A 114,203-nucleotide genomic window follows, 5' to 3' on the forward strand; every position below is an offset into this window, starting at 1 on the left:
CGGGGCGACCCTCCGCCTTGCGATCGCACGCACCAGACGCCGCCGGGCCCGCCCTACGGGCGGACGACGCTACTTTCGAAACACGCCCTAGTGCGCCGCCGACTCCCAGTCCGTCCCCGCGCCCACCGAGACGTCCAGGGGGGCCCTGAGGTGGACGGCCTCGGTCATCTCGTGGCGGACCAGTTCCTCCACGGCCGCCCGCTCGCCGGGGGCGATCTCCAGGACGATTTCGTCGTGGACCTGGAGCAGCATGCGGGAGGTGAGGCCCGCCGTGCGCAGTGCGCCGTCCACCTTGAGCATGGCGATCTTGACGATGTCGGCCGCGGTGCCCTGGATCGGCGCGTTGAGGGCCATCCGCTCGGCTGCCTCCCGGCGCTGGCGGTTGTCGCTGTTGAGGTCGGGGAGGTAGCGGCGGCGGCCGAAGAGGGTCGCCGTGTAGCCGGTCGCCCGGGCCTCGTCGACGGCGCGGCGCAGATAGTCGCGGACGCCGCCGAAGCGCTCGAAGTAGGCGTCCATCAGGGCGCGGGCCTCGCCCGCCTCGATGTTCAGCTGCTGGGACAGGCCGAACGCGGACAGGCCGTAGGCCAGGCCGTACGACATGGCCTTGATCTTGCGGCGCATCTCCGCGTCCACCGCGGACGGTTCGACGCCGAACACCTGGGAGGCGGCCGTGGTGTGCAGGTCCTCGCCGGAGGTGAACGCCTGGATGAGGCCCTCGTCCTCGGAGAGGTGGGCCATCACGCGCAGTTCGATCTGGCTGTAGTCGGCGGTCATCAGGGACTCGAAGCCCTCGCCGACGACGAAGCCGCGGCGGATCGCGCGGCCCTCGTCGGTGCGGACCGGGATGTTCTGCAGGTTGGGGTCCGTGGACGACAGACGGCCGGTCGCGGCGACCGTCTGGTTGAACGTGGTGTGGATCCGACCGTCGGCGGCGATGGTCTTGATCAGGCCCTCGACGGTGACGCGGAGCTTCGCCTGCTCGCGGTGGCGGAGCATGATGACGGGCAGTTCGTTGTCCGTCTGGCCGGCGAGCCAGGCCAGGGCGTCGGCGTCGGTGGTGTAACCGGTCTTGGTCTTCTTGGTCTTGGGCAGGGCCAGTTCACCGAAGAGGACTTCCTGGAGCTGCTTGGGCGAGCCCAGGTTGAACTCGTGCCCCGCCGCCGCGTGCGCCTCCTTCACGGCCTGCTGGACGGCGCCGGCGAACATCTGCTCCATGGCCTCGAGATGGGCGCGGTCGGCGGCGATGCCGTGCCGCTCCATGCGGGCGAGGAGGGCGGAGGTGGGCAGTTCCATGTCCTGGAGCAGGTCCGCCGCGCCGACCTCCTCCAGCTTGTCGCGGAATGCCTCTCCGAGGTCGAGGATCGCGCGGGCCTGCACCATGAGGGCCTCGGCCTCGGCGCCGTCGTCCGCGCCGAAGGCGAGCTGCCCGTCGGCCGCGGCGGCCGGGGCGAGCTCGCGGCCCAGGTACTCCAGGGACAGCGCGTCCAGGTCGAAGGAGCGGCGGCCCGGCTTGACCAGGTAGGCGGCGAGGGCGGTGTCCATACGGACGCCGGCGACGGACCAGCCGTGCTCGGCGAACACACGCATGGCGCCCTTGGCGTTGTGCAGGACCTTGGGGCGGTCCCCGTCGGCCAGCCAGGCCGCCCACGCCGTCTCGTCGGCCTCGTCCAGCTGGGACGGGTCGAACCAGGCGGCGGGGCCGTCGGCGTCGGCCAGCGCGATCTCGGCGACCGAGCCGGTGCCCAGCGCCCATGTGTCGACGGTGGCGACACCGAGGGGCCGCTCGGCGTGCCCGGCGAGCCAGCCGGCCAGCTCGCCCGTGCCCAGCACGGTGCCGTCCAGTTCGACGCCGGCGGTGACCACCGGGGTCGTCTCGGCCTCGGCGGCGCCCGGGTCGACGGCGAGGAGCCGCTCGCGCAGGGAGGGGTTCCTGATCTCCAGGGTGTCCAGGACCATCGCGACGGCCGTGCGGTCGTACGGCGCGCGCTCCAGGTCGGTGACCGTCTTCGGCAGTTCCACGGTGCGGACCATCTCGGTGAGGCGGCGGTTGAGCTTGACCGCCTCCAGGTGGTCGCGGAGGTTCTGCCCGGCCTTGCCCTTGACCTCCTCGACGCGCTCGACGAGGTCCGCGAACGAGCCGAACTGGTTGATCCACTTCGCGGCCGTCTTCTCGCCGACGCCCGGGATGCCCGGGAGGTTGTCGGACGGGTCGCCGCGCAGCGCCGCGAAGTCGGGGTACTGGGCGGGCGTCAGTCCGTACTTCTCGACGACCTTCTCCGGGGTGAACCGGGTCAGCTCCGAGACACCCTTCGTCGGGTACAGCACGGTGGTGTGCTCGGTGACGAGCTGGAAGGAGTCGCGGTCGCCGGTGACGATCAGCACCTCGAAGCCCTCGGCCTCGGCCTGGGTGGCGAGCGTGGCGATGACGTCGTCGGCCTCGAAGCCGTCGACCGCGAACCGCGAGACGTGCATCGCGTCGAGCAGCTCACCGATCAGCTCGACCTGGCCCTTGAACTCGTCCGGGGTCTTCGAGCGGTTCGCCTTGTACTCGGTGAACTCCTCCGAGCGCCAGGTCTTGCGGGAGACGTCGAAGGCGACCGCGAAGTGCGTGGGCGCCTCGTCACGCAGGGTGTTGGCCAGCATCGACGCGAAGCCGTAGATCGCGTTCGTCGGCTGGCCGGTCGCGGTGGTGAAGTTCTCCGCGGGCAGCGCGAAGAACGCGCGGTAGGCCAGCGAGTGCCCGTCCATGAGCATCAGGCGCGGGCGGCTGCCGCCGTCGGGGGTCTCGGTCTTCTTCGATGCTGTCTCTGCCACGCCCCCGATCCTGCCACGCCCCACTGACACTCGGCCCCGCCCACGGTCCGCCGGCACCTCCGAACCGTGGGCTCCCGGGCACGGCTTTCCCGGCGCGTTGCCCCTTCCGCAACCATTGCTCCATACGCAACCATTGATCTCGGTCCTCGCCCGACCGCCTCGACTGTCAGTACCCCGTGCGAGGATTCGGAGGCGTGTCACACAGCGCAGTGCGCACCGTGCACGGCCGAACACACCGCGCACACAGCAGGACGAAGGAGAGCGTGCGATGGCAACGAAGCCGCCCAAGGCCGATCCGGTCCAGGACGCGCCAGAGGTCGCCGAGCCGAAGCACTCGGCGGCGGGCCTGTCGGCCGTCGGACACTCCCTGCGGATCGCCCAGCAGCAGATGGGCGTCAAACGCACCGCGCTGACACTGCTGCGGGTCAACCAGAAGAACGGCTTCGACTGCCCCGGCTGCGCCTGGCCCGAGCCGGAACACCGGCACACCGCGGAGTTCTGCGAGAACGGCGCGAAGGCGGTCGCGGAAGAGGCGACCCTGCGCCGCGTCACCCCGGAGTTCTTCGCCGCCCACCCCGTCACCGACCTCGCCACCCGCAGCGGCTACTGGCTCGGCCAGCAGGGGCGGCTCACCCACCCCATGTACCTCCCCGAGGGCGGCACGCACTACGAGCCGGTCACCTGGGAGCGCGCCTTCGACATCATCGCCGAGGAGACCGCCGCGCTCGCCTCCCCCGACGAGGCCGTCTTCTACACCTCGGGCCGCACCAGCAACGAGGCCGCGTTCCTCTACCAGCTCTTCGCCCGCGAACTCGGTACGAACAACCTGCCGGACTGCTCCAACATGTGCCACGAGTCCTCCGGCTCGGCCCTGTCGGAGACCATCGGCATCGGCAAGGGCAGCGTCCTGCTGGAGGACCTCCACAAGGCCGACCTGATCATCGTCGCCGGCCAGAACCCGGGCACGAACCACCCCCGGATGCTCTCCGCCCTGGAGAAGGCCAAGGCCGGCGGCGCCCGGATCATCAGCGTCAACCCGCTGCCCGAGGCGGGCCTGGAGCGGTTCAAGAACCCGCAGACCCCGCAGGGCATGCTCAAGGGCGCCGCCCTCACCGACCTGTTCCTGCAGATCCGCATCGGCGGCGACCAGGCACTCTTCCGCCTCCTCAACAAGCTCGTCCTCGAGACGGACGGCGCCGTCGACGAGACGTTCGTCGCCGAGCACACCCACGGCTTCGAGGAGTTCGCCGAGGCCGCCCGCGCCGCCGACTGGGACGAGACACTCACCGCGACCGGCCTCACGCGCGCGCAGATCGAACAGACCCTGCGCATGGTGCTCGCCTCCCAGCGCACCATCGTCTGCTGGGCCATGGGCCTCACCCAGCACAAGCACTCCGTGCCGACCATCCGCGAGGTGGTCAACTTCCTCCTCCTGCGCGGCAACATCGGCCGCCCCGGCGCGGGCGTGTGCCCGGTGCGCGGCCACTCCAACGTGCAGGGCGACCGCACCATGGGCATCTTCGAGCGGCCGGCCCCAGCCTTCCTGGACGCCCTGGAGAAGGAGTTCGGCTTCGCACCCCCGCGCGAGCACGGCTTCGACGTGGTGCGCGCCATCCGCGCCCTGCGCGACGGCGAGGCGAAGCTGTTCTTCGCCATGGGCGGCAACTTCGTCGCCGCCTCCCCCGACACCGACGTCACCGAGGCCGCCATGCGGCGCGCCCGGCTGACCGTGCACGTGTCGACCAAGCTGAACCGCTCGCACGTCGTCACGGGCGCGCGTGCGCTGATCCTGCCGACGCTCGGCCGCACCGAACGCGATCTGCAAGTCGGCCCGAACGGGAAAAGCACAGAACAGTTCGTGACCGTCGAGGACTCCATGGGCATGGTGCACGCCTCCCGCGGCCGGCTGACCCCCGCGAGCGACCACCTGCTGTCCGAACCGGCCATCGTCAGCCGACTGGCCCGCCGGGTCCTCGGCGAGGACAGCAAGGTGCCGTGGGAGGACTTCGAGAAGGACTACGCGACCATCCGCGACCGGATCGCCCGCGTGATCCCCGGCTTCGAGAACTTCAACGCGCGCGTGACGGGTTCTGCTGGTCGCCCCGGAGGTTTCACACTCCCGCACGCCCCCCGCGACGAGCGCCGCTTCCCGACGGCCACCGGCAAGGCCAACTTCACCGCCGCGCCCGTCGAGTACCCGAAGCTGCCCGAAGGCCGGCTGCTGCTGCAGACGCTGCGCTCGCACGACCAGTACAACACCACGATCTACGGCCTCGACGACCGCTACCGGGGCATCAGCAACGGCCGGCGGGTCGTCCTGGTCAACGCCGAGGACGCGCGCGCGTTCGGGCTCGCGGACGGATCGTACGTGGACCTGGTCAGCGAGTGGCGCGACGGCGTCGAACGGCGGGCGCCCGGCTTCCGCGTCGTGCTGTACCCGACGACCCGGGGCTGCGCCGCCGCGTACTACCCGGAGACGAACGTGCTGGTCCCGCTGGACGCCACCGCGGACACGAGCAACACCCCGGCCAGCAAGTCCGTCGTGGTGCGTCTGGAACAATCCTCGACCGACTGAGCGTTTGCTCAGTGACTGGACCCGGATCGACGAACGGAGCCCGGCCCCATGGGCGAGCAGCAGCACATGAACATCCCGCAGGAGGTCATCGACGAGTACGCCGCGATCGGCGTCGACGTTCTGACCCCGGCCGGGCACCTGGGCACCCGTATGGGTGTGGAGCTCGTCGAGGCCTCCGCGGACCGGGTCGTCGGCACCATGCCGGTCGAGGGCAACACCCAGCCCTACGGACTGCTGCACGGCGGCGCCTCCGCGGTGCTGGCCGAGACCCTCGGCTCGGTCGGGTCGATGCTGCACGCCGGCCGCGGCAGGCTCGCTGTCGGTGTCGACCTGAACTGCACCCATCACCGGGGCATCCGCTCCGGCCTGGTCACCGGGGTGGCCACGCCCGTGCACCGGGGGCGGTCGACCGCGACGTACGAGATCGTGATCAGCGACGAGGAGGGGCGGCGGGTGTGCACCGCCCGGCTGACCTGCATGCTGCGGGACGCCCCCACGGCGGGCTGACGGCCCCAAGAGGACACGCGGCAAGGCCCGTTGCCGCCCGGCGCCCCGGCGTCCTAGCGTCGGGGCATGACAACGGGCGGGGCGCGCAGGGCGCGGGCGGCGGCAGGGCCGGAGCCGCGCACGTGAGCGGCATCGGCCCGGTCGAGCCGGGCGAGGGCACGCACGCGTGGGAGACGCTCCCAACGGGACCCGCCACCGGCGCCCCCACTCCCCCGGCCCACCCGCGCACCCCCCTCACCCGGTTCTCCCGGTTTTCCTGGCCCTCCCGCCTCTACGCCGCCCACCGCAGAACCACCCTCGCCGCCCTCACCGCCGCCGCCCTCCTCGCGGGCGCCGCCCTTCTCCACGCGACCCGTCCGGACGAACGTGAACAGGCCACCCCGAAACCACCGTTCCCCGCCCAGGTCGTCAGCGTCACCTATCTCGGGGAACGCACCGTTCCGCCCGGCACCCGTCCGCACACGCTCGCCTTCGAGGTACGGCTGAGCGTGGAATCCGGACCACCGGTCACCGTGACACACGTGTCACAGCCGTACGCCGGCATCTCCCTGACCTCGGCCCCCCGCGCCCCCTTCCGCACGAAGGCGGGGTCCGCCCGCACGATCGTGATCACCATGCATGTGACGGAATGCGGGAAAGTGCCGGAGAACGTCGCACTGCCTTTCATTGACGTAACTCTGCGTAATGTGCGTGCAATACAAGGCCAGAGTTTCATCCTGGGCCCCCGCTATGCGCAGGACCTCTCCCAGGCCCTGCAAGTTGCCTGCAACAACGAAACAACGTAATCACCAAAACGCCCGAGACACCTGAACCCACCGGGGTGCATCCTGCACGTTCTCACCATGCGGACAGGGCGAATCGGCCTGAAATTCGCTGTTCCACCCGCCAAGTACCGCTCTGCATTACCTCGTGTCATAACAAGAGCGTCACAGCATGGTTCAGACCCTCCTCCCCGTAACCTCCACCCCCATAGAGTCACGCCCAGTCACCGCGCGACCGGAATACCCCTCCGGCTCCGCGCAGTACTCGGCTTCTTCCAGGGGGGAGGGCCGCCCAGGGAAAGGACTGGAACGTGCGTCAACGTTCGCTCATCGCCATCACCGCTGCGCTGTCTGCGGGAGCACTCACCCTCACCGCCTGCGGTTCGCGCGACAGCGACGACAAGGGCTCCGACAGCAGCGGCACCACCATCACCATCGGTGTGTCCGCCCCGCTCTCCGGTGAGAACTCCACCACCGGCCTCGGCATCCAGTACGGCGCCCAGATCGCCGCCGACGACGCCAACAGCAAGAAGCTGGTGGACGGCGTCACGTTCAAGATCAAGGCCCTGGACGACAAGGCCCAGCCCGCCAACGGTCAGCAGAACGCCACCGCCCTGGTCGGCGACAAGACCGTCGTCGCGGCGGTCGGCCCGCTGAACTCCGGCGTCGCCCAGTCGATGCAGCAGGTCTTCGCCTCCGCCAACATGGCCCAGGTCTCCCCGTCGAACACCAACCCCGAGTTGACGATGGGCAAGAACTGGCAGACGGACCCCAAGCGGCCGTACAAGACGTACTTCCGCACCGCCACCACCGACGCCCTGCAGGGCGGCTTCGCGGCCGAATACGCGTACACCGACCTCAAGAAGAAGAAGGTCTTCGTCGTCGACGACAAGCAGACCTACGGCGCCGGCCTGGCGAAGCTCTTCAACGAGGCGTTCACGAAGCTCGGCGGCAAGGTCGTCGCCACCGACCACGTGAACACCGGCGACAAGGACTTCAGCTCGCTCGTCACCAAGATCAAGAACTCGGGCGCCGACCTCCTCTACTACGGTGGCCAGTACGACGAGTCCGCGCTGATCACCAAGCAGATGAAGGACGCCGGCGTCGAGATCCCGCTCTTCGGCGGTGACGGCATGTTCGCCACCACCTACATCGAGACCGCGGGCGAGGCCTCCGAGGGCGACCTCGCGACCGCCATCGGCGTCCCCGTCGACACCCTGCCCGCCGCCAAGTCCTTCGTCGAGACCTACAAGTCCAAGGGCTACAAGGGCGACTACGGCGCCTACGGCGCCTACTCCTACGACGCGACCATGGCGATCATCAACGCCGTGAAGGCCGCCGTCGACGCCAACGACGGCAAGGTCCCCGACGACATGAACGCCCTGCGCTCCACGGTCGTCGACGGGGTCCAGAAGAGCGACTTCGAAGGCATCAGCGGCAAGGTCTCGTTCGACGAGTTCGGCGACACCACCAACAAGCAGCTCACCGTCTACCAGGTCGAAAAGGGTGCCTGGAAGGCCGTGAAGACCGGCACCTACGACGCCGGCTGACGGTCCAACCCCCAGTAGCACCAACGACGGGCCGCGCGGAAGGAGGACCCCGACCGCGCGGCCCGCTCCATGTACCCCCACCTCTCACACGCACCGCACGGGTGCGTGCACGACCAGCGACTATGGAGGCCATGCGGTGAACACCCTGCCGCAGCAGCTGGCCAACGGGCTGCTTCTTGGCTCGATGTACGGGCTGATCGCCATCGGCTACACGATGGTGTACGGCATCGTCCAGCTCATCAACTTCGCGCACGGCGAGATCTTCATGACCGGAGGCTTCGGCGCACTCTCCGTCTACCTCGTCCTCCCCTCCGACGTATCCATGGTGGTCGCCGTACCACTGATGCTGATCGGCGGCGGAATCGTCGCCGTCCTCATCGCCGTCGGAGCGGAACGATTCGCCTACCGACCACTGCGCGGAGCACCGCGACTGGCACCACTCATCACCGCCATCGGCCTCTCCCTGGCACTCCAGGAAGTCGTCCGCAACTTCTACCCCGAAGCCGACCGCGCCCGCGCCTTCCCCGGCCTCGACAGCAGCCACGAAATCGGCTCCGTCACCATCAAGGACGCCGACATCTTCCTGATCGTCGCCGCCGCCGTCTGCATGGCCTCCCTCGCACTCTTCGTCCGCCGCAGCCGCACCGGCCGCGCCATGCAGGCCACCGCGCAGGACCCCGACACCGCGCAGCTCATGGGCATCGACACCAACCGCATCATCGTCATCGCCTTCGCCATCGGCGGCTTCTTCGCCGCAGTCGCCTCCGTCGCGTACGGCATGAAATACGGCAACGTCAAGTACGACATGGGCTTCCTCATGGGCCTCAAGGCGTTCACCGCCGCCGTCCTCGGCGGCATCGGCAACATCTACGGCGCCATGCTCGGCGGCCTCGTCCTCGGCGTCGCCGAAACCCTCGCCTCCGCCTACATCGACGGAGTCCCGGGCATGCAGCAGCTCGGCGGCCAGAGCTGGGCGAACGTCTGGGCCTTCTGCCTCCTTATCCTCGTACTGCTGTTCAGACCACAAGGTCTGCTCGGTGAACGCGTCGCGGACAGGGCGTGAGCAAGATGACAGACACCACCAAGACCCCCTCCGCGAACAGCGTCTCAACCTCCGCGCCCGCCACACGCGGCCTCATCCCGCTCCCCTCCGGCGCGGCCCGCGCACTCGCCCTCACCGGCGGCATCGCCACAGCAGCCTCCGCCTTCCTCGCCTGGACCTGGACCTCCGCCTTCCCCGGCGACCTCACCGTCTACGGCTACCCCGGCGGCCTGCAGTGGCTCACCTTCACCGCAGGCCTCCTCACCGCCCTCTTCACACTGTCCCTCTACGGCGTCAAGGGCCTCGGCTGGCTCGTCCCCGCCCGCAACAACGCCCCCGTCGTACTCACCGCACTCGGCGGCTTCGGCGTCACCTGGTTCACCGTGACAGCCATCACCACGGACCTCGGCGGCCTCGTCAACCTCGAGCCCGGCGCCTTCTTCGCCGCCATCGCCTCACTCCTGCCGGTCATCGGCGCCCTCGCCCTGCCCGAACCCGGCGCCGGCGAGAAAACCGCAAAAGAAACCCTGCGCATCTACATCGCCAAGCCCGACAAGATCCCCGCCCCACAGGCCACCGCCGGCTGGGTGCAGCGACTCGTCATCACCGCCGTCGCCATCCTCGGACTCGCCACCTTCACCTACGGCATCGACACCGAGTACGGCGAACTCTTCATCGGCTACCTCATCGTCGTCGTCTTCTCCGTCTGGGCGATGCACACCGCCGGCCTCCTCGACCGGTTCTCACACCTCGTCGCCGGCAACCGCAGCTTCACCCTCGCGATGGGCTTCGCCGCCGCCATCGCCTTCCCCTTCACACAGACCGACGACCACTACGCCAACATCGGCGTCAACATCCTCATCTTCGGGACCGTGGCCCTCGGACTCAACATCGTCGTCGGCCTCGCAGGCCTCCTCGACCTCGGATACGTCGCCTTCCTCGGCGTCGGCGCCTACACCGCGGCCCTCGTCTCCGGCTCCGAATTCTCCACGTTCTCCGGCGTCCAGTTCCCCTTCTGGGCAGCCGCACTCTCCGGCGCCGCCGCATCCCTCGTCTTCGGCGTCCTCATCGGCGCCCCCACCCTGCGACTGCGCGGCGACTACCTGGCCATCGTGACCCTCGGCTTCGGAGAGATCTTCCGCATCGCCGTCAACAACATGGACGGCGACTCCGGCCCCGACATCACCAACGGCCCCAACGGCATCCCCTCCATCCCCGACCTCGACTTCTTCGGATTCAACTTCGGGGAATCACACGACATCGCCGGATTCACCCTCGGCCGGTTCGCCAACTACTACCTCCTCATGGTCCTGGTCATGGCGATCGTCGTCCTCGTCTACACACGCGCCGCCGACTCCCGCATCGGCCGCTCCTGGATCGCCATCCGCGAAGACGAGACCGCCGCCACCGCCATGGGCATCAACGGCTTCCGCGTCAAGCTCATCGCCTTCGCACTCGGCGCCTCCCTCGCCGGCCTCGCCGGCACCGTCAGCGCCCACGTCACCTACAGCGTCGTCCCGAACCCCTACCAGTTCGCGGGCTCCACGCCGCCCAACTCGGCCTTCCTCCTCGCCGCAGTCGTCCTCGGCGGCATGGGCACCGTGGCCGGACCCCTCCTCGGCGCCGCACTCCTCTACCTCCTCCCCGAGAAGCTCGTCTTCCTCCAGGAAAAGTCACTGCTGGCCTTCGGCCTCGCACTCATCCTCCTGATGCGCTTCCGACCCGAGGGCATCGTCGCCAACCGCCGCCGCCAACTCGAATTCCACGAGACCGGCCAACTCGACGTACCCGACACCGAAACACTCGCCGACGAACCGGCAGCCACCAAGGCTGGGGCGTGACCTGAGATGACCACACCTGTACTCGAAGCCCGCGACGTCACCATGCGCTTCGGCGGCCTCACCGCCGTCCGCTCCGTCGACTTCACCGTCAACAGCGGCGAAATCGTCGGCCTCATCGGCCCCAACGGCGCCGGCAAGACGACGTTCTTCAACTGCCTCACCGGCCTCTACGTCCCCACCGAAGGCACCGTCTCCTACAAGGGCAAGGTCCTACCGCCCAAGCCCCACCTGGTGACCAAGGCCGGCATCGCCCGCACCTTCCAGAACATCCGGCTCTTCGCCAACATGACCGTCCTGGAAAACGTCCTCGTCGGCCGCCACACCCGCACCAAGGAAGGCCTCTGGTCAGCCCTGCTGCGCGGCCCCGGCTTCAAGAAAGCCGAAAAGGCCTCCGAAGACCGGGCCATGGAACTCCTCGAGTTCATCGGCCTCGCCCACAAGCGCGACCACCTCGCCCGCAACCTGCCCTACGGCGAACAGCGCAAGCTCGAAATCGCCCGAGCGCTGGCAAGCGAACCCGGACTACTGCTCCTCGACGAGCCCACAGCCGGCATGAACCCGCAGGAGACCCGCGCCACCGAAGAACTCGTCTTCGCCATCCGCGACAAGGGCATCGCCGTCCTCCTCATCGAGCACGACATGCGCTTCGTCTTCAACCTCAGCGACCGCGTCGCCGTCCTCGTCCAGGGCGAAAAACTCGTCGAAGGAACCTCCGACGTCGTCCAGGCCGACGAACGCGTCATCGCCGCATACCTCGGTGAGCCCTTCGAAGGCGACCCCGGGACCGCCGAGGCAGCGGAGGTCGAGGCCGCCGAGGCCGCCGCCCACACGGCAGCCGTCGACGCGGACAGCACCACCAGCACCAAGGGAGAAGCCCAGTGACCGCACTGCTCGAGGTCGAAGACCTCAGGGTCGCCTACGGCAAGATCGAAGCCGTCAAGGGCATCTCGTTCAGCGTCGAAGCAGGACAGGTCGTCACCCTCATCGGCACCAACGGCGCCGGCAAGACCACCACCCTGCGCACGCTCTCCGGCCTGCTCAAGCCCTCCTCGGGCAAGATCATGTTCGACGGCAAGCCACTCAACGGCATCCCCGCCCACAAGATCGTCTCCCTCGGCCTCGCCCACTCCCCCGAAGGCCGACACATCTTCCCCCGCCTGACGATCTTCGAAAACCTCCAGCTCGGCGCCTTCCTCCGCAAGGACAAAGAAGGCATCGAAAAGGACATCCAGCGCGCCTACGACCTCTTCCCCATCCTCGGGGAACGCCGCAACCAGGCCGCGGGCACCCTCTCCGGCGGCGAACAGCAGATGCTCGCCATGGGCCGCGCGCTCATGTCCCAGCCCAAGCTGCTCATGCTGGACGAACCCTCCATGGGCCTCTCCCCCATCATGATGCAGAAGATCATGGCCACCATCGTCGAGCTGAAGTCCCAGGGCATGACCATCCTGCTCATCGAGCAGAACGCCCAGGCAGCCCTCTCGCTCGCCGACCACGGCCACGTCATGGAGGTCGGCAACATCGTCCTCTCCGGCACCGGCCAGGACCTCCTCCACGACGAGTCGGTCCGCAAGGCCTACCTCGGCGAGGACTGAGGCACCACCGAGGTACAGCGGCTACGACGAGGCCCGCGCCCCTTCTCCGGGCGCGGGCCTCGTCGTATGTACAGGCGCTGCGGGGGTCAGCCCTTGTTGGCCTTCTTCTCCTCGGCGTCCAGGATGACGGCCTCGGCGACCTGCTGCATCGACATCCGCCGGTCCATCGACGTCTTCTGGATCCACCGGAACGCGGCGGGCTCGGTCAGCCCGTACTCCGTCTGCAGGATCGACTTCGCCCGGTCGACCAGCTTCCTGGTCTCCAGACGGAGCGTGAGGTCTGCGACCTCCTTCTCCAGCTCCTTCAGCTCGTTGAACCGCGACACCGCCATCTCGATCGCCGGGACGACATCGCTCTTGCTGAAGGGCTTCACGAGGTACGCCATGGCGCCGGCGTCGCGTGCCCGCTCGACGAGGTCGCGCTGCGAGAAGGCGGTCAGCATGAGGACCGGCGCGATGCGCTCCTCGGCGATCTTCTCGGCGGCGGAGATGCCGTCCATCTTCGGCATCTTCACGTCGAGGATGACGAGGTCGGGCCGGTGCTCGCGGGCCAGCTCGATCGCCTGCTCGCCGTCACCGGCCTCACCGACGACGCTGTAGCCCTCCTCCTCCAGCATCTCTTTGAGATCGAGCCGGATCAGGGCCTCGTCCTCGGCGATGACGACACGGGTCGTCAGCGGCGGCACGTGCGACTTGTCGTCATCGGGCACGTCTACGGGCTGGGGCGACTCGGGGGCGGTCACGGGGGCTCCTCGTTCAGGGCAGGGGTACTGCTGACAAGAGCGTACCTAGCTGCGGTAAGGTGGGGGCACGGCGGGTGACTGCTGACCTTCATTTTAGAGGAAGCCCCGGTAGCCCAGAGGCAGAGGCCCGGTTCTCAAACAACCGTCAGCGTGGGTTCGAATCCCACCCGGGGCACTTTTCCTTCAATTCTAAGGTTGATCTTAGAAAGCGGATGTTCCCGTTCTCGTGAACATCCGCTTTTTGCTGCGTGTCGCTACGACCTTCACCCCACAGTGACCGTATGGAACAGCACAGCCCTTCGATTCGCGCCCAGGCCGTCGCACTCATGCGGGCAGGCGTCCCCAATCGCATCGTCGCGGAACGCCTCAACATTCCTCGCGGGACCATGGGCTGGTGGCGCAACGAGGACCGCAGAATGCGTGGCGAGACCTATGAACACCCCACCGACTGCCCCCAGTGCACAGGGCGCGAATTCGATGAGGTGGCCTACTCGTACCTGCTGGGCCTCTATCTGGGGGACGGCCACATCGTCTCGAAGCCCAAGCAGCACCACCTCTCCATCTTCTGCAACGCAACGCAGACCGGCCTGATCGCCGCCGCCGAGGATGCCATGCGCAAGGTGATGCCGCTGCCGAGCGTCAAGCAGCGCTACAAGCCAGGCTGCATCGAGGTGAAGTCGTACACCAAACACTGGACCTGCATGTTCCCCCAGCACGGCCCCGGCAAGAAACACGAGCGCCCGATCGTACTGGAAGCCTGGCAGCAAGCGATCGTCGACGCGCACCCCTGGGAGTTCATCCGAGGCCTGATCCACTCCGACGGATGCCGCGTCACCAACTGGACGACCCGCATGGTCGCCGGTGAACGCAAGCGCTACGAATACCCCCGCTACTTCTTCACCAACGTCTCCGACGACATCAGGCGGCTCTTCACGGACACCCTCGACAAGTTGGGCGTCGAGTGGACGCACTGCACCCGGAACGGAAACCCGTACAACATCTCCGTCGCCCGCAAAGCCTCAGTCGCCCTCCTCGAAGCCCACGTAGGCCCCAAACACTGACAGGCCCCTACTCCGGGCTGTCGTCCTCCCCCACGCGGTGGACGCGGACCATGTTCGTCGAGCCCGACACCCCCGGCGGGGAGCCGGCCGTGATCACGATGACGTCGCCCTTCTGGCAGCGGCCGTACTTCAGCAGCAGCTCGTCCACCTGGTCGACCATCGCGTCGGTGGAGCCGACCGGGGGGACGAGGAAGGTTTCCGAGCCCCAGGTCAGGCTCAGCTGGGAGCGGGTCGACTGTTCGGGGGTGAAGGCCAGGAGGGGGATTGGGGAGCGGTAGCGGGAAAGGCGGCGAGCCGTGTCGCCGGTCTGGGTGAAGGCGACGAGGAGTTTGGCGTTGAGGAAGTCGCCGATCTCTGCTGCTGCTCGGGCGACGGCGCCGCCCTGGGTGCGGGGTTTGTTGCTTTCGGTGAGGGGTGGGAGGCCCTTGGCGAGGATGTCCTCCTCTGCCGCCTCGACGATCTTCGCCATGGTGCGGACGGTTTGGATCGCGTATTTGCCCACGCTTGTCTCGCCGGAGAGCATGACGGCGTCGGTGCCGTCGATGATCGCGTTCGCCACGTCCGAGGCTTCCGCGCGTGTCGGGCGGGAGTTCTCGATCATGGAGTCGAGCATCTGCGTCGCGACGATGACCGGCTTGGCGTTGCGCTTGGCCAGTTTGATCGCTCGCTTTTGGACGATCGGGACCTGTTCGAGGGGCATCTCGACGCCGAGGTCGCCTCTCGCGACCATGATTCCGTCGAAGGCCGCGACGATGTCGTCGATGGCCTCCACCGCCTGCGGTTTCTCCACCTTGGCGATGACGGGGAGGCGGCGGCCTTCCTCGTCCATGATCCGGTGGACGTCCAGGATGTCCCGGCCGCTGCGTACGAACGACAGGGCGATCACGTCGCAGCCTGTGCGGAGTGCCCAGCGCAGGTCTTCCTCGTCCTTCTTGGAGAGGGCGGGGACGGAGACGGCGACGCCGGGGAGGTTGAGGCCTTTGTGGTCGGAGATCACTCCGCCTTCGAGCACGCGGGTGTGGACCTCGTGGCCGACGACGTCGGTGACTTCGAGGCAGACTTTGCCGTCGTCGACGAGGATGCGTTCGCCCGGTGTGACGTCGTTCGCGAGGCCGGCGTAGGTGGTGCCGCAGCGTTTGCCGTCGCCTGCGACGCCGTCTTCGACGGTGATGGTGAAGGTGTCGTCGCGTTCGAGGAGTACGGGTCCTTCCTCGAAGTGGCCGAGGCGGATCTTCGGGCCTTGAAGGTCGGCGAGGATGCCGACGCTGCGGCCGGTGTCGTCGGAGGCCTTGCGGACGCGGTGGTAGCGCTCCTCGTGTTCGGCGTGGCTGCCGTGGCTGAGGTTGAGGCGGGCGACGTCCATTCCGGCGTCGACCAGGGCTTTGATCTGGTCGTACGAGTCGGTGGCGGGGCCCAGGGTACAAACGATTTTTGCTCGGCGCATGGGTCGAGCCTATGCCGTACCGGGCGGTAGCGAATTGGGGGGACGTGACCGGCCAACAACGTTTGAATGAAGGGGAGTTGACAACTGTTGAATTGTGCGGTGGTCCGCTCTTATGAGCACATCAATATTCCGTCCGCCTATCCTCCCGCCGGTTTTCCTCGAACGGGTGAATTCACAGGGTCGGCGGGACCATCGTGAATTGCGCGCTCACCTCGGCGCGGACTCGGATCCGCTCGGGTTCGAGGTCGAGGGGTTCGGGTGCGGACTCCATCTCGTCCGCTGCCGCCGACATGCGGCGCATTCGGCGGCCGAAGGCGGCCTGGGAGCGGCCGAGCGCTGATCCGGTTCCGGTGTCGGCGAGCTCGATGAGTGCGCCGACGGTCGTGCCCAGGGCTTCCGCGTATTCCTTTGCCCGTTGGACGGCGTCCTGGACGGCCTGTTGGCGGGCTCGGCGGTGGACGGGTGAGTCGGGGCGCAGGGTCCAGGTGGGGCCGTCGACGCGGGTGAGGTCGAGGTCGGCGAGGCGGGTGGTGAGTTCGCCGAGGGCGGTGAAGTCGGTCAGTTCGGCGGTGAGGTGGATGCGGCCGTGGTAGGCGCGGACGCGTTCGCCTCGGCCGCGTTGGCCGAGTTCCGGGGTGATGGACACCGCGCCCGTCGAGACGTCCTCCACCGCGTCGCCGTAGGACTTGATGAGTTCGACGACCGTGGTGTTGCGGCGGGTGAGGTCGTCGAGGGTGGTGCGGCGGTCGCGGCCTCGTGCGGTGACGGTGATGGTGATGCGGGCGAGGTCGGGGTCGGTTTCGAGTTCGGCTTCGCCGCGTACGGCGAGGAGGGGGGTGTCGGGGGTGCCGTACGGGGGGTTCTGTGGTGTGGTCATACGCCCCACGATGTCACGCCTTTCCCTTTTGCCGGGCGGGAGTTGACCGTTCTGGTCATCAGATCGCAACCTCCGGGGCCTGTTGCCGTCGGTCATGGACGGGTCAGAATCTACGCGCGTTTTGTCTACGCGCGTTGTTGACCATCCCCGAGGAGCTCGAGACATGCCGTTGAACCGCCGGAAGTTTCTGAAGAAGTCCGCCGTGACCGGGGCGGGAGTGGCGATCGCGGGGGCGGCTGCGGCTCCGGCGGCGCAGGCCGCGGAGGCCGGGAAGCCGGGGCAGCCCGTCAGGCAGCCGAAGCGGTACGCGCTGACCGTGCTGGGGACGACGGACCTGCATGGTCATGTCTTCAACTGGGACTACTTCAAGAACGCGGAGTACACGGACAAGGCCGGTAACGCTCAGGGGCTCGCGCGTATCTCGACGCTGGTGAACCAGATCCGTGCCGAGAGGGGGCGGGAGAACGTTCTGCTGCTGGACGCGGGCGACACGATCCAGGGCACGCCGCTGACGTACTACTACGCGAAGGTGGACCCGATCACCGCGAAGGGTGGTCCGGTGCATCCGATGGCGCAGGCGATGAACGCGATCGGGTACGACGCGGCGGCGCTGGGCAACCACGAGTTCAACTACGGCATCGAGACGCTGCGGAAGTTCGAGTCGCAGTTGCGGTTCCCGCTGTTGGGCGCCAACGCGGTGGACGCGAAGACGTTGCGGCCGGCGTTCCCGCCGTATGTCATGAAGACGGTCTGCGTGAAGGGGGCGGCGCCGGTCAGGGTGGCGATCCTGGGTCTCACCAACCCTGGTATCGCGATCTGGGACAAGGCGTATGTCCAGGGGAAGCTGGCGTTTCCGGGTCTTGAGGAGCAGGCCGCGAAGTGGGTGCCGAAGCTGAAGGCGATGGGTGCGGACGTGGTCGTGGTCTCGGCGCACTCGGGTTCGTCGGGTACGTCGTCGTACGGTGATCAGTTGCCGTATGTCGAGAACTCGGCGGCGCTGGTGGCGCAGCAGGTGCCGGACATCGACGCGATTCTGGTCGGGCATGCGCATGTGGAGATTCCCGAGTTGAAGGTGACGAACGAGAAGTCCGGGAAGACGGTCGTGTTGTCGGAGCCGTTGGCGTACGCGGAGCGGTTGTCCGTGTTCGACATCGCACTTGTGTTCGAAAAGGGGCGGTGGACCGTCGAGTCGGTCGCGTCGAAGGTGCTGAACTCCAACACCGTGGCCGACGACCCGAAGATCACCAAGTTGCTCAGTGACGAGCACGCGAAGGTCGTGGAGTACGTCAACCAGGTGGTCGGTTCGGCGACGGAGACGCTGACGACGGTCGAGGCGCGGTACAAGGACGCTCCGATCATCGACCTGATCACCAAGGTGCAGGAGGATGTCGTCAAGGCGGCGCTGGTGGGGACGTCGTACGCGTCGCTGCCGGTGATCTCGCAGGCGTCGCCGTTCTCGCGTACGTCGGAGATCCCGGCGGGCAATGTGACGATCCGGGATCTGTCGAGCCTGTACGTGTACGACAACACGCTGGTGGCGAAGTTGATGACGGGTGCGCAGATCAAGGCGTACCTGGAGTATTCGGCGGAGTATTTCGTGCAGACGGCGGCGGGCACGGTCGTGGACGTGGACAAGCTGACGAACGCGAACAACCGGCCGGACTACAACTACGACTATGTGTCGGGGCTGGTGTACGACATCGACGTCGCGCAGGCGGCGGGTTCGCGGATCAGGAACCTGACGTACAACGGGGCGGCGCTGGATGACGCGCAGCAGTTCGTGTTCGCGGTGAACAACTACCGGGCGAACGGTGGTGGCGCGTTCCCGCATGTGGCCTCCGCGACCGAGGTGTGGGCGGAGTCGACGGAGATCCGGACGCGGATCGCGGAGTGGGTGACCGCGAAGGGTGTGCTGGATCCGAAGGACTTCGCTTCGGTGGACTGGAAGCTGACGCGGGACGGTACGCCGGTGTTCTGAGGAATGCTCTGAGGTGGTGTGGCGGCCTCAGATTCCGTCGCGCAGGGGGGTCAGTGTGTGGGGCCGGCGTGCGGACGGGATCTGGGGCTGTCGTTGTTTTTGGAGGCCGAAGGTGGTGAAGGCGGTGCGGGTGGGCTGGGGGTAGTTGTCCTTGCCGGTGAGGGTGTTGAGGATGGTGGCGCTGCGCCAGGCGGCGAGGCCGAGGTCGGGGGCGCCGATGCCGTGGGTGTGGCGTTCGGCGTTCTGTACGTAGATGTGGCAGTCGGTGGCGGTGATGGCGGGGTCGAGGGCGAGGCGGAACTGTTCGTCGATGCGGGGGCGTTCGCTGTTGTCGCGGCGCAGGTAGGGGTCGAGGCCGGCGAGGAGGTGGTCGAGGGGGCGTTCGCGGTGGCCGGTGGCGAGGACGACGGCGTCGGTGGTGAGGCGGGTGCGGGTGTTCTGCTGGGTGTGTTCGAGGTGGAGTTCGATGCGGGTGGTGGAGATGCGGCCGGCGGTGCGGACGTGGACGCCGGGGGTGAGGACGGTGTCGGGCCAGCCGCCGTCGAGGGTGCGGTGGTAGAGCTCGTCGTGGATGGCGGCGAGGGTGGCGGCGTCGATGCCTTTGTGGAGTTGCCATTGGGTGGTGAGGAGGCGGTCGCGGACGGGTTCGGCGAGGGCGTGGAAGTAGCGGGTGTAGTCGGGTGTGAAGTGTTCGAGGCCGAGTTTGGAGTACTCCATGGGGGCGAAGGCTTCGGTGCGGCCGATCCAGTGGAGTTGTTCGCGGCCTGGGGGGCGGTGGCGGAGGAGGTCGAGGAAGATTTCGGCGCCGGACTGTCCTGATCCGACGACGGTGATGTGGCCGGCGGTGCGGAGGGTGTCGCGGTGGGTGAGGTAGTCGGTGGAGTGGAGGACGGGGACGCGGGGGTCGTCGACGAGGGGGCGCAGGGGGGCGGGGATGTGGGGTTCGGTGCCGATGCCGAGGACGATGTTCCTGGTGTGGGTGCGGCCGAGGGCTTCGGCTTCTCCGTTGGTGTCGAGTTGGGTGTAGTCGACTTCGAAGGTGTCGCGTTCGGGGTTCCAGCGGACGGCGTCGACGTGGTGGCGGAAGTGGAGTCCGGGGAGGTGGTCGGCGACCCAGCGGCAGTAGGTGTCGTATTCGGCGCGCTGGATGTGGAAGCGCTCGGTGAAGTAGAAGGGGTAGAGGCGGTGGTGGGTTTTGAGGTAGTTGAGGAAGCTCCAGGGGCTGGTGGGGTCGGCGAGGGTGACGAGGTCGGCGAGGAAGGGGACTTGGATGCGGGAGCCGTCGATGAGGAGGCCGGGGTGCCAGTCGAAGCGGGGGCGTTGTTCGTAGAAGGCGGTGTCGAGTTCGGTGAGGGGGTGGGCGAGGGCGGCGAGGGAGAGGTTGCTGGGGCCGATGCCGATGCCGACGAGGTCGCGGGGGGTGTCGGTGTCGGGGGGTGGGGGTGTGTTCATGTGGGGGTGTTTCCTTCGAGCAGGTGCAGGAGGGGGGTCAGGTCGTGGGGGCGGGTGTGGGGGTTGAGGAGGGTGGTTTTGAGCCAGAGGCGGCCGTCGATGCGGGCGCGGCCGAGGACGGCGTGGCCGTCGGTGAGGAGGCGGCGGCGTATGTCGGCGACGGTGGTGTCGGGAGCGCCGGTGGGGCGGAAGAGGACGGTGCTGATGGTGGGTGGTGCGTGGAGTTCGAGGTGGGGGTGGTCGTGGACGAGGTGGGCGAACTGGCGGGCGTGTTCGCAGACTTGGTCGACGAGGGTGCCGAGGCGGTGGCGGCCGAGGGTCTTGAGGGTGACGGCGATCTTGAGGACGTCGGGTCGGCGGGTGGTGCGCAGGGAGCGGCCGAGGAGGTCGGGGAGGCCGGCTTCGGTGTCGTCGTCGGCGTTGAGGTAGTCGGCGCTTTGGTCGAGTGCGGTGAGGTCGGTGGGGTCGCGGACGGCGAGGAGTCCGGCGGCGATGGGTTGCCAGCCGAGTTTGTGCAGGTCGAGGGTGAGGGTGTGGGCGGTGTCGAGGCCTGCGAGTTTGGGGCGGTGGTGGTCGCTGAAGAGGAGTCCGCCTCCGTAGGCGGCGTCGATGTGGAGGCGGGCTCCGTGGGTGTGGGAGAGGGTGGCGATGTCGGGGAGGGGGTCGATGAGTCCGGCGTCGGTGGTGCCTGCGGTGGCGGCTACCAGGTGGGGGCCGGGGACGGTGGTGAGGGCGGCGTGGAGGGCGGCGGGGTCGAGGGTGCCGGCGGGGGCGGGGATGACGACGGGTTCGGGCAGGCCGAGGAGCCAGGCGGCGCGGGTGAGGGAGTGGTGGGCGTTTTCCGCGCACAGGAGGCGGACGGTGGGGCCGAGGGTTTCGCGGGCGAGGAGGAGGGCGAGTTGGTTGGACTCGGTGCCGCCGGTGGTGACGAGGGCGTCGGTGAGGCCGGCGAGCCGGGCGAGGGCTTGGGTGACGAGGGTTTCGAGTGCGGAGGCGGCGGGGGCCTGGTCCCAGGAGTCGAGGGACGGGTTGAGGGCGGAGGCGGCGAGGTCTGCGGCGGTGGCGACGGCGAGGGGCGGGCAGTGCAGGTGGGCGGCGCACAAAGGGTGTGCGGGGTCGGCGGAGCCTTCGGCGAGGGCGTGGACGAGGGTGGGCAGGGCTTGGGGGTCGCCGTGTTCGGGGAGTACGTCGCCGACGGCGGCTCTCAGGCGGGCGGCGACGGTGGCGGGGCCGCCGGCGGGGAGGGGGCCGCCGCGTGCGGTGCGGCCGGTGTCGAGGGCGTCGAGGACGGTGGTGAGCAGGGGCCTCAGTGCGTCGGGGCCTTCTGGGCCTGAGGCGAGTGGTGGCCGGAGAGGATCGGGGCCTGAGGCGAGTGGCGGGGTGCTCATGGGGTTCCTCCGGGCGGGCGCGTGGCGGGGGGGTTCCACCTTGTACGCCGTTGTGGGGACACGCCCGAGGACAGCGACGATCGGTACCCGAAAGGGGGTACCGATCGTCGCGGTCGTCGCGGTCCGGCCCGGGCCGGACGGGTCCTAGGAGGTGCGTACCTTCAACGCTCGCCGGAGGTCGTCGAGTTGGTCGGTGAGTTTGCGGCGCAGGGCGGGGATGGGGTCGGCGTCGCGCAGGCAGGTCTCCCCGAGGGTGAGGGCTTCGGGGTCGATGGCGTGGACGGGGAAGGCCCAGTGGCCGGCGGCGTCGGCGATGGCGGGGCCGCGGCGGGCGGCGACGGCGACGGCGTCCTCGTAGTAGCGGGGGACGTACTCCCGTACGAGGTCGGCTTGTTCGGGTTGCCAGAAGCCCTGGGCGGTGGCGGTGAAGAGGTAGTTGGAGAGGTCGTCGGAGGCGAACATGGCGGCCCAGGCGCGTGCTTTGGTGTCGGGGTCGGGGAGTGCGGCGCGGCAGCGGGCGGCGCCCTCGCGGCCGGTGGCGGAGGGGTCGCGTTCGAGTTCGGCGGCGATGGTGGTCTCGTCGGTGGCGCCGAGGACGGCGAGGCGGGCGAGGATGCGCCAGCGCAGGTCGGGGTCGAGTTCGGGGCCGCCGGGGACGGTGCCGTCGGCGAGCCAGGCGGCGATGGTGTCGGGGTGGGCGGCGACGTTGATGAAGTGGCGTACGGCGATCAGGCGCAGGCCGGGGTGGTCGCCGTCCTCGGTGCGGCGGATGAGGTCGCGGCACAGGGCGGAGAGGGTGGCGAGGGCGGCGGGGCGGTCGTCGGGGGCGGTGTAGCGGCCGGCGATGTGGGTGGTGGCGAAGGCGAGGACGCCCTGGACGAGGGCGAGGTCGGTTTCGTGGGGGAGGTGGGTGCGGGCGGCGTCGAGGTAGGCGGTGGGGGCGAGTTCGCTGTCGCGGACGGTGTCGCGCAGGGCGTTCCAGACGACGGCGCGGGTGACCGGGTCGGGCAGTCCGCTCAGGTTGGTGGTGACGCCCTGGAAGGAGTGGGCGTCGAAGCGGATCTTGGCGTAGGTGAGGTCGCCGTCGTTGAGGAGGAGCAGGGTGGGGCGTTTGCCGAGGGGGACGGGTGTGCTCTGCGGGATGTCCAGTTCGAGGGGTGTGCGTCGGGTGAGGCGGCCCTGGTCGCCGGGGAGGTCCTGGTCGTAGCGGCCGACGGTGATGCGGTGGGGGCGGTTGCCGGTGTGTTCGACGGTGAGGAAGTGGTCGCCGTTGTCGCCGGTGACGACGGGGGTGAGGGTGTCGACGCCGGTGGTGCGCAGCCATGCGTCGGCCCAGGCGTGGACGTCGCGGTCGGTGCCGGCGGCGAGGGAGTCGATGAAGTCGGCGAGGGTGGCGTTGGCGAACCTGTGGCGGGCGAAGTGGGTGTTGATGCCGGTGAGGAAGTCCTTCTCGCCGAGCCAGGTGACGAGTTGGCGCAGGGCGGAGGCGCCCTTGGCGTAGGAGATGCCGTCGAAGTTGAGGAGGGCGGAGGCGGTGTCGGGGACGTCGTCGGGGGCGACGGGGTGGGTGGAGGGGCGCTGGTCGGCGTCGTAGCCCCAGGCTTTGCGGACGACGCCGAAGTCGGTCCAGGTGTCGGTGAAGCGAGTGGCTTCGGTGAGGGTCTGGTAGCCCATGTACTCGGCGAAGGACTCGTTGAGCCAGATGTCGTCCCACCAGCGCAGGGTGACGAGGTCGCCGAACCACATGTGGGCCATCTCGTGGGCGATGACCATGGCGCGGGTCTGGCGTTCGGTGTCGGTGACGGCGGAGCGGTAGACGAACTCGTCGCGGAAGGTGACGAGTCCGGGGTTCTCCATGGCGCCGGCGTTGAACTCGGGGACGAAGGCCTGGTCGTAGGAGTCGAAGGGGTAGGGCTCCTCGAACTTCTCGTGGTAGCGGTCGAAGCAGGCGCGGGTGATGTCGAGGAGTTCGTCGGCGTCGGCGTCGAGGTGGGGGGCGAGGGAGCGGCGGCAGTGGATGCCGAAGGGCAGGCCGCGGTGTTCGGTGCGTACGGAGTGCCAGGGGCCGGCGGCGACGGCGACGAGGTAGGTGGAGATCAGGGGGGTGGTGGCGGCCCGCCATTGTCCGTCGCCGAGGTGTTCGGTGATGCCGTTGGCGAGGACGGTCCAGCCTTCGGGGGCCCGGACGGTGAGGTCGAAGACGGCCTTGAGGTCGGGCTGGTCGAAGGCGGCGAAGACGCGTTGGACGTCGTCCATGAACAGCTGGGTGTAGAGGTAGGTCTCGCCGTCGCTGGGGTCGGTGAAGCGGTGCATGCCCTCGCCGGTGCGGGAGTAGCGCATGCGGGCGTCGACGCGTAGTTCGTGTTCTCCGGCGGTGAGGTTCTTCAGGGCGATCCGGTTGCCGTCGAGGCTGTCGGGGTCGATGGGCTGTCCGTCGAGCGTGAGGGAGTGCAGTTCGGCGGGCTTGACCTCGACGAAGGTGTCCCCATCGGTGCGGGCGGTGAACCTGATGGCGGTGTGGGAGCCGAAGGTCTCGTCGCCGGCCGTCAGGTCGAGCTCGATGGTGTAGTGGTGGATGTCGAGGAGCCGGGCTCGGCTCAGCGCTTCGTCGCGCGTCAGTACGGACATGAACGACATGCTGCCTGATGCCGCAGGCCGGGCACAGGGGCGGATCGTTTCACGCCCTATGTCCGTTCTCGCGCCGGAGGCGCCGGGCCTTTGGCTGGTGGGGGCGGGCCCGGCCGGATCTCGCCGGTGGGGTGGGGGTCGCCGGCGGGCGGGCCGGTGTCCGTCAGCGGGTCGTGGGGGTGGCGGTCGGGGTCGCGGTGGGGGGCGCGGTGTCCTCGGCGATGCGTTCGTGGTGGCGGATCACCTCGGCGATGATGAAGTTGAGGAACTTCTCGGCGAACGCGGGGTCGAGTTTGGCGCTCTCGGCGAGGGTGCGCAGCCGTTCGATCTGGCGGGCCTCGCGGGTCGGGTCGGCGGGGGGCAGCTGGTGGCGGGCCTTGAGGTGGCCGACCTGCTGGGTGGCCTTGAAGCGTTCGGCGAGCATGTGGACGACGGCCGCGTCGATGTTGTCGATGCTGTCGCGCAGCCGGTCGAGCTCGGCGCGGACGGCCGGGTCGACGTCTGCGGTGCCGGTTCCGGGGGTGTTGCGGGTGGTCATGGGCGATCACCCTAGTGCGGGCGTCCTCGTACAGTGGAATCAGGTGCAGGCGTCTTGGGGGTGCGGGCGTGGCCAACGGCGGACCGGTCGAGCACGGTTTTCCGCATCTGGAGACGGTGCGGGCCGCCGTCACGGCGTTGTACCGGCGGTTGTCGTACGACACGATCCACCAGTTCGCGGCGAGTGTGCCGCCGGTGGACGTGGCGTTCTGTGACACGGACGATCTGTATCTGGGGGCGCAGCGGGTGGCGCGGGAGCTGGTGCGGCACTACCGGTTGCCGGATGCGCGGATGATCGTGGCGTTCCGGGAGATGGAGCATGCCGCGAACGTGGAGCTGGCGGCGGGTCCGGAGTACTTCGTCGAGTTGAACGATCGTTTCCGGACGCATCGGCGGGACATCGGGGCGGCGCTGGCGCACGAGATCATGCATGTGTATCTGCACCGGCTGGATCTGTCGTTCCGGGGGACGCGGGACAACGAGATCCTCACGGACACGGCGACGACGTATCTGGGGGCGGGCTGGCTGTTGCTGGACGCCTACCGGGAGGACGGGGCGTCCTCGCAGAAGCTGGGGTATCTGACGCCGGAGGAGTTCGGGTACGTGCTGGCGAAGCGGTCGCTGGTGTTCGGGGAGGATCCGTCGGCCTGGTTCACCAGTGCGCAGGCGTACACGGCGTATGTGCGGGGTCGTGAGCGGGCTCTTTGCGACGGGCGGCAGCCTCCGCTGACGGCGGCGGGGTGGGCGGGGCGGCGCCGGTACGCCCATGACCGGCGGCGTGCGCAGGGGCATGGGCGGGGTCCGGCTCACGGCCCCGATCACGTCCCGGATCATGGGCAGGGCTCGGTTCGCCGGGCCTCGGGGGGCTCGGGGGCCTCGGATCCGCCCTACGTGTTCGCGTCGGACCCGCAGGGCCCGTTGCGGGTGACGTTTCCCTGCCCGACCTGTCATCAGCGGATCAGGGTGCCGGTGAAGGGGCGGGTCCGGGCGCGGTGCGGGTTGTGCCGGACGGTTCTGGAGTGCGACACGTAAGCGCTCCGCTGGGAGGGCCGCGATGGGCCGTCTTTCGTCTGCGGCTGCGTTGTGGCTGGTCGCGCAGTTCCCCGCGCCCCTTCGGGGGCGCTTGCCCAGGCCGGCGGCGAGCGGCCACGCGCCGGTGTGGGTGGCGGCGGCTGAGCCGTCCTACGTGCCGTACACGGCCGCCGGCGGCTCGGCTGCCGCCAGCAGTTTCTGTACGGCCTCTCCGGCCTCCGCCGGGCTCCAGCGTGCGCCCTTGTCGGCGGTGGGCCCAGGCCGCCAGCCCTCCATGACGGTGATCCGGCCGGCTTCCGCCTCGAAGACCCGGCCGGTGACGCCCGTGCTCGCGGCGGAGCCCAGCCAGACGACGAGCGGCGAGACGTTCTCCGGGGCCATGGCGTCGAAGCCGGACTCGGGGGCCGCCATGGTCTCGGCGAACGTGCGTTCCGTCATCCGGGTGCGGGCGGCGGGTGCGATCGCGTTGACCTGGACGCCGTAGCGGGCGAGTTCGGCGGCGGCGACCAGCGTCAGGCCGACGATTCCGGCCTTCGCGGCGCTGTAGTTGCCCTGCCCGAGCGAGCCCAGCAGTCCGGCCCCGCTGCTGGTGTTGACGATCCGGGCGGCCGGTGTGCGCCCGGCTTTGGTCTCGGCGCGCCAGTGCGCGGCGGCGTGCTTGAGTGGCAGGAAGTGCCCTTTGAGGTGGACGCGCAGGACGGCGTCGAAGTCGTCCTCGTCGAGGTTGACGAGCATCCGGTCGCGCAGGAAGCCCGCGTTGTTGACGAGGGTGTCGAGCCGGCCGTACGTCTCCAGGGCGGTGGCGATCAGGGAGGCGGCGCCCTCGGGTGTGGCGATGTCGCCGCCGTGGGCGACCGCCTCGCCGCCGGCCGCGCGGATCTGCGCCACGACCTGGCCGGCCGGGCTGCGGGACCCGGGCGTGCCGTCGAGGCCGACGCCCAGGTCGTTGACGACGACCCGTGCGCCCTCGGCCGCGAAGGCGAGTGCGTGCGCCCGTCCGAGGCCGCGTCCGGCGCCGGTGACGACGACGACGCGGCCGTCGCAGAGTGCTGTCATCTCAGGCCTCCTGGCTGTCCTGGCTGTCGTTGTTGGCGGTTGCGGCGTCGCTGTTCTTGTTGGCGGTTGCGGCGTCGAGGAACGCGGGCCGTTCCCCTCCCCCGTGTACGAGCAGGCTCGCCCCGCTGATGTACGCGGCCGCGTCGGAGGCGAGGAAGACGGCTGCCGCGCCGACGTCGGCGGGCTGGGCGAGCCGGCCGAGCGGGATGGTGCGGGAGACGCCCTCGACGCCCTGGGGGCCGCCGTAGTGGAGGTGCGCCAGTTCGGTGTGGACCATGCCGACGACGAGGGTGTTGACCCGCACCTGGGGGGCCCACTCGACGGCCATCGAGCGGGCGAGGTTCTCCAGTCCGGCCTTGGCGGCGCCGTAGGCCGCCGAGCCGGGCGAGGGGCGGCTGCCGCTGACGCTGCCGATCATCACGACCGAGCCTTCGGCGCGCCGCAGATGGTCGTGGGCGGCGAGGGAGACGGTCAGCGGGGCGAGCAGGTTGAGCTCGATCACGCGCGCGTGGCGCTCGGCGTCGGCCTGGGCGAGCGGGCGGTACGGTGCGCCGCCCGCGTTGTTGACCAGGACGTCGCACCGGGGCAGTGCGGCGAAGAACTCCCGTACGGCGTCCGCGTCCCGTACGTCCAGGGCCATGAACTCAGTCCTGGGCAGTGGGACTTCCGGGGGGCGGCGGGCGACGACCACCACGTCGGCGCCCGCGCGCGCGAAGGAGCGTGCGATGCCCGCGCCCACGCCGCGGGTGCCGCCCGTGACGACGGCGACCTTCCCGTCCAGCTCCATTCGCTGCTACCTTTCACCTAACAAACGTTTGGTGGAAAGGTAGCTGATGCTTCCATGGGTGTCTCCACCTCGTCCCCCGAAAAGGGGATTTCGCTGGTCGTGGTTGACGTCCCGCCGGTCAACGCGTTGCCGGTGAGCGGCTGGTTCGCGCTGGCCGACGCGGTGCGCACGGCCGGCCGGGCCCCGGGGACCCGGTGTGTGGTGCTGGCCGCCGAGGGGCGGGGGTTCAACGCGGGCGTGGACATCAAGGAGCTGCAGACGCGGGGGCCGGGCGCGCTGGTGGGCGCCAACCGCGGCTGTTTCGAGGCGTTCGCGGCGGTGTACGAGTGCGAGGTCCCGGTGGTCGCGGCGGTGCACGGCTTCTGTCTGGGCGGCGGCGTCGGACTCGTCGGCAACGCGGACGTGATCGTGGCGAGCGAGGACGCCGTGTTCGGGCTGCCCGAGCTGGACCGGGGCGCGCTGGGGGCGGCCACCCACCTGGCCCGGCTGGTCCCCCAGCATCTGATGCGCGCCCTGTACTTCACCTCCCGCACGGTGACGGCGGCCGAACTGCAGGCGCACGGCTCGGTGTGGCGGGTGGTCCGGCGCGAGGAGCTGCTCGGGGCCGCGCTGGAGGTGGCGCGGGAGATCGCCGCGAAGGACGGGGAGCTGCTGCGGCTGGCGAAGGCGGCCATCAACGGCATCGACCCGGTCGACGTGCGCCGCAGCTACCGCTTCGAGCAGGGCTTCACCTTCGAGGCGAGCGTCTCGGGGGTGGCCGACCGGGTCCGGGACACGTTCGGCCACGCGCGCGAGAAGCACGAGAACGAGAAGCACGAGAAGGGGACACGGAAGGGGACTCAGGCGTGACCGACAAGACGATGACCGCCGAGGAGGCCGTCTCCCGGCTGGAGAGCGGCATGACCCTCGGCATCGGCGGCTGGGGCTCGCGCCGCAAGCCGATGGCCCTGGTCCGGGCCCTGCTGCGGTCGGACGTCACCGACCTGACCGTGGTGTCGTACGGCGGTCCGGACGTCGGCATGCTGGCCGCGGCCGGGCGGATCCGCAAGCTGGTCGCGGCCTTCGCCACCCTCGACTCGATCCCCCTGGAACCGCACTACCGCGCGGCCCGTGAGCGCGGCGCGTTCGAGCTGATGGAGGTCGACGAGGCGATGTTCCTGTGGGGGCTGCGCGCCGCCGCGGCCCGGCTGCCGTTCCTGCCGGTGCGGGCGGGGCTCGGCTCGGACGTCATGCGGGTCAACCCCGCCCTGCGGACGGTGACCTCGCCGTACGACGACGGGGAGACGTTCGTGGCCATGCCCGCCCTGCGCCTGGACGCGGCCCTGGTGCACGTCAACCGGTCCGACCGGCTGGGCAACGGGCAGTATCTGGGCCCCGACCCGTACTTCGACGACCTGTTCTGCGAGGCGGCGGACGCGGCGTACGTGTCGTGCGAGCGGATCGTCGACACGGCCGAGCTGAGCAAGGGGGGCGGGCCGCAGTCGCTGCTGATCGGGCGCCATGTGGTGACGGGGGTCGTGGAGTCCCCGAACGGGGCGCATTTCACGTCCTGCGCTCCCGACTACGGCCGGGACGAGGCGTTCCAGAAGCGGTACGCGACCACGCCGTGGGAGGAGTTCGCGGAGCGGTATCTGTCCGGGGACGAGCAGGCGTACCAGGCGGCGGCCGGGGAGGGCGTATGACCACGCGCGCGGAGTACTGCGTGATCGCCTGTGCCGAGGCGTGGCGGGACGGGGGTGAGATCCTGGCGAGCCCGATGGGTCTGGTGCCGTCCGTGGGGGCGCGGCTGGCCCGGCTCACCTTCGCGCCGGACCTGCTGCTGACCGACGGCGAGGCGACGGTCGTCCGGCCGGACGGCACCGCCGAGGGCTGGCTGCCGTACCGCAGGCATCTGGATCTGGTCGCGGGCGGGCGGCGGCACGTGATGATGGGCGCGAGCCAGATCGACCGGTACGGCAACCAGAACATCTCCTGCATCGGCGACTGGGCGCGGCCCACCCGCCAGTTGCTCGGGGTGCGCGGGGCGCCGGTCAACACGCTCAACAACCCGACCAGTTACTGGGTCCCCAGGCACTCCCGGCGGGTGTTCGTCGAGAAGGTCGACATGGTGTGCGGGGTCGGCTACGACCGGGCCGGCGGAGCCCGCCATCACCGCATCCCGCGGGTCGTCTCCGACCTCGGTGTCTTCGACTTCGCGACGCCCGGGCGCGCGATGCGGCTGGCCTCGGTGCATCCGGGGGTGACGGTGGAGCAGGTGCGGGAGGCGACGGGGTTCGAGCTGGTGGTCCCGGACGAGGTGCCGTGCACCCGTGAGCCGACCGCCGAGGAGCTGCGGCTGATCCGTGAGGTGATCGATCCGGGGAACACGCGCGCGCGGGAGGTGCCTGCCTGATGGAGACGACGCTGACGCGGCTGGTCGGGGTGCGGCATCCGGTCGTGCAGACCGGAATGGGCTGGGTGGCGGGTCCGCGGCTGGTGTCGGCGGTGGCGGAGGCGGGCGCGCTGGGTGTGCTGGGCTCGGCGACGATGACCGTGGACGGGCTGCGGGAGGCCGTACGGGAGGTCAAGTCCCGTACGGACGCGCCGTTCGGGGTGAATCTGCGGGCGGACGCGGGGGACGCGGGCGACCGGGTGCGGATCATCCTCGACGAGGGCGTGCGGGTGGCGTCCTTCGCGCTCGCGCCGTCCCGGGAGCTGATCGCCGAGCTGAAGGAGGCAGGGGTCGTCGTGATCCCCTCCGTGGGGGCGCGCCGGCATGCCGAGAAGGTCGCGGCGTGGGGTGCGGACGCGGTGGTGGTGCAGGGCGGGGAGGGCGGCGGGCACACCGGTGAGGTGGCGACGACCGTGCTGCTGCCGCAGGTGGTGGACGCGGTGGACATCCCGGTGGTGGCGGCGGGCGGCTTCTTCGACGGGCGGGGGCTGGTCGCGGCGCTGGCGTACGGGGCGGCCGGGGTGGCGATGGGGACGCGTTTCCTGCTGACGTCGGACTCGACGGTGCCGGACGCGGTGAAGGCCCGCTATCTGGCGGCGACGGTCCGGGACGTCACGGTCACCCGCGCGGTGGACGGCCTGCCGCACCGCATGCTCCGCACGGACCTGGTGGACGCCCTGGAGCGCTCCGGCCGTGCGAGACGGCTGGTGCACGCGGTCCGCCGGGCGGCGGGCTTCCGGAAGCTGTCGGGGCTGTCCTGGCCCGGCATGGTCCGTGACGGCCTGGCCCTGCGGCACGGCAAGGAGCTGTCGTGGAGCCAGGTGCTGCTGGCCGCGAACACCCCGATGCTGCTGAGGTCGGCGATGGTGGACGGCCGTACGGATCTCGGGGTGATGGCATCCGGGCAGGTCGCCGGGGTGATCGACGACCTGCCGTCGTGCGCGGAGCTGGTGGAGCGGATCGTGAAGGAGGCCGAGCTGGTCAGGGAGCGCCTCGCATCCTCTCCCTGACCGTCGGCCACCCCCTCCCGTCAAAACCTCTCCCTGGCCGTCGGCCGCCCCCTCCGTCACAGCCGTTCGATGATCGTCACGTTGGCCTGCCCCCCGCCCTCGCACATCGGCACCATCCCCGACGGCCCCCTCGCACTGCTCGGCCCCAGGGGCCTCACAGGCTTCGGGGGCCTGCGCCGGACTCCGTCCGCCGAAGCGGTGGTTTAGCAAGCGTCGTCACCGTCACAGCCGTTCGATGATCGTCACGTTGGCCTGCCCCCCGCCCTCGCACATCGTTTGGAGGCCGTACCGGCCGCCTGTGCGTTCCAGTTCGTGCAGGAGGGTCGTCATCAGTTTGGCGCCGGTCGCGCCGAGGGGGTGGCCCAGGGCGATGGCGCCGCCGTTGACGTTGACCTTCTCCGGGTCGGCGCCGGTCTCCTTCAGCCAGGCGAGGACGACGGGGGCGAAGGCCTCGTTGATCTCGACGAGGTCGATGTCGTCGAGGGTGAGGCCGGTCTTCTTCAGGGCGTGGGCGGTGGCCGGGATGGGCGCGGTCAGCATGCGGATGGGGTCTTCGCCGCGTACGGAGAGGTGGTGCACGCGCGCGCGTGGCGTGAGCCCGTGTTCGCGCACCGCCCGCTCGGAGGCGAGGAGGACGGCGGCGGCGCCGTCGGAGACCTGGGAGGAGCAGGCGGCGGTGACCGTCCCGCCGGGCATCACGGGCTTCAGGGCGGCCATCTTCTCCAGGGAGGTGTCCCGGCGCGGGCCCTCGTCGGCCGTGACGTCGCCGTGGGCGACGGTCTCCCTCTCGAAGCGGCCCTCGTCGATCGCCCGTACCGCCCGCTGGTGGGAGCGCAGGGCGAACTCCTCCTGGTCCTGGCGGCTGATGCCCCACTTGGCGGCGATCATCTCGGCGCCGGCGAACTGGTTGACGGGCCGGTCGCCGTAGCGGGCGCGCCAGCCCTCGCTGCCCGCGAAGGGGCCCTGGGTGAAGCCGAGGGTCTCGGCGGCCTGGCGGGTGGCGAAGGCGATGGGGATCTGCGACATGTTCTGCACGCCGCCCGCGACGACCAGGTCCTGGGTGCCGGAGAGCACGGCCTGGGCGGCGAAGTGGACGGCCTGCTGGGAGGAGCCGCACTGGCGGTCCACGGTCACTCCGGGCACCTCCTCGGGGAGCCCCGCGGCCAGCCAGCAGGTGCGGGCGATGTCCCCGGCCTGCGGCCCGACCGCGTCCAGGCAGCCGAAGACGACGTCCTCCACGGCCGCCGGGTCGACGGCAGCGCGGGCGACGAGTTCCTTCAGCACGTGCGCGCCCAGGTCCGCCGGATGGACCCCGGCAAGCCCTCCCCCGCGCCGCCCGACGGGCGTACGGACCGCTTCGACGATGTAGGCCTCGGCCATGGCAACTCCCCAGTGGGTTACGTGCGTACGGCGATCCCGTCCAGCACCATCGACAGGTACTGCCGGGCGATCTCCTCCGGGCTGTGCTGTCCGCCGGGCCGGTACCAGGACGCGGCGACCCAGACGGTGTCGCGGACGAACCGGTAGGTGAGGCGGACGTCGAGGTCGGCGCGGAAGACCTGGAGCCCGACCCCGCGTTCCAGCGTGGACAGCCACGCCTTCTCGAATCTGCGCTGGGACTCGGCGAGGAACGCGAACCGTTCCTGCGCGACCAGCTGCCTGCTCTCCTTCTGGTAGATCGCGACGGCGGCGCGGTGCCGGTCGATCTCCCGGAACGACTCGGTGACCAGGGCCTCGAGGGTCTCGCGGGGGCCGAGGCCGGCGCCCAGGACGGTGTCGTAGCCGTCCCACAGCTCGTCGAGGAAGGTGCGCAGGATCTCCTCCAGCATCGACTCCTTGGAGTCGAAGTGGTAGTAGAGGCTGCCGGCGAGCATGCCCGCGTGGTCGGCGATCTTGCGGACGGTGGTGGCGTTGTAGCCCTGCTCGGCGAAGACCTCGGCGGCGGTGTCGAGGAGTTCGCTGCGGCGGTCGCGAGCGGCGGCGGCCGCGGGGCGCTCAGCGGCGGTCACCTGGGGCTTCTTCTTTGTCGGCACGGGCCCATTGTCGTCCTAGGGGTGCTGGCTGCTGACGGAGACGGTCTCGCCCGTCAGGTACGAGGAGTAGCCGGACGCGAGGAACACGATCACGTTGGCGATCTCCCAGGGTTCGGCGTACCGGCCGAAGGCCTCGCGCGCGGTCAGCTCCGCCAGCAGTTCGGGCGTGGTCACCTTCACCAGCTGTGGATGCATGGCGAGGCTGGGGGCGACGGCGTTGACGCGGACGCCGTAGGCGGCGGCCTCGATCGCCGCGCAGCGGGTCAGCGCCATCACACCGGCCTTGGCGGCGGCGTAGTGGGCCTGTCCGGCCTGGGCACGCCAGCCGACGACGGAGGCGTTGTTGACGATCACGCCCCGCCCGCTGTCGCGCATCAGGCGGAGCGCCGCGCGGGTGCAGCGGAAGGTGCCGTTCAGCGTGACGTCGAGGACGCGTGTCCACTGGTCGTCGGTCATGTCGACGAGGGGTGCGGTGCCGCCGAGTCCGGCGTTGTTGACGACGACGTCGAGCCGTCCGTGCGTCTCCACGGCCGCGTCGAACAGGGCCCGGACCTGGCTGTCGTCGGTGACGTCACAGGGGGTGGCGGCGACCGAGGCGGCGCCGAACTCCCCTGCGAGTTCGGCCTCGTACTCCTTCAGGCGCCGGGTGTGGGCGTCGCTGATCAGGACGCGGGCGCCCTCCTCGAGGAAGCGTCTCGCGGTCGCGCCGCCGATGCCCGCGCCGGCCGCCGCCGTGATGACGGCGGTGCGGCCCGCGAGCAGTCCGTGCCCGGGCACGTACGCCGGACTCTCGACGTCTGTCATACCGCCACGCTAACCTACCAAACACTTGTTAGGGAAGGATGGCGCCCGCGGAATGGCCGCCCGGAGGGAAAGGATGGCCGCCCATGGATCTCGCCCTCACGCGGGGGGAGGAGGCGTTCCGCGCCGAGGCCCGCGCCTGGCTCCACGCGCATGTGCCGACCGTCGCGCCGCCCTCCCTGGAGACGGCGGAGGGGTTCGCGGCGCACCGCGCGTGGGAGGCCGAACTGGCCGCCGGCGGCTGGTCGGTGGTGGACTGGCCCGCGCGCTACTGCGGGCGGGACTGCGGTCTGATCCGCTGGCTGCTGTTCGAGGAGGAGTACTGGGCGGCGGGCGCCCCGGGGCGCGTCAACCAGAACGGGATCAGCCTGCTGGGCCCGACCCTCCTGGAGCACGGGACGGAGGAGCAGCGGGCGCGTGTGCTGCCGCCGATGGCGCGCGGGGAGACCGTGTGGGCGCAGGCGTGGTCGGAGCCGGAGGCCGGTTCGGACCTGGCCTCCCTGCGGTCGCGGGCGGTCCGCACGGCCGGCGGCTGGCTGCTGAGCGGCCAGAAGACCTGGTCGTCCCGCGCGGCCTTCGCCGACCGCGCGTTCGGCCTGTTCCGCAGCGACCCGGACACCCCGAGGCCGCATCAGGGGCTGACGTACGTCATGTTCGACCTGCGCGCGCCGGGGGTGACCGTGCGTCCGATCGGCCGGCTCGACGGGAAGCCGGCGTTCGCGGAGCTGTTCCTGGACGAGGTGTTCGTGCCGGACGAGGACGTGATCGGCGAGCCGGGGCAGGGCTGGCGGATCGCGATGTCGACGGCGGCCAACGAGCGCGGACTCACCCTGCGCTCCCCTGGCCGTTTCCTGGCGTCCGCCGACCGTCTGCACGACCTGTGGCGCGCCAAGGGCAACCCCCCGGAGCAGGGCGCGCGGGTCGCCGACGCGCTCATCGGCGCCCGCGCCTACCAGCTCTTCACCTACGCGGCCGCCTCCCGTTTCCTGGCGGGCGAGCGGCTCGGGCCGGAGTCCAGCCTGAACAAGGTCTTCTGGTCCGAGTACGACATCGCGCTGCACGAGACGGCGCTGGACCTGCTGGGCGAGGAGGGCGAACGGGCGGACACCGACTGGGCGGAGCGGTATGTGTTCTCGCTCGCCGGTCCGATCTACGCGGGCACCAACGAGATCCAGCGCGACATCGTCGCCGAGCGGCTGCTCGGCCTGCCGAAGGGACGCCGCTGATGCGCTTCCTCCTCGACGCCGAGCAGCGGGCGTTCGCCGGCTCCCTGGACGCGCTGCTGACGGCGGCCGACACGCCGAAGGCGATACGGGAGTGGAGCCGGGGGGAGCACGCGAGCGGGCGGGCGCTGTGGTCCCGGCTCGCCGACGCGGGGGTGTTCGCGCTGGCGGTCCCGGAGGCGTACGACGGGCTGGGGCCGCGGCCGGTCGAACTGGCCGTGGCGTTCGTGGAGCTGGGGCGGCACGCGGTGCCGGGCCCGCTGGTGGAGACGGTGACCGCGGCGGCCCTGATCCGTGAACCGGGCCCGGCGAAGAGGCTGTTGCCGGCGCTGGCCGCGGGCGAGTCGGTGGCGACGGTGGCGTACGAGGGGGCGTACGCGCTCGACGGCGACCTGGCGGACGTACGGCTGTCCCTCGCGCCCGACGGACTGCGCCTCGCGCCCGGCCATGACGCCGTACGGCCCTCCCTGGACCCGGCGCGGCGGCTGACCCGGCTGCGGCCGGGCGGAGAGCTGCTCGCCGCCGGTCCGCCCGCGCCCGGGGCGCTGCTCCTGGCACGGCTCGCCACCGCCGCCCAGGCGCTCGGGGTCGGTCTCGCGCTGCTGGAGCGCACGGTGGGGTATGTGCGGCAGCGCACGCAGTTCGGGGTCGCGGTCGGCTCGTTCCAGGCGGTCAAGCACCGGCTGGCGGACGCGAGGATCGCGCTGGAGTTCGCCCGGCCGCTGGTGCTGGGCGCCGCCGTGACGATGGCACCGGGGGATGTGGCGGCGGCGAAGGTGAGCGCCTGCGAGGCGGCGTACGCCACCGCCCGGACGGCGCTTCAGCTGCACGGCGCGATCGGGTACACCGAGGAGTACGACCTGTCGCTGTGGCTGACCAAGGCACGGGCGCTGCGCACGGCGTGGGGGACGCCGCGGGAGTGCCGGGCGGACGTGCTGGCGGCGCGCGGCTGAGCGTCAAAACGCTGTCCCGGCCGGGCGCGTCGGAGCCCCGTCCCGGCCGGGCGCGTCGGAGCCCTGTCCCGGCCGGGCGTCGGCGCCCTGTGCCGGCCGGGCGTCAGCCGGTCACCTTCGCGACGAACGCGGCGAGGTTCGTCACCGTACGCCGGATCTTCTCCTCCAGGGTGATCGTCTCGTGCAGCCGGGCGCCGATGCCCGCGTCGCGCAGTCCGCGCACGTAGAGCGAGCAGGCGAGGTCGGCGCACAGATACGCGCCCACCGAGTTGCCCTGCTGGCCCGCCCGGCCCGCCTTGGAGGCGACCATCAGGGCGACGCCGCCGGAGTGGGTGGTCAGGCACATCGAGCACATGCTGCGGCGGGCCTGCCCGACGGCTCCGGCGGAGGCGCGCAGGGCGAGGGCGACCGGACGGCCGTCCAGTTCGGCGACGAGGTAGGCCCGGTCGGGGGCCTGGGGGTCGCGCCAGCCGAGGTAGTCCAGGTCGTCCCAGGGCCTCTCGGCCAGGTCGCGCGGGACGGACAGACGCCTGGCCTCGCCCTTGGTGCAGTTCACGAAGGCGGCGCGGAGCTGTTGCTCGGTCAGAGGCTTCATAAAGGTGAAGGTAATTTGCCTAAAGCCTTTAGGCAAATGCATACTTGCTTCAGGCGAAGGGAGAGACGACATGGTGCGGGTCGGGCTGACCACGGAACGCCTGGTGCGGGCGGGCGCCGATCTGGCCGACGAGGTCGGCTTCGACGAGGTGACCGTCTCGGCGCTGGCCAGACGGTTCGACGTCAAGGTGGCGAGTCTGTACTCCCATGTGCGGAACTCCCAGGACCTGCGGACCGGTATCGCCCTGCTCGCCCTGGAGGAGCTCGCCGACCGGGCCTCCGATGCGCTGGCCGGACGAGCCGGCAAGGACGCCCTGAGCGCACTGGCCAACGTCTACCGCGACTACGCCCATGAGCACCCCGGCCGCTACGCTGCCGCCCAGCTCCGGCTCGACCCGGAGACGGCGGCCGCGAGCGCGGGAGTCCGGCACGCGCAGATGACCCGGGCGATCCTGCGCGGCTACGACCTCGCGGAGCCGGACCGGACCCATGCGGTCCGCCTCCTCGGCAGCGTCTTCCACGGCTATGTCAGCCTGGAGCTGGGCGGTGGCTTCAGCCACAGCGCCCCGGACACGGACGAGACCTGGACCCGCGTCCTGGACGCCCTCGACGCGCTGCTGCGCACCTGGCCCGCCGCATGACCGGGCCCGCGTGGATCACCACCCCGGTCACCGCCGGCCTGCTGCGCGGCGCCCTGGACGTCGAGCGCACCGAGCACGGCGTCCTGCCGCACCGGCTGCCCGCCCGGGCCCGCGCCCAGTGCTCCGACGGGCAGCTGCTGATGGCCGAGTCGCAGCCCTCGGGCGTACGGCTGGCCTTCCGCAGCGCCGCCACCACCGTCGAACTGGACGCGCTGCCCACCCGGCGCGCCTATGTGGGCGCGCCGCCCCGCCCGGACGGCGTGTACGACCTGCTCGTCGACGGCCGCCCGGCCGGTCGGGCGAGCGTGACCGGCGGCGGCCACACCCTGACCATCGACATGGCGGCCGGCAGCACCGACTTCCGCCCCGGGAAGCCGGGCACCGTCCGCTTCACCGACCTGCCGGGCGGGACGAAGGACATGAACACGGACCTGATGCTGCTGCGCGCCTTCGGCCCCGCCGTCCACCCGGTCATTCACGGCCGGGAAGAATGCGGCTTCCCGCGTAGGGGGCAAGGAACGTCGAATCGCCGCAAGGACGATTCGACGCACCCCGAGCCGGACAGTATGATCGGCTCGGCGCCTAGCAATAACCAAGCGTGCGCCTGAGTAACATCTGTGTCGCGGCGGGACACGCCGGAGGGGTGACAGTCCGAAAGGGTTCGAGCGCCCGTGAACCTCAGCCCGTGAGGGCTGGAATCCTTTGGCCTCAGCCGAAGGAGGATGTCAAGGCTTCCTCGACACGATCCGCGAGGGCCATCCGACCGCCCCACTGGGGGTCGTCTCACCGATCCTGTGCGCCATGCACGAGGACACGCCGGTAGGGTCGCGGCAAGCTGACCCTGCGCGTCATCCGCGACGAGCTCACCCGCATGGTGCGCCGGCGCTCGGCCGACGACCCGAACCTCCACTACGTCGACGGCCGCGACCTCTACGGCGAGCCGGACGCCGCCGAACTCCCCCTCCCCGACGGCCTCCACCCGGACGCGGCCACCCACCGCCGCATCGGCGAACGCTTCGCCGAACGCCTCCGCGCCCTGTAACCCCCTACCGTCGCAAGGCGCCTACGGCCGTACGATCCCCGCCGCCCGCGCCGCCACCAGCCACTTCGGGAACTCGCCCACCAGCTGGTCGTAGAGCTCCGCGTCGGACACCCGGCGCGGATCGGGCCCGGCGTGGAAGAAACCGGCGTTGTCGACCACCCGCTTGCCGGGTACGGCGAGTTCGTCGAGCTTGCGCAGGAAGTCGAACTGCTTGCTGCCCCGGTCGCCGAAGCCGATGAACTGCCAGAACAACGGCAGCCGGGCCGCCTTGCACAGATAGCGTTCGGCGGCGAGCTTGTTGACGGGGCCGCCGTCGGTCTGGAAGACGACGAGCGCGGGCTCACGCGTGCCGCTGTCGAGGTAGTGGTCGATGACCGCGTCCATCGCCAGGTGGTAGCTGGTCTTGCCCATGTGCCCGAGCCCGGCCGCGATCCGCTCCACCCGCCCTTGATGGCCGGAGAGTTCGATGTCGGTGACGGCGTCGACGTCGGTGGAGAAGAACACCACCGGGACCCGGCCGTCGTCGTCCAGGTGCGCGGACAGGCCCAGCACCCGGTCGGCCAGCGCCTGCACGCTGCCGTCCTGGTAGTACGGCTTCATCGACCCCGAGTAGTCGACCACCAGGTAGACGGCGGCCCGCTGCCCCTGGAGACCGTGCTTCGTGAGGGACACCCCGGCGCTCTTGTAGAGGTTCACCAGCGCGGGAGCGGTCTCCTGGACCTTGCTCAGACTGATCGCGACCATGGCCCCACCCTCCCACATCCAGCAGCGTTCGCTGTTTTGTTCGCTCTCGCCGGGAAACGCCCAGAGGAACCGGCCTGTGGAACCGGCCTGTGGAACCGGCCTGTGGAACCCGAGTCCTGATCAGGGGCTCTCGGCGACCTCCCCGTCGCCGAGTTCCAGCACCCGATCGGCGAGGCCCAGGAGTTGTGGGTCGTGGGTGGCGACGAGAGCCGTGACGCCCTCGCTGCGGACCACGGCACGCAGCAGTTCCATGACCGCGAGGCCGGTGGCGGCGTCGAGCTGGCCGGTCGGCTCGTCGGCGAGCAGCAGGGCGGGCCGGTTGGCGAGGGCGCGGGCGATGGCGACCCGCTGCTGCTGGCCGCCGGAGAGCTCGGCCGGCCGCTGCGCCTCATGGCCGGCGAGGCCCACCAGCGCCAGCAACAGGGCCACCCGCTCCTCGCGTTCACGCGGCTCGGCCCGGCGCAGGCGCAGCGGCACGCCCACGTTCTCGGCGGCCGTCAGGATGGGGATGAGCCCGAAGGACTGGAAGACGAAGCCGATCCGGTCGCGGCGCAGCTCCAGCAGCCCGCTCTCGCCGAGCGCCGACAGATCGGTGCCGTCGAGGACGATCCGGCCGCGCTGCGGGGAGTCTAGGCCGCCGATCAGCTGCAGCAGCGTCGTCTTGCCGGAGCCCGAACGGCCCTTGAGGGCGACCAGTTCACCGCGGCGGACGGCGAAGGACGCCCCGCGCAGCGCGTGAACGGCGGCGGCGCCCGTGCCGTAGGAGTGGTGCAGGTCCTCCACCAGCAGCATGGGATCCGCCGCAAGATCGGTGGTGCCGGTCGCGAGGGCTGCGGTGTTCTCCGTCATCACGGCATCACATCCGCTGCCCGCCCGCACCGTCAAGAGCCGCACGAACACACCACCGGCAGCCGCCCGAACACACCGTCAGGAGCCGTACGAATCTCGCCCCGAACGCATGTACCCGCCCAGTAACTCCGTGATATGCATGCCGCGTAGGGGACTTCGGGGGGAGCGGGGGAAGCGTGACGGGCTTCTTGGTGCTGCGCGTGCGCGCGCACCGGCTGCTGCTCACCGCCGCCCTGCTCGCGGTGCTGCTGACCGCCTCGGTGCTCGCGACCCTCGCCGCGTTCTCGGCCTCCGTCGGCGACGCCGCCCTGCGCACCACGCTGAGCGGACGTGCGGCGGCCTCGGCGGCGCTGGTGGTCGAGACGGACGTACCCCGGGAGGAAGCCGCGCGGACCGTGGCCCGGCGGGCGCGGGAGGCGTTCGGCGGGCTGCCGGTGACCGTGCGGGCGCTGGAGCGGTCGACGGCGTACGCGCTGCCCGGGACCCCGCAGGCCGGGCAGCCGGACCTCACCTTCCTCGCCGCCCTGGACCGGTCCCGGATCCGGCTGGTCGCGGGCACCCTGCCCGGCCCTCTGCCTGCGGACCGGACCGCGCCGGTGCCGGTCGCGCTGCCCGAGGCGGCCGCCGACCGGCTGCGGCTGAAGCCCGGGGCGCGTGTCGAGCTCACCGACCGGCTGACCGGGAAGCCCCTGACGGTCCGCGTGACCGGTGTCTACCGGGCGGCCGACACCGCCGACCCGTACTGGCAGGCGGACACCCTCGGCGGACACGGCGTGCGCACCGTCGTCTTCACCACCTACGGCCCGCTGCTCGCCGACGCCTCCGTGCTCGCCTCGGGCCGCACCGCCGGCGACGGCACCACCTGGGTGGCCACCGCCGACTACCGCACGCTCACCACCGACGGCATCGACCACCTGAGCACGGCGAACGCCCGCGCGGCCGGGGAACTGCGCAAGGCGCTCGGGGAGAGCGCGACGGTACGCACCGAACTGCCCGGCCTGCTCGACCGGACCGCGCGCGCCCTGCTCGTCGCCCGCTCCACCCTGGCAATCGTCTCGGTGCAGCTGATGCTGCTCGCCGGGTACGCGCTGCTGCTGGTGGCCCGGCTGCTGGACAGCGAGCGGGCGGGCGAGACCGAACTGCTGCGGGCCAGAGGCGGATCACGCGGCCGGATCGCGGGGCTCGCCGCGCTGGAGGCGCTGCTGCTGGCCGTGCCGGCCGCGGTCGGTGCCGCGCTGCTGTCCGGCCCGCTGGCCCGGCTGCTCGCCCGCTGGTCCTCGCTCGACCGGATCGGACTGCGCCTCGACACCGCCCCGGGGGGCCGGGTGTGGCTGGTCGCGGGCGCGGTGGCGGCGGTCTGTGCGATGGCGGTCGTGGCGCCCGCGCTGGCGGCGACGGCGGGCACGCCCGTACGGCTGCGACGGATCCGGGCCGCGACGTCGGCCGCGCCGGTGCGCGCCGGAGCCGATGTCGGGCTGCTGCTGATCGCGGGGATCGCGTACTGGCAGCTCGGCCGGCAGACCGACGCGAGCGGCGGCGGTGCGCTCACCCGGGACCGGGCCGGGGAGCTGGGCGTCGATCCGCTGCTGGTCGCCGCGCCCGCGCTGGCCTTGCTGGCGGGCACGGTGCTGACGCTGCGCCTGCTCCCGGTGGCGGCCCGGCTCGCGGAGCGGCGGTCGGCGAGCGGACGGGGGCTGCCTGCGGCGCTGGCGGGCTGGCAGTTCAGCAGGCGCCCGCTGCGCGGGGCGGGTCCGGTGCTGCTGCTGGTCGTCGCCGTGACGACCGGGATGCTGGCGATCGGGCACGGCGCGTCCTGGGACCGCTCGCAGGACGACCAGGCCGACTTCCGGACCGGCGCCGCCGTGCGGGTCCTCGACACCAGGCCGGGCAGCCCCGGCCAGACCGGTCTCTACGCCGCACTGCCCGGGGCCCGGGATGCCGCCCCCGCCCACCGCACCACCCTGGACCTCTCCGGCGGCCGTACGGGCACGGTCCTCGCCCTGGACACGGCCCACGCCCACGACGGGATGCTGATGCGCGGCGACCTCGCCGACGAACCCCCGGCGCGGCTGCTGCGGGCGCTGGCCCCCGCCGGCAAGGACACCGACCGTGCGATACGGCTGCCCGAGGACACGCGGCGGGTCGCGCTCGACGTACGGATCACCGATGTCACCGGCTCGGGGACACGCCCTTCCGGCCTCGCGCCGCAGCTCACCCTGGTCGTCGAGGACGGCTACGGCATCTCCTACCGGCTGGGCGCGGGGAACGTCCCCGTGGACGGCCGGGTCCACCGGGTCGCCGTGGACCTGGACGTGACGGCGACCGGCGGGCGTGCCGCCCCGGCGGGCCCGCTGCGGCTGACCGGGCTGCAACTCGACGGCATGTCCCCCGACGGCCCTCCCCGGCTGCACCGGCTCACCGTCGAACGCCTGCTCTCCACCGGCCCGGACGGCTCCGCGCGGACGGTCCCGGCGCCCGCCGGACTGCGCTGGCTGGGCAGCGCCACCGTGTCGGAGAACGGCACGGCCGTGGACCGGAAAGACCTGAGGCCTCTGCCGCAACCGCGGCTTCTGACCGTCGAGTACGACACGGGCGTCGGCGACGGGTTCTCCTTCACCCCGCCGATGTTCACCGTCCGCGTCGACACCGTCGGCGCCCCGGCCGCGACGAGCGTTTCCGGCGTGGCCACCCGGGACTTCCTGCGCGCGGCGGGCGCGAAGACCGGCGACGGCATCGACGTGACGCTGGCCGGGGAACGGCTGCGGGTGAGGATCGTACGGTCCGTCGAGGCGCTGCCGACGACCGCGACCGACCAGGACGGAACAGCCGTGGACGGCGGGGCGCTGCTGCTCGATCTGCGGGCCGTCGACGCGGCCTTGGCCGAGCGGGCGAGTGTGCCGCTCACGCCCAACGAGTGGTGGGTGGACGCCGCCCCCGGCAAGGCCGCGCGGGTCGCCGCCGCCCTGCGGGCGCGTTCCGACCTCGAACCGGACCAGGTGCTGGTGCGGGACGAGACCGCGGCCGAACTGCTGCGGGATCCGCTCGGCGCCGGGCCGCGCTCGGCGCTGACGGCGGTCGCGGTGGCCGCCGCGGCCCTCGCGGCCGGGGGTTTCGCGGTGAGCGCCGCCGGGGCACGGCGGGAGCGGTACGCCGAGTTCGCTGTGCTGCGCGCGCTGGGCGCGCCCCGCCTGGACCTCGCCCGGCTCGTCGCGACCGAGCAGAGCCTGCTCGTCGGGGCCGGGCTCCTCGCCGGTCTGGGCCTGGGGACCGTCCTGACCCGGGCCGTCGTCCCGCTGATCGTGCTGGCCTCCGACGCCGCGCGGCCCGTCCCGCCCGTCCTCGTGGAACTTCCGGTGTCCCGGGTGGCCCTGCTGCTGGCGGGGGTGGCCGCCCCGCTCCTGCTGATCACCGCCGTCTCCGCGCTGCGCCGGGCCGAACCCGCGGTCGCGCTGCGCCACCAGGGGGAGGACTGAGATGCCCCCGAACACGCACGGCGCGCCCTGGGTGCGGACCCGGCTGCGCACCGCGCCCGTGGCCGCCGTCGCCTTCGGTGTGCTGGTGCTGGTCACGGCGTTCCTCGCGGCCCTGCTGCCCCGGGCCGTCGAGGCGTACGGGACACAGGGGCTGCGCGAGGCCGTCGCCGCCGCTCCCCCGCAGTCCACGGTGCTGGAGCTGACGGCCCCGCAGCCGGGGCTCGAACTGCCGCAGGAGACCCGCGAGGAGGCCGTACGGCCCGGGGCGCTCGCGGCGGTCGACGTCAAGGCGTCCGCGCTGCTGCCCGAGCCGCTGCGGGCGGACCCCGCCGAGTCGGCGTACGGGGTGCGCACCGCGAAGAGCCTGGAGGCGCAGGATGCCTCGCTCCCCCGGCCCGACGGGCTGCCGCCCCGGTTCACCCTGCTGGCGCAGTCGGGGGTCGCCGAACACGCCACCGTACGGGAGGGCCGGCTGCCCACCGCCGACGCGCCGGTGACGACGCGCACCCGGGTGCTGGAAGGCGCCGTGACCACCGAGACCGCCCGGACGCTGAAGCTGCGGGCCGGATCCACCGTCACCCTGGCCGCGTTCGCGGACACCCCGCTGACCGTCCGGATCACCGGGATCCTCGAACCCCGGTATCCGCAGGGGAGTTACTGGTCCGTGGAGCCGAACCTCCGCGCCCCCGACCTGGCCTACGTCAACACCCCCGACAGTCCGCCCCAGTTCTACTGGGAGGCGGGCCTGCTGCTGGCGCCCGAGGCCGCGCCGGCGCTGCTCGGCGGCCCGGGCGAGCCGGAGAAGTACTGGCGCGTCGCCCCCGCCACCGGGCGGCTCACCGGGCGGGACGCCCCGGCGCTCGTCGAAGCGGTCGCCTCCCTCGAAGGCGGGCCCGGGCTGCTGCGGCTGCGCGGGGCGGCCGGTCCGACGGCCCAGCTCTCCACCGGTCTGGAGCAGGTCGTCGGCTCCTACGCGGCGGTCCGTGACGCGATCACGCCCGTGATCGCCGTCGGGGCGTTCGGGATCGCCGCCGTCGCCGTCGTCGTCCTGCTCATGGGCGCGGGGCTCGGTGCCTCCCGCCGCGAGAGCGAACTCGCGCTGCTGCGGGCCCGGGGCGGCTCCCTGCCCGGCATCGCGGGGCGGCTGCTCGGGGAGACGGCCGTGGTGGCGGTGCCCTCGGCGGTCGGCGGGCTGCTGCCGGCCGTACTCGCCGTGGACGGGGCCCGGCTGCTGCCCGCCGTGCTCGGCGCGGGTGCCGTGGCGGTGCTCGCCTGTGCCGCGCTCCCGGTGCGCGCGGTCGTGGCCCACCGCAGGCCGCGGGCGCACCAGGAGCGGGACGATCTGGCGCACGCCCGGCCCGGCGCGCGCCGCACGGTCGCCGAACTGACCCTGCTGGTGCTGGCCGTCGGCTCGGTGGCGGCGCTGCGCCGCCGTGGCACGGGCACGTCGGACGACCTGCTGGTGAGTGCCGCGCCGGTGCTGGTCGGGCTGGTCGCGGCGCTGGTCCTCGTACGGCTGTATCCGCTGCCCCTGCGGTGGGCCGCCGGGCCGGCCGCGCGGCTGCGGGGCGTGGTCGGGTTCCTGGCGCTGGCCCGTGCGGGCCGCTCTCCTGCGGCGGTCGCGGCGCTGCCGCTGCTGGCCCTGCTGACGGCCCTGACGACGGCGGCGTTCGGGGGTTCCGTGCTGACCGGGGTGGCGGAAGCCCGGGACCGGGCCGCGCTGCTGGCGACGGGCGCGGACGCGCGGATCTCCACGCCCGACGGCACCCCCCTCCCGGCGGGCCTGGCGCGAGCCGTGCAGGGCGTGTCGGGCGTACGGGAGGTGGCGGCCGTACGGATCGAGCGCGCCTCGCAGAGCGCGTCGGACGAGACGCGTCCGCTGACCGTGGTCGGGGTCGAGCCGGAGGCGTATGCCGGGCTGGCGCGGCGGGTGGGGCTCGGCGATTTCCCGGCCGGGCGGCTCACGTCGTCGGGCGGAGTGCTGGACGCGGTCGCCTCGCCGGGGGTCGCCGAGCGGCTGGGGCGGGCGCCGCGCCGGATCGTGACGCCGGACGGGACCGTCACCGTGCGGATCACGGCCGTACGCCCCCGCACCCCCGCCGTTCCCGACGGTGAGTTCCTGCTGGTCGACGCGGCGGGCCTGAAGGGTTCCGGCGGTCCCACGGTCCTGCTGGCGGCCGGTGCCGGGCTCGACGCGCGGGCGCTGCGGGCGGCCGTGCGCGGGGCGGACCTCACGGTGACGCTGCGTGCCGAGGAGCGCGCGGCGCTGTCCGACACGCCGCTGCAGGAGGGCGCCGGACGGATCTACGGCTGGGCGGTCGTCGCGGGCGCCGGGTACGCCGTACTCGCCCTGGTGCTGTCGCTGCTGCGGGCCGCGCCGGAGCGGGCCGCGCTGCTGGCCCGGCTGCGCACCCTGGGCCTGACGTCCCGCCAGGGCCGGCGGCTGCTGGGCCTGGAGGCTCTGCCCCAGGCGCTCGTCACAGCCGGCGGGGGTGTGGCCGTCGGCTGGGCCACCGTCCTGCTGGTCGCCCCCGGTGTCGACCTGGACCGGCTCGCCCTGCCGACCACCACCGGCGCGCAGGGCGCGACCCTGCGGGCCGACCTGTGGTCGCTGGTCCTGCCGGCCGCGGGCGCGGTGCTGCTGGCGGGCGCGGTGGCGCTCGGGCAGGCCTGGTGGGCGGGGCGCCGGACACCGATCACCCATCTCAGGGCGGGAGACATGCGATGAGCGGCGGAAGCACGGAGTCGCTGGCGGAGCTGGAGCGGCGGGCGGCGGACCGGCGCGAGCGGCCCGTCTACGGGCACGACGCGCTGATCGCCTGCGACCGGCTGGTGCGGATCTTCTCGGGACGCGGGAGCGGGGGCGGCGAGGCGGTGGAGGTGCAGGCGCTCCAGGGGCTCGATCTGCTGGTGCGCGAGGGCGAGTTGATGGCGCTGGTCGGGGCGTCGGGCAGCGGCAAGTCGACGTTGATGAACATCCTCGCGGGCCTGGACGTCCCCACCGCGGGCGCCGCACGGGTCGCGGGCCGTGATCTGCTGACGATGGACGGGAAGGCGCGGCTGCGGTACCGGCGCGAGGTGGTGGGCTTCGTCTGGCAGCAGACGGCGCGGAATCTGCTGCCGTATCTGACGGCTGCTCAGAATGTGGCGCTGCCGATGCAGTTGGCGGGTGTACGGCGCGGGAAGCGGGCCGGACGGGCGGAGGAGCTGCTGGCCATGCTCGGGGTCGCCGACTGCGGTGACCGCTATCCGCGGCAGTTGTCCGGGGGGCAGCAGCAGCGGGTCGCGATCGCCGTCGCCCTCGCCAACGCGCCCTCGGTGCTGCTCGCCGACGAGCCCACCGGCGAGCTGGACTCGGCGACCGGGCAGCAGGTGTTCGCCGCGTTCCGCCGGGCCAACGAGGAGCTGGGCACGACGATCGTCGTCGTCACCCACGACCAGGCGGTGGCCGGCGAGGTCCGGCGCACGGTCGCGATCCGCGACGGCCGCACCTCGGCGGAGGTGCTGCGCCGCACGGAGGTCGACGAGGAGGGCCGGGAGTCCCTGGTGGCGCGGGAGTACGCGATGCTCGACCGCGCGGGCCGGCTGCAGCTGCCCGCCGAGTACACGGCCGCGCTGGGCATGGCGGACCGGGTGCTGCTGGAACTGGAGGAGGACCACGTCCAGGTGTGGCCGGACGGGGACCGCTGAGGGCGGACATGCGGCGGCGCCTGCCAGGTCGTCCGGTCGGGGACAGTGAGGCAAGCGCCGTCTTGGGGGGTCTGGGGGGTGTCCCCCCAGATGACCCGCCCGTACGCCGTTGTACGGGACGTTCCATGGGGTGTGTCAGACCATCAGTGAGCGGTCCGTCGGGCGGATCGGGGCCGGCAGGTCGCTGGCGCCGGTCAGGAAGCGGTCGGTGCCGCGGGCGGCGGAGCGGCCCTCGGCGATCGCCCACACGATGAGCGACTGGCCGCGGCCCGCGTCACCGGCGACGAAGACGCCCGGCACGTTGGTCTGGAAGTCGGCGTCGCGGGCGATGTTGCCGCGCTCGTCGAGCTCCAGGCCGAACTGCTCGACCACGCCGTTCTCCCGGTCGGTGCCGGTGAAGCCCATGGCGAGGGTGACCAGCTGGGCGGGGATCTTGCGCTCCGTGCCCGGCTTCTGGGTCAGCTTGCCCTCGACGAACTCGACCTCGACCAGGTGCAGCCACTGGACGTTGCCGTCCTCGTCGCCCTCGAAGTGGGTGGTGGAGACGGAGTAGACCCGCTCGCCGCCCTCCTCGTGCGCGGAGGTGACCTTGTAGAGCATCGGGAAGGTCGGCCACGGCTGGTGCGGCGCCCGGTCCTCGCCCGGCCGGGGCATGATCTCCAGCTGGGTGACGGAGGCCGCGCCCTGGCGGTGGGCGGTGCCCACGCAGTCGGCGCCGGTGTCGCCGCCGCCGATGACGACGACGTGCTTGCCCTCGGCCGTGATCGGGGAGGTGACGTAGTCGCCCTCCTGGACCTTGTTGGCCAGCGGCAGGTACTCCATCGCCTGGTGGACGCCCTTGAGCTCACGGCCGGGGACCGGGAGGTCACGGGCGGTCGTGGCGCCGGCGGCGATGACGACCGCGTCGTACCGCTTCCTCAGGTCGGTCGCCTTGAGGTCGCGGCCGATCTCGATGCCGGTGCGGAAGCGGGTGCCCTCCGCGCGCATCTGCTCGATACGGCGGTTGATGTGCCGCTTCTCCATCTTGAACTCGGGGATGCCGTACCGGAGGAGGCCTCCGATGCGGTCCGCGCGCTCGTAGACGGCGACGGTGTGGCCCGCCCGGGTCAGCTGCTGGGCGGCGGCGAGACCCGCCGGGCCCGAGCCGATGACGGCGACGGTCTTGCCGGACAGGCGCTCGGGGGCCTGCGGGGCGACGGTGCCCGCGTCCCACGCCTTGTCGATGATCGAGACCTCGACGTTCTTGATGGTCACGGCCGGCTGGTTGATGCCGAGCACGCACGCCGACTCACAGGGCGCCGGGCAGAGGCGACCGGTGAACTCCGGGAAGTTGTTCGTGGCGTGCAGGCGCTCCGACGCGGCCGACCAGTCCTCGCGGTAGGCGTAGTCGTTCCACTCGGGGATGAGGTTCCCGAGCGGGCAGCCGTTGTGGCAGAACGGGATGCCGCAGTCCATGCACCGGCTGGCCTGCTTGCTGATGATCGGCAGCAGCGAGCCGGGGACGTAGACCTCGTTCCAGTCCTTGAGGCGCACGTCGACGGGACGGGACTTGGCGACCTCACGGCCGTGGTTCAGGAAGCCCTTCGGGTCAGCCATTGATCGCCGCCTCCATCATCTTCTCGGTGATCTCGGACTCGGAGAGTCCCGCCTGCTCGGCGGCGTCCTTGGCGGCGAGCACTGCCTTGTACGTGCTGGGGATGATCTTGCTGAAGCGCTCCACGGACGCGTCCCAGTCCACGAGGAGCTTCTCGGCGACCGTGGAACCGGTCTCCTCGGCGTGGCGGCGCACCACGTCGTGCAGCCACTGCTTGTCCGCGTCGTCCAGCGCCTCTACGGCGTCCAGGTTGCCGACGTTGACGTTGTCGCGGTCGAGGTCGATCACGTAGGCGATGCCGCCGGACATGCCGGCCGCGAAGTTGCGGCCCGTCTCGCCGAGGACCACCGCGTGACCGCCGGTCATGTACTCGCAGCCGTGGTCGCCCACGCCCTCGGAGACGACCGTCGCGCCGGAGTTGCGGACGCAGAACCGCTCACCGGTACGGCCGCGCAGGAACAGCTCGCCGCCGGTCGCGCCGTAGGCGATGGTGTTGCCCGCGATGGTGGAGTACTCGGCGAGGTGGTCGGCGCCCCGGTCCGGGCGGACGACGACCCGGCCACCGGAGAGGCCCTTGCCGACGTAGTCGTTGGCGTCGCCCTCCAGGCGCAGCGTGACACCGCGCGGGAGGAAGGCGCCGAAGGACTGGCCCGCGCTGCCGGTGAAGGTGATGTCGATGGTGTCGTCGGGCAGGCCCGCGCCACCGAACTTCTTCGTCACCTCGTGGCCGAGCATGGTGCCGACCGTGCGGTTGATGTTGCGGACCTTGACCTGGGCGCGCACCGGCTGGGCCTCGGTGGCGTCGGAGGCGGCCAGCGCGTCGGCCGCGAGCTTGATCAGCTCGTTGTCGAGCGCCTTCTCCAGACCGTGGTCCTGGGCGATCACCTGGTGGAGGACCGCGCCCTCGGGCAGTTCGGGCACGTGGAACAGCGGGGCGAGGTCGAGGCCCTGGGCCTTCCAGTGGTCGACGGCACGCCGCACGTCGAGGACCTCGGCGTGGCCGACGGCCTCCTCGATGGAGCGGAAGCCCAGCTCGGCGAGGAGCTCGCGGACCTCCTGCGCGATGAACCGGAAGAAGTTCACCACGTACTCGGCCTTGCCGGAGAACCGGTCGCGCAGGACCGGGTTCTGGGTGGCGATGCCGACCGGGCAGGTGTCCAGGTGGCAGACGCGCATCATGACGCAGCCGGAGACGACGAGCGGCGCGGTCGCGAAACCGAACTCCTCGGCGCCGAGCAGCGCGGCGATGACGACGTCACGGCCGGTCTTGAGCTGGCCGTCGGTCTGGACGACGATCCGGTCGCGCAGGCCGTTGAGCAGCAGGGTCTGCTGGGTCTCGGCGAGACCGAGCTCCCAGGGACCGCCCGCGTGCTTGAGCGAGGTCAGCGGGGAGGCGCCGGTGCCGCCGTCGTGGCCGGAGATGAGGACGACGTCCGCGTGCGCCTTCGACACACCCGCCGCGACCGTGCCGACGCCGACCTCGGAGACCAGCTTCACGTGAATCCGCGCCTGCGGGTTCGCGTTCTTCAGGTCGTGGATCAGCTGGGCCAGGTCCTCGATGGAGTAGATGTCGTGGTGCGGCGGCGGGGAGATCAGACCGACACCCGGGGTCGAGTGCCGGGTCTTGGCGACCCACGGGTAGACCTTGTGACCGGGCAGCTGGCCGCCCTCGCCGGGCTTGGCGCCCTGGGCCATCTTGATCTGGATGTCGTCCGCGTTGACCAGGTACTCGCTCGTCACGCCGAAGCGGCCGGAGGCGACCTGCTTGATCGCGGAGCGGCGCGCCGGGTCGTACAGACGGTCCGGGTCCTCGCCGCCCTCACCGGTGTTGGACTTGCCGCCCAGCTGGTTCATGGCGATGGCGAGGGTTTCGTGCGCCTCCTTGGAGATGGAGCCGTACGACATGGCGCCGGTGGAGAAGCGCTTGACGATCTCGGAGACCGGCTCGACCTCGTCGACGGGGATCGACGGGCGGTCGGAGGAGAAGCCGAACAGACCGCGGAGCGTCATCAGGCGCTCGGACTGCTCGTTCACCCGGTCCGTGTACTTCTTGAAGATGTCGTAGTTGCCCGCGCGCGTCGAGTGCTGGAGGCGGAAGACCGTCTCCGGGTCGAACAGGTGCGGCTCGCCCTCGCGGCGCCACTGGTACTCGCCGCCGATCTCCAGCGCGCGGTGCGCGGGAGCGATGCCGGAGGCCGGGTAGGCCTTGGCGTGGCGGGCGGCGACCTCCTGGGCGACGACGTCGATGCCGACGCCGCCGATCTTGGTGGCGGTGCCGTTGAAGTACTTCTCCACGAAGGCGTCGTCGAGGCCGACGGCCTCGAAGACCTGGGCGCCGCGGTAGGAGGCGACGGTGGAGATGCCCATCTTGGACATGACCTTCAACACGCCCTTGCCGAGGGCGTAGATCAGGTTGCGGATGGCCTTCTCGGGCTCGATGCCGTTGAGGAAGGTGCCGGCGCGCAGCAGGTCCTCGACGGACTCCATCGCCAGGTACGGGTTGACGGCGGCGGCGCCGAAGCCGATCAGCAGGGCGACGTGGTGGACCTCGCGGACGTCACCGGCCTCGACGAGCAGGCCCACCTCGGTGCGCTGCTTGGTGCGGATGAGGTGGTGGTGGACGGCCGCGGTGAGCAGCAGCGACGGTATCGGCGCGTGCTCGGCGTCGGAGTGGCGGTCCGACAGGACGATCAGCCGGGCGCCGTTGTCGATGGCGGCGTCGGCCTCGCCGCAGATCTCGTCGATGCGCGCGGCGAGGGCGTCACCGCCGCCGTGCACCCGGTACAGGCCGGAGAGCGTGGCGGCCTTGAAGCCGGGCATGTCGCCGTCGGCGTTGATGTGGATGAGCTTGGCCAGCTCGTCGTTGTCGATCACCGGGAAGGGCAGGGTGACCGAGCGACAGGACGCGGCCGTGGGCTCCAGGAGGTTGCCCTCGGGGCCCAGCGACGAGCGCAGGGAGGTGACCAGCTCCTCGCGGATCGCGTCCAGCGGCGGGTTGGTGACCTGCGCGAACAGCTGGGTGAAGTAGTCGAAGAGCAGCCGCGGGCGCGAGGACAGCGCGGCGATCGGCGAGTCGGTGCCCATGGAGCCGATCGGCTCGGCGCCGGCCTTGGCCATCGGCGCGAGGATGACGCGCAGCTCCTCCTCGGTGTAGCCGAAGGTCTGCTGGCGGCGGGTGACCGAGGCATGGGTGTGCACGATGTGCTCACGCTCGGGCAGGTCGCCCAGCTCGATCTCGCCGGCCTCGAGCCACTCGGCGTACGGGGCCTCGGCGGCGAGCTGCGCCTTGATCTCGTCGTCCTCGATGATGCGGTGCTCGGCGGTGTCGACGAGGAACATCCGGCCGGGCTGGAGGCGGCCCTTGCGGACGACCTTGGCGGGGTCGATGTCGAGGACGCCGACCTCGGAGCCGAGGACGACGAGGCCGTCGTCGGTGACCCAGTAGCGGCCGGGGCGCAGACCGTTGCGGTCGAGGACCGCGCCGACCTGCGTGCCGTCGGTGAAGGTGACACAGGCAGGGCCGTCCCAGGGCTCCATCATCGTGGAGTGGAACTGGTAGAAGGCGCGCCGGGCCGGGTCCATGGAGTCGTGGTTCTCCCACGCCTCCGGGATCATCATCAGCACGGAGTGCGGCAGCGAGCGGCCACCGAGGTGGAGCAGCTCCAGCACCTCGTCGAAGGTGGCGGAGTCGGAGGCCTCCGGCGTCGCGATGGGGAAGATCCGCTCCAGCTTCTCCTGGGGACCGAACAGGTCGGAGACGAGCTGCGACTCGCGGGCGCGCATCCAGTTGCGGTTGCCCTTGACGGTGTTGATCTCACCGTTGTGCGCGACGAAGCGGTACGGGTGCGCGAGCGGCCACGACGGGAAGGTGTTCGTGGAGAAGCGCGAGTGGACGAGCGACACGGCCGAGGCGAAGCGGCGGTCGGACAGGTCCGGGAAGAAGGGTTCGAGCTGGCCGGTGGTCAGCATGCCCTTGTAGACGATCGTGCGGGCGGAGAGCGACGGGAAGTACACGCCGGCCTCGCGCTCGGCGCGCTTGCGCAGCACGAACGCCTTGCGGTCGAGGGCGAGGCCCTGCGACGCGCCGTCCGTGACGAAGATCTGCCGGAAGGCCGGCATGGTGGAGCGGGCGGTGGCGCCGAGCAGTTCGGGGGCGACGGGGACCTCGCGCCAGCCGAGCACGGTCAGGCCCTCTTCATCGGCGATCGTCTCGATCTCCGATGCCGTGTCCTGGAGGCTCTCCTCGGGGAGGAAGGCGATGCCGACGGCGTAGGAGCCGGCCTCGGGCAGTTCGAACCCGGTCACCTCGCGGAAGAACGCGTCGGGGACCTGGGTGAGGATGCCCGCGCCGTCGCCGGAGTCCGGCTCGGAGCCGGTGGCGCCGCGGTGCTCGAGGTTGCGCAGAACGGTCAGCGCCTGCTCGACCAGCGTGTGGCTCGCCTCACCGGTGAGGGTGGCCACAAAGCCGACGCCACAGGCGTCGCGCTCGTTGCGGGGGTCGTACATACCCTGCGCAGCAGGGCGAGCATCCATGAAGGACCACTTCTGGCCATTCGCGGAATGCTGGGACGGCTGGCGCGGCGTACGCATCGGCTCTCCCGTCGTCGTCTCAAGTGGCATATCTGGCGTGCCGAGGGACGACGTTGGCCCTCTGCGTGATCGCAAAATTTCGTGCAGGTTACATGATGGAGCGGTTCTCGGGAACCGGATACTCCGTTCCAACATGCGGACGCCACGGGCGTGCGGCGGGGGTACCGTGCGCGTGGCTGGAAGTGTGTGGGATCGAACGGGACAGATCGGTGTCCGTCGATCCGGGGCGGGAAGAGCGTCGTCGTTCACCCCGCGAGTGCGCCGCAGGCGTCATTGCCCACAGCGCTTACGGCTCATGCCCACTGGTTAAGCACTCGAAACCAGTCGGTAACGGCTATTTATGCGGCCCAACGCATAAGTAGCGGTCGCACTATCCTACGGCCGTTCCGAACAAACTGCCCAGGACGTACGTCACACCGGCCGCGGCACCACCGAGCGCGAGCTGCCGCAGCCCGCTGTACCACCAGGTCCGCGCGGTCACCCGTGCCACCACGGCCCCGCACGCGAACAGCCCGAACAGCGCCAGCACGACGGCCGGCCACAGCGCGCTCGCCCCGAGCAGGTACGGCAGTACGGGCAGCAGCGCGCCCAGCGCGAAGGAGCCGAAGCTCGACACCGCGGCGACCAGCGGGGAGGGCAGGTCGGAGGGGTCGATGCCCAGTTCCTCGCGAGCGTGGATCTCCAGCGCCTGCTCGGGATCACGGGAGAGCTGCCCCGCGACCTTCCGGGCGAGGTCGGCGTCGACACCCCGCGCTTCGTACAGGGCGGCGAGCTCCGCCTCCTCGTCCTTCGGGTGCTTGCGCAGCTCCCGGCGCTCGACATCCAGCTCGGCCTCGACGAGTTCGCGCTGCGAGGCGACGGAGGTGTACTCACCGGCGGCCATCGAGAAGGCGCCGGCGGCGAGCCCGGCCAGTCCGGTCAGCACGATGGTCCGCGGGCTCACGGCCCCGCCGGCCACACCGGTCATCAGAGCGAGATTGGAGACCAGGCCGTCCATGGCACCGAAGACGGCGGGGCGCAGCCAGCCGCCGTTCACATCGCGGTGGGTGTGGTTGTCACGGTGCGCCTCGTGGAGCGGCGCCTCGATGTCGATGATGGCCATGGAGTCCCCCAGAAAGGTGAGCGGCAAGGCGAGCCAGGCTAGGTGAGCCAAAGCTAACTTTGGACAGATTCTAATTTCCGACAACGCCAAACTACGCTCCATCATTCCCCTCCGCCAGCAAGGAAAGGCTGGGCTTACCTGCGCTTTTGTCATCGAGCGCTCATTCGATCGGTGATCCGCACAGATGTCGACCGGGTGATATGGGGGGATTCGAGGCTCGGGTCAACCGCCGATGGTGGGACACATCCGCAAACGGTTCCGCGCCCGTGCGGAGCCTGCGGAGGAGAGGCCCTGCATGCCCACCATCCGTGAACGAGCCCGCGGCGCCCTGCTCGGCCTCGCCGTCGGAGACGCCCTCGGGGCACCGGCCGAGAACATGAAACCGTCCGAGATCCGCGCCCGTTGGGGCCGCATCACGGGCTATGTCACCGACCGGCCGGCGGGCACGGACGACACCGAGTACACGATCTTCTCGGGTCTGCTGCTGGCCCGGCACGGCTCGGCCCTCACCCAGGCCCATGTCGAGGCCGCCTGGCACGAGTGGATCGCCGACCGCGACGAGGGTCCCTTCCGGGGCGCCGGCTTCAGCGAGCGCGGCACGCTGGAGAACCTCCGCCGGGGCCTCGCCGCCCCGATCTCCGCCCAGCACCGGCACGCCTGGAGCGACGGCCTGGCCATGCGCGCGGCCCCCTTCGGCGTCTTCGCGGCCGGACGCCCGGCCGAGGCGGCCCGGCTGGTCGCCATCGACGGCGCGGTGAGCCACGACGGCGAGGGCATCTTTGGCGGCCAGGCGGTCGCGGCGGGCGTGGCGGCGGCGATGGCCGGCGCGGCGACGACCGCGGTGGTCGCCGCCGCCCTCGCCGTCGTCCCCGAGGACTCCTGGACGGCCCGTTCCCTGCGCCGCGCGGTGGCCGTCGCCCACCGCGGCGAACGCGCGGTCCGCTCCGCCGTCGTCATCGGCGGCTACCCCTGGACCGACCTCGCCCCCGAGGCCGTCGCCCTCGCCTTCGGCGCGTACGCGGCGGCCGACGGCGACTTCCCGGAGGCGGTCCTCACGGCCGTCAACATGGGCCGCGACGCCGACACCACGGCGGCGGTGGCCGGCGCCCTCGCCGGCGCCACCCAGGGCGCCTCGGCCATCCCCACCACCTGGGCGGCGGCGATCGGCCCCGCCCGCGGCACCTGCCTCCCCTCCATGGCCGGCCACCACATCCTCGACGTGGCGGAACTCCTGGTCCCGGACGACGGCGACGGCGGCAAATGGGGCGAGGGCCTGGTGCCCCCGGAATCGATCACCGACCTCCTCCACCACGCCCAGCACACCGACAAGACGGAGGCACGAGCATGAGACCACCTGGACCATGGGAGGAGGGAACACCGACGGCACCGGCCGCTGGGGACGGGGGAACACCGACCGGGACAGTCACGACGGACGGGGGGGGACCGACCGGGACGGTCACGGCGGAGGGGGGAGGACCGACCGGGACGGTCACGGCGGACGGGGAAGCACCGACCGCGACAGTCACGGCGGAGCCAAAACCGACGCCTGCGACGACCGTCGGTCTGGCCGGACCGGCCAGACCGGCCGGACCGACGAGGGCGGCGACGGCGGGAGATGGCGGGCAGACGTTCACGGCGGAGCCGAACGGGCCCGCGGACGCCGACGGCGGGGACGCCCCACCGGGGCCACCCGCACCCGACAACGAAAGCCGCACGGGTGGTGCGGGTGGGAAACAACGGGCCGAAGGCAAAGCCGAGGCCCGAATCCACGGCCTCCTCCTCGGCCTGGCCGCAGGCGACGCCGCCGGCTGGCCCGCAGCCCGCCACCGCGCCTCCCGCATGCCCGACTGGACCCGCCGCCTCACCCGCGAACTGGACACCTTCGCCGAACACAACGCGACGACCACCCTCCCCGTCCCCATCGCCCTCAACCAACCCCCCGAACCCCTCCGCCTGGGCCCCTCCGACGACGCCGAATGGGCGGCCTTCGCCGCGGAAGCGGTCCTGCGCGCAGGCGACGACACCGCCCTCGGCGACCTCAGCCGAGAGCGCCGTACACGCGCCGCCATCGACCTCACCTGGAACGCCCTCGCCTGCGAGATCGCGGCGGCAGCCGACCGCGCCCCCGAGATCGAGTCCGCCGTCCTCCCCCTGCGCGCCCGCATCTCCGTCCGCGCCGGCCTCGGCAACCTCGCCACCGGCCTACGGCCCCCCGCCACCGGCCACGACAACCCGCACTACTTCGACGACGCCGCCTGCGTCCGCGCCTGCGTCCTCGCCGTGGCCCACCCCGGCGACGCCCGACTCGCCGCCGAACTCGCCGAGTTCGACGCCCGCTACACCCAGGACGGCGACGGCGTGCACGGCGCCCGCGCGATGGCGGCGGCCGTCGCCCTGGCCCTGACCGGCGCATCCCCCGAGGCCTGCACCACCGCGGCCCTCGCCGAACTCCCCGAACACACCGAGATCGGCCGCAACGCCCGCCACGCGCTGCGCCTCGCGGACGAAGCCGAGAGCGCCTTCGCCCTGATCCCCCTCCTGGAACACCAGATCGTCGACCATGTCTACAGCTACGGCATCGCGGCCGCCGAGACGGTCCCGGTGGCCCTGGCCCTGGTCAGCGCCGCCAAGGGTCGTATCAGCGAAGCCGTACCGGCGGCGGCCTGCCTGTCCCGGGTCGCCGACTCGGCCCCGGCGCTGGCGGGCGCACTGGCGGGCGCGCTCGGCGGCAAGGACGCGATCCCCGCCTCCTGGCGCGACGCCTGCCGCGTCCTCTCCGGCTGCGCACTGCCCCGCCTCACCGACACCGACCTGGTGGAACTCGCCGAACTCCTGGAAGCCACACAACCGGCGCCACCAGGAGGATGATTCGGGGCATGACGCCCAAAGACACAGAAAGCACCAAAGGATCCGAAAACACTCTGGAGGAGCGGATCACCGGGGCCCTCGTGGGCGCGGCGGTCGGCGACGCCCTGGGCGGCCCCGTCGAGGGCTACTCCCCCGACCAGATCACCGAACGCCACGGCGGCCGCGTCCACGGCATCGTCGGCCCCTGGAACGGCGACGCCTGGCGCACCGCCCGCCCGATCGCGCCGTACCACAAGGGCGACGGACACGTCACCGACGACACCTTGATGACCCACGCCCTGATCAGGGTCTACGACCGGATCCGCGACCACCTCGACGCGTACGCGATCACCGACCACCTGGTCCCGGACCTGATGACGACCCCCCGCTGGATCCCGGAACTGGAGGCCGAGGCGCTCCCCCTGCACCGGCTCTTCCTGGCGGAGAAATGGCTGGTGACCAGGCTCCACTACGGCCATGCGGACCCCCGGGAGGCCGGCACCGGCAACATCGTCAACTGCGGTGCGGCGATGTACATGGCCCCGGTCGGCCTGGTCAACGCGGCCCACCCGGCGGGGGCGTACGCCGAGGCCCTGGACATCGCGGGCGCCCACCAGTCCTCGTACGGCCGGGAGGCGGCGGGCGTCTTCGCGGCGGCCGTGGCGGCGGCCTGCGCACCGGACGCCACCCCGGACTCGGTCGTCACCACCTGCCTCGTCCTGGCGAAGGACGGCACCCGCACAGCGATCGAGAAGGTCTGCGAAGAGGCCTCCCGCCACCGGGACTTCGAGTCGGCGCTGCTCCCGCTCCGCGAGGCGGTGGCCCCGTACGACACGGTGGGCCCCGACTACCGCAGCCCCTCCCTGGCCGCCCGCCGCCCCTCCCGTCTGCACGCGATCGAGGAACTCCCCGTGGCGCTGGGCATGTTGCTGGTGTCGAACGGCGACTACCGCCAGGCGGTCCTCGGCGCGGTCAACTACGGCCGGGACTGCGACTCGATCGCCACGATGGCGGGCGCGATCGCGGGCGCCCTCGGCTCTGCGATCCCCGACGACTGGTCGAAACAGGTCGCGGAGGCCAGCCGCCTGGACCTCTGGGAGCCGGCCCGCACCCTCACCCGGGTCACCCGTGAGATCTTCGAGAAGGACGTCCAGGCCCGCCGCTCCCACGAGACGGCCTTCGCCACCCTGCTCGGAGGCCCGGGATGCTCCGCCTGACCTGGGTCCAACCGGAAGACCTCCTCGGCCACGAACTCCGCCAGGCGACGGAGGACGGCCGCGAACCCTGGGCCATCGCGGCCCGCTGGCGAGCAGCAGGAGGCCCAGAGGCCCCCGCCCGAGCAGGAGCCTCCCCCCAACCCCCCTCCCGCTACCTCCGCCAACTGGCAGAAGACCTACTGGACGAACTGGCAGACCTACCAAGCACCCTGACAGACGACGAACCAACAGATCTGCAGGCGATCCGCCGCAGCTGCGGGCAGTCGTGCCGCTGGGGCGATGGGGGTCCCCCCGCTCGAGCGAAGCCGAGAGTGGGGGAGGGTGGGCGCAGCGGCACCCCGCAGGCGCGGGCAAGTGAAACCCACCCCCGGCCCGCCCCCACTCCGGCCGCCCTGGAAGCCGCCTGGCTCGGCAGAGCAACAGGCTGCCTTCTGGGCAAACCGGTGGAGAAACTCCCCCTCGACGCCATCCGCCAACTGGCCAAGTCGGCAGACAACTGGCCCCTGACCACCTACTTCACAGCCGAGGGAGTCCCAGAAACCCTCCTCACCGACCACCCCTGGAACCGCCGCTCGGCAACAACCTCCCTCGCCGAGAACATCAACGGCATGCCCGAGGACGACGACCTCAACTACCCCCTCCTCAACCTCCTCCTGCTCCAACGCCACGGCAGCGACTTCACCACCACCGACGTGGCGAAACTCTGGCTCGACGAACTCCCACCCGGCCGCACCTTCACCGCCGAACGCATCGCCTTCCGCAACCTCCTCTCCGGCATCGAGCCCCCGCACACCGCCCGCCACCGCAACCCCTTCCGCGAATGGATCGGCGCCCTCATCCGCGCCGACGTCCACGGCTGGACCAACCCCGGCGACCCCGCCGCGGCCGCGGAACAGGCCCACCGCGACGCCACCCTCACCCACACCGCCAACGGCGTCTACGCGGCGATGTTCACGGCGGCCACCATCGCCACGGCCGCCACCGGAACCCACGACGTCCACACCTGCCTGCGCACCGGCCTGACGGTGGTGCCACCCCGCTCCCGCCTCGCGAAAGCCGTCACCCACGCGATCCAACTCGCCGGAACCCACCCCGACTTCGACACGGTCGTGGACGAACTCCACACCGTCCACAAGGACCTGCACTGGGTCCACGCGATCCCCAACACGGCCCTGATCGCCGCCGCCCTCACCCACGCGAACGGCGACTTCTCCGGCTCCATCTGCCGCGCGGTGTCCGGCGGCTGGGACACCGACTCCAACGGCGCGACGGCGGGCAGCATCGCCGGCCTCCTCACCGGCGACCCCGCCGCCCTCCCCGACCACTGGACGGCCCCCCTCGAGAACCGCCTCGCCACCTCCGTCACCGGCTTCGACGGCACCGGCTTCGACGCCCTCGCCCACCTCACCTGGTCCCTCACCCACCGGGAGGCATCCCGCCCATGACCGAGCAGTACGCATCATGACCACGACGACGACCCCACTGCACGGCCTTCGTGTCCTCGATCTCGCCACCCTCTTCGCCGGCCCCCTCGCGGCCACTCTGCTCGGCGACTTCGGCGCGGAGGTCGTCAAGGTCGAGCACCCCACGAAACCCGACCCGTCCCGGGGCCACGGACCTGCCAAGGACGGCATCGGCCTGTGGTGGAAACTCCTCGGCCGCAACAAGCGCACGATCACCCTGAACCTCTCCACCCCCGGGGGCCGCGCCACCCTCCTGCGGCTCGCCGCCGACGCCGACGTGATCATCGAGAACTTCCGCCCGGGCACCCTGGAGAAGTGGGACCTCGGCTGGGAGGAGCTGTCCGCCGTCAATCGCCGGCTGGTCCTCGCCCGGGTCACCGCCTTCGGCCAGTTCGGCCCGTACGCCCACCGCCCCGGCTTCGGCACCCTCGCCGAGGCGATGAGCGGCTTCGCCGCGATCACCGGGGAGCCTGACGCGCCGCCGACGCTCCCGCCGTTCGGTCTCGCCGACTCCATCACCGCCCTGGCCACCGCCTACGCCGTCATGACCGCCCTCGCCGCCCGTGAGCGCACCGGCGAGGGCCAGGTCGTGGACATGGCGATCATCGAGCCGATGCTGGCGGTCCTCGGGCCGCAGACCCTCTGGTTCGACCAGCTGGGATACGTCCAGCAGCGCACCGGCAACCGCTCCGCCAACAACGCCCCGCGCAACACCTACCGCACGGCCGACGGCACCTGGGTCGCCGTCTCCACCTCGGCCCAGTCGATCGCGGAACGTGTGATGCGCCTGGTCGGCCGCCCCGACCTGATCGACGAGCCGTGGTTCGCGACGGGCGCCGAGCGGGCCGCGCACGCCGACGTCCTCGACGCGGCGGTCGGCACCTGGATCGCCGCCCGCTCCCGCACCGAGGTCCTCGCCGCCTTCGAGAAGGCGGAGGCCGCCGTCGCCCCGATCCAGGACGTACGGGACGTGATGGACGACCCCCAGTACCAGGCCCTCGGCACGGTCACCGCCGTCGACGACCCGGACCTGGGCCGGATCCGTATGCAGAACGTCCTCTTCCGGCTCTCCGCGACCCCCGGCGCGATCCGCTGGACCGGCCGCCCGCACGGCGCCGACACCGACGAGGTCCTCACGGAACTGGGCCTGACCCCGGCCGAGCTCGCCGCCCTGCGCGCGGAGGGCGCCCTGTGACCGCGCCCTTCCCCCTGACCTGGCTGTACGCCCCCGGAGACCGCCCGCACACCGTCACCAAGGCCCTGGCCTCGGGCGCCGACGTCGTGATCATCGACCTGGAGGACGCGGTCGCGCCCGACCGCAAGGTCTACGCCCGCAAGGCCACCGCCGAACGCCTCGCCGAGGCCCAGCCGGTCCCGGTGCACGTCCGCGTGAACGCCCTCGACGGCCCGCTGGCCTCCGCCGACCTCCAGGCGGTGGCCGCGCTGCCCGGCGTGGCGGGACTACGGCTGCCCAAGGTGACCGCCCCGCACCAGATCACCCGGATCGCCGAGACCACCGCCCCCGCCGACGGCGGCGCACCCCCGCTCTACGCCCTGCTGGAAAGTGCCCTCGGCGTCGAGCACGCCCATGCCATCGCCTCCGCCCATCCGGCCCTGCGGGGGATCGCCCTCGGCGAAGCCGACCTCCGCGCCGACCTCGGCATCCGCGACGACGCGGGCCTCGACTGGTCCCGCTCCCGGGTCGTCGTCGCCGCCCGGGCGGCGGGCCTGGTCCCGCCGACGCAGTCCGTCCACCCCGACACCCGGGACCTGGGCGCCCTCGCCGCCTCCTGCGCCCACGGCCGCACCCTCGGCTTTCTGGGCCGCGCCGCGATCCACCCCCGCCAGCTCCCCATCATCGAGCGCGCCTACCTGCCCACCGAGCAGGAACTGGACGAGGCCGAGACGATCGTCAAGGCAGCGACGACAGAACAGGGCGCCCAGGCCCTCCCGGACGGCCGCTTCATCGACGCGGCCGTGGTGGCAGCGGCCCAGCGCACCTTGTCACTCGCGACACGCCACGGCTGATTCCTTTCCGCCGCAACGGCGAGCACCACGACGGCGCACTCCGGCGGTACCGAACCCACCTCGACCCACCGCCCACACACGACGGAGGGCGCCCGGCAAACCCGGGCGCCCTCAACGTCGTAAAACCAGCCGTCAGCTCTTCTTACCGGCCGACTCGGCCTCGTCCTTCTCGACCTCGGCCTTGTCCTCAACCTCGTCCTCGGCCTTGTCCTCGGCCTTGTCCTCGGCCTTGTCGCCGGCCTTGTCCTCGGGCTCGCTCTCCGACTCGGCCGCACCGTCGATTTCGGCCTCACCGCCGGAGGCACCCGGCTCCACGACCTCTTCCCGCCCCGGCCGCTTCTTCGCCGACACCACGATGTACGTCACCGCGAGCAGGCCCACGATGATCGCGGTCCAGACGTTGAGCCGGATGCCCAGGATGTGGTGCGCGTCGTCGATGCGCATGTACTCGATCCAGCCGCGCCCCGCGCAGTACGCGGCGACGTACAGCGCGAACGCCCGCCCGTGCCCCAGCTTGAAGCGGCGGTCCGCCCAGATGACGAGAAGGGCGACGCCGATGCACCACAGCGACTCGTACAGGAAGGTCGGGTGGTAGTAGCCCGGCACCCGGCCGTCCGCGGAGGACGTGATGTGCAAGGCCCAGGGCAGGTCGGTCGGCTTGCCGTACAGCTCCTGGTTGAACCAGTTGCCCCAGCGGCCGATGGCCTGCGCGAGGGCGATGCCGGGAGCGATGGCGTCGGCGTAGGCGGGCAGCGGGATGCCCCGGCGGCGGCAGCCGATCCAGGCGCCGACCGCGCCGAGGGAGATCGCGCCCCAGATGCCGAGGCCGCCCTCCCAGACCTTGAAGGCGTCCACCCAGTCACGGCCCTCGGTGAAGTAGAGCTCGTAGTCCGTGATCACGTGGTAGAGCCGGCCGCCGACCAGGCCGAAGGGCACCGCCCAGACCGCGATGTCGGCCACCGTGCCGGCGCGCCCGCCCCGGGCGAGCCAGCGCCTGTTGCCGAGCCAGACCGCGGCGAAGACGCCGATGATGATGCAGAACGCGTAGCCGCGAAGCGGAACGGGGCCGAGGTACAGCACCCCGCGCGACGGGCTGGGAATGTAGGCAAGTTCCATGGCAGGTCCGACGCTACCCTGCCGCACCGGGCCGACGGCAGGCAGCCCGGCTACGGCTCCATAACGGGCCGGTGAGAAACACTCACCCCTGGTTGGCCTCCTCCACCATCTGCTTGAACTTCGCCGGGGTCATCGTCTGGTCCTGGTAGATGTTCTTGCCGTTGAACAGCACGGTCGGCGTGCCGCCGAAGCCGCCGCTCTGGAAGGCCTGGTTGGACTTCACGACCCAGCTGTTGTGCGTGCCCTTCTCGACGCAGGCGCGGAACGCCGGCGTGTCGAGGCCGTCGACCTTGCCCGCCAGTTCGATCAGCCTGCTGTTCTTGCTGAACGCGTCGTCCGTTTCCTCCGGCTGGTTCGCGTACAGCACGTCGTGGTACGCGGTGAACCCTCCGGCGTCCTGGGCGCAGGCCGCCGCGTTGGCCGCGTTGCGCGAGCCGCTGCCGCCCATGTTGCCGTCGATGAGGGTGGCCAGGTGGTACTCGACCCTCAGCTTCCCGGCGTCGGTCAGCTCGTGGATCACCGGTCTGTACGCCGTCTCGAAGGCCTTGCAGGCCGGGCAGCGGAAGTCCTCCCACACCGTGAGCGTGGCCTTGGCGTCGTCCTTGCCGACCGGGATCGCCAGGCCGTCCTTGCCCTGGGCCCCGGAGGGCGTCACGACCGGGCCGGACTTGGCGCTGTCCTCGTCCTTGCCGGAGTTCGCGGCGATGACGCCGATCACCGCGGCCAGGCCCAGCACACAGACGACGCTCGCGCCGACGATCAGCGTGCGCCGCCGCCGCTCGGCGGCCTTCTGCTTCTCGCGCTCCACCGCCAGCCGCTCCCGGGCGGTGCGCTTTCCCTCACGATTCTTCTCGCTCACACCCCCAGAACGAACCGGGGAGGCCCAATGAGCCTCCCCGGTCCCAGGTCCACCCGTACGGGTGAACCGCATGAATCGTCCCGTTTTGCTACGCCTGTCCGCGCACGCCCTTCGCCAGCTCACCGGCGAGGGCGCGGACGGCCTCGACGCCGGCCGCGTCGTCCGGGGCGTCCAGCATCCGCTTGACGAAGGCCGAGCCGACGATCACGCCGTCGGCGAAGCCGGCGACCTCGGCGGCCTGCTCGGCGTTGGAGACGCCGAGGCCGACGCAGACCGGCAGGCCGGTGCCGGTGGCCCGGGTGCGTTCGACCAGGTCCTGGGCCTGCGCGCCCACCGACTCACGGGTGCCGGTGACGCCCATGAGCGAGGCGGCGTAGACGAAGCCGCTGCCCGCCGCGGTGATCTGCGCGAGCCGCTCGTCCTTGCTGCTGGGCGCCACCACGAAGACGGTCGCGAGGCCGTGCTTCTCGGCGTGCTCCCTCCACAGCGCCGACTCCTGTACCGGCAGGTCGGGCAGGATGCAGCCCGCGCCGCCCGCCTCGGCCAGCTCGGCGGTGAACCGCTCGACGCCGTAGCGGTCGATGGGGTTCCAGTACGTCATGACGAGCACCGGCTTGCCGGTGGCCTCGAAGGCCTCGCGGACCGTACGCATGACGTCCGCGATCCGCACCCCGCCGCGCAGGGCGATGTCGTCGGCCGTCTGGATGACGGGGCCGTCGAGGACGGGGTCGCTGTGCGGCAGGCCGACCTCGACGACGTCCGCGCCACCGTCGAAGACGGCCTTGATCGCCTCGATGCCGCCGTCCACGGTCGGGAACCCGGCCGGGAGGTAGGCGATGAGCGCGGACCGGCCCTCGGCCCTGGCGGCGGCGAGGGTGTCCGACAGCAGCTGAATGTTCCCGCTCACTTGGCGTCCCCCTCGATCTCGGCGATGTCGGCCGCGTTGGCCGCGACCTCGGCGTCGGTGTCGTACAGCCCGAAGTAGCGGGCCGCCGTGTCCATGTCCTTGTCGCCGCGGCCGGACAGGTTGACGACGATCAGACCGTCCTTGCCCAGCTCCTTGCCGACCTCCAGCGCACCGGCGAGGGCGTGGGCGGACTCGATGGCCGGGATGATGCCCTCGGTGCGCGACAGCAGACGCAGGGCCTGCATGGCCGCGTCGTCGGTGACCGCGCGGTACTCGCCGCGGCCGCTGTCCTTGAGGTAGGAGTGCTCGGGGCCGATGCCCGGGTAGTCCAGACCCGCCGAGATGGAGTACGGCTCGGTGATCTGCCCCTCGTCGTCCTGGAGGACGTAGGAACGCGAACCGTGCAGAATGCCGGGCTCGCCGGCGGTGAGCGTCGCCGCGTGCTCGCCGGTCTCCACGCCGTGTCCGGCCGGCTCGCAGCCGATCAGGCGGACGGAGGCGTCCGGGATGAAGGCGTGGAAGAGGCCGATGGCGTTGGAGCCGCCGCCGACGCAGGCGACCGCCGCGTCGGGGAGGCGGCCCGCGCGCTCCAGGAGCTGACGGCGGGCCTCGACGCCGATGACCCGGTGGAAGTCGCGGACCATCGCCGGGAAGGGGTGCGGGCCGGCGACCGTGCCGAAGAGGTAGTGGGTGCGGTCGACGTTGGCGACCCAGTCGCGGAACGCCTCGTTGATGGCGTCCTTCAGGGTGCGGCTGCCGGACTTCACGGCGACGACCTCGGCACCCAGCATGCGCATCCGGGCCACGTTGAGGGCCTGGCGCCGGGTGTCGATCTCGCCCATGTAGATCGTGCACTCGAGGCCGAACAGGGCACAGGCGGTGGCCGTGGCCACGCCGTGCTGACCCGCGCCGGTCTCGGCGATGACCCTCGTCTTGCCCATGCGCTTGGTGAGCAGGGCCTGGCCGAGGACGTTGTTGATCTTGTGGGAGCCGGTGTGGTTGAGGTCCTCCCGCTTCAGGAAGACGCGGGCTCCGCCGGCGTGTTCGGCGAAACGGGGGACCTCGGTGAGGGAGCTGGGGCGGCCGGTGTAGTGGACCAGCAGGTCGTCGAGCTCGCGGGCGAACTCGGGGTCGTGCTTGGCCTTGTCGTACTCGACGGCCACCTCGTCCACGGCGGCGACGAGGGCCTCCGGGATGAACTTGCCGCCGAACGCGCCGAAGTAGCCTTCGGCGCTGGGGACTTGACCCTCCGGGTCGGGGAAGAAGAACTCGCTGGGCATGCGTGTACCTCACGGTGAGTTTGGTGAAAAAACCGATTCGCCGTGGGGGCGGAGCTTGTTGGTCGACCTCAGGCCAGGTGTGGCTGGTCGCGCTCACGCGGCGGTAGCCGCAAATCAAACAGAGCCCCGCGCCCCTGAAGGGCGCGCTGCCATCGACGTCCGTTGACCTGTCCCGGCTCGTCACCGATGACGTACCGCACCCTGCGGCCGTGGACGCGCCTCGCCGGGGCTCGGCAGCCCCTTGGGCGGCAGCCGCGCGCGAGGCGGGCGTACCGGTCCACGGTCGTCACGGTGAGAGTCATCGGGGTAAGCCTAGCGGGAGATCAGCCCCGGCCGTGCCGCAGTGCGGGGTGCTCGCCCGCCGCCACCAGGTCGGCCACCGCCGTCTTCGGGTCGCGGCCCGTCACCAGGGACTCGCCGACCAGGACCGCGTCGGCACCCGCGTTGGCGTACGCGATGAGGTCGTGGGGGCCGCGGACGCCGGACTCGGCGATCTTGACGATGTGGCCGGGGATCTCGGGGGCGACCCGCTCGAAGGTGGAGCGGTCGACCTCCAGGGTCTTCAGGTTGCGCGCGTTGACGCCGATGATCCGGGCGCCCGCGTCGACCGCGCGCTCGACCTCGTCCTCGTCGTGGACCTCGACGAGCGGGGTGAGGCCGATGGAGACGGCGCGCTCGATCAGCGACTCCAGGGCCGACTGGTCGAGGGCGGCCACGATCAGCAGCGCGAGGTCGGCGCCGTGCGCGCGGGCCTCCCACAGCTGGTACGAGGTGACGATGAAGTCCTTGCGCAGGACCGGGATGTCCACGCGGGCGCGGACGGCGTCCAGGTCGGCCAGCGAGCCGCCGAAGCGGCGCTGCTCGGTGAGGACGGAGATGACCGCGGCGCCGCCCGCCTCGTAGTCGGCGGCGAGGCCCGCCGGGTCGGCGATGGCGGCCAGCGCGCCCTTGGACGGGCTGGAGCGCTTGACCTCGCAGATCACCTTGACGCCGTCGCCCTTGAGCGCGGCGGCACCGTCCTTGGCGGCGGGCGCCTTGGCCGCGCGCTCCTTGAGCTCGTCGAGGCTGACGCGCGCCTGCCGCTCCGCGAGGTCGGCACGGACTCCGTCGATGATCTCGTCGAGCACACTCACGCGAGCGGCCCCCTTCCATGCAACCAGTGGAAAACTATGGTCACTGCGATGGTATCCGCAGGAGGGGGGAGGCCTCACATCCGGTGGAGCGCGGTCCCTCCCCCACCCTCGAACCAGCTTCGCATGGCTCGGGCGGGAGGTGCCCCCATACTGGACTTTCGGTAGTTGATCAAGGGTGCAGCCAGCCACCGAACGGCAGGTTCCGGACAACCGTGAAGACCAGCACCAGCGCTCCCAGCGACCACATGAGGACCGGGCCGAGGTCGATCCGCAGTGGCCTGCCGCGGGCCGCGCGGACCACCCAGACGGTCCAGACGACGGCGAGGACCAGGTAGCCGGCCACCGCGAGCGCGTTGGCGTGCAGGGCGGTGAGGACGTCCCCGTGAACGAAGGCGTGCGCGCTGCGCAGGCCGCCGCAGCCGGGGCAGTACAGGCCCGTGACGCGCAGCAGGGGGCAGACGGGGTAGTGGCCGGGCTCGTTGGGGTCGACGGCGCCGACGTAGGTGAAGGCCCCGGCGACGGCGGCGAGGATCCCGGCGGGCACGGCCAGGCGTCCCGCGGCCGTGGACGTCGTCCGCCGGCTCGTCGGCGTCACCCTGTGGCTGTCGGCGTTCACCAGTTACCTCCGAGGATGCCCCGGCCTCCAGGGCGAAAGACCGCCCACACGATCCGGTACGCTGCCCGGCGTGCGGCGCGAGAACCAAGCTCCGTACGCGCGCTGATCGAGAACCAAGACAGCGCACCCAGAGCGTTGCTCTACCAAACCGGGCTGGTTCCAACCCGGCTGGTGTCGAGGGCGTAAGACCTTGCAGGTCGTTGATCTGCGGGGCTTCCTGAGCCAGGAATCCCCCGCCTTTGGCTGGGGGAGGGTTCAAGTCTCGCATTCTGCCCCGCAGGACGCACACGCGCGTGAGGGGCGGCCGGTGCGTACACCTGCCGCCCCTCACGGGGAGTCGTACGGGCGGTCAGCCCTCGGCGGCGACGGGCTCGGGCTTGGCCGTCGCCGTGACCTTGTGTACCGGGTGGGCGTCCTTCGGCTGGCCCAGGCCCGCGGCACGCATGAGGGCGCCGACGACCCCGCCGAGGACCACGATCACCATGCCGGCCCAGAAGCCCACCGGCTGGGCCATGACCATGAACGCGCCCGCGACGAGGAAACCGATGAAGGCGATGGTGACACCGGTCCAGGCGGCCGGGGTGTGTCCGTGGCTGCTGCCCGCCATGACTTGCTCCTCATTGCTGTCTATGTGTCGCTGTCTGTGTGTCCGTCCGAGCCGGAGGCTCGTCGTCCATTGTCCCGTACGCGTGCGCGTACCGGACGCGGGGGTGGCTTCCGTTCGCGTCTGATTCACCACATCGGGACGTCTCAGGCCGGGTCGGCGCCGGTCGGGTCCTCGCCGCGGTCCAGGGCCTTCCACATCTCCTCGGGCCGCTCGGGGTCGACCGGCCTGGCGGCGCGCCGCTGACGGGGGGCGCCGCCGCGTTCGTAGCGGCCGGACATGGCCGGCCACTGGCGGCCGTAGCGCAGGGCCAGCAGGCCCGCCAGGAGGATCAGGACGCCGCCGACGACCGCGACGTAGGGCCAGGCGGTGTGGGTGAAGGAGGCGACGGTGGCGGAGGTGTCGCCGGAGGCCCGCGCGGCCTGTTCGTCGAGCGCGGAGTCGTCGGAGGCGCCGGTCAGGGCGGCCACGACGATGCCGGCGCCGGAGAGCGCGAGGAGGGCGGAGACCGCGAGGCGGCCGGCCTTGCGGACGGCGAAGACGGCGACGAGCGCGGCGAGGCCCACTATGGCGAGCGCCGCGGGCACGCCCGTGACGTCGCTGCCCTTGGCGGTGAGGGCGAAGGGGCCGCCGGCCACCGTCGCCGTGCCCTCCGACCAGCGCTGCCGGGTGGCGAGCAGGGCCACGGCCGCGCCCAGCGCGCCGAACAGCAGCGCGAGGCCGAGGCTCAGCCGGCCGGCCCGGGCGGACACGGCGGATACGGAACGGGAGTGAGGTACAGCGGTCACGGAGTCCACTATCGCCTGTGCCCCGGGCGAACCGTCACCCGGGGCACAGTGATTCGCGCCCCACCGCGCTGGAGGGCTACTTCACGAGCCGGTTCGCCGTGTGGACCGCGCGCAGGACCGCGGCGGCCTTGTTGCGGCACTCCTGGTCCTCGGCGAGGGGGTCGGAGTCGGCGACGATGCCCGCGCCGGCCTGGACGTGGGCGGTGCCGTCGCGCAGCAGGGCGGTGCGGATGGCGATGGCGGTGTCGGAGTCGCCCGCGAAGTCCAGGTAGCCCACGCAGCCGCCGTACAGGCCGCGCCGGGACGGCTCCAGCTCGTCGATGATCTGCATGGCGCGGGGCTTGGGGGCGCCGGAGAGGGTGCCGGCGGGGAAGCAGGCGGTGAGGACGTCGAAGGCGGTGCGGCCCGGAGCGACCTTGCCGGTGACCGTCGAGACGATGTGCATGACGTGCGAATACCGCTCGATGGACATGAAGTCGACGACCTCGACCGAACCGGGCTCGCAGACCCGCCCCAGGTCGTTGCGGCCCAGGTCGACGAGCATGAGGTGCTCGGCGCGCTCCTTGGGGTCGGCGAGCAGTTCGTCGGCGAGGGCCTGGTCCTCCTGCGGGGTGGCGCCGCGGTGCCGGGTGCCGGCGATGGGGTGGACCATGGCCTGTCCGTCCTCGACCTTGACCAGGGCCTCCGGGGAGGAGCCGACCACGTCGAACCCGTCGAAGCGGAACAGGTACATGTAGGGGGAGGGGTTGGTGGCCCTCAGCACCCGGTACACGTCCAGCGCGCTCGCCGTGCACGGCGTCTCGAAGCGCTGCGAGGGGACGACCTGGAAGGCCTCGCCCGCGCGGATGCGCTCCTTGATGTCCTCGACCGCTTCCTGGAAGTCGGGGCCGCCCCAGCGGGCGGTGTAGTCGGGGAGCTCGGAGGGCGGCAGCACGGCCGGGGGCTGGGCCACCGCGCGCGTGAGGTCGGCCTCCATGGCGTCGAGGCGGGCCACCGCGTCCGCGTACGCCTCGTCGACGCCGGTGTCGAGGTCGTTGTGGTTGATCGCGTTGGCGATCAGCAGGACCGAGCCCTCCCAGTGGTCCATGACGGCGAGGTCGCTGGTGAGCAGCATGGTCAGCTCGGGCAGCTTCAGGTCGTCCCGCTCGCCGGGGCCGATCTTCTCCAGGCGGCGCACGATGTCGTAGCCGAGATAGCCGACCATGCCGCCGGTGAAGGGCGGCAGGCCCTCCTGGTGCGGGGTGTGCAGGGCCTCGATGGTGGCGCGCAGGGCGGCCAGCGGGTCGCCGTCGACGGGGACGCCGACGGGCGGGGCGCCGAGCCAGTGGGCCTGGCCGTCGCGGGCGGTGAGGGTCGCCGCGGACCGCACGCCCACGAACGAGTAGCGGGACCAGGAGCGGCCGTTCTCCGCGGACTCCAGCAGGAAGGTGCCGGGGCGCTCGGCGGCGAGCTTGCGGTAGAGCGCGACCGGGGTGTCGCCGTCGGCGAGGAGCTTGCGGGTGACCGGGATGACCCGTCGGTCGGTGGCGAGCTTGCGGAAGGTCTCGAGGTCCATGGCGGCTGACCTTACTGATCCGAGGCGGTTACGCCCGAATCGGCGTCCTTGAGGAGCACGTCGGCGTCGAAGCAGGTGCGCGCGCCGGTGTGGCAGGCGGCGCCGACCTGGTCGACCTTGACCAGCAGGGTGTCGGCGTCGCAGTCCAGCGCCACGGACTTCACCCGCTGGACGTGGCCGGAGGTGTCGCCCTTGACCCAGTACTCACGGCGGCTGCGCGACCAGTAGGTGCAGCGGCCGGTGGTGAGGGTGCGGTGCAGCGCCTCGTCGTCCATCCAGCCGAGCATGAGCACCTCACCGGTGTCGTACTGCTGGGCGATGGCGGGGACGAGCCCGTCGGCGCTGCGCTTGAGGCGCGCGGCGATCTCGGGGTCCAGGCTGCTGGGAGGGGGCGTGCTGGTCATGGGTGCCATTGTGCCGCGCGCGACTGACAGTGACCGGACGTTGTCCACTGTGCGGACCCGGCGGGCGGTCGTAGGCTGACCGCATGTCGACTTTCGCCAAGCGTGAACGGCTTCTTCTCGCCGACCTCTTGGAGACCGCCGGTCCCGGTGCGCCGACCCTCTGCGAGGGCTGGGAGACACAGGACCTGGCCGCGCACGTGGTGGTGCGCGAGCGCCGGCCGGACGCCGCCGGGGGCATCCTGATCAAGCAGCTGGCGCCCCGGCTGGACAAGGTGATGGCGGAGTTCGCCGCGAAGCCGTACGAGGAGCTGATCCAGCTGATCCGTACCGGCCCGCCGCGGTTCTCACCCTTCCAGCTGAAGCAGATCGACGAGGCGTCCAACACGATCGAGTTCTACGTCCACACCGAGGACGTCCGCCGGGCCCAGCCCGAGTGGACGACCCGGGAGCTCGACCCGGTGTTCCAGGACGCGCTGTGGTCCCGGATGGAGCGCACCGCCCGGCTGATGGGCCGCGGCGCGCCGACGGGTCTCGTGCTGCGCCGCGCGGACGGCCGTACGGTGGTCGCACAGCGCGGCGCGCCGGTGGTGACCGTCACCGGGGAACCGTCGGAGCTGCTGCTGTTCCTGTGCGGCCGGCAGAGCGCCGCGAAGGTGGAGCTGGCCGGCGACGAGGACGCCATCGAGAAGCTGCACAACGGCAGGCAGCTGGGCATCTGAACGGGCTGAAAGGGCACCCCCGTGATCAAAGTAGCCATGACCAGCGTGTACGTCGACGACGTCGCGAAGGCCCACGCGTTCTACACGGACGTCCTGGGCTTCGAGACCCGGATGCACATGGACCTGGGCGGCGGCACGCTGTTCGTCACCGTCGGCGCGCCCGAGGGCGCCCAGCAGGACCTGCAGCTCCTGCTGGAGCCCGGGCAGGGCCCCATCGCGGAGCCGTACCGCACGGCGGTGAAGGGGGCGGGGCTGCCGTGCATCGTCTTCTCGGTCGACGACATCCACAAGGAGTACGACCGGCTGCGCGCCCGGGGCGTGGAGTTCACCCAGGCCCCGCAGGAGCAGGGCCCGGTGATCACGGCCGTACTCGACGACACGGTGGGCAATCTGGTGCAGCTGGCCCAGCCGAAGGAGTGAGAGTCAGCGGGGGAGTTCGGCGCGGCGCAGGGCGGGGACGCAGAGGGCGACGACCCCGCCGAGGCCGCAGACCGCCGCGCTGACCAGGAAGACCGGGCCGCATCCCCACGCCCCGATGGCGGTGGCGGACACCGGCATGCTGAGCGGGCTGAGCCCGAGGCTGACCAGACTGGACACGGCGGTGACCCGCCCCAGGTACGCGGGGTCGGCCTGGGTCTGCAGCAGGGCGCCGCACAGGGCGCCGCTGAGCCCGGCCAGCAGTCCCACCAGCAGGGCCGTGCCGACGGCGACGGCGACCGTCGGCGCGTACGCGAGGGCGCCGATGGCGAGCGAGCCCGCCATGATCGACCAGCCGGCGACCTGTCCGGCATGCGGGAGCCGCCCTCGTACGGTCAGCAGCAGTGAGGCGGCGCCCGCGCCGACGCCGAACCCGGCGAGCACCCAGCCCATTCCGGAGGCGCCCCATCCGCGCTCGTCGGCCAGCAGGGTCAGGCCGACATTGAGCGGTCCGACGAAGCCGAGGTCCCCCAGGGCGATGGCCAGCACCAGCGGCGCGAGCACGCGGTGGCGGCGGATGTGGCGCAGCCCGACCACCAGGTCGCGCCAGGCGGTGCCGCCCGAGGCGCTCGCCCTGTCGTCGGCGGGCAGCTCCCGTATCCGGACGGAGACCAGCAGCGGCACCGACACCGCGATGAGCAGCCCGGCGAGCCCGAACGCGGCGGCCGCCCCGCCCGTCGCCACAGCGAGGCCGCCGAGCGGGGCGCCGACGACGCTCGCGAACCGGATCGCGAGCCCCCGCATGCCCTGCACGCGCGCGAGCTGGCCGTGACTCGTCACGCGCGCGGGCAGCGCGCCGACGGCCGGCACGAACACGGCGTCGACGGTGCCGAAGACCAGGGCGAGCAGGGCCAGCGGCCACAGCCCCGGGCTGGTCAGGGCCAGCAGCGCGGCCACGGCGAGGGCAGCCGCGCAGCGCACGGCATCGCTGCCGATGACGACCCGGCGCGGCCCCAGCCGGTCGGCGACCACTCCCCCGCCCAGCATCAGCAGCGCCCGCGGCACGGCGCTCACCGTCATCACCAGCCCCGCCTGCGCGGGCGTACCCGCCTGTACGGCGGCCCAGGACAGGGCGAGGTAGTACACGCTGTCGCCGACCATCGAGGCGGTGTAGGCACCGAGCCAGCGCAGGACGTTGGGATCCCGGTGAGCGGGGCGGACCGGGACGACCCGCTCCGCCGTAGTGGTTATCGCCGGGTTGACGGACAACTGGTCACTCCGACCACTCGCGCAGCAGTCGCGCGACGTCGGTCAGGTCGGCTTCATCCGCTCGGATATCGCCGACGAGTTTCGCCCAGTCCCCGTACTCGGCCTGAACCGGCCTCACCGCAGCCCCACCGGAAAGCGCTCCTCGAAGTCCGCCATGATCTCCCGGGCGTGCCTCGTAGCCCCCTCGACAAACCGCTGCTTCTGGCGCATGCGCACTTCCTCGATCAGGATGTCGTGCACGAGCCGTTTGACGGAGACGCCTTGCTTCTTTGCCTCCGCGCGGAGGTCATCCAGTTCTTCCTCGGTGAGGTCGACCGTGATTGCAGGCATGTGGGCACACTAGAACCGCCCCCATCATGATCACTACCGAGATCGCTACCAGGGATTACGAGTCGCACTACCGTACGGGATGCCCCGCCTCCCGCAGCGACTGCTTGACCTGGCCGATCCGCAGGTCGCCGAAGTGGAACACCGACGCCGCCAGCACCGCGTCCGCGCCCGCCTCGACGGCCGGCGGGAAGTCGCCGAGCCTGCCCGCGCCGCCCGAGGCGATCAGCGGGACGGTGACGTGCTTGCGGACGGCCTCGATCATCTCGATGTCGTAGCCGTCCTTGGTGCCGTCCGCGTCCATCGAGTTCAGCAGGATCTCGCCAGCGCCCAGCTCGGCCGCCCGGTGCGCCCACTCGATCGCGTCGATGCCGGTGCCCTTGCGGCCGCCGTGGGTGGTGACCTCGAAAGACCCGGACGCGGTGCGGCGCGCGTCCACCGACAGCACCAGCACCTGGCTGCCGAACCGCTCGGCGATCTCCTTGATGAGCTCCGGACGGGCGATGGCGGCCGTGTTGACGCCCACCTTGTCGGCGCCGGCCCGCAGCAGCTTGTCGACGTCCTCGGGGGTGCGCACCCCGCCGCCGACGGTCAGCGGGATGAACACCTGCTCGGCGGTGCGGCGCACCACGTCATAGGTGGTCTCGCGGTTGCCGGACGAGGCGGTGATGTCCAGGAAGGTGAGTTCGTCGGCGCCCTCGGCGTCGTACACCTTGGCCATCTCGACGGGGTCGCCCGCGTCGCGCAGGTTCTGGAAGTTGACGCCCTTGACGACCCGGCCGTTGTCCACGTCCAGGCAGGGGATGACTCGGACCGCCAGGGTCATGAGTTCACGGCTCCTCTGAATGCCTCTAGTTCCACTTCGACCAGGATGCGCGGGTCGACGAACCCCTCCACGACCAGCAGGGTCGAGACCGGGCGCACCGCGTCGAAGATCTCCTTGTGCGCCCGGCCCACCTCGTCGACGTCCCGCGAATGCGTCAGGTACATCCTGGTACGGATCACGGACTCCACACCGAGTCCGAACTCGCCGATCGCCTCGACCGCGCCGGTGAAGGCCACTTTGGCCTGCTCGTAGGGGTCGCCCTCCCCGTAGAGCACCCGACCCTTGAAGGACGTGGTGCCCGCCACCAGCACACGGTCTCCCGCCGCGACGGCGCGTGCGAACCCGAAACTCTCCTCCCAGGGACTTCCGCTCTGCACCCGCCGTACGGCTTCGGACGTCATCGCGACACAACCTCCAAGGCCTCTTCCAGGGTGAACGCCTTCGCGTAGAGCGCCTTCCCGACGATGGAGCCCTCGACACCGAGGGGTACCAGTTCGGCGATGGCGCGCAGGTCGTCCAGGGACGACACGCCGCCCGACGCCACGACCGGCCGGTCCGTCGCCGCGCAGACGTTCCTCAGCAGCTCCAGGTTGGGGCCCTGCAGGGTGCCGTCCTTGGCGATGTCGGTGACGACGTACCGGGCGCAGCCCTCCTTGTCGAGCCGCTCCAGCGTCTCGTAGAGGTCGCCGCCGTCGCGGGTCCAGCCGCGGCCCTTCAGGGTCGTACCGCGTACGTCCAGGCCCACCGCGATCTTGTCGCCGTGTTCGGCGATGACCTTGGCGACCCACTCGGGGGTCTCCAGGGCGGCGGTGCCGAGGTTGACGCGGGTGCAGCCGGTGGCGAGCGCGGCGGCGAGGGCGGCGTCGTCGCGAATGCCGCCGGACAGCTCCACCTTGATGTCCATCGCCTCGGTGACCTCGCGGACCAGGGCCCGGTTGTCACCGGTGCCGAACGCGGCGTCCAGGTCGACCAGGTGCAGCCACTCGGCGCCCGCCCGCTGCCAGGCGAGGGCGGCCTGGAGCGGGGAGCCGTACGAGGTCTCCGTGCCGGACTCGCCGTGCACGAGGCGGACGGCCCGGCCGTCGCGGACGTCGACGGCGGGGAGGAGTTCGAGCTTGCTCACAGGGTTCCGATCCAGTTGGTGAGGAGCTGGGCTCCGGCGTCGCCGGACTTCTCGGGGTGGAACTGCGTGGCCCACAGGGCGCCGTTCTCCACGGCCGCCACGAACGGCTTGCCGTGCGTCGACCAGGTCACCCTGGGCGCGAGCATGGCCTGGTTGTGGGTCTCCAGGGACCAGTCGTGGACGGCGTAGGAGTGCACGAAGTAGAACCGGGCGTCCGCGTCGAGGCCGGCGAACAGCTCGGAGTCGGCGGGGGCGTCCACGGTGTTCCAGCCCATGTGGGGCACGATCTCGGCCTGGAGCGGCTCGACCGAGCCGGGCCACTCGTCGAGGCCCTCGGTCTCGACGCCGTGCTCGATGCCGCGCGCGAACAGGATCTGCATGCCGACGCAGATGCCCATCACGGGGCGTCCGCCGGACAGCCGGCGGTCGATGATCCAGTCGCCGCGCGCCTCGCGCAGGCCCGTCATACAGGCGGCGAAGGCGCCGACGCCGGGCACCAGCAGCCCGTCGGCGTTCATGGCCTTGTCGAAGTCACGCGTTATCTCGACGTCGGCCCCGGTGCGCGCGAGGGCGCGCTCGGCGGAGCGGATGTTGCCGAAGCCGTAGTCGAAGACGACGACCTTCTTGTTCACCGCGCTCAACTCCACACCTCCAGCCTCAGTACTCCGGCGACGAGGCACATCCCGGCGCCGATCGACAGCAGCACGATCAGGCTCTTCGGCATGTCCTGCTTGACGAAGGAGTAGACGCCGCCGGCCAGGAACAGGCCGACGACGATCAGAATGGTCGACAGACCGTTCATGGCTTTACAGCGCACCCTTCGTGGAGGGGAGGATGCCGGCCGCGCGCGGGTCGCGCTCGCTGGCGTAGCGCAGCGCACGGGCGAGGGCCTTGAACTGGCACTCCACGATGTGGTGCGCGTTGCGCCCGTAGGGCACGTGCACGTGCAGCGCGATCTGGGCCTGGGCGACGAAGGACTCCAGGATGTGCCGGGTCATCGTGGTGTCGTACTCGCCGATCATCGGCGCCATGTTCTCGGGCTCGGTGTGCACGAGGTACGGGCGGCCGGACAGGTCCACCGTCACCTGGGCGAGGGACTCGTCCAGCGGGACCGTGCAGTTGCCGAAGCGGTAGATGCCGACCTTGTCGCCGAGTGCCTGCTTGAAGGCGGCGCCGAGGGCGAGGGCGGTGTCCTCGATGGTGTGGTGCGAGTCGATGTGCAGGTCGCCGTCGGTCTTCACGGTCAGGTCGAACAGACCGTGGCGGCCGAGCTGGTCGAGCATGTGGTCGTAGAAGCCGACGCCGGTCGACACGTCGACCTTGCCCGTGCCGTCGAGGTTGATCTCGACGAGGACCGAGGTCTCCTTCGTCGTGCGCTCTACACGTCCTACGCGGCTCATGCGCTCTGCTCCTTCTTGACTTCACGGACCGCGTCGAGGAACGCGTCGTTCTCTTCGGGGGTTCCGGCGGTGACCCGCAGCCAGCCCGGCACACCGTTGTCGCGGACCAGCACACCCCGGTCGAGGATCTGCTGCCAGACCTCGTGGGCGTCGGCGAACCGGCCGAACTGCACGAAGTTGGCGTCGGACACCGTGACCTCGTAGCCGATCGCGAGCAGTTCGCTCACCAGCCGGTCCCGCTCCGACTTCAGCTGCTCGACGTACTTCAGCAGCGTGTCGGTGTGCTCCAGGGCGGCCAGCGCGGTCGCCTGGGTGACGGCCGACAGGTGGTACGGCAGCCGCACCAGCTGTACGGCGTCCACGACCGCCGGGTGCGCGGCGAGGTAGCCGAGGCGCAGCCCGGCCGCGCCGAAGGCCTTGGACATCGTCCGCGAGACGACGAGATTCGGCCGGCCTTCGAGCAGCGGCAGCAGCGAGTCGCCGTGGCTGAACTCGATGTACGCCTCGTCCACCACGACCATCGACGGCTTTGCCGCCTGGGCGGCCTCGTACAGCGCGAGGACCGTCTCGGCCGGGACGGCGGTGCCGGTGGGGTTGTTGGGGGTGGTGATGAAGACGACGTCCGGGCGGTGCTCGGCGAGGGCCTTCTCGGCCGACGCGAGATCGATGGTGAAGTCGTCGCCCCGGGGCCCCGAGATCCAGCCCGTCCCCGTCCCGCGCGCGATGAGCGCGTGCATCGAGTACGACGGCTCGAAGCCGATCGCCGTACGGCCCGGTCCGCCGAAGGTCTGCAGCAGCTGCTGGAGGACCTCGTTGGAGCCGTTGGCGGCCCAGACGTTGGCGAGACCGACCTCGTACCCGGAGGTGTCCGTCAGGTACTTGGCGAGCTGTGTGCGCAGTTCGACGGCGTCGCGGTCGGGATAGCGGTTGAGGTCGCGGGCGGCCTCGCGGACCCGCTCCGCGATCCGTTCGACCAGCGGCTCGGGCAGCGGGTAGGGGTTCTCGTTGGTGTTCAGCCGTACGGGGACGTCCAACTGGGGCGCGCCGTAGGGGGACTTGCCGCGCAGCTCGTCCCGTACGGGGAGATCGTCGATTCCGAGGTTCACTTGCTCGCCGGTACCTTCCACCCGAACCTTGCCTTGATCGCCGCGCCGTGCGCGGGCAGGTCCTCCGCCTCCGCCAGCGTCACCACGTGGTGCGCGACCTCGGCCAGCGCGTCCTTCGTGTAGTCGACGATGTGGATGCCGCGCAGGAAGGACTGGACCGACAGGCCCGAGGAGTGGCAGGCGCAGCCGCCCGTGGGCAGCACGTGGTTGGACCCGGCGGCGTAGTCGCCGAGGGAGACCGGCGCCCAGGGCCCGACGAAGATCGCGCCCGCGTTCTTCACCCGGTCGGCGACGGCCGCCGCGTCGGCCGTCTGGATCTCCAGGTGCTCGGCGCCGTACGCGTCGACCACGCGCAGTCCCTCGTCGACGCCGTCGACGAGGACGATCGCGGACTGGCGGCCCTTGAGGGCCGGGACGATCCGGTCGTCGATGTGCCTGGTGGCCGCGATCTGCGGCTCCAGCTCCTTCTCGACCGCGTCCGCCAGCTCGACGGAGTCGGTGACCAGGACGGCGGCGGCCAGCGGGTCGTGCTCGGCCTGGCTGATCAGGTCGGACGCGACGTGCACCGGGTCGGCCGTGTCGTCGGCGAGGACCGCGATCTCGGTCGGACCGGCCTCGGCGTCGATGCCGATCCTGCCGGTGAAGTAGCGCTTGGCGGCGGCGACCCAGATGTTGCCGGGGCCGGTGACCATGGTGGCGGGCGCGCAGGACTCGGTGCCGTACGCGAACATCGCGACGGCGGTCGCGCCACCGGCCGCGTACACCTCGTCGACGCCGAGCAGGGCGCAGGCGGCGAGGATCGTCGGGTGCGGCAGCCCATCGAAGTCCGCCTGCGCGGGCGAGGCGAGCGCGATGGACTCGACCCCGGCCTCCTGCGCGGGCACGACGTTCATGACCACCGACGACGGGTAGACCGACCGGCCGCCGGGCGCGTACAGCCCGACGCGCTCCACGGGCACCCACTTCTCGGTCACGGACCCGCCCGGCACGACCTGGGTCGTGTGGGTCGTACGGCGCTGCTCGCGGTGGACGAGACGGGCGCGGCGGATGGACTCCTCCAGGGCCGCGCGCACGGCCGGGTCGAGCTGCTCCAGCGCGTCGGCGAGGGCCTCGGCGGGAACACGTACGGATTCCAGCCGTACCCCGTCGAACTTCTCGGCGAAGTCGATCAGCGCCGCGTCGCCCCGATGATGCACGGCCTCGCAGATCGGGCGCACCTTCTCCAGGGCGGCCTGAACGTCGAACTCGGCTCGGGGCAGCAGGTCACGCAGGGCGGGGCCCTCGGGAAGGGCGTCGCCGCGCAGATCGATTCGAGAGATCACAGCCCAATTCTCTCAGACCGGGATCCGGCGCCGTCCGCGCGTATCAGTGGCTGATACGGAACCTGGCCGGAACCCGGAAGATCACCTTCACGTCTTGCTTCCGGAGGGTCACGCAAGGGCATCAACGGCTGAGAGTGACCGAGGGGGTGACAGATGATGACCGAAGGGGACGGAACCGCCACGGGAGACATCCCGGATGATCTGACCGCCGCGGAGGCCGGCATGTGGCAGGCCTTCCGCAACGGCAGTGTGTACGACCTCAGCAGCGGGGACGCCGTCGTCGACGATCCGCACGGCGGGCATCCGTGGGGCGGGGAGCGGACCGTGCGCGCCAGGATCGTCGCCTGGCTGCTGCTGGACGGGCCGCCCGCGCTGGCCGGCCGGGTGTCCAGCCTCAAGCTGGTCGGTGTGCGGATCAGCGGCAGCCTCGAACTGGCGGGCGGCACGGTGGTGCCGTACGTCGAGCTGAAGCGCTGCCGGTTCGAGCGGGACGTGCTCCTGCCGGAGTCGCGGTTCGCGACCCTCAGGATGGTGGACTGCTCTGTGCCGCGGCTGGAGGCGGCCCGGCTGCACACTGAGGGCGATCTGCATCTCCCCCGCTGCCGCTTCCACAACGGCGTACGGCTCACCGACGCGCACATCGGCACCGACCTGCTGCTCAACCAGGCGATCGTGTACCGCGACCGTACGGGCCGCTCCATCGCCGCCGACGGCATGACCGTCGGCCAGGACCTCCAGGCGGAGCTGCTGGAGTCGCACGGCGAGCTGAGCATGCGCAGCGCCAAGATCGGCGTGTCGCTGAGCCTGCGCGGCGCCCGGCTGGCCAACCCGTACACCCGGCTCGCGCTGAACGCGCCGCAGCTGACGGTGGAGCGTTCGCTGTATCTGACCCCGGCGGGCGTCGGCCGGCAGGCGCTGAGCGGGACGACCCCCGCGCGCGGGACGCGCATCCAGCGGTTCGAGTGCCGGGGCGGGATACGGCTGGACGACGGGCGGTTCGGGGAGGCGGTCGACCTGGAGCGGGCCCGGTTCTCCTTCACGGACGACCAGGAGCTGTCGCTGGTCCGGGTGCAGACGCCCGAGCTGCGGTTCCTCGGGGAGGGGCCGCAGCGCGGCAAGGTGGTGCTGTCCGGCGCCCGGGTGATCAACCTGGTGGACCGCGCGAGCGCGTGGCCGGGGCCCGGCAATCTGCACATGGGCGGCTTCTCCTACGAGAACCTGGTGCCGCAGGGCCCGTTCCCGCTGGCGGCCCGGCTGGAGTGGGTGGCCGCCTCGACCGCCGAGTACGCGCCGGAGCCGTACGAGCGCCTTGCGACGGTGCTGCGGGCGGGCGGGGAGGACGAGGACGCCCGCGAGGTGCTGCTCGCCAAGCAGCGCCGGCGCCGCGAGACCCTGCCGCCGGCCGCGAAGTTCTGGGGTTATGTGCAGGACTGGACGGTCGCCTACGGGTACCGGCCGGGCCGGGCGGCGGTGTGGATGGCGGTGCTGTGGGCGGCGAGCTCCCTGGCCTTCGCGAACGCCCCGCATCCACCGGTGAACCCCGTAGGGCATCCGCCCTGGAACCCGGCCCTGTTCACCCTCGACCTGCTGCTGCCGGTGATCGACCTGGGCCAGGTCGGCCAGTGGCAGCTCACCGGCGGCTGGCAGTGGCTGTCGACGGCACTGATCCTGCTCGGCTGGATCCTGGCGACGACGGTGGCGGCGGGGGCGACGCGGCTGCTGCGGCGCGGGTGACGCGGCTGCTGCGGCGCGGGTCACGCGCCCGGTCGCTGCGGGCTGAAACCTGGGGGGGTGGATCTCCACAGAACCCCCTTGTCGGTGCACGAACAATCCCTGAACACCGCTCACCTTTTGCTGTTCCTTGACCTGGCGGCGTACAACTTTCCAGGGGTTGCCCGCACCCTCTGGCGCAACCCGACCTGCGGCTTTTCAATGGGCGGCACCATGGCTCTGCTGCCCCCCTTCATCCGTGCCTCCCGGCTCTCCCGGACGGCCCGGACGACCGCCGCCCCCCACCCCGGCGCCGGGCTTCCCGCCGACGACGAGGTGCTCCTCGACGTGCCCGACGACCGGCTCGGCCCGGCGCTCGTCGCGGCCGGCCGTGGCTCGTACGAGACGGCGGCCGAGCTGCTGTCCCTCACCCGTGAACGGGCCGAGTGGGAGTACCGCGACCGCTATGTGACCCGCCTGGCCTCCTTCGCGCACTCCCGCACGGAGTGGTTCGAGGAGTGGCGCGCGGCGGCGCCCCGCGACCCGGACCTGCTGCTCGTCTCGGCCCAGCTCGCGGTAAACCGCGCCTGGCAGTCACCGGCGCGCGCCGAACTGCTGCGCGAGGTGAGCCCGCTGATCACCGCGGCCGCGCAGAGCGACCACCGCGACCCGGTGCCGTGGCGGATCGCCCTGGACCACGCGCGCGGCGCACGGGCCGGGCACAAGTACTTCGGCGAGCTGTGGGAGGCGGCGGTGCGCCGCGCCCCGCACCACTACGGCTGCCATGTCGCCGCCAAGCGTTATCTCGCCCAGTCCTGGCACGGCTCGCACCGCGAGTGCTTCGACTTCGCCGACCGGGCCGCCCAGGACGCCCCGGCGGGATCGCTGGTCCAGGCGCTCCCCGTCCGGGCGGCCTTCGCCTATCTCACCGACGGCTGCGGCCCCGAGGTGCCGCGCGAGCGGCTGGACGCGGCGGCCGACCGCGCGACGGCCCTCTCGGCCCGTTTCCCGTCCCTGGACCCGTGGACCGCCGAGACACGCAACCTGCTGACCTACGTGCTCGTCCGCCTCGGCCGCCTCGACGAGACCCTCGTCCAGCTGCGCCTGATCGGCCCGTACGCCACCTCCTTCCCCTGGAGCCGGCTCTCCGACGACCCCCTCGGACACTTCCTGGCGGTGCGCGAGGCCGTGTACACGGGACGGGCCGTGCCCGAACCGTGGCATCCACGAAATGGTCACGGCGACCGAGCGCACCCGGACGACCACTAGGCTTCTGCGCCGTGACCACCGTCCGTCTGCCGCTCTTCCCCCTGAACTCGGTGTTGTTCCCGGGTCTGGTGCTCCCGTTGAACGTCTTCGAGGAGCGCTATCGCGCCATGATGCGCGAGCTGCTCAAGACCGCCGAGGACGAACCACGCCGGTTCGCCGTCGTCGCCATCCGCGACGGCCACGAGGTCGCGCCCACCGCGCCGGGCCTGCCCGACCAGACTGCGCTGCCCGAGCGCGGCCCGGCGGCCGGCTTCGGCGCGGATCCCCTCAGGGCGTTCCACGGCACCGGCTGCGTCGCCGACGCCGCGACGATCCGCGAGCGGGCCGACGGCACCTTCGAGGTCCTGGCGACGGGCACGACGCGGGTCCGCCTCCTGTCGGTGGACGCCTCTGGCCCCTTCCTCACGGCGGAGCTGGAAGCGCTCCCGGAGGACCCGGGGGACGAGGCGGGCGCCCTCGCGGAAGGCGTCCTGCGAGCCTTCCGCCAGTACCAGAAGCGCCTGGCGGGCGCCCGCGAACGCTCCCTCACCACCGGTGCGGACCTCCCCGACGACCCCGCGGTGGTGTCCTACCTGGTGGCCGCGGCGATGATGCTCGACACCCCGACGAAGCAGCGCCTCCTCCAGGCACCCGACACGGCGTCCCGGCTCCGCGACGAACTGAAACTCCTTCGCACGGAGACGGCGATCATCCGTAGCCTGCCCTCGCTGCCCGCGTCGGACCTGACGCGCGGCCCGACAAGTCTCAACTGAAGACACCCGAAGGCGCACGTAACCCATGGCGAAGAAGCCGAAGAAGCAGCAGCAGTCCGGCGGCACCCCCGCCACGGTGGCCCTCACCTCGGCGGGCGTGGACTTCACGGTCCACTCCTACGACCACGACCCGAGCCACCCGTCCTACGGCGAGGAGGCCGCGGAGGCGATGGGCGTGTCCCCCGACCGGGTCTTCAAAACGCTGGTGGCGGAGGTGGACGGCACCCTCACGGTCGCCGTGGTGCCGGTGGCCGGCTCCCTGGATCTCAAGGCCCTGGCCTCAGCGGTCGGCGGCAAACGCGCCGCCATGGCCGACCCCACCCTGGCCGAACGCACCACGGGCTACGTCCGAGGCGGCATCTCCCCCCTCGGTCAGCGCAAGAGACTCCCCACAGTCCTCGACGACTCGGCCACCGCCCACCCCACGATCTGCATCTCAGCAGGCCGCCGGGGCCTGGAGGTCGAACTCGCCCCGACCGACCTGGCCACCCTGACAGCGGCAGTCCTGGCCCCAATCGGCCGAGCCTGACGCCGCCCGAGCCCCTGGGGGCTCCCGCCCCCAGACCCCCGGCCTATGCCCACCCACCACCCGACTCGGTCGGAACAAAGGCACCCCACCCAGTCCATCCGGCGTCAGAAGACGAAGCAGTTTGCCGTCCCGATCCCCACCCACGCGTAGGGGGCGGCACCGATCAGAGCGGGCCCAGTTGATTCAGCCCGTCTGGGGGTGCCCCCTCTGGGGGAGCTTGAGGACGAGGCCCGTTCAGGGCCGATCGGGGGTTCAGGGGGCAGAGCCCCCTGGGGATGGGACGGGTAAGGGCGGCGGGGGCGAGAATCCGCGTTACGCGAGCGGCGCCCCGTAGGAGTCCTTGGGAACCGGCCCCTGCCCGTACGGATCGGGGTCCCGCGGCCCGAACAGCGCCGTGAGCCCCAGATGAACCAGCAACGCCGCGAACGACCACGCCAGCAACGCCCCCTTCGCCCCCAGCTTCAACGGCGCGGAGAACGTCACCCCCTTCCCCGCGGCCTTCGCCTGAGCGATCACATCCGACCCGGGCCCCAGCCACACCCCCAGCCGCCAGGCAAGCACCGACCCCAACAGCCCCCCGACCATCAGCGCCACCACCAACGGCACACCCCCACGCCGCCGCCACGCAAAGACACACCCCGCACTCACGGCCCCGAACCCCAGCGCCAGCAGCGTGAACGTCCCGTCCACCCCGACCGCCTGCTCCCCCTCGGTGTCCTTGAGGTAGACGACCCACGCCCCGTTCACCACATCACCGACCAGCGGCACGGAGGGCGCGAGCCACCTCCACAGCGCCCCGAGCAGCGCCCCGGCCACCGCGACCACCACCGTGACCACGGCGGCCTCGCGCAGTTCGGTCTTCATCCCGGGCCCGTCCTGTCCGTACGAGGCATCCTGCGGCGCGGCCGCCACCTCCACGTACCCTCCGGGCGGAGGCGGCCAGGCGCCCTGCGGCGACGGTTCGTGCGGCGGCGGAGGCGGAGTCAGCGGTGCGGTCACCCTGACATCGTGCCAGGCCCGTCCGTGCGGCGCGTCACCGGACGGCGGCCCGCCGGTACGCCCAGGTGGCGACGGCCAGCGAAACGACGCCCACACCGGCGCACACCGCGAGGTCCCCGAGCACCAGCGCCCAGTCCGGATCCGTCCCGAAGGTCCGCGCGAAGGCCTCGACGCCGTACGTCGACGGCAGCAGATCCCGGGCGAACCGCACGGCCTCCGGCATCCGGTCCGGCGGCAGGACCCCCAGCAGCAGCGCGGCGGACATGCCCAGCTGCCCCAGCACGGTGGCCAGCTCCGGCCGCGGCGCGAGCAGCCCGAACGCGGCGCCCAGCCCGGACAGCGCGGCCCCGGCCAGCGGAATCACGGCCGCCAGCACCCACAGATGCGTCAGCGGCAGCCCGAACAGCGCACACCCGAACACCGCGGTCACCAGGGTCCCCGGCACGGTGAACGAGGCGTACGCCCCCGCCGCACCCAGCACCACGGCCGCCGGCGGCACCGGCAGGGTGGCGTAGTGGTCCAGCCCGCCGCTCGCCCGCAGCTGCCCGAAGTACTGCGCCAGCAGGTTGAGCGCGACGAACGCGACGACGAGCACCGCCGACCCCGCGACGACCGCCTCGGCCTCGCTGCCCCCGTCGACGACGCCCCGCATCATGATCAGGATGCCGACCGACTGGAAGGTCGCCACGAACAGCAACGGGATCCGCGCCACCCGCGCACGCGAGAGCTGCGCCCGGTACACGGCCACGAGCGACGGCCACAGCCGCGCGCGCGGCCCCAGCTCGGCGGTCGCGCGGACCGTACCGGTGACGGCCCGGGCGCTGCCCGGCAGAACCTCGGCGGGTACGACACTCACGTGGCGCTGCTCCTCTTCCCTGCGGCTCTCACACCGACCCCTACGGACCACCATGGAGACCCTGGGGACCATGGAGACACGGGGGACCATACGGACCGGGGGCTCACCCTGCTCATATCGCTCACGCCCGCACCAGCCCCTGCCGCGCGGCCCCGCCCAGCGCCAGGTACACGTCCTCCAGGCTGGGCGTGGCCAGGGTGAAGTCGTCCAGGGCGGCGAAGGCGGCCCCGCCGGTGACGGTGGCGACGATGGCGCGGGCCTCGTCGGGGGCGAGCCTCAGTGTCCAGCGGCGCCCGGACTCCACGGCGCGCTCGCGCAGCGCGGCGACCTCGGGCACCTCCAGCGGCGCCCGCTCCCGCCACACCAGCTCGACCCGGACCTCGCCGGCGACCTGCTCCTTGAGCCCGGTGGGGGTGTCGCAGGCGATGACCCGGCCCCGGTCCAGGACGGCGACCCGGTCGAGGACGGTCTCGGCCTCGATGACGTTGTGGGTGACCAGCAGGACGGTGGTGCCGCGCTCGGCGCGTCGCCGGTCCACGGCCGACCACACGGCGCGCCGGGCGACCGGGTCCATGCCGGTGGTCGGCTCGTCCAGCACCAGCAGTGGCCGCTCCCCCACCAGCGCGGCCGCGAAGCAGGCCAGCCGCCGCTGTCCGCCGGACAGTTTGCGCAGCGGGCGTCCGGCGATCGGGGTGAGTGCCAGCTCGTCGAGGACGGTGTCCCGTTCCTGCCGGGCCTGCCGTGCGTCGAGGCCGCGCAGCCGTCCGGTGGTCTCGGCGGCGAGGGAGACGGTGAGCTCGTCGAGGGCGGTGGACTCCTGGCCGAGGTAGGCGAGGATCCGCGCGGCGCGTTCGGGGTGGCGCACGATGTCGTGGCCGAGGATCTCCACGGTGCCCGCGTCGGGCCGCATGAGCCCGGTCAGCTGCCGTACGAGGGTGGACTTGCCTGCGCCGTTCGGCCCGAGCAGCCCGAAGATCTCACCGCGGCGGATGTCCAGCTCCACCGCGTCGGTGGCCCGTACCTCGGGGGTCGCCGGGGCGCCGCGCCGGCCGCGTACCGCCCGATAGGTCTTGGTCAGTCCGCGCACGGCACACACGACCTCGTCCGGGTGCCGGATGGCCGATGCCGCGCGCGTACTCACAAGGGACGAGCCTACGGGGTCGGGAGCCTCCGCTCGTCCTTGGGGCCGCTCTCGGGGGCCGTCAGTCCCCGGCGGGCGCGTGCTCGGCGGCGGTCCGGACGTCGACCTCGCGCCAGAAGCCCGCCCGGATGGCGTAGCGGTCGTGCTCGTCGATCTGGTCGTCCTTGTGCGCGAGGAGTCCGAAGCGGGCCGCGTACCGGAGCAGCTCACCGTCGATGCGGTGCGGGATCCGCGGGTACATGCCCGACAGCTTCTGCAGATGGTTCTGGTCGCCGAGGCGGCCCATCCAGCGGCGGGCGAAGACCTGTCCCACCTCGTACGGGTCTCCGCCGACGGTGGTGATGTCCTCCTCGCGGTCGGCCCACCGCTGTTCGGCCGTGGTCAGCTGGGCGAGCGTCGGCATGGAGGCGGCCTCGGCGGGCTCGGCGGCGACACCGCCGGGCCGGTCCACCCAGCCCTTGTCGGAGGACCAGCGCAGGGTCGCGGTGGAGGGGTGCGGGGCGGAGTGGGGGCCGGGTGCGCGCAGGGCGGCCAGGTCCTTGGGGGTGGGGACGCCCTTGGTCGCGGGGACGCGCTCCTGGGTGCCGGCGCGGTCGGCGGCGTCCGCTCCGGCATGCTCGGGCTCCTCGGCGGGGCGCTCGGCGGCGGGGGCGAGGCCCGTGACGGGCAGCGGCGCGGAGAGGATCGCGGCGATCTCGGGCCGGGGCGCGGGCGGCGGCGCGCACACCCCGCCGAGCTCCTTCGCGCGTACGGCCTTGGTGATCCACGTACGGTCCAGGACGCGCCGTTCGTCGGCCTCGGCGACGAGGTCCTCGGACTGGTTGTAGTCGCCGTCGGCGGCCTGGACGGCCCAGAGGTGGACGGCGACGCCGTGTTCCTTGGCGGCCATCATGCCCGGCAGCAGATCGCCGTCGCCGGTGACGAGGACGACGTCGGAGCAGGCGCGGTTGCGGGCCAGCTCGGTCAGTTCGGCGTGCATGGCGGCGTCGACGCCCTTCTGGGCCCAGCGTCCGTCGCTGCGGGTCAGGGCGCCGAGCCGGACGGTGACCCGGGGCATCACGCGCAGCCTGCGGTGCTCCGGCTGGGGGACGCGGTCGGGGGCGCCGTCGAACCAGTAGATGCGCAGCAGGGGCCGCTCGGTGTCGGACTCGGCCTGTTCACGCAGGCCCTGGACGAGGGCGGAGTGATCGACGGTGATGCGGGACCGCGAGGGCTCTCCGGCGAGGAGGCTCGCGGCGGCCCCCAGCAGATACCCGGCGTCCACCAGGACGATGCAGCGGTCCACACGACTCACCCTCTTCCCGGGAGGTTTGCTTCGGGCTTCCTTCGAGTCTGCCCGACCGTGCGGGGGTTAACGGCCCGAACTCGATCTTCGGCGTGGCGTTTCGAGCCGATGCGCTCCGAGAAGCCCTGTCACGGACGGTAATTATCCGAAATGCGCCTTAAGTCAGCCTATGTGAATCTGGTCGCGGCCCTGGTCCCTACATCCCCCGCAGGAGGCAGATCCCCATGGCCAAGAACAAGAAGCAGGACCGTAAACAGCCGCAGTCCGAGCGCAGTCAGCAGCAGGCCCAGCAGTCCTCGATGCAGGATCAGGCCGAGCAGCGGATCTCCCAGGCGACCCCGGCGGACGTCGCCCGCAAGGGCCGGCAGAAGCGGTTCGGGCACAACTGACATCCGCGCAGTGGGCTGTTGCAGCCCAGGCACACCGAAGGGCGCGTCCATGATCGGACGCGCCCCTCGCGCTTCGGTCCGCGCCAGGGCTCAGCCCGCCAGGGCTCAGCCCACCAGGCCTCAGCCCGCCAGGCAGGACGGGCCGAGCAGCACCTTGAGATCGCCGAACAGCGCCGGATCGGGCTTGACCCGGTGCCGGTCCAGGCGCAGGACGGTCGTCCTGGTCGGGCCCTGGAGCTTGATCCGGACCTCGCTGTCACCCTTGTGGTGGGTGAGGATCTCGTTGAGGCGGCTGACCATCGGCGGGGTGACCCGAGTGGCCGGGATGGTGAGGATCACCGGCGCGTTGGTGCCCGCGTTGGACAGGTCGGGGACCTGGAGCTCCATCGCGACGAGCCGCGGCACGTCCTCGCGCTTGTCGAGGCGGCCCTTGACGAAGACGACGGCGTCCTCGACGAGTTGGGTCGACACCAGCTGGTAGGTCGCCGGGAAGAACATGCACTCGATGGAGCCCGCGAGGTCCTCCACGGTGGCGATGGCCCAGGCGTTGCCCTGCTTGGTCATCTTGCGCTGCAGGCCGGAGATGATGCCGCCGATGGTGACGACCGCGCCGTCGGCGTGCTCACCTCCGGTGAGCTGGGCGATGCCCGCGTCCGCCTTGTCGGACAGCACGTGCTCCAGGCCGAACAGCGGGTGGTCGGAGACGTAGAGACCGAGCATCTCCCGCTCCTGGGCGAGCAGATAGGTCTTGTCCCACTCGTCCTCGGTGAACTGCACGTCGAGGCCGAAGCCGGGCTCGCTGGTCTCCTCCTCGCCCATGCCGCCGAAGAGGTCGAACTGGCCCTCGGCCTCCTTGCGCTTGACCGCGACCACGTTGTCGATCATGGGCTCGAACTGGGCGGTGAGGCCCTTGCGGGTGTGCCCGAGCGTGTCGAACGCGCCCGCCTTGATCAGCGATTCCGTGGTGCGCTTGTTGCAGGCGATGGCCTCGACCTTGTCGAGGTAGTCGGGGAAGGAGCCGTACTTCCCCTTCGCCTTGCGGCTCTTGATGATCGAGTCGACCACGTTGGTGCCGACGTTGCGGACGGCCTCCAGGCCGAACAGGATCACGTCGTCACCCTGGGCGGCGAAGTTGTGCACCGACTCGTTGACGTTCGGCGGGAGCACCTTGATGCCCATACGGCGGCACTCGTTGAGGTAGATCGCCGACTTGTCCTTGTCGTCCTTGACGGACGTCAGCAGCGCGGCCATGTACTCGGCCGGGTAGTTCGCCTTCAGGTAGGCGGTCCAGTACGAGACCAGTCCGTACGCGGCGGAGTGGGCCTTGTTGAAGGCGTAGCCGGCGAACGGGACCAGGACGTCCCACAGGGCCTGGATGGCCTCGTCGCTGTAGCCGTTCTTCTGGGCGCCGGCCTGGAAGATGGTGAAGTTCTTCGCCAGTTCCTCGGGCTTCTTCTTGCCCATCACGCGGCGGAGGATGTCGGCCTCGCCGAGCGAGTAGCCGGCGATGATCTGGGCGGCCTTCTGCACCTGCTCCTGGTAGACGATCAGGCCGTAGGTGACGGCCAGGACCTCCTCGAGCGGCTCCTCCAACTCCTTGTGGATCGGGGTGATCTCCTGGAGCTTGTTCTTGCGCAGCGCGTAGTTCGTGTGCGAGTCCATGCCCATCGGGCCGGGGCGGTAGAGCGCCGACACGGCGGAGATGTCCTCGAAGTTGTCGGGCTTCATCAGGCGCAGCAGTGAGCGCATGGGGCCGCCGTCGAACTGGAAGACGCCGAGGGTGTCGCCGCGCTGGAGCAGTTCGAAGGTCGTCGGGTCGTCGAGCGGCAGGGCGAGGAGGTCGATGTCGACGCCCTTGTTGGACTTCACCATCTTGACGGCGTCGTCCATGATCGTGAGGTTGCGCAGGCCGAGGAAGTCCATCTTCAGCAGGCCGAGCGACTCACAGCTCGGGTAGTCCCACTGGGTGATGGTCACGCCGTCGGTGTGCCGCACCCAGACGGGGACGTGCTCGGTGATGGTCTCGCTGGACATGATCACGCCGGCGGCGTGCACGCCCATCTGCCGGACCAGGCCCTCGACGCCCTTGGCGGTGTCGATGACCTTCTTCACGTCCGGCTCGTTCTCGTACATCGCGCGGACCTCGCCCGCCTCGCTGTAGCGGGGGTGCGAGGCGTCGGTGATGCCGTTGAGGTCGATGCCCTTGCCGAGGACGTCGGCGGGCATGGCCTTGGTGATGCGGTCGCCCATCGCGTACGGGTAGCCCAGCACGCGCGCGGAGTCCTTGATGGCGTTCTTGGCCTTGATCTTGCCGTACGTGCCGATCATGGCGACCTTGTCGGCGCCGTATTTCTCGGTCACGTACCTGATCACCTCGACGCGCCGACGCTCGTCGAAGTCGATGTCGACATCGGGCATCGAGATGCGCTCGGGGTTGAGGAACCGCTCGAAGATCAGACCGTGCGGGATGGGGTCGAGGTCGGTGATGCCCATGGCGTACGCGACGATCGAGCCGGCCGCGGAGCCTCGGCCGGGGCCGACGGCGATGCCCTGCTTCTTGGCCCACATGATGAAGTCGGCGACGACGAGGAAGTACCCGGGGAAGCCCATCGAGATGATGGTGTCCATCTCGTACTCGACCTGCTTCATGCGGTCGTCCGGGATGCCCTCGGGGAAGCGGCGGTGCATGCCGCGCATGGTCTCCTCGCGGAACCAGGTGACCTCGGTGTAGCCGTCGGGGATGTCGAACTTCGGCATGAGGTTGCGGGCCTCGAACATGCCGTCGGTGTCGATCTGCTCGGCGACCAGGAGCGTGTTGGCGCAGCCCTCCTGCCAGGCGTCCGAGGAGTCGATGGCGTACATCTCGTCCGTGGACTTCAGGTAGTAGCCCGTGCCGTCGAACTTGAAGCGGTCGGGGTCGGAGAGGTTCTTGCCGGTCTGGATGCACAGCAGCGCGTCGTGCGCGGTCGCCTCGTGCGCGTACGTGTAGTGCGAGTCGTTCGTCACGAGCGGCGGGATGCCGAGCTTCTTGCCGATCTCCAGCAGTCCGTCGCGGACCCGGTGCTCGATGTCGATGCCGTGGTCCATCAGCTCCAGGAAGTAGCGGTCCTTGCCGAAGATGTCCTGGTAGTCGGCGGCCGCCTTCAGTGCCTCGTCGTACTGGCCGAGGCGCAGCCGGGTCTGGAGCTCGCCGGAGGGGCAGCCGGTGGAGGCGATGAGCCCCTCGGACCACTGGGCGATGGTCTCCTTGTCCATGCGCGGCCACTTCTGCAGCCAGCCCTCGGCGTACGCGTCGGAGGAGAGACGGAAAAGGTTGTGCAGGCCCGTCGCGTTCGCCGCCCAGATCGTCTTGTGGGTGTAACCGCCGGAACCCGAGACGTCGTCCCGCTTCTGGTGCGGCTGGCCCCACTGGATCTTGCGCTTGTTGCGCCGCGACTCGGGCGCGACATACGCCTCGATCCCGATGATCGGGGTGATCCCGGCCTTCTTCGCGGAGTGGAAGAAGTCGTACGCCCCGTGGAGGTTGCCGTGGTCGGACATGGCGATGTGGGTCATGCCCATCTCGTTGCACGCGTTGAACATGTCCTTCAGCCGCGCGGCACCGTCCAGCAGCGAGTACTGGGTGTGGACGTGCAGGTGCGTGAACGGCGGCTTCGACACGGCGTGGCCTCCAAGGGAAACACTCGACGACGGGCGGGCGGACAGTCCGGGGGTCAGCGTCGAAGTCTATGCCTCGCCACTGACACCGGGGCCGCATCCCCGCGTACCTTCACACCGGGGCCGCGGGCACTTTCGCACGGCCCCGCCCGTTGGAGTCGACAGAAACGCTGTCGTACACATATGCACCAGGAGGCACCCGCGATGTCGGTCCCGCAGCTCAACGACGAGCAACGCGGCGAGGAGATCCTCGCCGTCTTCGACACCGCGTTCGGCGAGCTCCTGGCCGCCGACCCGGCCGCGTTCCGGGTGAAGTTCCGCAAGATGGCGGCCTCGGCGTTCGCGTTCTACAGGGGCACGGCGGCGCTCTTCTACCACGACCTGGACCAGGAGAACGCCGGGCGGGGTGGCGGGAGGACATACAGCGGACCGTTCCTGGACGACCGCACCTCGCGCGTGTGGATCCACGGTGACCTGCACGCGGAGAACTTCGGCACGTACATGGACTCCACGGGCCGGCTGATCTTCAACGTCAACGACTTCGACGAGGCCTACGTAGGCCCCTTCACCTGGGACCTCAAGCGTTTCTCCGCCTCGATCGCCCTCATCGGGTACGCGAAGGCGCTCGGCGACGACCAGATCACCGAGCTGGTGCGGGTGTACGCGGGCGCGTACCGCGAGCGGATGCGCGCGCTGGCCACCGGCGCCAAGAGCGACGAGGTGCCGCCGTTCACCCTGGACACCGCCGAGGGCCCGCTCCTGGACGCCCTGCGGGACGCCCGCTCCCTCACCCGCTTCGGGCTGCTGGACTCCATGACGGAGATCCGTGACTTCGAGCGCCGCTTCGCGCCCGGCGGCGGCTCCATCGAGCTGGACGCGGCCACCCGCTACAAGGTCCTCGCGGCCTTCGACGGCTATCTGGAGACCCTGCCGGAGACCTCCCTGGCCCGCCCGGACTCCTACCGGGTGAAGGATGTCGTCGGGCGGCGCGGCATCGGTATCGGCTCGGCCGGTCTGCCGTCGTACAACATCCTTCTCGAGGGCCACAGCGACGCCCTGGAGAACGACGTCGTGATCTACGTCAAGCAGGCCCAGACCCCGGCCGTCTCCCGGCACGTCACCGACCCGGCGATCCGTGACTACTTCCAGCATGAGGGCCACCGCACGGTGATCTCCCAGCGCGCCCTGCAGCAGCACGCCGACCCGTGGCTGGGCTGGACCGAGCTGGACGGCGCGGGCCAGCTCGTCGCCGAGGTCTCGCCGTACGCCGTCGACCTGGACTGGGGCGACATCGACGACCTGGAGGAGATCGCGGGCGTCGTGGCCGACCTGGGCCGGGCCACGGCCACCATGCACGCGTCGGCGGACGACACCTCCGGCGAGTCCCTGGTGCCGTTCTCCACGGAGCGGGCCATCGACGCGGCCATCGCCGCCGACGAGGAGAGCTTCGCACCGCTTCTGGTGGACTTCGCGCACGGCTACGGCGCCCGCGCGCGTGCGGACCACCAGATCTTCGTCGACCTGTTCCGCAACGGCCGGATCCCCGGTCTCTGACAACAGGTGGCTAACAGTCGGGCTTCTCACAGGGACCTTTTAGGGGTCTCTTACGGGAGCGCGTGACACACTTCCTGCGCAATGGACATATCCGGGACCCGACTCAGAGCCGTACGCGCGGCGCTGTTCACGGCGGTCGTCGTGACGCTCAGCACCGCGTCGCACGTCCTGCTGTCCCGGGCCCCGCTGCCGTTCAACACGGTGGCCGCCGTCGCGGCCGCCGTGTTCGTCCTCGCGTACGCCCTCGCGGGCCGCGAGTGCGGCTTCGGGCGGATCGCGGCCCTGCTGATCCCGCTGGAACTGGCCGCCGACACGATCTTCACCACCGGCCAGCACGTCTGCTACGGCCGGGCCGGCGGCCCGGTCGCAGGTCCCCTGGCCGCGGTCGGCTGGGACGTCCTGTGCGGCAACGGCAGCCGGGTCGGCATCCCGCTGGCCCAAGTCACCGGCACCGACCCGGACCGGCTCGGCGGCCTGTTGGCCCACTCCGACCCGGTCACCGCCTGGCTGCTGCTCGCCGCGCACCTCGCCGTCGGCCTGATCGCGGCCGCCTGGCTGCGCCGGGGCGAGCGGGCGCTGGCCCAGTTGCTGCGGGCGGCCGGCGCGACCACGTTCCGGCCCCTGCTGCTCGCGGTCCGTGCCGTGACCGTACGACGCGCCCCGGCGGTCCGCCGCCTGCCGCGGCCCGCGCACCGTACGGCCACCGCCCGTGACCTGATCCTCGTGCACTGTCCGGGCCGGCGCGGACCACCGCGCCCGGCCGCCCTCGCCCTCGCCGCCTGAGCGGCACGGGCCGGCGACACCGTCCGCGCGGCACCGCCCGCACCGGACGACCGGACACGAGATCGCCGAATGCGAGATCGCCGACACCGGATCACCGAGCACGAGCAGTCCCTCACACATATCCGCGCACGAGCGTGCGCGTCCTCGATGGAGAACACCGACATGAGCAAGCGGAACACCCAGGCGGCGAAGACGGCGGCCCGGGAGCGGCTGCGCATCGAGCGCGAGAAGCAGGCCAAGCGGGCCAAGGCCAAGCGGCAGATCATCGTCGCCGCCTCGGCGATCGGCGTGCTGGCCGCGGCCGGCGGCATAGGCTACGCCGTCGTCCAGGCCAACCAGCCCGGCTACTGGGACGAGGCCAAGACCGCCAAGCTGGTCAAGCCGGCCAACACCAGCGGCAAGAACGGCACGACCGTCGTCCTCGGCAAGGAGAGCGCCAAGAAGACCCTCGTGATGTACGAGGACCCGCGCTGCCCGGTCTGCGCCACGTTCGAGCAGACCGTCGGCGCGACGGTGAAGAAGGACTACGACGACGGCAAGTTCAAGATCCAGTACGTCGGCGCCACCTTCCTCGACCGCAGCCTGACCGGCGAGGGCTCCAAGAACGCCCTGAGCGCCCTCGGCGCCGCGCTGAACGTCAGCCCCGAGGCGTTCCTCGAGTACAAGACCGCCCTGTACTCGGCGAAGTACCACCCCGAGGAGAGCGACGACAAGTTCAAGGACGACTCCTACCTGATCAAGGTCGCGGACACCGTCAAGGAACTGAAGGGCAACACCGAGTTCCAGAACGCGGTGAAGGACGGCACCTATGACCGGTGGGCGCTGGAGATGTCGAAGACCTTCGACAGCAGCGGCGTCACGGGCACCCCGACCCTGAAGATGGACGACAAGACGCTGACCGGTTCGGACGGGCAGAACGCCCCGATGACGGTCGCCGACTTCAACACGGCGATCGAGGCGGCCCTGAAGGCCTGACCCGGCCACGTTCTCCGAGTCCGACACGTAGGGGAAGAGCGGGCGAACATTTCACGTTCGCCCACTCTTTCGTCGTACTGGTCAGTAATCTCATCGCCCGTGACCAGTCGACACAGATCACCCGAGAGCGCCGACACCCCGTCAGAGCGCGCCAACTCGCTGTCCCCGCGCCGCCGTACGGTCGTCAAGGCCGCGGCGGCGACGGCTGTTCTGGCCGGACCGCTCGCCGCGGCGATGCCCGCCCGCGCGGCCGCCGAGGCCCCCGCCTTCCTGCACGGTCTCGCCTCCGGCGACCCGCTGTCCGACGGCGTCCTGCTGTGGACGCGGGTGACGCCCACCGCCGAGGCGGTGCCGGGCTCCGGGCTCGGCCCGGACACCGAGGTCAGCTGGGTCGTCGCCACCGACAAGGCACTGACGAACGTCGTCAGCCGGGGCTCCCTCACCGCGACCGCCGCCTCCGACCACACCGTCAAGGCGGACGTCCGCGGCCTCGCCCCGGCCACCGACTACTGGTTCCGCTTCTCGGCGGGCGGCACGGACTCCCCGGTGGCGCGCACCCGCACCGCGCCGGCGGCGGACGCGACCGTGAGCGGCCTGCGCTTCGGCGTGGTGTCCTGCGCCAACTGGGAAGCCGGCTACTTCTCCTCGTACCGCCATCTCGCGGCCCGCGGCGACCTGGACGCCTGGCTGCACCTCGGCGACTACATCTACGAGTACGGCACCGGCGAGTACGGCGCGCGCGGCACCGTCGTACGGCAGACCTCGCCGACGCACGAGATCCTCACGCTCGCCGACTACCGCACCCGGCACGGCAAGTACAAGACGGACCCCGATCTGCAGGCCCTGCACGCGAAGGCGCCGGTCGTAGCGATCTGGGACGACCACGAGATCGCCAACGACACCTGGTCGGGCGGCGCCGAGAACCACACCGAGGGCACCGAGGGCACCTGGACGGCCCGTCAGGCGGCCGCCAAGCAGGCCTACTTCGAGTGGATGCCGGTCCGGCCCGCCATCGCCGGCACCACCTACCGCCGGCTGCGCTTCGGCAAGCTGGCCGACCTCTCCCTGCTCGATCTGCGGTCCTTCCGCTCGCAGCAGGTCTCGGTCGGCAACGGCTCGGTCGACGACCCGGACCGCACCCTCACCGGCCGCGCCCAGCTCGACTGGCTGAAGGCCGGGCTGAAGGCGTCCGACACCACCTGGCGGCTGGTCGGCAACTCGGTGATGATCTCGCCTTTCGCCATCGGCTCCCTCTCCGCCGATCTGTTCAAGCCGCTCGCCAAGCTGCTCGGCCTGCCCCAGGAGGGCCTGGCCCTCAACACCGACCAGTGGGACGGCTACACCGACGACCGCCGTGAACTGCTGGCGCACCTGCGCTCCCACGCCATCGGCAACACCGTCTTCCTGACCGGTGACATCCACATGGCGTGGGCCAACGACGTGCCCGTGGACGCGGGGACCTACCCGCTGTCGGCCTCGGCCGCCACCGAGTTCGTGGTCACCTCGGTGACCTCCGACAACCTCGACGACATCGTCAAGGTCCCGGAGGGCACGCTCACCGCGATCGCCTCGCCAATCATCCGGGCCGCCAACCGGCACGTCCACTTCGTCGACACCGACCGTCACGGCTACGGCGTCCTGGACATCACCGCCGACCGCGCGCAGATGGACTACTACGTCCTGTCCGACCGCACCAGCACCACCGCGACCTCCTCCTGGTCCCGTTCGTACCGCACGCGCAGCGGAACGCAGAAGGTGGAGCGCACGTACGACCCGGTCTGAGCCGGCCGGCCCTCGGGTCCGGCTAGAGCGTGTCGAGGAAGCCGAGCGCCACCCTCCAGGTGGCCTCGGCGGCCTCCTCGTCCCAGTCCGGCAGGTCGGGGTCGGTGTACAGGTGCCCGGCGCCCGCGTACCGGTAGATCTCGACGTCGGCGCCCGCCCGGCCCATCTGGAGGTACCAGGCGCTCAGCCAGTCGTCGGTCTCGAACGGGTCCGGCTCCGCCACGTGCAGCTGGACCGGCAGCTCGTCGACCGAGACGTTCGGCGCCAGGTCCGAGGTGCCGTGCAGGAGCAGCAGGCCGCGCGCCTTGTCGTCGCCGAGGGCGAGAGTCTGCGCGATCGCCGCGCCCAGCGAGAACCCGGCGTACACCAGCCCTCTCTCCGAGTAGGGCGCGGCGGCCAGGACGGCTCTCTTCAGCAGCTCGTCCTTGCCGATCTCCTCCCGGTAGTCCCTGGCCTCCTCCACCGTCTCGAACGTGCGTCCCTCGAAGAGGTCGGGGGTCCACACCTCGTGCCCGGCGGCCCGCAGCCGGTCGGCCGCCGCGCGCACGGCCGGGCGCAGTCCGTAGGTCGAGTGAAAGAGCATGATGTTCATGTGCCCATGGTGCCAGTCGGCACCGACAACGCCCCGTGTGCGTCTCTGCACGGAAGTCACATGTTCAAGGCCCCGCCCGCCCGGTTACTTTCGGGGGCATGGAGAACCTGATCCGCCCCGTGATCGTGGTCGGCGGCTCGGTCCTGCTGACCGTCCTCATCGGCTGGGCCACCGACCTTCTGCTGCGCAAGGCCGACACCCGGCACAGTGAGACACCCCTGTGGGGTCTGCTGCGGCGCGGCCGCGTCCCGTACCAGGTGGTGCTGTGCGCGGCCCTGCTGAGAGGGTCCTACGACCAGGCGCAACTGCTGGACGACCATCGCACCGGCATCGGCCGGGCGCTCACCCTGGTGCTGATCGGCTCGGTGGCCTGGCTGGTGGTCCGGATCGCGGCGGCGGTCGTGGAGACGTCGTACTCCCGCTACGCGCGCGTGCACCGCGATCCGGCCCGGGTCCGGCGGGTGCGGACCCAGGTGACGCTGATCATGCGGGTGGTGTCGGCCGTCGTCGGGGTGGTGGCGGTGGCGGCGATGCTGCTGACGTTCCCGGCGATGCGGGCGGCGGGCGCCTCGCTGCTGGCCTCGGCCGGCATCCTCGGCATCGTCGCCGGTGTGGCCGCCCAGTCGACGCTGAGCAACATGTTCGCGGGGCTCCAGATCGCCTTCGGCGACATGGTGCGCATCGGCGACACAGTCGTGGTGGACGGCGAGTGGGGCACCGTGGAGGAGATCACGCTGACCTTTCTGACGGTGCGGACCTGGGACGAGCGCCGGATCACCATGCCGGTGTCGTACTTCACCTCGAAGCCGTTCGAGAACTGGTCGCGCGGCACCCCGCAGATGACCGGCATCGTCTACCTCCACGTCGACCACACGGCGCCGGTGGACGCGATGCGCGAGAAGCTGCGGGACATCCTGCGCGAGTGCCCGGCCTGGGACGGCCGGGCCTGCGGCCTGGACGTCACGGACACCACCCCGAACACCATGCAGGTGCGGGCCCTGGTCACGGCGAAGGACGCCGACGACATCTGGACGGTCCGGGTCACGGTCCGCGAGCAGATGGTGCGCTGGCTGGCCAAGGAGCACCCGTACGCGCTGCCGCGCGTCAACACCGCGGACGCGACGCCACCGCCGGCCCGGATCCCCGGAGGCCGTTCCTCCTCCGCGGACGGGGCGGCGGCACGTCCCACGTGACGCGGGGCGCCTCAGTTGCCGCGTTCGGCGCCGCCGTTGACCTGCACGACCTGTGAGGTGATGTGCGCGGCGCCGGGCGAGGCGAGCCAGTGCAGGGTGGCGGCGACGTCCCCGGGCGTCCCGGCCCGCCCGTCGAAGGTCTCGCCGATCAGCCGCTCCCGGCGGGCGGGGTCGATGGCCTCACCGAAGAACCCGGTGTCCTCGATGTAGCCGGGCGCGACGGTGTTCACGGTGATCCCGCGCGGACCCAGCTCCCGGGCGAGATCACGGGCGTACGGGTGCAGCGCGGCCTTGGCACCGGCGTACGCCCCGCTCCCGGACCCCCGGTAGGCGGCGATCGAGCTGACGAACAGCACCCGCCCGCCCGGGGAGGCGAGCCGGTCCTCCAGCACCTCGGCCCGCCGCCCGAGCAACAGCACCCGATTCCCGTCGGCCGCGAACACCCGAGCCGCAGCCAGCCCGATTCCCGTACCACCACCACTAATGACGACGCTGCGTGCCATATCCCGAGGCTCACCAGCCGATTTAGCGATCCGTAGCTATCCCATGGCATACTGTGACGTGCACGCCCGGCGCCCAGGCGACGTCGGGCACCCTCCTCGGTCCCATAGCCGTGCAAGCTGGACCGACCAGCGTCCGGAGGGACGTGCCACGCGGGCCGATCGCTTCGGCGACCGGCACCAGGGCACGAAGACGTTCGGCACACCGGGCATTTCGCCATGTCCGAGACCTAGGTTGCCCTAGGGATACCTAAGCCGAGCAGAGACGCTAACCAGGGCCCCCGACGAAAAGCACGCCGGTTCGTGTGAGGCATACGCGGGGAGAGCCGCCGACGGCGAGCGACCACAGAAGGTCGCCCAGCCTCTCAACCGACTGGAAACGGGCGGTGCGCGAGTGGGAGACGGAACGGTCGCTAGAGAGAACGCCGCATGGACCGGTGCGGAATCCCCGCCTCCAACTCCTCGGGGCCGTACGCCGCATACCCCAGCCGCTCGTAGAAGCCGAGGGCCTGGGTCTGCGCGTGCAGGTCGACCGCTGTCAGCCCACGCGCGTGTGCCGCCTTCTCTATGGCCCGCACGAGCGCGACCCCGACGCCCAGCCCGCGCGCCTCCCTCGTGACGGCCAGCCGCCCGAGCGACCCGACCGCCGGGTCACCGCCGGTCCGCTCCGCGGCCCCCGTGCCGTGGAGCAGCCGCCCCGTGCCGAGCGGTACGCCGTCCTCGCGGACCGCCAGCACATGCACCGCGCCGGCGTCGTGCGCGTCGTACTCCAGGTCCTCCGGGACGCCCTGCTCGCCGACGAAGACCTCCTTGCGCACCGCGAAGCACGCCTCCAGGTCGGCGGGGTCCTCGGCGACGCGCACCGTGTACGCGGGCGTGCCGCTCATCCGTAGGTCTCCTCGCGGACCTGGTCCAGGGCCTTCTGCAGGTCGGCCGGGTAGTCGCTGTCGAACTCCGCCCACTGCCCGTCACCGGGGTGCTCGAAGCCCAGCCGTACGGCGTGCAGCCACTGGCGGGTCAGCCGCAGCCGCTTGGCGAGCGTCGGGTCGGCCCCGTACGTCAGGTCGCCGACGCAGGGGTGACGGTGGGCGGACATGTGCACGCGGATCTGGTGCGTACGCCCGGTCTCCAGCTTCACGTCCAGCAGGGAGGCCGCGCGGAAGGCCTCGATCAGGTCGTAGTGCGTGACGGACGGCTTGCCGTCGGCGACGACCGCCCACTTGTAGTCGTGGTTCGGATGCCGGCCGATGGGCGCGTCGATGGTGCCGCTGGTCGGGTCCGGGTGGCCCTGGACGAGCGTGTGGTAGCGCTTGTCGACCGTGCGCTCCTTGAACTGGCGCTTGAGCGACGTGTACGCCCGCTCCGACTTGGCGACCACCATCAGGCCCGACGTGCCCACGTCGAGGCGGTGCACGATGCCCTGGCGCTCGGCGGCACCGGAGGTGGAGATCCGGTAGCCGGCGGCGGCCAGCCCGCCGATGACGGTGGGGCCGCTCCAGCCGGGCGACGGGTGCGCGGCCACGCCCACCGGCTTGACGATCACGACCACGTCGTCGTCGTCATGCACGATCTCCATGCCCTCGACGGGCTCCGCGACGATCTGCACCGGCGCGGGCGCCTGCGGCATCTCGACCTCGAGCCAGGCCCCGCCGTGTACCCGCTCGGACTTGCCGACCACCGAGCCGTCGACCGAGACCTTCCCCGCCGCGGCGAGCTCCGCGGCCTTCGTACGGGAGAAGCCGAACATGCGGGAGATGGCGGCGTCGACGCGCTCGCCCTCCAGGCCGTCCGGCACGGGCAGGGTACGGATCTCGGGAATCGTGCTCACCCGTCGAGTATGCCGGACGGCTCCGACCGCCCCGTACGGGCCTGTGGACAACCACCGGCAGGCCCCGGGGGGGTACAGGGATCGGGGGTCAGTCCTTGTGGACGGTCCCGTCCGGGTCCAGGCCCTTGAAGGACAGCAGCACGATCAGGATGCCGCCGCACACGATCGCCGAGTCGGCGAGGTTGAAAACGGCGAAGTGCTTCGGCGCGATGAAGTCGACGACCGCGCCCTCGAAGACGCCGGGCGAGCGGAAGATCCGGTCGGTGAGGTTGCCCAGCGCACCGCCCAGCAGCAGGCCCAGCGCGATCGCCCAGGGCAGGCTGTAGAGCTTGCGGGCGAGCCGCGCGATCACGACGATCACCGCCGTCGCGATGACCGTGAAGATGATCGTGAAGGCCTCGCCGAAGCCGAAGGCCGCACCCGCGTTGCGGATGGCCTCGAACCTCAGCCAGTCCCCGATGATCTCGATCGGCGCGTGGTGCTCCAGCTTGGCGACCACGATCATCTTGCTGACCAGGTCGATCGCGTACGCGAACGCGGCGACGGCGAAGAGCACGGCGATACGGCGCTTGCCCCTGGGCCGCGCCTCGGTGCTCTCCTGCCCGTCCGGGAGGTCCGGGCCGGACGACTGCTCCGGCTCGGCTCCCGCCGCCTCTGGGATGTCCGGCGTACCGATGATGCGCTCCGCCTCTGCCACGTGAGTCCCTCAACCTAGGTACCTGACTGAGGACGAGGGTACGACACGCCCCCGCACCGGCACGCGATCAGTACCGGCGCTCTTGTTTCTGCTTGCACTCGACGCACAGCGTGGCCCGGGGGAAGGCCTGCATACGCGCCTTGCCGATGGGTTCGCCGCAGTTCTCGCACAGGCCGTACGTACCGGCGTCCAGCCGTTCCAGGGCGTGCTCGGTCTGGATCAGCATCTCGCGCGCGTTGGCGGCCAGCGCCAGTTCGTGCTCGCGCGTGATGTTCTTCGTCCCGGTGTCCGCCTGGTCGTCGCCGGCGCCGTCCCCCGAGTCCCGCATCAGCCCCACCAGGGCCGTCTCCGAGGAGGCGAGCTCGGCGCGCAGCCGCTCCATCTCGGACTGCAGCTCGGCGCGGGCGCCCTCGACCTCTTCCGGGGTCCAGGGCTCCTCTCCGGGGCGCACCGCGAGCTCGCCCGGTTCCACCGCGGCGAGGCGTGCCTTGGGAACGGCGGACTTCGCCGCCGTGGCCGTGCCAGGAGTCTTCTTCGCAACCACCGTCGTGGCTCCCGTCTGCTCCGCGGCCGTGGCCGCGCCCACCTTCTTGGCCGTGCTCTTCTTTCCCCCACCCACCGCGGTCACGCCCTCGGCGTCCGCGGCCTTGCCGACGACAGCCGCCTTCTTGCCGCCTGTCTTCTTCCCAGCCACCTTCTTCGCGACCGCCCTCGGGGCCGCATCCTTGGCGACCGCCTCGGGGGCCGCGCTCTTGGCGACGGTCTTGGGGGCCGCGTCCTTTACGACCGTCTCGGGGGCAGCCGCGTGCTCGGCGCCCGCCTCGGAAACGGACCCCTTCCTGGCGACCGCCTTCGGAACAGCCGCATACTCGGCGACCGCCTCGAAAGCAGCCGTCTTCTTCGCGACGGTCTTGGGGACAGCCGCCTTCTCGGCGCCCGCCTCGGAAACGGACCCCTTCCTGGCGACCGCCTTCGGAACAGCCGCATACTCGGCAGCCGCCTCGGGAGCAGCCGTCTTCTTCGCGACGGTCTTGGGGACAGCCGCATGCTCGGCGCCCGCCTCGGAAACGGACCCCTTCCTGGCGACCACCTTCGGAACAGCCGCATGCTCGGCGACCGCCTCGGCAGCGGCCGTCTTCCTGGCGGCCGTCTTGGGGGCAGCCGCGTTCTCGGTGACCGTCTCGGGAGCGGGCACCTTCTCGGCGACCGCCTTCGGAACAGCCGCGTGCTCGACAGCCGGCTTGGGAGCGGCCGTCTTCTTGGCGACGGTCTTGGGGACAGCCGCCTTTTCGGCAGCCGCCTCGGAAGCCGGCCTCTTCCTGGCGACCGCCTTCGAAGCGACCGCGTGCTCGGCAGCCGCCTTGGGAACAGCCCTCTTCTTGGCGGGCGCCTTCTTCCCCGCCCGCGAGGTCCCAGCCGCCCCGGCCCCCTTCGCAGCGGCGGCAGTTTTCTTACCGGGGGCCTTGGCGCCGGGGGCCTTCTTGGCAGGGGTCCGCTTGGAGGGGGCCTTCGTGGCGGGGTTCTTCTCCCCGGCCCTCGTTTCCCCGGCCCTCGTTTCCCCGGCCGTCGTCTCCCCGGGTGCCTTCCTGGCGGCGGCCTTCGCCGTGCTCGGCGACCGTGCGGACGTCGCCTTCGCCGTCGGCTTCCCGGAAGGCACCGTCGACTTCTCGGCAGTGGTCCGCTTCACCGCCTTGGCGGTACGCCCGGCGCCCTCTTCCCGCGTGCTCCTTGCGCCGTGGGCGTCCTTGGCCGCGCCGCCGGAGGCTTTCGTTGACCTGCCGGTCGCCGGCTGCTGTACGGCGGTCTTCTTCGCCACCATGGCCGCGACCCCTTCACATATTGTGATTTTGCACGTGAATCGTGCTGGGACGATAAATCGACGTGAGGGCCGCGGCAACGGGGCACACCGCCCGAATCGCCCGCCTCGCGCACGCCACGCGGTCGGCCTGCCTGCGTTGTGCCCAGCTCCCCGGCGGGTAATCCGCCGAGCCGACCGCCCCGGAACCCGAACACGCGTACCCCGCTGCGGGGCCGCCATTCGGGTCACCCCGCCCCGGCCCGCACCCCGTGCCCGGGGCCCCCGTAAACCGGTCGGCCGCTGTCCGTGCGGCGCCGTACACTGGGCGGAGCGAAAAGCGTGGATGGGGACGAGTAGCGGCGTACGCAGCCCAGAGCGACCCGGGGACGGTGGAAGCCCGGGGGCGAGCGCGACGTGAAGATCACCCCGGAGCCGTCGGAAGAAAGCCCCGGCCGCAAGGCACAGGCGAGTAGAACCGGCATCGCGACCCCAATGAGGGGGCTCACCGGAGCGCGGGACGCACCGGAGGGCCAAGGAGGGTGGTACCGCGGGAGCGCGCCGCACACGGCGTAGACAGGCAAGAAGGCTCTCGTCCCTCCGACGGAAGGCAGTACGTCCGCCGGAGGAAGATCGATGACGCAGTACCGCCAGGTGCCCGCCCAGGTCGACCTGCCCGCCCTCGAGCACGCCGTGCTCGACTTCTGGCGCGAGCAGAAGATCTTTGCCAAGAGCCTGGAGCAGTCCGAGGGCCGCCCCGAGTGGGTGTTCTACGAGGGCCCGCCCACCGCCAACGGCATGCCGGGCGCCCACCACATCGAGGCACGGGTCTTCAAGGACGTCTTCCCCCGCTTCCGCACGATGCGCGGCTATCACGTGGCCCGCAAGGCAGGCTGGGACTGCCACGGCCTGCCCGTGGAGCTGGCGGTGGAGAAGGAGCTCGGCTTCAGCGGCAAGAAGGACATCGAGGCGTACGGCATCGCCGAGTTCAACGCCAGGTGCCGCGAGTCCGTGCTGCGCCACACCGACGCGTTCTCGGACCTGACGACCCGCATGGGCTACTGGGTCGACCTCGACGACGCTTACGTCACGATGGAGCCCGAGTACATCGAGTCCGTCTGGTGGTCGCTGAAGGAGATCTTCAAGAAGGGGCTGCTGGTCCAGGACCACCGCGTCGCCCCCTGGTGCCCCCGTTGCGGCACCGGCCTGTCCGACCACGAACTGGCCCAGGGCTACGAAACGGTCGTCGACCCGTCCGTGTACGTCCGTTTCCCGCTCACCTCCGGTCCGCTCGCCGGCCAGGCCGCGCTCCTGGTGTGGACGACGACCCCGTGGACCCTGGTGTCCAACACGGCCGTGGCCGCGCACCCCGAGGTCACCTACGTCGTCGCGACGAAGGGCCCAGAAGGCACCGAGAAGCTCGTCGTCGCCGAGCCGCTCGTGGCCAAGGCGCTCGGCGAGGGCTGGGAGACCACCGGCCAGACCTTCACCGGCGCCGAAATGGAGCGCTGGACCTATCAACGTCCGTTCGAGCTCGTCGAGTTCCCGAGCGTCAGCGAGGGAACCGATGGGCACAGCCCGGCTGATGCGCATTTCGTCGTCAACGCCGAGTACGTCACGACCGAGGACGGTACGGGTCTGGTCCACCAGTCCCCCGCCTTCGGCGAGGACGACCTCAAGGTCTGCCGCTCCTACGGCCTGCCCGTGGTCAACCCGGTCCGCCCGGACGGCACCTTCGAGGAGTCCGTCCCCATGGTCGGCGGCGTCTTCTTCAAGAAGGCGGACGAACAGCTCACCGAGGACCTCCAGCAGCGCGGCCTCCTCTTCCGGCACATCCCGTACGAGCACAGCTACCCGCACTGCTGGCGCTGCCACACCGCGCTCCTCTACTACGCGCAGCCGTCCTGGTACATCCGCACCACGGCCGTCAAGGACCGCCTGCTGCAGGAGAACGAGAAGACCAACTGGTTCCCGGACACGGTCAAGCACGGCCGGTACGGCGACTGGCTGCAGAACAACATCGACTGGGCGCTCTCCCGCAACCGCTACTGGGGCACCCCGCTGCCGATCTGGCGCTGCGAGGACGACCACCTCACCGTCGTCGGCTCGCGCGCGGAGCTGAGCGACCTGACCGGCACCGACCAGTCCGAGCTGGACCCGCACCGCCCGTTCATCGACGCGGTCACCTTCGCCTGCCGTCACGAGGGCTGCGGGAAGACGGCCACGCGCGTGCCGGAGGTCATCGACGCCTGGTACGACTCGGGTTCGATGCCGTTCGCGCAGTGGGGCTACCCGTACAAGAACAAGGACCTGTTCGAGTCCCGCTACCCGGCGCAGTTCATCTCCGAGGCCATCGACCAGACCCGCGGCTGGTTCTACACGCTGATGGCCGTCGGCACCCTGGTCTTCGACAAGTCCTCGTACGAAAACGTCGTGTGCCTCGGCCACATCCTCGCCGAGGACGGCCGCAAGATGTCCAAGCACCTGGGCAACATCCTGCAGCCGATCCCGCTCATGGACCAGCACGGCGCCGACGCGGTCCGCTGGTTCATGGCGGCCGGCGGCTCCCCGTGGGCGGCCCGCCGCGTCGGCCACGGCACCATCCAGGAGGTCGTCCGCAAGACGCTCCTCACGTACTGGAACACGGTCGCCTTCCAGGCCCTGTACGCCCGTACGTCCGCGTGGGCGCCCAGCGAGGCCGACCCGGCCCCGGCCGACCGCCCGCTGCTCGACCGCTGGCTGCTCTCCGAGCTGCACGCGCTCACCGACCAGGTGACGCAGGCGCTGGAGGCGTACGACACCCAGCGCGCCGGCAAGCTGCTCTCGGCGTTCGTCGACGACCTGTCCAACTGGTACGTCCGCCGCTCGCGCCGCCGCTTCTGGCAGGGCGACAAGGCCGCGCTGCGCACGCTGCACGAGGTCGTGGAGACGGTCACCAAGCTGATGGCCCCGCTGACCCCGTTCATCACCGAGCGGGTCTGGCAGGACCTGGTCGTCCCGGTCACCCCGGGCGCCCCGGAGTCCGTGCACCTCGCGTCCTGGCCCGAGGCGGACCTCGCCGCGATCGACCCGGAGCTGTCCCGGCAGATGGTCCTGGTCCGCCGCCTGGTGGAGCTGGGCCGCGCCACGCGCGCGGAGTCGGGTGTCAAGACCCGCCAGCCGCTGAGCCGGGCCCTGGTCGCCGCGGCCGGCTTCGACGCGCTCTCCCCCGAGCTGCACACGCAGATCACCGAGGAGCTGAACGTCGAGTCCCTCGCCTCGCTCTCCGAGGTGGGCGGTTCGCTGGTCGACACCACCGCCAAGGCGAACTTCCGGGCCCTGGGCAAGCGGTTCGGCAAGCGGGTCCAGGACGTGGCCAAGGCCGTCGCGAACGCGGACGCGGCCGCGCTGTCCCTCGCCCTGCGCGAGGGCACGGCGTCCGTCGAGGTCGACGGCGAGACGATCGCCCTCGCCCCCGACGAGGTGATCATCACGGAGACTCCGCGCGAGGGCTGGTCCGTCGCCTCCGACTCCGGTGCCACCGTCGCGCTCGACCTGGAGATCACCGAGGAGCTGCGCCGCGCGGGCCTGGCCCGTGACGCGATCCGGCTGATCCAGGAGGCCCGCAAGAACAGCGGCCTCGATGTCGCCGACCGCATCGCACTGCGCTGGACGGCGACCGACCCGGCCACCGTCGACGCGCTGACCGGTCACGCCGGTCTGATCGCCGACGAGGTCCTGTCGACCGACTTCGCCCGGGGCGACGCGGACGACACCTACGGCACCCCGTTCACCGACGAGGGCCTGACGCTGACGTTCCGCCTGCGCAAGGCGTAAGGACGTACCAGAAGGGCCCGGTCCCTGGAGACCGGGCCCTCCGCATGCACCGCCTGCTACACCGTCACCGCCTGCAACATCGTCAACACGCGTAAAAAGGGCGGGCCCCGGATCCGAATCCGGGGCCCGCCCTTTTGAACGCTGCCGACGCCTAAGGCGTACTACAGGCCGTCAGTTGTCGTCCTCGTCGATGAGGAAGCCACGCATCGGCGAGGGAGCCTGGCCCATCGGGGAGGGACCCTGCGGACGTACCGGCGCCATCGGCTGAGTCATGGCCGGGGACATCTGCTGCTGCCCGCCGTAGGACGGCGCGGCAGGGCTGGGCGCGCCCATGCCCGAGCCCATGCCCGAACCCATACCAGAGCCCATGCCCGGAGCGCCGGACCCGAAGGACGGGGCACTCGCGCCGGCCGGAGCCATGGAGGGCGCCGGGGACGGCGGCAGGGACGCGGCGGCAGGGGTGCGCGGCGGGGCGAGGGAGTCGTCGGCCTGGGTCTCCAGCTGACGGAGCTGGGACTCGAGGTACGACTTCAGACGCGTGCGGTACTCGCGCTCGAAGCCGCGCAGGTCCTCGACCTTGCGCTCCAGCGTGGCGCGGGCGGACTCCAGGGAGCCCATCGCGACACGGTGCTTCTCCTGCGCGTCCCGCTCCAGGGCGTCGGCCTTGGCACGTGCGTCACGCTCCAGACCCTCGGCACGCGAACGCGCCTCACCGACGATCTTGTTGGCCTCGGAGCGGGCCTCGGCGATCGCCTGGTCGGCGGTCTGCTGGGCCAGCGAGAGGACACGGGCGGCGCTGTCGCCACCGGGACCCTGACCGGGGCCACCCATGGGACCGCCCATCGGGCCACCCATGGGGCCGCCCATCGGGCCACCCATCTGCTGGGGCATCGGAGGCTGACCGCCCATGGGACCACCCATGGGTCCCTGGCCCATCGGACCCTGGCCCATCGGACCCTGGCCCATCGGGCCGGGACCCTGCGGACCGCCCTGACCGCCGGGGCCGGCGGGCAGCTGCGGGGCACCGCTCGGCAGCTGGGGCGGGCCACCCATGGGGCCACCCATCTGCTGCTGCGGCGGGCCCGATATGCCGGCGGGCACCGGAGCGCCGGGACCTCGCATCCCCTGCTGGGGCATGCCCTGCGGCGGCATCCCCTGCTGAGGCATCCCCTGCTGGGGCATGCCGCCCTGCATCCCGCCCTGCTGAGGCATGCCGCCCTGCTGGTCCTGCTCCGGAGGCTTGCGCATGTTCTGCTGGTTCTGGGCAGCAGCGCGCGTGGCCGCGGCCAGTTTGGCGCGCAGGTCCTCGTTCTCGCGGAGCAGGCGGGTCAGTTCGGCTTCGACCTCGTCGAGGAAGGCATCGACCTCGTCCTCGTCATAGCCTTCTCGGAGGCGGACGGTCGTGAACTGCTTGTTCCGCACATCCTCGGGGGTCAACGGCATCTCTTCACCTCAACGTAGTCGTCGGCATCGGCAAGACGGTAGTTCACATCGCTCACAGCCGGCTCACGATCGAGATCAGGATGTAGACGATGATCATCAGTACGAAGAAGGACAGATCGAGCGCCACGCCCCCGAGACGCAACGGCGGGATGACTCGCCGCAGAAGCTTGAGCGGTGGATCGGTGACAGTGTAGGTGGCCTCCAGAACGACCACCATCGCCTTGCCGGGCTGCCATGAGCGGGCGAACTGGAAGACGTAGTCCATGACCAACCGGAAGATGAGCACGATGAGGAAGACCATCAGCGCGATGTAGACGACATCCAGGACCACGCTCATGTTCGGTGCTTCCCTCTCCCCTGTTTCCGTGCCGCTCTGTACTGCGGTGTACTTCTTTGTACTGCTTTTTCCGGTCTTGCGTCTCAGCTCTGGTTGAAGAACCCGCCCTCTGCGATGCGGGCCTTGTCCTCCGCCGTGACATCGACGTTAGCAGGAGACAACAGGAACACCTTCTGGGTCACCCGCTCGATGCTGCCGTGAAGACCAAACACCAAACCGGCCGCAAAGTCGACAAGTCGCTTCGCGTCTGTGTCATCCATCTCAGTCAGATTCATGATCACCGGGGTGCCCTCACGGAAGTGTTCCCCGATGGTACGGGCCTCGTTGTAGGTCCGGGGGTGAAGTGTGGTGATCCGGTACGGCTCTCGTTCCGACACGACCTTGGGCATGATCACCGGTGCGTTCTTCTCCAGGGACTGACGTTCTTGTGTGATGGACGCCACGGGCGCGATGCGCGCCGGACGCCCGGATTCCGCGGCGAGCGAAGCGGATCGGGCCACCGGCTCGCGCGGCGCGGGCGGCTGCACGATTCGCACCTCTTCGTCCCTTTGGGACTGGTGCGCACCATGTGACTGGTGGGACGGCTCGTGTCGCCGGTGGTCCCGCTCGGGTTCCGGGTCGAGCTCGGGTTCGAAGTCGTCATCGGGGTCGAATCCCCGGCCGTCGTACCCATCGTCCTCCACGAGGCCGAGGTAGACCGCCATCTTGCGCATCGCGCCGGCCATGCTCTGAGTCCTCCGCTCTGTGGTGGATCGGCTTCCGACTGCCAAGTCCCGCGATCCACGTGGCCCTTGTGCCCGCCTACCGGCGGTAATGACCATATTTTCTGCTGTGGTCCGACTTCCTGGCGACGTTACCCGAGCCTGGGGCGGACTCCGAGTACCGCAGTGCCGACGCGCACATGTGTCGCCCCGGCAGCCACGGCCTCCTCGAGGTCCGCACTCATCCCTGCAGAGACCATGTTCGCAGCCGGATGGGCTCGGCGCAGGTCAGTCGACAAATCCATCAACCGCTCGAAAGCGGCCCGTTGGCGCCCCGCGTACTCCCCGGTCAGGGGTGCGACGGTCATCAGTCCGGCGAGTCTCAGTCCCGGCGCACCGGCCACGAGACCGGCCAACTCCTCGATCCCGTCGGGCGACACGCCGCCCCGCTCTCCCCGCCCGCTCTCCCCCGCGTCGAGGGCGACCTGGATCAGACACCCGACCTCCCGCCCGGCGCGCACCGCCTCCTTCGACAGCGCGGTCACCAGCCGGGAACGGTCCACGGACTGCACGAAGTCCGCGTAACCGACCACGGATCGCACCTTGTTGGTCTGCAACTGGCCGACGAAGTGCCAGGAAAGCGACAGGTCCGAGCAAGTCGCGGCCTTGGGCGCGGCGTCCTGGTCCTTGTTCTCGGCGACGTGCCGCACCCCGAGGTCCGCGAGGATCCGCACGTCGTCGGCCGGGTAGGTCTTGGTGACCACGATCAGGGTCACGTCCTCCCGCGCGCGTCCGGCCGCCGCGCACGCGCGGGCGATGCGCTCCTCGACCTTCGCCAGGTTTACGGCGAGTTCGTCCTTACGGTCCGTCATGCCCATCAGTCCAGCCAGACATATCCCGCGAGTCGCCCCGTGGAGCGGTCGCGGCGGTACGAGAAGTGGTCCTGCGACTCCCGGGTGCACACCGGCGACTGCTCCCGGTCGCGCACCCCGAGCCGGTCGAGCTGCGCGTGCACCCCCGCGGTCACATCGACCGCCGGCGTGCCCCAACTCGTCTCGGCGTACGCCGCCGGCTCGACGCCCGCGACCTCGGCCCGCATCTGTTCGGGTACCTCGTAGCACCGGCCGCAGACGGCGGGTCCGGTGCGGACGACGATCCGGGACGGCTCGGCACCGAGTTCCATCATGGCCCGTACGGCGGCGGGGACGACCCCGGCGACCATGCCGGGCCTGCCCGCGTGGGCCGCGGCGGCGACACCGGCGGCCGGGTCGGCGAGCAGAACGGGGGTGCAGTCGGCGGTGAGGACGGCGAGGGCGAGCCCGCGCCGCGCGGTGACGATCGCGTCGACCCGCGGTACCGGCTCGTCACCCCAGGGGCCCTCGACGGCGGCCACGTCGGCGCCGTGCACCTGGTTCATCCAGACCACGTCCGAAGGATCCAGCCCCAGCGACTTGGCGGCCAGCTCCCGGTTGGCCCGTACCGCCGCGGAGTCGTCGCCGACCGCTCCGCCGAGGTTGAGCTCCTCATACGGAGCGGCGCTCACCCCGCCCCACCGGTCGGTGAAGGCGAAGTGCGCGCCGCTCACGTTCTCGCGCTGTCCTATCACTTCAGGAAGTCCGGCACGTCCAGTTCCTCGGCCGCGCTGTCCGAGTAGGTCCGCGACGGCGGGACCGGCGGGGCGACCGGGATCTCGGCCACCGGCTCGGGGGCCGGCTCCGGCTCCTCCTTCGGCGTGACGCTGCCGAGCGAGCCGAAGGACGGGCGGCTCTCCGGCTGCCGTACCGGAGCGGGCTCCTCGCGGCGGGAGGAGGCCGTGGCCGAGCCGAGGACGTTGTCCCGGCGGGCCGGGGGCTGGCCGCCGTCGAAGCCGGCCGCGATGACCGTGACCCGGACCTCGTCGCCGAGCGCGTCGTCGATGACCGCGCCGAAGATGATGTTGGCCTCGGGGTGGGCGGCCTCGCTGACCAGCTGGGCGGCCTCGTTGATCTCGAACAGGCCGAGGTCGGAGCCGCCGGAGATGGAGAGCAGCACGCCCCGGGCGCCGTCGATGGAGGCCTCGAGGAGCGGCGAGGAGATCGCCATCTCGGCGGCGGCCACCGCGCGGTCGTCGCCACGGGCCGAGCCGATGCCCATGAGAGCCGAACCGGCCTCGGACATGACCGACTTCACGTCGGCGAAGTCGAGGTTGATGAGGCCGGGGGTGGTGATGAGGTCGGTGATGCCCTGGACACCGGAGAGCAGGACCTGGTCGGCCGACTTGAAGGCGTCCAGGACCGAGACCTGGCGGTCCGAGATGGACAGCAGTCGGTCGTTGGGGATGACGATGAGGGTGTCGACCTCTTCGCGGAGTTCGGCGATGCCGTCCTCGGCCTGGTTGGCCCGGCGCCGTCCCTCGAAGGTGAACGGGCGGGTGACCACGCCGATGGTGAGGGCGCCCAGGGAGCGGGCGATGTTGGCCACGACGGGCGCGCCGCCGGTGCCGGTGCCGCCGCCTTCACCGGCCGTCACGAAGACCATGTCGGCCCCCTTGAGGACCTCCTCGATCTCCTCGCGGTGGTCCTCGGCGGCCTTGCGGCCGACGGCCGGGTTGGCGCCGGCGCCGAGTCCGCGGGTGAGTTCGCGGCCGACGTCGAGCTTGACGTCGGCGTCGCTCATCAACAGCGCCTGCGCGTCGGTGTTGATGGCGATGAACTCGACGCCCTTGAGACCGACCTCGATCATCCGGTTGATGGCATTGACACCACCGCCGCCGACACCGATGACTTTGATGACTGCGAGGTAGTTCTGCGGTGCTGCCACGTCGAAGGCCTCTCGCCTCGAGTTACGTGTCGTCGCCTCGCGTGGTCGCGCGATCCGACGACTGATGCCGAATGGGACGGTCCGTTTCGCCGACCCGAACCCTAACGCTGAAGTTTAGGGTTACCAGTGTGTCTGTTCCTTGGAGTCTTCTGAACAGGACACTAAGTCGACAAGTGGCGCCCGTTCAACGAACACGCCGAACCTCCCGTTTTTCTTTTCACCCTATGTGATCAGCCGTGTCGCTGCCCAACCAGGGTGCTGGCCTGCGCGGATGTGCGTCAACTCCCCGCTGACGCAGGGGCCGTGGGAGCACTGACATCGAAGTGCCGCGCGGCCGGGGAGGCTTTCATGAGAGCACCGAGCGTACGCGCCTTCAGGGCGCCCTTCTCTGCGCTCCCCCAGGCGACCGTGCGGCCGTCGGTCAGCTCCAGCGAGATGTCGTCGTAGGAACGGACCTTGAGGGCGCGGATCTGCCGGGTGACGGCGGCCGGAACGTCGTCGGCGACCTTCACCGCCTCGCGCACCAGCCGGTCCTCGCCGAAGCGGCGCAGGCTCGCGGCACCCGACCCGCTCGAACTCGACGCGGAGAGGGTCAATTCGAGGAGCGGTACGTTCTTCAGGGCTTGGGAAACCGTGGCGAAACGGACGCCTTTGTCGTCCACTTCCACGAAGTTCGACCCTTTTCCGATGAGCAGAACGGGCTTGCGCTCGGTCACTTTCAGGCCGATTCCATGGGGCCAGGAGCGAACCACGTCAACCGTGCCGATTCGGGGCAGCCTTGCGCGCAGGCGCGCCTCGATCGCATCGGTGTCGACGGAGACGAGCGGCGATCCGACCGGTACGGCGGCGGCCTCGCGCACCTGGTCGGGCGTCAGGACGTCGGTGCCGGAGACCGCGACGTGCTCGACCTTCGTCCACCGGGAGCCGTACAACACCCAGACCGTCCCCCCGCCGAGGAGGGCCACGGCGAGCGCGAGGACGATGATCATACGAAGTCGGCGCGGGCCGCCCAGTCTTCGGACGAGGGGCGGGCCGGACGGCTCCTCCTGGCGTGCAC

98 protein-coding genes, 1 tRNA gene and 1 pseudogene (1 of these 100 running past the window's edge) are annotated in these 114,203 nt (G+C 71.2%); 42 read left to right on the top strand and 58 right to left on the bottom strand.

Annotated elements, in window-relative coordinates:
- Positions 1–87: 87 nt before the first annotated feature.
- Positions 88–2,814, bottom strand: a complete 2,727-nt coding sequence (gene polA, locus ACLZN2_RS12345; protein WP_416978455.1) for a DNA polymerase I — start codon at positions 2,812–2,814, stop codon at positions 88–90.
- A gap of 268 nt (positions 2,815–3,082) precedes the next feature.
- Between polA and ACLZN2_RS12350 the strand changes: the two genes are divergently transcribed.
- The 8 genes from ACLZN2_RS12350 to ACLZN2_RS12385 all read left to right on the top strand — a co-directional run bounded on the left by ACLZN2_RS12350 (position 3,083) and on the right by ACLZN2_RS12385 (position 12,685).
- Entirely contained in the window at positions 3,083–5,389 is a 2,307-nt protein-coding gene (locus ACLZN2_RS12350; RefSeq protein ID WP_416978456.1) for an FdhF/YdeP family oxidoreductase, read from the top strand.
- Positions 5,390–5,437: 48 nt separating this feature from the next.
- Positions 5,438–5,896 (top strand): hotdog fold thioesterase, encoded by a 459-nt coding sequence (locus tag ACLZN2_RS12355; protein WP_416978457.1) that lies wholly within the window; start codon positions 5,438–5,440, stop codon positions 5,894–5,896.
- 122 nt (positions 5,897–6,018) lie between these two features.
- Positions 6,019–6,681 (top strand): Tat pathway signal sequence domain protein, encoded by a 663-nt coding sequence (locus ACLZN2_RS12360; RefSeq protein ID WP_416978458.1) that lies wholly within the window; start codon positions 6,019–6,021, stop codon positions 6,679–6,681.
- Between the two features lie 287 nt (positions 6,682–6,968).
- Positions 6,969–8,207 (top strand): branched-chain amino acid ABC transporter substrate-binding protein, encoded by a 1,239-nt coding sequence (locus ACLZN2_RS12365; protein WP_416978459.1) that lies wholly within the window; start codon positions 6,969–6,971, stop codon positions 8,205–8,207.
- A gap of 136 nt (positions 8,208–8,343) precedes the next feature.
- Positions 8,344–9,270, top strand: coding sequence for a branched-chain amino acid ABC transporter permease (locus tag ACLZN2_RS12370; protein ID WP_416978460.1), 927 nt, complete (start codon positions 8,344–8,346; stop codon positions 9,268–9,270).
- Positions 9,271–9,275: 5 nt separating this feature from the next.
- Entirely contained in the window at positions 9,276–11,090 is a 1,815-nt protein-coding gene (locus ACLZN2_RS12375; RefSeq protein WP_416978814.1) for a branched-chain amino acid ABC transporter permease, read from the top strand.
- A 6-nt stretch (positions 11,091–11,096) separates the two neighbouring features.
- Complete coding sequence (locus ACLZN2_RS12380; protein ID WP_416978461.1) at positions 11,097–11,972, top strand: ABC transporter ATP-binding protein; 876 nt, start codon at positions 11,097–11,099, stop codon at positions 11,970–11,972.
- Positions 11,969–12,685 (top strand): ABC transporter ATP-binding protein, encoded by a 717-nt coding sequence (locus tag ACLZN2_RS12385; RefSeq protein ID WP_416978462.1) that lies wholly within the window; start codon positions 11,969–11,971, stop codon positions 12,683–12,685. Before ACLZN2_RS12380 ends, ACLZN2_RS12385 begins: the two co-directional genes overlap by 4 nt.
- Before the next feature lie 86 nt (positions 12,686–12,771).
- Here ACLZN2_RS12385 and ACLZN2_RS12390 read toward each other — a convergent pair whose 3' ends face one another.
- Positions 12,772–13,428, bottom strand: coding sequence for an ANTAR domain-containing response regulator (locus ACLZN2_RS12390; RefSeq protein ID WP_416978463.1), 657 nt, complete (start codon positions 13,426–13,428; stop codon positions 12,772–12,774).
- 102 nt (positions 13,429–13,530) lie between these two features.
- Here ACLZN2_RS12390 and ACLZN2_RS12395 point away from each other — a divergent pair.
- A tRNA-Leu gene (locus tag ACLZN2_RS12395) sits at positions 13,531–13,603 on the top strand.
- Between the two features lie 106 nt (positions 13,604–13,709).
- Positions 13,710–14,489 (top strand): helix-turn-helix domain-containing protein, encoded by a 780-nt coding sequence (locus ACLZN2_RS12400; protein WP_416978464.1) that lies wholly within the window; start codon positions 13,710–13,712, stop codon positions 14,487–14,489.
- Between the two features lie 7 nt (positions 14,490–14,496).
- Here the strand turns inward: ACLZN2_RS12400 and pyk are convergent, their stop codons facing one another.
- A complete protein-coding gene (pyk, locus tag ACLZN2_RS12405; RefSeq protein WP_416978465.1) occupies positions 14,497–15,933 on the bottom strand; it encodes a pyruvate kinase in 1,437 nt (478 codons plus the stop codon).
- A 172-nt stretch (positions 15,934–16,105) separates the two neighbouring features.
- Positions 16,106–16,810 (bottom strand): SIMPL domain-containing protein, encoded by a 705-nt coding sequence (locus ACLZN2_RS12410; RefSeq protein ID WP_416978466.1) that lies wholly within the window; start codon positions 16,808–16,810, stop codon positions 16,106–16,108.
- A 163-nt stretch (positions 16,811–16,973) separates the two neighbouring features.
- Between ACLZN2_RS12410 and ACLZN2_RS12415 the strand changes: the two genes are divergently transcribed.
- Entirely contained in the window at positions 16,974–18,788 is a 1,815-nt protein-coding gene (locus ACLZN2_RS12415; RefSeq protein ID WP_416978467.1) for a bifunctional metallophosphatase/5'-nucleotidase, read from the top strand.
- 27 nt (positions 18,789–18,815) lie between these two features.
- Here the strand turns inward: ACLZN2_RS12415 and ACLZN2_RS12420 are convergent, their stop codons facing one another.
- From ACLZN2_RS12420 to ACLZN2_RS12435, 4 genes are all read right to left on the bottom strand, one after another.
- Positions 18,816–20,240 carry a lysine N(6)-hydroxylase/L-ornithine N(5)-oxygenase family protein gene (locus ACLZN2_RS12420; protein ID WP_416978468.1) on the bottom strand — a complete coding sequence of 475 codons (1,425 nt, stop codon included), beginning with the start codon at positions 20,238–20,240 and terminating at the stop codon, positions 18,816–18,818.
- Positions 20,237–21,628, bottom strand: a complete 1,392-nt coding sequence (locus tag ACLZN2_RS12425) for a pyridoxal phosphate-dependent decarboxylase family protein (protein ID WP_416978469.1) — start codon at positions 21,626–21,628, stop codon at positions 20,237–20,239. Before ACLZN2_RS12425 ends, ACLZN2_RS12420 begins: the two co-directional genes overlap by 4 nt.
- A 144-nt stretch (positions 21,629–21,772) precedes the next feature.
- On the bottom strand, positions 21,773–24,256 hold the full coding sequence (pepN, locus tag ACLZN2_RS12430; protein ID WP_416978470.1) for an aminopeptidase N: 2,484 nt from the start codon (positions 24,254–24,256) through the stop codon (positions 21,773–21,775).
- A gap of 163 nt (positions 24,257–24,419) precedes the next feature.
- Positions 24,420–24,794 carry a chorismate mutase gene (locus ACLZN2_RS12435; protein ID WP_416978471.1) on the bottom strand — a complete coding sequence of 125 codons (375 nt, stop codon included), beginning with the start codon at positions 24,792–24,794 and terminating at the stop codon, positions 24,420–24,422.
- A gap of 68 nt (positions 24,795–24,862) precedes the next feature.
- Between ACLZN2_RS12435 and ACLZN2_RS12440 the strand changes: the two genes are divergently transcribed.
- Positions 24,863–25,825 carry a hypothetical protein gene (locus ACLZN2_RS12440; RefSeq protein WP_416978472.1) on the top strand — a complete coding sequence of 321 codons (963 nt, stop codon included), beginning with the start codon at positions 24,863–24,865 and terminating at the stop codon, positions 25,823–25,825.
- Positions 25,826–25,975: 150 nt separating this feature from the next.
- Here ACLZN2_RS12440 and ACLZN2_RS12445 read toward each other — a convergent pair whose 3' ends face one another.
- Together ACLZN2_RS12445 and ACLZN2_RS12450 are read right to left on the bottom strand one after the other, a co-directional pair.
- Entirely contained in the window at positions 25,976–26,881 is a 906-nt protein-coding gene (locus ACLZN2_RS12445; RefSeq protein ID WP_416978473.1) for an SDR family oxidoreductase, read from the bottom strand.
- A gap of 1 nt (position 26,882) precedes the next feature.
- Positions 26,883–27,668, bottom strand: a complete 786-nt coding sequence (locus ACLZN2_RS12450; RefSeq protein ID WP_416978474.1) for an SDR family oxidoreductase — start codon at positions 27,666–27,668, stop codon at positions 26,883–26,885.
- A gap of 54 nt (positions 27,669–27,722) precedes the next feature.
- On the opposite strand from ACLZN2_RS12450, the gene ACLZN2_RS12455 reads away from it, so the two are divergent.
- Genes ACLZN2_RS12455 through ACLZN2_RS12470 form a run of 4 tightly spaced genes read left to right on the top strand, consistent with a single transcriptional unit; the run spans position 27,723 to position 31,109 of the window.
- The gene (locus ACLZN2_RS12455) at positions 27,723–28,517 is read left to right on the top strand and encodes an enoyl-CoA hydratase family protein (RefSeq protein ID WP_416978475.1); all 795 of its coding nucleotides are present in this window, start codon (positions 27,723–27,725) and stop codon (positions 28,515–28,517) included.
- Positions 28,514–29,350, top strand: a complete 837-nt coding sequence (locus ACLZN2_RS12460; protein ID WP_416978476.1) for a CoA transferase subunit A — start codon at positions 28,514–28,516, stop codon at positions 29,348–29,350. The genes ACLZN2_RS12455 and ACLZN2_RS12460 overlap by 4 nt, the downstream gene beginning before the upstream one ends.
- Complete coding sequence (locus ACLZN2_RS12465) at positions 29,347–30,060, top strand: CoA-transferase subunit beta (RefSeq protein ID WP_416978477.1); 714 nt, start codon at positions 29,347–29,349, stop codon at positions 30,058–30,060. The genes ACLZN2_RS12460 and ACLZN2_RS12465 overlap by 4 nt, the downstream gene beginning before the upstream one ends.
- The gene (locus ACLZN2_RS12470) at positions 30,060–31,109 is read left to right on the top strand and encodes an NAD(P)H-dependent flavin oxidoreductase (protein WP_416978478.1); all 1,050 of its coding nucleotides are present in this window, start codon (positions 30,060–30,062) and stop codon (positions 31,107–31,109) included. The genes ACLZN2_RS12465 and ACLZN2_RS12470 overlap by 1 nt, the downstream gene beginning before the upstream one ends.
- A 222-nt stretch (positions 31,110–31,331) precedes the next feature.
- On the opposite strand, the gene ACLZN2_RS12475 is transcribed toward ACLZN2_RS12470, so the two are convergent.
- From ACLZN2_RS12475 to ACLZN2_RS12485, 3 genes are read right to left on the bottom strand one after another with little or no spacing between them, the layout of a single operon-like run.
- Entirely contained in the window at positions 31,332–32,489 is a 1,158-nt protein-coding gene (locus tag ACLZN2_RS12475; protein ID WP_416978479.1) for an acetyl-CoA C-acetyltransferase, read from the bottom strand.
- 17 nt (positions 32,490–32,506) lie between these two features.
- Positions 32,507–33,142, bottom strand: a complete 636-nt coding sequence (locus tag ACLZN2_RS12480) for a TetR/AcrR family transcriptional regulator (RefSeq protein ID WP_416978480.1) — start codon at positions 33,140–33,142, stop codon at positions 32,507–32,509.
- A gap of 15 nt (positions 33,143–33,157) precedes the next feature.
- Positions 33,158–33,946 (bottom strand): SDR family oxidoreductase, encoded by a 789-nt coding sequence (locus tag ACLZN2_RS12485; protein ID WP_416978481.1) that lies wholly within the window; start codon positions 33,944–33,946, stop codon positions 33,158–33,160.
- A gap of 83 nt (positions 33,947–34,029) precedes the next feature.
- Between ACLZN2_RS12485 and ACLZN2_RS12490 the strand changes: the two genes are divergently transcribed.
- A complete protein-coding gene (locus ACLZN2_RS12490) occupies positions 34,030–35,169 on the top strand; it encodes an acyl-CoA dehydrogenase family protein (protein ID WP_416978482.1) in 1,140 nt (379 codons plus the stop codon).
- The gene (locus ACLZN2_RS12495) at positions 35,169–36,119 is read left to right on the top strand and encodes an acyl-CoA dehydrogenase family protein (RefSeq protein ID WP_416978483.1); all 951 of its coding nucleotides are present in this window, start codon (positions 35,169–35,171) and stop codon (positions 36,117–36,119) included. Before ACLZN2_RS12490 ends, ACLZN2_RS12495 begins: the two co-directional genes overlap by 1 nt.
- A gap of 103 nt (positions 36,120–36,222) precedes the next feature.
- On the opposite strand, the gene ACLZN2_RS12500 is transcribed toward ACLZN2_RS12495, so the two are convergent.
- Positions 36,223–36,714, bottom strand: a complete 492-nt coding sequence (locus ACLZN2_RS12500) for an FBP domain-containing protein (RefSeq protein ID WP_416978484.1) — start codon at positions 36,712–36,714, stop codon at positions 36,223–36,225.
- Positions 36,715–36,784: 70 nt separating this feature from the next.
- Here ACLZN2_RS12500 and ACLZN2_RS12505 point away from each other — a divergent pair, with 70 nt between their 5' ends.
- Both ACLZN2_RS12505 and ACLZN2_RS12510 read left to right on the top strand, forming a co-directional pair.
- Entirely contained in the window at positions 36,785–37,354 is a 570-nt protein-coding gene (locus tag ACLZN2_RS12505; protein ID WP_416978485.1) for a TetR/AcrR family transcriptional regulator, read from the top strand.
- Positions 37,351–38,396: pseudogene (locus ACLZN2_RS12510) on the top strand (lipase). The gene ACLZN2_RS12505 and the pseudogene ACLZN2_RS12510 overlap by 4 nt, the downstream one beginning before the upstream one ends.
- A gap of 21 nt (positions 38,397–38,417) precedes the next feature.
- Here the strand turns inward: ACLZN2_RS12510 and ACLZN2_RS12515 are convergent.
- Positions 38,418–39,140, bottom strand: a complete 723-nt coding sequence (locus ACLZN2_RS12515; protein WP_416978486.1) for a vWA domain-containing protein — start codon at positions 39,138–39,140, stop codon at positions 38,418–38,420.
- Between the two features lie 120 nt (positions 39,141–39,260).
- A complete protein-coding gene (locus tag ACLZN2_RS12520) occupies positions 39,261–39,989 on the bottom strand; it encodes an ABC transporter ATP-binding protein (protein WP_416978487.1) in 729 nt (242 codons plus the stop codon).
- Between the two features lie 176 nt (positions 39,990–40,165).
- On the opposite strand from ACLZN2_RS12520, the gene ACLZN2_RS12525 reads away from it, so the two are divergent.
- The 3 genes from ACLZN2_RS12525 to ACLZN2_RS12535 are packed head-to-tail and all read left to right on the top strand — an operon-like array spanning position 40,166 to position 47,152.
- Complete coding sequence (locus ACLZN2_RS12525) at positions 40,166–43,462, top strand: FtsX-like permease family protein (protein ID WP_416978488.1); 3,297 nt, start codon at positions 40,166–40,168, stop codon at positions 43,460–43,462.
- 1 nt (position 43,463) lies between these two features.
- Positions 43,464–46,190, top strand: coding sequence for an ABC transporter permease (locus ACLZN2_RS12530; RefSeq protein ID WP_416978489.1), 2,727 nt, complete (start codon positions 43,464–43,466; stop codon positions 46,188–46,190).
- Entirely contained in the window at positions 46,187–47,152 is a 966-nt protein-coding gene (locus tag ACLZN2_RS12535) for an ABC transporter ATP-binding protein (RefSeq protein ID WP_416978490.1), read from the top strand. Before ACLZN2_RS12530 ends, ACLZN2_RS12535 begins: the two co-directional genes overlap by 4 nt.
- Before the next feature lie 135 nt (positions 47,153–47,287).
- Here ACLZN2_RS12535 and ACLZN2_RS12540 read toward each other — a convergent pair whose 3' ends face one another.
- The 3 genes from ACLZN2_RS12540 to ACLZN2_RS12550 form a co-directional block, all read right to left on the bottom strand.
- Positions 47,288–48,748, bottom strand: coding sequence for a glutamate synthase subunit beta (locus tag ACLZN2_RS12540; protein ID WP_416978491.1), 1,461 nt, complete (start codon positions 48,746–48,748; stop codon positions 47,288–47,290).
- Positions 48,741–53,336 (bottom strand): glutamate synthase large subunit, encoded by a 4,596-nt coding sequence (gene gltB, locus ACLZN2_RS12545; RefSeq protein ID WP_416978492.1) that lies wholly within the window; start codon positions 53,334–53,336, stop codon positions 48,741–48,743. Before gltB ends, ACLZN2_RS12540 begins: the two co-directional genes overlap by 8 nt.
- 370 nt (positions 53,337–53,706) lie before the next feature.
- Complete coding sequence (locus tag ACLZN2_RS12550) at positions 53,707–54,438, bottom strand: VIT1/CCC1 transporter family protein (protein WP_416978815.1); 732 nt, start codon at positions 54,436–54,438, stop codon at positions 53,707–53,709.
- A 295-nt stretch (positions 54,439–54,733) separates the two neighbouring features.
- On the opposite strand from ACLZN2_RS12550, the gene ACLZN2_RS12555 reads away from it, so the two are divergent.
- From ACLZN2_RS12555 to ACLZN2_RS12580, 6 genes are read left to right on the top strand one after another with little or no spacing between them, the layout of a single operon-like run.
- On the top strand, positions 54,734–55,786 hold the full coding sequence (locus ACLZN2_RS12555) for an ADP-ribosylglycohydrolase family protein (RefSeq protein WP_416978493.1): 1,053 nt from the start codon (positions 54,734–54,736) through the stop codon (positions 55,784–55,786).
- Positions 55,783–57,306, top strand: coding sequence for an ADP-ribosylglycohydrolase family protein (locus tag ACLZN2_RS12560; protein WP_416978494.1), 1,524 nt, complete (start codon positions 55,783–55,785; stop codon positions 57,304–57,306). The genes ACLZN2_RS12555 and ACLZN2_RS12560 overlap by 4 nt, the downstream gene beginning before the upstream one ends.
- An 8-nt stretch (positions 57,307–57,314) precedes the next feature.
- Positions 57,315–58,502: an ADP-ribosylglycohydrolase family protein gene (locus ACLZN2_RS12565; RefSeq protein ID WP_416978495.1), complete on the top strand. Its 1,188-nt coding sequence runs from the start codon at positions 57,315–57,317 to the stop codon at positions 58,500–58,502.
- Complete coding sequence (locus tag ACLZN2_RS12570; RefSeq protein ID WP_416978496.1) at positions 58,490–59,947, top strand: ADP-ribosylglycohydrolase family protein; 1,458 nt, start codon at positions 58,490–58,492, stop codon at positions 59,945–59,947. Before ACLZN2_RS12565 ends, ACLZN2_RS12570 begins: the two co-directional genes overlap by 13 nt.
- Before the next feature lie 16 nt (positions 59,948–59,963).
- Positions 59,964–61,160, top strand: a complete 1,197-nt coding sequence (locus ACLZN2_RS12575; RefSeq protein ID WP_416978497.1) for a CaiB/BaiF CoA transferase family protein — start codon at positions 59,964–59,966, stop codon at positions 61,158–61,160.
- Positions 61,157–61,993 carry an HpcH/HpaI aldolase/citrate lyase family protein gene (locus ACLZN2_RS12580; RefSeq protein WP_416978498.1) on the top strand — a complete coding sequence of 279 codons (837 nt, stop codon included), beginning with the start codon at positions 61,157–61,159 and terminating at the stop codon, positions 61,991–61,993. The genes ACLZN2_RS12575 and ACLZN2_RS12580 overlap by 4 nt, the downstream gene beginning before the upstream one ends.
- 132 nt (positions 61,994–62,125) lie before the next feature.
- Here ACLZN2_RS12580 and lgt read toward each other — a convergent pair whose 3' ends face one another.
- From lgt to hisI, 11 genes are all read right to left on the bottom strand, one after another.
- Complete coding sequence (gene lgt / locus ACLZN2_RS12585) at positions 62,126–63,109, bottom strand: prolipoprotein diacylglyceryl transferase (protein ID WP_416978499.1); 984 nt, start codon at positions 63,107–63,109, stop codon at positions 62,126–62,128.
- 82 nt (positions 63,110–63,191) lie between these two features.
- Positions 63,192–63,968, bottom strand: a complete 777-nt coding sequence (locus tag ACLZN2_RS12590) for a DsbA family protein (protein ID WP_416978500.1) — start codon at positions 63,966–63,968, stop codon at positions 63,192–63,194.
- Between the two features lie 88 nt (positions 63,969–64,056).
- Positions 64,057–64,875, bottom strand: coding sequence for a tryptophan synthase subunit alpha (gene trpA, locus ACLZN2_RS12595; RefSeq protein ID WP_416978501.1), 819 nt, complete (start codon positions 64,873–64,875; stop codon positions 64,057–64,059).
- The gene (gene trpB, locus ACLZN2_RS12600) at positions 64,872–66,155 is read right to left on the bottom strand and encodes a tryptophan synthase subunit beta (protein WP_416978502.1); all 1,284 of its coding nucleotides are present in this window, start codon (positions 66,153–66,155) and stop codon (positions 64,872–64,874) included. Before trpB ends, trpA begins: the two co-directional genes overlap by 4 nt.
- 68 nt (positions 66,156–66,223) lie before the next feature.
- Positions 66,224–66,457, bottom strand: coding sequence for a tryptophan biosynthesis modulator TrpM (trpM, locus tag ACLZN2_RS12605; protein ID WP_416978503.1), 234 nt, complete (start codon positions 66,455–66,457; stop codon positions 66,224–66,226).
- Between the two features lie 21 nt (positions 66,458–66,478).
- Positions 66,479–67,288, bottom strand: coding sequence for an indole-3-glycerol phosphate synthase TrpC (gene trpC / locus ACLZN2_RS12610; RefSeq protein WP_416978504.1), 810 nt, complete (start codon positions 67,286–67,288; stop codon positions 66,479–66,481).
- Between the two features lie 169 nt (positions 67,289–67,457).
- Positions 67,458–67,904: a DUF2752 domain-containing protein gene (locus ACLZN2_RS12615; protein ID WP_416978505.1), complete on the bottom strand. Its 447-nt coding sequence runs from the start codon at positions 67,902–67,904 to the stop codon at positions 67,458–67,460.
- Positions 67,905–68,253: 349 nt separating this feature from the next.
- Positions 68,254–68,511: an HGxxPAAW family protein gene (locus ACLZN2_RS12620; RefSeq protein WP_416978506.1), complete on the bottom strand. Its 258-nt coding sequence runs from the start codon at positions 68,509–68,511 to the stop codon at positions 68,254–68,256.
- A gap of 143 nt (positions 68,512–68,654) precedes the next feature.
- On the bottom strand, positions 68,655–69,305 hold the full coding sequence (locus ACLZN2_RS12625) for a TIGR02234 family membrane protein (RefSeq protein WP_416978507.1): 651 nt from the start codon (positions 69,303–69,305) through the stop codon (positions 68,655–68,657).
- Between the two features lie 67 nt (positions 69,306–69,372).
- The gene (locus ACLZN2_RS12630) at positions 69,373–70,851 is read right to left on the bottom strand and encodes an anthranilate synthase component I (RefSeq protein ID WP_416978508.1); all 1,479 of its coding nucleotides are present in this window, start codon (positions 70,849–70,851) and stop codon (positions 69,373–69,375) included.
- Positions 70,852–70,862: 11 nt separating this feature from the next.
- Positions 70,863–71,255 carry a phosphoribosyl-AMP cyclohydrolase gene (hisI, locus tag ACLZN2_RS12635; protein ID WP_416978509.1) on the bottom strand — a complete coding sequence of 131 codons (393 nt, stop codon included), beginning with the start codon at positions 71,253–71,255 and terminating at the stop codon, positions 70,863–70,865.
- Positions 71,256–71,338: 83 nt separating this feature from the next.
- On the opposite strand from hisI, the gene ACLZN2_RS12640 reads away from it, so the two are divergent.
- Together ACLZN2_RS12640 and ACLZN2_RS12645 are read left to right on the top strand one after the other, a co-directional pair.
- On the top strand, positions 71,339–71,974 hold the full coding sequence (locus ACLZN2_RS12640; protein ID WP_416978510.1) for a TIGR03085 family metal-binding protein: 636 nt from the start codon (positions 71,339–71,341) through the stop codon (positions 71,972–71,974).
- A 21-nt stretch (positions 71,975–71,995) separates the two neighbouring features.
- Positions 71,996–72,394, top strand: coding sequence for a VOC family protein (locus tag ACLZN2_RS12645; RefSeq protein ID WP_416978511.1), 399 nt, complete (start codon positions 71,996–71,998; stop codon positions 72,392–72,394).
- Positions 72,395–72,397: 3 nt separating this feature from the next.
- Here ACLZN2_RS12645 and ACLZN2_RS12650 read toward each other — a convergent pair whose 3' ends face one another.
- The 10 genes from ACLZN2_RS12650 to hisD form a co-directional block, all read right to left on the bottom strand.
- Complete coding sequence (locus tag ACLZN2_RS12650; RefSeq protein ID WP_416978512.1) at positions 72,398–73,660, bottom strand: MFS transporter; 1,263 nt, start codon at positions 73,658–73,660, stop codon at positions 72,398–72,400.
- A 114-nt stretch (positions 73,661–73,774) separates the two neighbouring features.
- Positions 73,775–73,990: a hypothetical protein gene (locus ACLZN2_RS12655; RefSeq protein WP_416978513.1), complete on the bottom strand. Its 216-nt coding sequence runs from the start codon at positions 73,988–73,990 to the stop codon at positions 73,775–73,777.
- A gap of 67 nt (positions 73,991–74,057) precedes the next feature.
- Positions 74,058–74,813: an imidazole glycerol phosphate synthase subunit HisF gene (gene hisF, locus ACLZN2_RS12660; RefSeq protein ID WP_416978514.1), complete on the bottom strand. Its 756-nt coding sequence runs from the start codon at positions 74,811–74,813 to the stop codon at positions 74,058–74,060.
- A complete protein-coding gene (locus ACLZN2_RS12665; RefSeq protein ID WP_416978515.1) occupies positions 74,810–75,214 on the bottom strand; it encodes a RidA family protein in 405 nt (134 codons plus the stop codon). Before ACLZN2_RS12665 ends, hisF begins: the two co-directional genes overlap by 4 nt.
- On the bottom strand, positions 75,211–75,936 hold the full coding sequence (gene priA, locus ACLZN2_RS12670) for a bifunctional 1-(5-phosphoribosyl)-5-((5-phosphoribosylamino)methylideneamino)imidazole-4-carboxamide isomerase/phosphoribosylanthranilate isomerase PriA (protein WP_416978516.1): 726 nt from the start codon (positions 75,934–75,936) through the stop codon (positions 75,211–75,213). Before priA ends, ACLZN2_RS12665 begins: the two co-directional genes overlap by 4 nt.
- Complete coding sequence (gene hisH, locus ACLZN2_RS12675) at positions 75,933–76,577, bottom strand: imidazole glycerol phosphate synthase subunit HisH (protein WP_416978517.1); 645 nt, start codon at positions 76,575–76,577, stop codon at positions 75,933–75,935. Before hisH ends, priA begins: the two co-directional genes overlap by 4 nt.
- The gene (locus tag ACLZN2_RS12680; protein ID WP_416978518.1) at positions 76,574–76,738 is read right to left on the bottom strand and encodes a hypothetical protein; all 165 of its coding nucleotides are present in this window, start codon (positions 76,736–76,738) and stop codon (positions 76,574–76,576) included. Before ACLZN2_RS12680 ends, hisH begins: the two co-directional genes overlap by 4 nt.
- Before the next feature lie 4 nt (positions 76,739–76,742).
- Positions 76,743–77,336: an imidazoleglycerol-phosphate dehydratase HisB gene (hisB, locus tag ACLZN2_RS12685; RefSeq protein ID WP_079662945.1), complete on the bottom strand. Its 594-nt coding sequence runs from the start codon at positions 77,334–77,336 to the stop codon at positions 76,743–76,745.
- The gene (locus ACLZN2_RS12690) at positions 77,333–78,442 is read right to left on the bottom strand and encodes a histidinol-phosphate transaminase (protein WP_416978519.1); all 1,110 of its coding nucleotides are present in this window, start codon (positions 78,440–78,442) and stop codon (positions 77,333–77,335) included. Before ACLZN2_RS12690 ends, hisB begins: the two co-directional genes overlap by 4 nt.
- Positions 78,439–79,764, bottom strand: coding sequence for a histidinol dehydrogenase (gene hisD / locus ACLZN2_RS12695; protein ID WP_416978520.1), 1,326 nt, complete (start codon positions 79,762–79,764; stop codon positions 78,439–78,441). The genes ACLZN2_RS12690 and hisD overlap by 4 nt, the downstream gene beginning before the upstream one ends.
- Before the next feature lie 156 nt (positions 79,765–79,920).
- On the opposite strand from hisD, the gene ACLZN2_RS12700 reads away from it, so the two are divergent.
- The 4 genes from ACLZN2_RS12700 to ybaK all read left to right on the top strand — a co-directional run bounded on the left by ACLZN2_RS12700 (position 79,921) and on the right by ybaK (position 84,024).
- Positions 79,921–81,498, top strand: coding sequence for an oxidoreductase (locus ACLZN2_RS12700; RefSeq protein WP_416978816.1), 1,578 nt, complete (start codon positions 79,921–79,923; stop codon positions 81,496–81,498).
- Between the two features lie 198 nt (positions 81,499–81,696).
- Positions 81,697–82,743, top strand: coding sequence for a hypothetical protein (locus ACLZN2_RS12705; RefSeq protein WP_416978521.1), 1,047 nt, complete (start codon positions 81,697–81,699; stop codon positions 82,741–82,743).
- 11 nt (positions 82,744–82,754) lie between these two features.
- A complete protein-coding gene (locus ACLZN2_RS12710; protein ID WP_416978522.1) occupies positions 82,755–83,495 on the top strand; it encodes an LON peptidase substrate-binding domain-containing protein in 741 nt (246 codons plus the stop codon).
- A gap of 25 nt (positions 83,496–83,520) precedes the next feature.
- The gene (gene ybaK, locus ACLZN2_RS12715) at positions 83,521–84,024 is read left to right on the top strand and encodes a Cys-tRNA(Pro) deacylase (RefSeq protein WP_416978523.1); all 504 of its coding nucleotides are present in this window, start codon (positions 83,521–83,523) and stop codon (positions 84,022–84,024) included.
- Positions 84,025–84,336: 312 nt separating this feature from the next.
- Here the strand turns inward: ybaK and ACLZN2_RS12720 are convergent, their stop codons facing one another.
- The 4 genes from ACLZN2_RS12720 to ACLZN2_RS12735 all read right to left on the bottom strand — a co-directional run bounded on the left by ACLZN2_RS12720 (position 84,337) and on the right by ACLZN2_RS12735 (position 88,305).
- The gene (locus ACLZN2_RS12720) at positions 84,337–85,023 is read right to left on the bottom strand and encodes a hypothetical protein (RefSeq protein ID WP_416978524.1); all 687 of its coding nucleotides are present in this window, start codon (positions 85,021–85,023) and stop codon (positions 84,337–84,339) included.
- 34 nt (positions 85,024–85,057) lie between these two features.
- Positions 85,058–85,879, bottom strand: coding sequence for an ABC transporter permease (locus ACLZN2_RS12725; protein WP_416978525.1), 822 nt, complete (start codon positions 85,877–85,879; stop codon positions 85,058–85,060).
- 121 nt (positions 85,880–86,000) lie between these two features.
- Positions 86,001–86,975, bottom strand: coding sequence for an ABC transporter ATP-binding protein (locus tag ACLZN2_RS12730; protein WP_416978817.1), 975 nt, complete (start codon positions 86,973–86,975; stop codon positions 86,001–86,003).
- Between the two features lie 106 nt (positions 86,976–87,081).
- Positions 87,082–88,305: an NYN domain-containing protein gene (locus ACLZN2_RS12735; protein ID WP_416978526.1), complete on the bottom strand. Its 1,224-nt coding sequence runs from the start codon at positions 88,303–88,305 to the stop codon at positions 87,082–87,084.
- Between the two features lie 224 nt (positions 88,306–88,529).
- On the opposite strand from ACLZN2_RS12735, the gene ACLZN2_RS12740 reads away from it, so the two are divergent.
- The gene (locus ACLZN2_RS12740; RefSeq protein WP_416978527.1) at positions 88,530–88,694 is read left to right on the top strand and encodes a hypothetical protein; all 165 of its coding nucleotides are present in this window, start codon (positions 88,530–88,532) and stop codon (positions 88,692–88,694) included.
- Between the two features lie 120 nt (positions 88,695–88,814).
- Here ACLZN2_RS12740 and dnaE read toward each other — a convergent pair whose 3' ends face one another.
- Positions 88,815–92,354, bottom strand: a complete 3,540-nt coding sequence (gene dnaE / locus ACLZN2_RS12745; protein WP_416978528.1) for a DNA polymerase III subunit alpha — start codon at positions 92,352–92,354, stop codon at positions 88,815–88,817.
- A 201-nt stretch (positions 92,355–92,555) separates the two neighbouring features.
- Here dnaE and ACLZN2_RS12750 point away from each other — a divergent pair, with 201 nt between their 5' ends.
- From ACLZN2_RS12750 to ACLZN2_RS12765, 4 genes are all read left to right on the top strand, one after another.
- Positions 92,556–93,905 carry a DUF2252 domain-containing protein gene (locus tag ACLZN2_RS12750; protein ID WP_416978529.1) on the top strand — a complete coding sequence of 450 codons (1,350 nt, stop codon included), beginning with the start codon at positions 92,556–92,558 and terminating at the stop codon, positions 93,903–93,905.
- Between the two features lie 81 nt (positions 93,906–93,986).
- The gene (locus tag ACLZN2_RS12755; RefSeq protein ID WP_416978530.1) at positions 93,987–94,688 is read left to right on the top strand and encodes a hypothetical protein; all 702 of its coding nucleotides are present in this window, start codon (positions 93,987–93,989) and stop codon (positions 94,686–94,688) included.
- A 162-nt stretch (positions 94,689–94,850) separates the two neighbouring features.
- Complete coding sequence (locus tag ACLZN2_RS12760) at positions 94,851–95,663, top strand: DsbA family protein (protein WP_416978531.1); 813 nt, start codon at positions 94,851–94,853, stop codon at positions 95,661–95,663.
- 99 nt (positions 95,664–95,762) lie between these two features.
- Positions 95,763–97,445: an alkaline phosphatase D family protein gene (locus ACLZN2_RS12765; protein WP_416978532.1), complete on the top strand. Its 1,683-nt coding sequence runs from the start codon at positions 95,763–95,765 to the stop codon at positions 97,443–97,445.
- Positions 97,446–97,467: 22 nt separating this feature from the next.
- On the opposite strand, the gene ACLZN2_RS12770 is transcribed toward ACLZN2_RS12765, so the two are convergent.
- Positions 97,468–98,037 (bottom strand): dienelactone hydrolase family protein, encoded by a 570-nt coding sequence (locus tag ACLZN2_RS12770; protein ID WP_416978533.1) that lies wholly within the window; start codon positions 98,035–98,037, stop codon positions 97,468–97,470.
- Positions 98,038–98,135: 98 nt separating this feature from the next.
- Here ACLZN2_RS12770 and ACLZN2_RS12775 point away from each other — a divergent pair, with 98 nt between their 5' ends.
- Positions 98,136–99,230: a mechanosensitive ion channel family protein gene (locus ACLZN2_RS12775; protein ID WP_416978534.1), complete on the top strand. Its 1,095-nt coding sequence runs from the start codon at positions 98,136–98,138 to the stop codon at positions 99,228–99,230.
- 11 nt (positions 99,231–99,241) lie between these two features.
- Here ACLZN2_RS12775 and ACLZN2_RS12780 read toward each other — a convergent pair whose 3' ends face one another.
- The 5 genes from ACLZN2_RS12780 to ACLZN2_RS12800 all read right to left on the bottom strand — a co-directional run bounded on the left by ACLZN2_RS12780 (position 99,242) and on the right by ACLZN2_RS12800 (position 104,074).
- Complete coding sequence (locus ACLZN2_RS12780) at positions 99,242–99,733, bottom strand: SDR family NAD(P)-dependent oxidoreductase (protein ID WP_416978535.1); 492 nt, start codon at positions 99,731–99,733, stop codon at positions 99,242–99,244.
- A gap of 410 nt (positions 99,734–100,143) precedes the next feature.
- On the bottom strand, positions 100,144–100,617 hold the full coding sequence (locus tag ACLZN2_RS12785) for a GNAT family N-acetyltransferase (protein ID WP_416978536.1): 474 nt from the start codon (positions 100,615–100,617) through the stop codon (positions 100,144–100,146).
- Positions 100,614–101,558 (bottom strand): RluA family pseudouridine synthase, encoded by a 945-nt coding sequence (locus ACLZN2_RS12790; RefSeq protein WP_416978537.1) that lies wholly within the window; start codon positions 101,556–101,558, stop codon positions 100,614–100,616. The genes ACLZN2_RS12785 and ACLZN2_RS12790 overlap by 4 nt, the downstream gene beginning before the upstream one ends.
- Before the next feature lie 88 nt (positions 101,559–101,646).
- Positions 101,647–102,255, bottom strand: a complete 609-nt coding sequence (lspA, locus tag ACLZN2_RS12795; protein WP_416978538.1) for a signal peptidase II — start codon at positions 102,253–102,255, stop codon at positions 101,647–101,649.
- A gap of 67 nt (positions 102,256–102,322) precedes the next feature.
- The gene (locus tag ACLZN2_RS12800; RefSeq protein WP_416978539.1) at positions 102,323–104,074 is read right to left on the bottom strand and encodes a TraR/DksA C4-type zinc finger protein; all 1,752 of its coding nucleotides are present in this window, start codon (positions 104,072–104,074) and stop codon (positions 102,323–102,325) included.
- Positions 104,075–104,686: 612 nt separating this feature from the next.
- Between ACLZN2_RS12800 and ileS the strand changes: the two genes are divergently transcribed.
- Entirely contained in the window at positions 104,687–107,866 is a 3,180-nt protein-coding gene (gene ileS / locus ACLZN2_RS12805; RefSeq protein WP_416978540.1) for an isoleucine--tRNA ligase, read from the top strand.
- Positions 107,867–108,037: 171 nt separating this feature from the next.
- Here the strand turns inward: ileS and ACLZN2_RS12810 are convergent, their stop codons facing one another.
- From ACLZN2_RS12810 to ACLZN2_RS12840, 7 genes are all read right to left on the bottom strand, one after another.
- Positions 108,038–109,309 carry a DivIVA domain-containing protein gene (locus tag ACLZN2_RS12810; protein WP_416978541.1) on the bottom strand — a complete coding sequence of 424 codons (1,272 nt, stop codon included), beginning with the start codon at positions 109,307–109,309 and terminating at the stop codon, positions 108,038–108,040.
- Between the two features lie 52 nt (positions 109,310–109,361).
- Entirely contained in the window at positions 109,362–109,646 is a 285-nt protein-coding gene (locus ACLZN2_RS12815) for a YggT family protein (RefSeq protein WP_020129925.1), read from the bottom strand.
- Positions 109,647–109,729: 83 nt separating this feature from the next.
- The gene (locus ACLZN2_RS12820; RefSeq protein WP_055633826.1) at positions 109,730–110,371 is read right to left on the bottom strand and encodes a cell division protein SepF; all 642 of its coding nucleotides are present in this window, start codon (positions 110,369–110,371) and stop codon (positions 109,730–109,732) included.
- Positions 110,372–110,499: 128 nt separating this feature from the next.
- Positions 110,500–111,219: a YggS family pyridoxal phosphate-dependent enzyme gene (locus ACLZN2_RS12825; RefSeq protein ID WP_416978542.1), complete on the bottom strand. Its 720-nt coding sequence runs from the start codon at positions 111,217–111,219 to the stop codon at positions 110,500–110,502.
- Between the two features lie 5 nt (positions 111,220–111,224).
- Positions 111,225–111,953, bottom strand: coding sequence for a peptidoglycan editing factor PgeF (gene pgeF / locus ACLZN2_RS12830; protein ID WP_416978543.1), 729 nt, complete (start codon positions 111,951–111,953; stop codon positions 111,225–111,227).
- Entirely contained in the window at positions 111,950–113,146 is a 1,197-nt protein-coding gene (ftsZ, locus tag ACLZN2_RS12835; RefSeq protein ID WP_416978544.1) for a cell division protein FtsZ, read from the bottom strand. The genes pgeF and ftsZ overlap by 4 nt, the downstream gene beginning before the upstream one ends.
- 278 nt (positions 113,147–113,424) lie before the next feature.
- On the bottom strand, positions 113,425–114,203 hold the 3' portion of the coding sequence (locus tag ACLZN2_RS12840; RefSeq protein ID WP_416978545.1) for a cell division protein FtsQ/DivIB. 28 nt of this gene lie beyond the right edge of the window; only the last 779 of its 807 coding nucleotides appear in the window; its start codon lies beyond the right edge, outside the window — the gene reads right to left on this strand; it ends in the stop codon at positions 113,425–113,427.

This window comes from Streptomyces sp. T028, from assembly GCF_048159505.1.
GTDB lineage: Bacteria > Actinomycetota > Actinomycetes > Streptomycetales > Streptomycetaceae > Streptomyces.

Excerpts from the sequence above, each read along its gene's own strand:
- ACLZN2_RS12350 (WP_416978456.1), top strand. The coding sequence starts at position 3,083 with ATGGCAACGAAGCCGCCCAAGGCCGATCCGGTCCAGGACGCGCCAGAG.
- ACLZN2_RS12355 (WP_416978457.1), top strand. The coding sequence starts at position 5,438 with ATGGGCGAGCAGCAGCACATGAACATCCCGCAGGAGGTCATCGACGAG.
- ACLZN2_RS12375 (WP_416978814.1), top strand. The coding sequence starts at position 9,276 with ATGACAGACACCACCAAGACCCCCTCCGCGAACAGCGTCTCAACCTCC.
- ACLZN2_RS12380 (WP_416978461.1), top strand. The coding sequence starts at position 11,097 with ATGACCACACCTGTACTCGAAGCCCGCGACGTCACCATGCGCTTCGGC.
- ACLZN2_RS12400 (WP_416978464.1), top strand. The coding sequence starts at position 13,710 with ATGGAACAGCACAGCCCTTCGATTCGCGCCCAGGCCGTCGCACTCATG.
- pyk (WP_416978465.1), bottom strand. The coding sequence starts at position 15,933 with ATGCGCCGAGCAAAAATCGTTTGTACCCTGGGCCCCGCCACCGACTCG.
- ACLZN2_RS12410 (WP_416978466.1), bottom strand. The coding sequence starts at position 16,810 with ATGACCACACCACAGAACCCCCCGTACGGCACCCCCGACACCCCCCTC.
- ACLZN2_RS12415 (WP_416978467.1), top strand. The coding sequence starts at position 16,974 with ATGCCGTTGAACCGCCGGAAGTTTCTGAAGAAGTCCGCCGTGACCGGG.
- ACLZN2_RS12420 (WP_416978468.1), bottom strand. The coding sequence starts at position 20,240 with ATGAACACACCCCCACCCCCCGACACCGACACCCCCCGCGACCTCGTC.
- ACLZN2_RS12425 (WP_416978469.1), bottom strand. The coding sequence starts at position 21,628 with ATGAGCACCCCGCCACTCGCCTCAGGCCCCGATCCTCTCCGGCCACCA.
- pepN (WP_416978470.1), bottom strand. The coding sequence starts at position 24,256 with ATGTCCGTACTGACGCGCGACGAAGCGCTGAGCCGAGCCCGGCTCCTC.
- ACLZN2_RS12435 (WP_416978471.1), bottom strand. The coding sequence starts at position 24,794 with ATGACCACCCGCAACACCCCCGGAACCGGCACCGCAGACGTCGACCCG.
- ACLZN2_RS12445 (WP_416978473.1), bottom strand. The coding sequence starts at position 26,881 with ATGACAGCACTCTGCGACGGCCGCGTCGTCGTCGTCACCGGCGCCGGA.
- ACLZN2_RS12450 (WP_416978474.1), bottom strand. The coding sequence starts at position 27,668 with ATGGAGCTGGACGGGAAGGTCGCCGTCGTCACGGGCGGCACCCGCGGC.
- ACLZN2_RS12455 (WP_416978475.1), top strand. The coding sequence starts at position 27,723 with ATGGGTGTCTCCACCTCGTCCCCCGAAAAGGGGATTTCGCTGGTCGTG.
- ACLZN2_RS12465 (WP_416978477.1), top strand. The coding sequence starts at position 29,347 with ATGACCACGCGCGCGGAGTACTGCGTGATCGCCTGTGCCGAGGCGTGG.
- ACLZN2_RS12470 (WP_416978478.1), top strand. The coding sequence starts at position 30,060 with ATGGAGACGACGCTGACGCGGCTGGTCGGGGTGCGGCATCCGGTCGTG.
- ACLZN2_RS12475 (WP_416978479.1), bottom strand. The coding sequence starts at position 32,489 with ATGGCCGAGGCCTACATCGTCGAAGCGGTCCGTACGCCCGTCGGGCGG.
- ACLZN2_RS12485 (WP_416978481.1), bottom strand. The coding sequence starts at position 33,946 with ATGACAGACGTCGAGAGTCCGGCGTACGTGCCCGGGCACGGACTGCTC.
- ACLZN2_RS12490 (WP_416978482.1), top strand. The coding sequence starts at position 34,030 with ATGGATCTCGCCCTCACGCGGGGGGAGGAGGCGTTCCGCGCCGAGGCC.
- ACLZN2_RS12495 (WP_416978483.1), top strand. The coding sequence starts at position 35,169 with ATGCGCTTCCTCCTCGACGCCGAGCAGCGGGCGTTCGCCGGCTCCCTG.
- ACLZN2_RS12500 (WP_416978484.1), bottom strand. The coding sequence starts at position 36,714 with ATGAAGCCTCTGACCGAGCAACAGCTCCGCGCCGCCTTCGTGAACTGC.
- ACLZN2_RS12505 (WP_416978485.1), top strand. The coding sequence starts at position 36,785 with ATGGTGCGGGTCGGGCTGACCACGGAACGCCTGGTGCGGGCGGGCGCC.
- ACLZN2_RS12515 (WP_416978486.1), bottom strand. The coding sequence starts at position 39,140 with ATGGTCGCGATCAGTCTGAGCAAGGTCCAGGAGACCGCTCCCGCGCTG.
- ACLZN2_RS12520 (WP_416978487.1), bottom strand. The coding sequence starts at position 39,989 with ATGACGGAGAACACCGCAGCCCTCGCGACCGGCACCACCGATCTTGCG.
- ACLZN2_RS12530 (WP_416978489.1), top strand. The coding sequence starts at position 43,464 with ATGCCCCCGAACACGCACGGCGCGCCCTGGGTGCGGACCCGGCTGCGC.
- ACLZN2_RS12535 (WP_416978490.1), top strand. The coding sequence starts at position 46,187 with ATGAGCGGCGGAAGCACGGAGTCGCTGGCGGAGCTGGAGCGGCGGGCG.
- ACLZN2_RS12540 (WP_416978491.1), bottom strand. The coding sequence starts at position 48,748 with ATGGCTGACCCGAAGGGCTTCCTGAACCACGGCCGTGAGGTCGCCAAG.
- gltB (WP_416978492.1), bottom strand. The coding sequence starts at position 53,336 with ATGCGTACGCCGCGCCAGCCGTCCCAGCATTCCGCGAATGGCCAGAAG.
- ACLZN2_RS12550 (WP_416978815.1), bottom strand. The coding sequence starts at position 54,438 with ATGGCCATCATCGACATCGAGGCGCCGCTCCACGAGGCGCACCGTGAC.
- ACLZN2_RS12555 (WP_416978493.1), top strand. The coding sequence starts at position 54,734 with ATGCCCACCATCCGTGAACGAGCCCGCGGCGCCCTGCTCGGCCTCGCC.
- ACLZN2_RS12560 (WP_416978494.1), top strand. The coding sequence starts at position 55,783 with ATGAGACCACCTGGACCATGGGAGGAGGGAACACCGACGGCACCGGCC.
- ACLZN2_RS12565 (WP_416978495.1), top strand. The coding sequence starts at position 57,315 with ATGACGCCCAAAGACACAGAAAGCACCAAAGGATCCGAAAACACTCTG.
- ACLZN2_RS12570 (WP_416978496.1), top strand. The coding sequence starts at position 58,490 with ATGCTCCGCCTGACCTGGGTCCAACCGGAAGACCTCCTCGGCCACGAA.
- ACLZN2_RS12575 (WP_416978497.1), top strand. The coding sequence starts at position 59,964 with ATGACCACGACGACGACCCCACTGCACGGCCTTCGTGTCCTCGATCTC.
- lgt (WP_416978499.1), bottom strand. The coding sequence starts at position 63,109 with ATGGAACTTGCCTACATTCCCAGCCCGTCGCGCGGGGTGCTGTACCTC.
- trpB (WP_416978502.1), bottom strand. The coding sequence starts at position 66,155 with ATGCCCAGCGAGTTCTTCTTCCCCGACCCGGAGGGTCAAGTCCCCAGC.
- trpM (WP_416978503.1), bottom strand. The coding sequence starts at position 66,457 with ATGACTCTCACCGTGACGACCGTGGACCGGTACGCCCGCCTCGCGCGC.
- ACLZN2_RS12620 (WP_416978506.1), bottom strand. The coding sequence starts at position 68,511 with ATGGCGGGCAGCAGCCACGGACACACCCCGGCCGCCTGGACCGGTGTC.
- ACLZN2_RS12630 (WP_416978508.1), bottom strand. The coding sequence starts at position 70,851 with ATGGACCTCGAGACCTTCCGCAAGCTCGCCACCGACCGACGGGTCATC.
- hisI (WP_416978509.1), bottom strand. The coding sequence starts at position 71,255 with ATGACCAGCACGCCCCCTCCCAGCAGCCTGGACCCCGAGATCGCCGCG.
- ACLZN2_RS12640 (WP_416978510.1), top strand. The coding sequence starts at position 71,339 with ATGTCGACTTTCGCCAAGCGTGAACGGCTTCTTCTCGCCGACCTCTTG.
- ACLZN2_RS12655 (WP_416978513.1), bottom strand. The coding sequence starts at position 73,990 with ATGCCTGCAATCACGGTCGACCTCACCGAGGAAGAACTGGATGACCTC.
- hisF (WP_416978514.1), bottom strand. The coding sequence starts at position 74,813 with ATGACCCTGGCGGTCCGAGTCATCCCCTGCCTGGACGTGGACAACGGC.
- ACLZN2_RS12665 (WP_416978515.1), bottom strand. The coding sequence starts at position 75,214 with ATGACGTCCGAAGCCGTACGGCGGGTGCAGAGCGGAAGTCCCTGGGAG.
- ACLZN2_RS12680 (WP_416978518.1), bottom strand. The coding sequence starts at position 76,738 with ATGAACGGTCTGTCGACCATTCTGATCGTCGTCGGCCTGTTCCTGGCC.
- hisB (WP_079662945.1), bottom strand. The coding sequence starts at position 77,336 with ATGAGCCGCGTAGGACGTGTAGAGCGCACGACGAAGGAGACCTCGGTC.
- ACLZN2_RS12700 (WP_416978816.1), top strand. The coding sequence starts at position 79,921 with ATGACCGAAGGGGACGGAACCGCCACGGGAGACATCCCGGATGATCTG.
- ACLZN2_RS12705 (WP_416978521.1), top strand. The coding sequence starts at position 81,697 with ATGGGCGGCACCATGGCTCTGCTGCCCCCCTTCATCCGTGCCTCCCGG.
- ybaK (WP_416978523.1), top strand. The coding sequence starts at position 83,521 with ATGGCGAAGAAGCCGAAGAAGCAGCAGCAGTCCGGCGGCACCCCCGCC.
- ACLZN2_RS12740 (WP_416978527.1), top strand. The coding sequence starts at position 88,530 with ATGGCCAAGAACAAGAAGCAGGACCGTAAACAGCCGCAGTCCGAGCGC.
- ACLZN2_RS12750 (WP_416978529.1), top strand. The coding sequence starts at position 92,556 with ATGTCGGTCCCGCAGCTCAACGACGAGCAACGCGGCGAGGAGATCCTC.
- ACLZN2_RS12755 (WP_416978530.1), top strand. The coding sequence starts at position 93,987 with ATGGACATATCCGGGACCCGACTCAGAGCCGTACGCGCGGCGCTGTTC.
- ACLZN2_RS12760 (WP_416978531.1), top strand. The coding sequence starts at position 94,851 with ATGAGCAAGCGGAACACCCAGGCGGCGAAGACGGCGGCCCGGGAGCGG.
- ACLZN2_RS12770 (WP_416978533.1), bottom strand. The coding sequence starts at position 98,037 with ATGAACATCATGCTCTTTCACTCGACCTACGGACTGCGCCCGGCCGTG.
- ACLZN2_RS12775 (WP_416978534.1), top strand. The coding sequence starts at position 98,136 with ATGGAGAACCTGATCCGCCCCGTGATCGTGGTCGGCGGCTCGGTCCTG.
- ACLZN2_RS12780 (WP_416978535.1), bottom strand. The coding sequence starts at position 99,733 with ATGGCACGCAGCGTCGTCATTAGTGGTGGTGGTACGGGAATCGGGCTG.
- ACLZN2_RS12785 (WP_416978536.1), bottom strand. The coding sequence starts at position 100,617 with ATGAGCGGCACGCCCGCGTACACGGTGCGCGTCGCCGAGGACCCCGCC.
- ACLZN2_RS12800 (WP_416978539.1), bottom strand. The coding sequence starts at position 104,074 with ATGGTGGCGAAGAAGACCGCCGTACAGCAGCCGGCGACCGGCAGGTCA.
- ileS (WP_416978540.1), top strand. The coding sequence starts at position 104,687 with ATGACGCAGTACCGCCAGGTGCCCGCCCAGGTCGACCTGCCCGCCCTC.
- ACLZN2_RS12810 (WP_416978541.1), bottom strand. The coding sequence starts at position 109,309 with ATGCCGTTGACCCCCGAGGATGTGCGGAACAAGCAGTTCACGACCGTC.
- ACLZN2_RS12815 (WP_020129925.1), bottom strand. The coding sequence starts at position 109,646 with ATGAGCGTGGTCCTGGATGTCGTCTACATCGCGCTGATGGTCTTCCTC.
- ACLZN2_RS12820 (WP_055633826.1), bottom strand. The coding sequence starts at position 110,371 with ATGGCCGGCGCGATGCGCAAGATGGCGGTCTACCTCGGCCTCGTGGAG.
- ACLZN2_RS12825 (WP_416978542.1), bottom strand. The coding sequence starts at position 111,219 with ATGACGGACCGTAAGGACGAACTCGCCGTAAACCTGGCGAAGGTCGAG.